A 112,980-nucleotide genomic window follows, 5' to 3' on the forward strand; every position below is an offset into this window, starting at 1 on the left:
TCGGCGACGCCCTGTGGGACGCCCTGGACACCGACGGCGACGAGCAGCTGACCCGGGCCGAGTATCTACGCCTGTTCGCGGCCTACGACGTCGCCGGCCGTACCGCCAGAGAGGCCTTCGAGCGGCTGGACGGCAACCGCGACGGCCGGCTGTCGAAGGACGAGTTCGCGCAGGCCCTGTACAACTTCTACTACGGCCGCGACCCAGAGATCCCGATCTTCGGCCGCCCCGGATAAAACGCCCCCGGTTAAGGCCCCCAGCAAACGCTCAGGCCACCTCCGCGGCCTTGCCGATCAAGGATGACAGCTCGGTGACCATCGGGTCCTCCGCCGCCGCCGACAACCGCCCCGCGTGCTGCCCCAGCGTCCTGAGGTCCAGGCCGAAAGCCTCCCGGTCCCGCATGTACATCGCGAAGGCCGCCGCCACCACATCCACCTGAAGCCGCACCGGCGCCTTGCCCCAGAGGTCACCGCTCAGGTCACCGACGTCCACGCTCTTACTGGCCTCGGCCGGATTGCGCGTGTCGGGGTCCTGCCAGCGCACCGTAGCCGCGGCGAGCTGACCGCTGCCCCCAGGCTTGAGCTTGACCGAGTACAAGGCGGTCACCGAGTGCCCCGGTCCGATCTCGCCGCCGTCCTTGGTGTCATCGCGGAACTCCTCGGCCGCCAGCGCCCGGTTGTCGTACCCGATGAGCTGGTAGGACTCCACCGCGCGCGGGTTGAAGGCGACCTGGGCCTTGGCGTCGCGGGCGCGCAGTTCGATGGTGGTGGTGAGCTGGTTGCCGAAGATCTTGGCGGCGTCCTCCTCTGTGCTCATGTAGACGGCCGCGCCGTCGGCGTTGTCGGCGAGCTGCTCCATGAGCTCGTCGCCGTATTCCCGCCCGACGCCGACGGTCAGCAGCGTGATCTGCTTGCCCGCCTGCTCCTTGACCTTGTCCAGCAGCGACCGCCACTGGGTGTCGCCCTGGTTGGCCAGGCCGTCGGACAGCAGGATGACCCGGTTCGTGGCGGCGGAGCGGAAGGCCTTGGCGGCCTCGTCATAGCCGAGGCGCAGGCCGGACTCCAGGTTGGTGCCGCCGCCGATGGCCAGGGAGTCGACGGCCGTGTGCAGTTCGGCGCGGGAGACGAGCGGGGTCATGGACGCCAGCAACATGCCCTGGTCGCTGAAGGCCACGATGGACACCTGGTCGCCGGGCGCGAGCTGGTCGAGCAGCGTGTGCAGCGACTTGCGCACGAGGTCGAGGCGGCCGGGCTCGGCCATGGAGCCGGAGACGTCGACGACGAAGGTGAGGTTGGCGGGACGGCGGGCCGCCGCCTCCGAGGTGCGCGTCTGCAGCCCGACGCGGACGACCGCGTTGTCGCCCTCGCCCATGCGGGCGCCGTCGACGTGCACGGTGAAGCCGTTGTCGGCGGGCTGCGCGTAGTCCTGGCGGAAGGAGTTCACGAACTCCTCGGGACGGATCTGTCCCGCTTCGGGCCAGCGTCCTTCCGAGAGGGTACGGCGGGCGTACCCGTAGGAAGCGGTGTCCACATCCAGCGCGAACGTGGAGACCTGGGCCGTGGTCGTGTCCGAGTCGGTCCGGGTGGCCGCCGGCCGGGGCTGGTCGGGGGACGAGTTCTGCCTGGGCGCGACGTGTGCGGGCGCCTTGGCCTCGGATACGGAGGAGCCGCCGCCGGGCCCGCCGCACGCGGCCAGCAGCAGCACCCCCACCAACCCGACACCTACCGCTAAAGGACGAAATTTCATGGATAACCACCTCCACGCCCTATGACGGACCCGCATAACCGCCGGCCGGGCCGGTGACGCAAGCGAGCACAAACCGTGTTCACCATGTGATCGGTGTTTTCGAACCGTGACCGTTGTGCCAGGCCAGGGCCATCCGGTAGGCATGGATGCCGTGCGCGTCTATTTGGGACTGGCCGCGAAAGGCCAGGCGATAGATCCCCGTATCCTCGACCGGGCCAGGTCCGTTATCGAAACGGCCTTCCCCGTGCCCCCCGACGTCATCCACGGCCAGGAATGGCACGGCGCGGGCGTCTCCCTGTTCGCCTGGTCCAACGAACCCGACGACACCCGCCACCCACCCCTCCTCCACCCACACCCCGGCGACGAAAAGGTCACGGGAGTCAACGGCCACCTGGCCGACCCGGCCGACGTCACCCGCCTGCCCGACCCGTCCGTCGGCGGCTGCTACTCGGCGTGGACCGCGAGCGACCGGATGCTGACCGCCACCACCGCCGCCAACCGGATCTGCCCCGTCTTCTACGCCGAGACCGCAGACCTGCACATCGCGGCCAGCCGCGCCCTGCTCGCCCACCTGATCGCCCAGCGCGACGAACGCCTGTCGTTCGACGTGATGGCGCTGCAGACGATGGTCCGATCCGGCTACTTCCTGTCGGACGAGACCCCGTACCTGGGCGTGCTGGCGCTGCCGCCGAACTCCCGGCTCGACGTGCGCGGCGGCGGCCGTACCGTCACCAGGGAAGAGCTGCCGCGGGCGGCGCCCGCGCCCACGACGCGGCGGGAGAAGCGTGCGGCGCTCGACGAGCTGGCGGCGGCGCTGCTGGCGACGGTGGCGCCGCTGCGGTCGGCGGCCGAGCCGGTGAACCTGGCGCTGACCGGCGGGCGCGACACCCGCATCCTCGCGGCGCTGCTGCACGCGGCGAAGGTGCCGTTCCGGGTGACGACGAACGGTTTGGACACCCATCCGGACGTGATCCTCGCCCGGCGGATCGCGGCCGAGCTGAAGCTGGAACACACGGTCATCGCGCCGCCGCAGACGGAGGATCGCGACGCGATGCTGGTGGAGCACCCGCTGGCGCGCGCCTGGGAGACGCTGCGCACCTGTGAGGGCATGACCTCGGCCTACGAGTCGATCGTGGGCTATCTGCCGTACTCGGCCACGCCGACCATGTCCGGGCAGGGCGGCGAGACGCTGCGTGCCGGGAGCCTCAACCTGCTGCAGACGGATCTGAGCGACAGAGCGCTGCTCAGGCGGATCGGCGCCACGTTCCTCAAGGACGAGAAGCTGTTCACCGCGGCGGCCAACGAGCACGCGCGCGAACAGGCCAGGCCGTGGCAGGAGCGCCCGGACAAGCTGGAGGCGCTGCACCACGTCTACCTGTCGTACCGGGTGGGCCGCTGGCAGGCCAGCGCCCGCGCGGGCGCGCTGCGGCGCGGCGACTCGGTGCGGCCCTACCTGGACAACCGGGTGGTACGCGCCGCGCTGAGCCTTGACCAGCGCTGGAGCCTGTCGGAGGAGCCGATCTACTCCCTCATCCTGCGCTTCGCCCCGAAGCTGCGGAAGATCCCGATCGAGGGGAAGCCGTGGCGGTTCGTCGACGGGCGGACCGGGCGATGGCCGTGGTCGCACGTGCCGCCGCCGCACCTGCCTGCGGCCAGGACGGGCGGCGGGTGGAGCTGGCGTACCAGCCCGGGTCCCGCGCTCACCGATCTGCTGCGCGAGCAGGTGCTGGGCAGTCTCGACGCGCTGGAGACGATCGTGAATCCGGACGAGGTACGCGCGCTGTTCGCCGGCCCGGTGGTGGGGAAACCGGCCACCGCCTGGAACCTCTACACGGTGAGCACGCTGCTGACTGGCCTCTACCCGGGCAAACGCCCCGAGGCGCTCGAACGCGTCACGGTGTACCGGCCGTAGGTACTATCCGGCCATGATGCCGTTCAGGCCGCACACCGTCGCCGTGCTCGCCTACGACGGGATGGCGCCCTTCGAGCTCGGCTGCGTGGTCGAGATCTTCGGCCTGCCCCGCCCCGAGCTCGACGTCCCCTGGTACGACCTGAAGGTCTGCGCCGAGACCGACGGCCCGCTACGTGTGGTCGGCGGGTTCACGATGCGCGCCGAGCACGGCCTCGACGTGCTCACCTCGGCCGACACGGTCATCATCCCCGGCACCGACATCACCGGGCCGGTCTCCCCGGCGCTCGTCGGGGCGGTCCGCGAGGCGCACGCCCGCGGCGCCCGCGTGGTCTCCATCTGCTCCGGCGCCTTCACCCTGGCCGCCGCCGGACTGCTCGACGGCCGGGACGCGGCCACCCACTGGAAGTACGCCGATCTGCTCCAGCGGCGTCACCCGGAGATCCGGGTCAACCCCGAGGTGCTCTACGTCGACGACGGCGACGTGCTGACCAGCGCCGGCAGCGCCGCCGGGCTGGACCTGCTCATCCATCTCGTCCGCAGGGACCACGGCGCGAGCACCGCCAACGCCGTGGCCCGGCGCCTCGTGGTGCCGCCGCACCGGGAGGGCGGGCAGGCGCAGTTCATCGAGGCCGCGGTGACGCCCGCCGGCGAGGACGACGGCGTGGCCAGGGCGATGGCGTGGGCGCTCGACCATCTCGCCGAGCAGATCACGGTGCGCGAGCTGGCGATGCGGGCGCACATGTCGCAGCGCTCGTTCATCCGCCATTTCAAGCGGCAGACCGGCACCAGCCCGCTGCGCTGGGTGATCTCCCAGCGGGTGGCGGCCAGCCTGACCATGCTGGAGTCCACGACCGCGCCGGTGGAGGCGATCGGCGCGGCGGTCGGGTTCGAGAGCCCGGTCACCTTCCGCCACCATTTCACCCGCGCGATGCGTACCTCGCCGTCGGCCTACCGGCGCGCGTTCAGCGTGTGAGGGTCAGCCGCCACAGCGAGGTGACCTCGGCGGCGCGCGCCCGGTGCAGCGGGTCGTCGCTCTTGGCCGCCCGCCCGTGTCTCGGCGAGGTCTGGAGCTGACCGGCGACTTCCAGCCCGGTCTCCTCGAACCAGTCGAGCAACTCCTGCCGGGAGCGCAGCTCAAGATGTTCGGCCAGGTCGGACAGGATCAGCCACGCCTCACCGCCGGGTGACAGGTGATCGCGCAGCCCGTTCAGGAAGCCGCGCAGCATGCGGCTGTCCGGGTCGTAGACGGCGTGGTCGAGCGGGGACATGGGCGTGGCCGGGATCCACGGCGGGTTGCACACCACCAGCGGCGCCCGTCCCGCCGGGAACAGGTCGGCCTGTTCGACCAGGACCCGGCCGGACAGGCCCAGCCGTTCCATGTTGTCGCGGGCGCACTCCAGGGCGGCGGGATCGAGGTCGGTGGCGATCACGCGGCGTACGCCCCGCCTGGCCAGCACCGCGGCCAGCACGCCGGTGCCGGTGCCGACGTCGAAGGCCACCTCGGCGTCGGGCAGCCGCGCCTGGGCGACCAGGTCGACGTATTCGCCCCTGACCGGGGAGAACACCCCGTAGTGCGGGTGGATGCGCTCGCCCAGTGCCGGGACCTCGACGCCCTTGGCCCGCCATTCGTGCGCCCCGATCACGCCCAGCAGCTCGCGCAGCGGCCCGACCGCCGCACCATCGGCCGGGCCGTAGACCTCGGCGCAGGCCTCGCGCACGTCGGGCGCGCGCCGCAGCGCGATCTCATGCTCTCCCGTGTACGGCACCAGCAGCATCCCCAGAATCCTGGCCCGCTGCGACTGGGCCTGGCGCTGCCGGTGGAACCCGCTGCCCGGCCTGGGCCGGGGACAGCGCCGGTCCATCGCCCTGAGCAGTTGCCGGGCGTTGTGGTAGTCGCCCGTCCACAGCAGCGCGGTGCCCTCGGCGGCCAGGCGGTGCGCGGTGTCGGCCTTGGTGGTGTCGTCGGCGAGCTCGACGTGTGCGGGCTCGGGTGCTCCCGCCGCCGAACGCCAGGCTGCCCGCCGCTCGTGTCCCGCCTCGTTCCAGGAGATCATCGTCTTCCGACGGTGTCACGCCACCTTGCGACGGGCAACCGGTTTAAAGCCTGCGATCAGCCAAAAGGGACCTCAGACCAGCACGCCGGGGTTGAGGACGCCCGCCGGATCCAGCGCGTCCTTGGCCGCGCGCAGCGCCAGCGCGAACGGCTCGGGCCGCTGCTCGTCGTAGAAGGGGCGGTGGTCGCGGCCGACCGCGTGGTGGTGGGTGATGGTGGCGCCGTGGTCGAGCAGGATGCGCGAGACCCGGGCCTTGAGCGCGTCCCACTGCGCGACCTCCGCGCCGCGCTCGGCGGGCAGGGAGACCGTGTAGTAGGGCGCCGGCCCGTCCGGATAGACGAACGCGAAGCGGCAGGTCGCGTCCACCGCGCCCATGACCGCCTCGTGCAGGGCCGGGAACCGGTCCCAGGTGACCGCGGTCTCGAACGTCTCCACCACCCTACCCATGCCGGGAAAGGCGTTGCGGAAGTAGGGCATCCGGGTGAAGGTGCCCTTCCACTCCTTGTCCTGGCGTATCCCGCCGGTCTCGCCACCGGCGATCTCCAGCGCCCTGGCCATGGCCGCGTCCACGGGGTGGTCGGCCGACTCGAAGCCGAGGATGAGCACCGCGTGCTCGCCGTCGCCGCCCGCCGCGAGCTGAGCCTCGGCGGCGTCGAGCAGGCGGCAGTTCGACGGGTGCAGCCCCGACTGCGACAGCTCGCGCACCGCCTCGACCGCCCGCTCCCACGAGGTGAAACGGACGGACGCCGACAGTTTGTGCGCGGGCCAGCGCTGCAGCCGCACCCACGCCCGGGTGATCACGCCGAGCGCGCCCTCGGATCCCAGCAGCATCCGGTCGGGCGAGGGGCCCGCGCCCGAGCCGGGCAGCCTGCGCGACTCCCACACCCCGGCCGGGGTGATCGCGCGCACCGACTCGACCAGGTCGTCGATGTGGGTGTGCAGGCTCGCGCAGTGGCCGCCGGCCCGCGTCGCGATCCAGCCGCCCAGCGTCGAGAACTCATACGACTGCGGGAAGAAGCGCAGTTGCAGGCCGTCGGGCAGCTGGGCGTTGAGCGTCGGCCCGCTCGCCCCGGCCTGCACGAGCGCCGCGCGCGAGATCTGGTCCACCTCCACGACCCGGTCCATCCGGGTCAGGTCAAGACAGATCGCCGGCCCGTCGAAGCGCGCCTCGACGCCGCCGACCACGCTCGTGCCGCCGCCGCGCGGCACCACCGCCACCTGCCGCGCGGTGGCCCACTCCAGCACCTGCTCGACCTCGGTCTCGGTGCGGGGCAGCGCCACCAGGTCGGGCGCGCGGGCGAAGTCGCCCCGGTAGGCGCGGATGAGGCCGCGGTAGGCCTGGCCGTAGGTGCGGCCCGCGCGGGCGCGCGCCTCGGCGGTGGCGAACTCCTTCCACGCCTCCGGTACGGCCAGCCGTGGCGGCGGCAGCCGTACCCGGTCGAAGGGGACGGGTTCCTCGAAGTCATCGCTTCCGCTGATCATGCGGGCGATGCCCCGCAGCTCGTCCAGATCCGGCTCTGCGCCCCACGCCCAATGGCTCATGGGTCCTTGCTACATCATCGGCGGCCCGGACATCATCGGAGCCATGGCTCGAACGGTACTGGCGTGATCAAGGCCGTGCTGGCTCTGCTGGCCGTGGTCGTGCTGCTGCTGGGGTTGCTCTGGGTGTTCCAGCGGCGGCTCATCTACCTGCCCGACGCCGCTCCCGTGCCACCGGCCGCCACAGTCCTGCCCGGTGCCCGCGACGTCACCTTCACCACCGCCGACGGGCTGAAGCTCGGCGCCTGGTACCTGCCCGGCGACCGGGGCGTCACCGTCATGGTGATGGGCGGCAACGCGGGAAACCGCCTGCATCGCGCGCCGCTGGCCGCCGCGCTGGCGCGGGAGGGCTTCGCCGTACTCCTGATGGACTATCGGGGCTACGGCGGCAACGCCGGCTCGCCCACGGAGGACGGGCTGGCGCTCGACGCGAAGGCGGCCCGCGCGACGTTGTCAGGGAAGGTCCTCTACTACGGCGAGAGTCTGGGCGCCGCAGTCGCCACGCGCCTGGCCACCGAGGTCCCGCCGGACGGCCTGCTGCTGCGCTCCCCCTTCACCAGCCTGGCCGACGCCGGTCAGCACGCCTACCCCTTCCTGCCGGTACGCCTGCTCCTGCGCGACCGCTTCCCGCTGAAGGAGCAGCTCGCCACGGTGCGGACCGCCGTCACCATCGTGTACGGCTCCCGCGACACGATCATCCCGCCCGGCCTGAGCCGGGCCGCCGCCCCGCCGGGAGCGACCCTGGTCGAGGTCCGGGACGCCGACCACAACGACCGCACCCTGCTCGACGGCCCGGAGCTCATCGCCGCCGTGGTGGCGCTGGCTCAGAGGGTGTAGTCGAGGACGTAGGAGTGCGCGCCGTCGGGTGCGATGAGGATGTCCATCTCGCCCCTGATTCCGGCCAGGCCGCCGACGCCGGAGTCGGGCACGATCGTGACGCGCAGCGACTGGCCGGCCGGCTCGCTGACGGCCGAGTGCGCGACGGTGAAGGCGCCGGTGCGGCCGTCCAGGGTGGCGTCGACGCGCTCCAGCGCCACGTACGCCTTCGACTCCTCCACCGGGGTGCTCACCATCAGCATCGTGACCAGGCTGGTGCCGGTCAGGTCGCCGTGGAAGGTCTTGGTCAGGGTGACGACGCCGAGCGAGACTCCGTCGCGGTCGTCGTAGGGCGGCTGAGGGGTCCAGTCCGCGAGGTCGAAGGTGCCTTTCGCTGTCATGGAGCCCAGCGTGGCAGGGATGCCTGTCACCTTCTGTCAGGTACCGGCGAGCCGTTCCACGACCGGGGCGAACTTCTCCATGAACTGGGCGCTGACCGAGACGTAGGAGATGCCGAGGCGGTCGCGGCGGCTGCGCAGCGTGTCGGCGATCTGGTCGGTGGAGCCGGTCATGATGCCGTAGCCGCCCCTGGCCACGATCTCGCGCGGGTCCGCGCCGAGCTGCTGGGACAGCCAGCCGGGCAGTTCGTCGCCGACGGCGGCCAGGTTGGTGTTGATCTCCAGCCGGTTGAAGCGGTCGCCGGCCAGTTCGTAGAGCTCGTCGAGCTTGGCGGCGAGATCGTCCTCGGTGGCGGTCGCGGGCAGCCCGAGCGCCACCGTGTCGGCCCGCTCGGCGGCCAGGCGCAGCAGCCGGGTGCTCGCCGCCGCGATCAGCACCGGGACGTCCTTCACCGCGTCGAGGGTCTCCTCGACCCGTTCCACCCGCTCGGACGGCGTGCCGAACCGCACGCCGAGCGCCGCCGCCTCCTGCTCGGCGCCGGGCCGCCCGGCGCCGATGCCGAGCTCGAAACGCCCGCCGCTCAGCGCCTGCAGCGTGCTCACCTCACGCGCCACCACCGCCGGAGTCCGGTACGGCGCCGCCGCCACGTACGTGCCGACCCGAAGCCTGCTGGTCACGGCGGCGGCAGCGGCGGCGGCCGTGAACGGGGAGAGGGTGTTGAGCGTGTCCGGGATCAGCAACGTGGAGTATCCGAGCTCCTCGGCGCGCCGGGCCAGCCCGGTCCACGCCTCGCCCGTCGCGGCGAAGCCCCCGACGGTTCCGAATCTGAACGCGTGAGAAGTCATGCCTCCCACCTTCTCTCCGGACGGCCGCCGGGACATCGTCCACAGGACCGGTGATCTCCTACCGCACCGGACGCAGCGGGCGGCCGGTGCCGTACTCCCGTGGCTGTACAGGGGTCGGCGCGTCTGTTACCTTCCGCCCGTGCTGTACCTCTACCAAGCCATGGGGCTGGCCACGCTGGTGCTGTGGATCTACTGCCTCTTCGACGCGATCACCACGCCCGACGAGGCCGCGCGCAACCTTCCCAAGATCCTCTGGGTGATCATCGTCCTGCTGTTCCCGCTGATCGGCTCGCTTTTCTGGCTGGTGGCGGGCCGTCCGCAAGGTCAGGCGCCGCCGCGCGTGGTGGGCCACGCGAAGGCGACCAGCCCGGACGACGACGAGGAGTTCCTGCGCCGCCTGCGCGAGCGCGCCGAGGAGCAGCGCAGGAACGCCCCGAAGGACAAGCCGGACGACAAGGAGTAGCCGGGATCTACAGGGCCACCGCGCAGCGGCCGCGGTCGGCCCTGCGGGGGCCTTCGGCGGTGGGCTTGATGTCGAAGTCGAAGATGGCGGTCGGCAGGTAGAGCGAGCAGCACGCGTTGGGGATGTCGACCACGCCGCTCACCCGTCCCTCGATGGGCGCCGAGCCGAGGATCAGGTAGGCCTGTTCGCCGCTGTAGCCGAACTGCTTGAGGTACTCCACGGCGTTCAGGCAGGCGTTGCGGTAGGCCAGGGTGGCGTCGTTGTAGTGGTTCTCGTTGGTCTTGTGGTCGACGGAGATGCCGATGAACGACAGAAACTCGGTGTAGCGCGGCTCGACGTTGCCCGGCATGAAGATCGGGTTGGTGGAGACGGCGTACTTGCTCATGCCGTCCTTGATGAGATCGACGTGCATGTCGATGAAGCCGCCCATCTCGATGGCGCCGCAGAAGGTGATCTCGCCGTCGCCCTGGCTGAAGTGCAGGTCGCCGCCGGAGAGCTTGGCGCCGGGCACGTGCACGGGGTAGAGGACGCGCGAGCCGCGGGAGAAGTTCTTGATGTCGTGGTTGCCGCCGTTCTCGCGGGCGGGGACGGTGCGGGCGCCCTCCCTGCCGACGCGTTCGAGGTCGGCGCCGTCGAGGGTGCCGGCCAGGACCCCCTGCTCCAGCGGGGGCAGCGCGAGCGGGGGCACCCGGCCGGGGTCGGTGGCGATGAGGGCGCGCTCGCGCTCGTTCCACTTGGCGAGCAGGTCGTGCGAGGGCGCGGTGCCGAACAGGCCGGGGTGGGTGATGCCGGTGAAGCGCACGCCGGGCAGGTGGCGGGAGGTGGCGACCTGGCCGCGGAAGTCCCAGACGGCCTTGCAGGCCTGGGGGTACTCCTCGGTCAGGAAGCCGCCGCCGTTCTCCTTGGCGAAGATGCCCGTGTAGCCCCAGCCTTCGCCGGGCGCCTCGCCGCGGGTCTGGGGGACGGGACCGAGGTCGAGGATGTCGACGACGAGCAGGTCGCCGGGTTCGGCGCCCTCGACCGCCACGGGTCCGCTGAGCATGTGCGCCACCGACAGGTCGACGTCGCGTACGTCCTTGGCGGTGTCGCTGTTGAGGATCTGGCCGTCGGTCCATTCGCGGCATTCGATGCGGATCGAGGTGTCGGGCGGGACGGTGGCGACGGCGGGGATGTCGGGGTGCCAGCGGTTGTGTCCCGGCGCGGCCTGGTCGCGCATGGATCGGGACTGGTCGACGGAGAAGACGACGTCAGGCATGGGACGGCTCCCGTTCTTTGGGGACGCGGGCGTACATCCACAGGCCGCCGAAGGCGACGACGCAGACGCCCGCCAGGATGAGCGCGAGGGTGGCCGAGGGGGTGTAGCGGCCGGTGAGCAGGAGGAAGGCGGGGATGACCGCGGTCAGCCAGGCCTCGACGAGCGTCACCCAGCCGGTGTAGCGGGTGAGCTCCGCGCGCCCGAGGCCGAGCACGAGGAAGAAGAGCAGCCACAGGAACGACCACAGCACCCAGATGACCGCGAAGGGGTGGTCGCCCACGACGAAGGCGTTGTGGGCGGCGTAGACGAGCGCGGAGATCGCCACGAACAGGGAGAACCACCCCACGCCCGTGCTGGAGAGCCCGGCCAGCAGGCCGATGCCCACGTAGAGATAGGTGAATCCGAACAGGTAGATGCCGGAGGCGCCCATGATCGTGGGCAGGTCCCCGCCCGCGGTCATGATGATCACAGTGGGCGTCACGACCTGCAGCGCGCCGACGAACAGGTTGAGGATCGCCGCGGCCTTCTCCTCGACCTTGCCGAGCAGCATCATCGCGTTGACGAACAGCACCGCGCCGACGTACAGCAGGCCCACGCTGGCCATCGCCGTCACCTCCTGACGACTCGGGGCTCGTGCGCGCTGGCCTCCTGCGCGTCCAGGGCCCGCCGCAGCCCCGGCGTGATCTGGCGTACGGCCGGCGGCGAGAACCGCCGGGCCGCGGCGGCGCCGCATCCTTCGCAGGCGGCCTGCTCGGGCGCCTGCCCGATCGGGTGCCGGGCGTCGAAGGGCCCGCAGGTCCGGCACGTGTACTCGTAGACAGCCATGGTCACTCCTCCGCCCAGATACTTCACACAGAAACTATTATCCTGGGAAGTATTGTCAAGACCTCAGAGTTGCTGCAGCACGCGGAAGTCCATGCCTTCGGCCTCCGCGAGGAACACCGCCTGCTCCAGATGCCGCCCGCGCATCCGCATCGTGCCCCGCGGGCCCTCGTACACCAGTCCCTCGGCGATCCGCCCGATGCTGCGCAGGTCCAGCTCCCCCGCCCGGTTGAGCAGTTCACCCAGCAGCAGCACGCCCTCGAAGCAGGACTCCCCCATGCTGTTGAGCACCGGCGCGTCGGGCCCGAACCTGGCGTGGTAGCGCCCGCCGAGGTCGAGGCTGCCCGCGGTCCCCAGGCCCTCGAAGAATCCCGCCGCCGAGTACAGCCCGCGCGTGCTGGCCGCGCCGGTCGCCATCAGCATGTTCTCGTCCATCAGCGGGCTGAAGCGCACGTGGTCGCGGTCGAGCCCGGCAGCGGCGAAGGCCCGGTTGAAGGCCACCGCGTCCTGGCCGACGAGCAGCATGAGCACACCCTCGCCGCGCCCCCGGGCGATCCGGCCGAGCGCGCCGCCGAAGTCCTCGGTGCCCAGGCGCACGTAGATCTCGTCCACGATCTGGCCCCGCGCCTGCCTGACATAGCGGCGGGCGGCCCTGGCCGACTCCCTCGGCCACACGTAGTCGTCGCCGACCACCGTCCAGCGCCGGACACCGAGCTCCTCGGCCATCCAGCGCAGCGCCGGGCGCAGCTGCCGCCCCGGCGTCTCGCCGGTCAGGAAGACCCACGGGGTGTGCTCGCCGCCCTCGTAGAGCGGGGTGTAGAGGTACGGCACGCGCCCGGCTATCCGGGGGGCGACGGCCTGCCGTACCGCGGAGATGTGCCAGCCCGTGACGGCCTGCACCTCGCCCGCGGTGATCAGCCGGTCGACCTCGCCGGCGACCTCGCGCGGCGGGCGGCCGCCGTCGACCACGCGGAAGACCAGCTCGCGGCCGAGCAGCCCGCTTCTGGCGTTGATCTCGTCGGCGGCCAGCCTGGCGCACAGCTCGCAGGAGGGACCGAAGATGCCGGCCGGGCCCCGCAACGGGATCACCAGGGCTACCGCGAGAGTGTCCATGGCGCGCCCCTTTCGCGGTCACTTTATCCGCGAAGTATTTGCGCGTGAACTGTTAATCTGGAGTGAACATGGAGACAGCACGCCTGCTCACGCTCGCCGAGCGCCAGTTCACCCAGCGGATCTCGACCGCGCTCACCTCGGTCGGCGGCACGGTCGATCAATGGCGCGTGCTGGGCCTGCTCGCCGACGGCCAGGGGCACCCGATGACGCAGGTGGCCGAGCACGTCATCCTCGCCGCGCCGACCGTAACCAAGATCGTGGACAAGCTGGTGTCCCAGGGGCTGGTGTACCGGCGGGTCGACGACGCCGACCGGCGGCGGGTGCTCATCTACGCCTCGGCCCGCGGCAAGGCGGCCCTGCGGCGGTGGGACACGGCCGTCGAGGGCGAACGCGCCCGGCTGGAGCAGGAGGCGGGCGAGGACCTGGCCCAGCTCGCCGAGGTCCTGACCAGGATCGTCGCCCGCCTGCGCTGACCTACGCGCCTTTCTTCCAGATCTGGCTGAGCAGGTCGGTACCGCGGATCACCTGCACCCGCCACGGCTCCAGCCGCAGCACGTGCAGCTTCGGGTCGGTGGGGCTGGTCCAGAAGTTGCCCAGGTTGTAGCCGGCGCCGCGCGGGCTGGTCCTGCGGTACAGGTCCCACACGCGACGCTTGACCTCGACGTCCGTCACCCATTTCGCGACCGTGTCGACGTTCACCGCGTTCTGGCGCGGGGTCCAGTAGGAGAACGTGGTGTGCGGGTTGTTGGCCAGATGCGCCGCCTTCACCGGAGTCCTGTACGTGGCCAGCCAGCCCAGCGGCTCGCCGTCCACCATCTCCCAGATCGGGATCAGCACCCGGGCCCTTGGCCGGTTCCGCTTGTCCACGGTCGTCATGGTGGCGTAGACGATGTCGCCGATGTAGGCCTCGAAGGCGTCCTGGATCTCGCTGAACTTCGTCATGCCGTCTCCTCCAGCACCACGACGGGGATCTCGCCCCTGGCCGCGTTCGCGTAACGCTGGTAGACCGGTTGGCGGGCCACCAGCTTGTTCCACAACCTGCGCCGCTCGGCGCCCTGCGCGGTGTGCGCGCGGACGTGCAGCTTCCTGTCGCCCAACTGGACGTCGGCCTCGGGGTGGGCGACCAGGTCCCGGTACCAGCCGGGCAGGTGCGGTCCCCTTTCCGAACCTGGGCCTATCAGCACCAAGTGACCGTCGTCGGAGCTGTAGGCGTGTGTCGTCGTTCGCAGACGGCCGGTCTTGCGGCCCACTGTCGTGATCACCAAGTCACTCATACGGGCAGCATGGCGGGCGGGACTTCAGCTTTCCTCCAGACCCCCTCTGGGCCCTTAGGCTGCTGTGTCATGTCTGAGGAACTCGCCCGCGTCCACCGGTTCCAGCGGGACTTCAACCTCCGCAAGGCGCGGCGGACGATCGAGGTACCCGGTGGCGTGGCCGTCCTGAACGACCGCTTCCCCGCCTCGCACGACGACAACAAGCTGATCATCTGGGCGGGCGACGACCCCGCCGCCGCCGTCCTGGCGGCCGACGAGGCGCTGGCCGGGCTGGGCCACCGCTACGTCCACGTGCTCGACGACGAACTCGGCGCCGCCTTCGCACCCGCTTTCACCGCCGCCGGGTACGAGCACTCGCCGTACCTCACGATGGTGTTCCGCGGCCAGGTCCCGGCCGGCGTACCCGCCGCGGACGAGCTCGGCCTCGACGAGATGATCTCGGTGCTCCGGGCGAACTGGCGGGAGACGCTGCCCGGCGCCCGCGACGAGGAGGTCGAGGCGCTGGCCCTGCGGATCCAGGACCGCGTGCGCGGCGCCGCGACGGTGGCCTTCCGCGGCGTACGGGCACCGGACGGCGAGGTCGCCGCCCGCGCCGACCTGTACGTGCACGACGACATCGCCCAGATCGAGAGCGTGTACACCGCCGAACGGCACCGCGGCAAAGGCCACGCCCGCACACTCATGCAGTCGATGCTGGCCGAGGCCGCCGGCGCCACCTTGATCTTCCTCTACACCGGAACCGACAACTGGGCCCGCGACTTCTACACCCGGCTGGGCTTCGAGCCCCTGGGCCGCACCCACGGCTTCCTGCGCATCGAGTAGCGGCGGCTCACATTGCCCATCACAGGTGTTTCGCGATATCCGCCGCCTGCGGGACGCCCATGGGTTCAAGGATGTCGAGCGCCTCGCGGCTCAGCGATGCCGCCTCGGCTGTTCGCCCGAGTGCCCGGCATGCGTCGGCGACCGCGCCACGCGCGAGACCTTGCAAGAAGCGGTCGGCAATGCTGTCCGCGATGTCCAGGGCCTGGCGACAGGTTGTCAACGCCTCCTGGTCCTCGCCCTCCGCGAGGTAGCAGTGACCGAGATCCATCAAGACCTCACACTCGGAGATCCGATCGCAGCCCTCTCTGACGAGTTCCAGGGCGTACAGATGTCGATCCACCGACTCTGCGAGACGACCCAGCTTCCGGTAGACCCGTCCGATCCCGTTGGCCGCACACGCCTCGAATCTGCGCTGACCGATCTCCTGGTTCAGCCGGACCGCACGCTCATAGAATTCCAGAGCCGTCGCCGAGCTTTGCAGACTGTCATATACATCACCCACCAGTACCAGTGTGTAGCCTTCGTCGCTGCGGTTACCATGAGCGCGATCGAAATCCAGACATCTATTCAGACTGTGCAGAGCCTCCGTGTAGCGCCCCACCCGATGGTAGGCAATTCCCAAGGTGACGGTCGCGGATATCTCACCCTGCTCGTTGTCCTGCTGACGGTACAGATCGATCGCCCGCACGCTATCGGCTATCGCTTGCTTGAATTCGCCCGTCCAGAGACGGCTGTAGCCTATCCGGTTCAGCGCATATGCCTCGCTTGCGAGGTCTCCGACTGCTCGGCTCAGGTCCAGCGCCTGTTGTTGGAAATCGATGCACTCCGGCATGCGGCCGGTCATCAGGTTAGCCGCACCCAGTGCGTTCAGGACACGCCCTTCGCCATCTCGGTCCTCGAGTTCCCGCACCGCCCGCAGCGCCAGTTCGAGGCTGGTCAGCCAGTCATCGACGTGGTTTCTGAGATAGAAGAAGTAGTCCAGGATCTCGACAAGCTGCCACACGTGAGCATTCGCGCCATGTCGCGCGGCACACCGGATCACCGACATCAGCACCCGGTAACGGGCATCAAGCCATGCCGCGGCCGCGTCGAAATCGTCGAAAGCCGGCAGTTCATACCCGCCGGACACGTTGACGAGATCGACCTGCACCGTAGTCGTGTACAGCGCATCCATGGCCGCCTTGGTGGTCTGGAGAAACCAATCGAACAACCGGAACAGGGCCGTGCGCCGGACTGACTCATCGTCATGAGCATGAGCGCAATCGCGGGCGTAAAGCCACACGAGATCGTGAAGCGCATAACGCCCCCCATCGCCCCGGTGGACAAGATGAGCGGCGGCCAGCACCCGCATCGCGGAATCTACTTCTCGCCGGGACTCACCCGCCATGGCGACGATCTCTTCGACTCCGACATCAGGACCTGGATGCAGGCCCATCAACCGGAAAATTCTTCGGTGCCGCTCCGCGATCCTCCGGTAGGACGAGTTGAACGCGTCCCGGACACCGACACTTGGGTCGCCTTCGACTTCCAGCGCGGTCAGCCGGTTCTGCCCGATGAAGCCGGCGACAAAATCGACCATACGCATATCCGGTTGTTCCGCCAGCTGCGCCGCGGCCAGGCGCAGCGCGAGTGGCAGGTATCCGCAGAGCTGAGCCAGTTCTCCGGCCGCCGCCTCCTCGCGGGCCACCCGCTCACGGCCCAAGATCTCGGCCAGTAGCGCCACGGCCTCTTCCGCCGACATCACGTCGAGGGTGACGGCACGGACGTCGTGCGTGACCGCGAGCCCACGCAGGGAGTCTCGGCTCGTGACGACCACCCTGCACACGGATGAGCCCGGCAGCAAAGGACGGATCTGGTCCGCCTTGGCCGCGTTGTCCAGCACTACCAGCAGACGCCGGTCGGCCAGCAATGATCGGTACAGGGCTTCACGCTCGCCAGGCCCGCTTGGGATCGCGTCCTGTGCCACGCCGAGCCCATAGAGGAGTTGATACAGGGCCTGTGCGTTCGTCACAGGCTCCCCCGGCGAGTAGCCGCGCAGGTCGAGGTAGAGCTGCCCATCCGGAAACTCGGACGCGACCTGGTGGGCCCAGTGTGTCGCGAGCGCGGTCTTGCCGACCCCGGGCGCGCCGGTGACAACGGCGATCGCCACCGCCGGTGGCTTGTCGAGCACGAGCAGATCAAGTTCGCGCAAGCCCTCGTCACGTCCGGTGAAGCGGGCGACGTCGGCCGGCAACTGGCGGGGGACCGGAGCGCGTTGCAGGACAGCACTACGCACCACGTCCCCCACGGGGGCTGCGGTAAGGATCATTTGATGCAGATCCGATAGCTCCTGGCCCGGTTCCAGGCCCAGTTCCTGACGCAGGTGATGACGCGCGATCCGGTATTCCTCCAGCGCCTCCGCGGTGCGGCCCGAGCGATGAAGCGCAGTCATCAGCTGGCCGCGCAGTCGCTCTTGCAAGGGATGTTCCACCGCGAGATGCCGCAGCTCGCTGATCAGATCCGCATGCCGATCCAGGGCGAGGTCGGCATCGATCCGGTCGGCGAGGGCGGCCACGCGAAGCTCGTCGAGGGCGGCGCCATCGGTGAGCATCAATTCGTCCCGCGTCCCCGCGAGCGCGGGGCCTCGCCACAGAGCCAGGGCCTCACGCAGTTGGTGTGCCGCCTGTTGATGATCACCGGCAGCGAACGACGTACGTGCCGCGCGTGTACCGGCGGTGAATGTCTCAAGATCGGAGCCGCCCGGCGGCACGTTGAGCCGGTAGCCCGTTGGCATCCCCGACAAGTGCGTGGCCGTACGTAACAGCCGGCGCAGCGACCACACGTGGTTGTGCAGCAGCTTCCGGCTGGAGGCCGGGATCTCAGTCCCCCATAACGCGGTCAGCAGCCGATCGTGTGACACCACCTGGTTCGCCTTGAGCACCAAGACGGCCAGGAGGGTCCGCTGTTTCTGCCCGACGATGGAGATCGAGCGGCCATCTCGCCACAAGTCCACCGGCCCCAAGATCCGGTACTCCACCTTGCCTCCCAGCGACTCAGAAGCTGCTCTCGCAGGTGCCGCCACGGCCCGCACAGGATCACCGCGGCCTCAAACCACCCCTGGGCACCAGATCCACGCCACAAGATCGAGAGTAATGGAGGTCAAGATCAAGAGCGTCGGGTCCCATCCTGCCACCGAGCCATGTGCCCTTTCAGCATCGGGCCGTCGACGATGCCCCGGGGTACGCCCACATCGATTGGAGGCAGGGTGCACTTATCACCCCGCACAACCCACCGCCGCGCACGAGTACGGCGGCAAGGCGCGTTAGGGCGGGCCACGACGGTGTTCGTCGTGGCTGCCCTGGCGCTTCCCACAACCCTTGACGCACGGGCGGAAACCTCCCCTCCCGTCGCCGCGCGTACGGCGTCACCCACCAAGTCCAGCTCAACGGCCGCACCCGTCACGGAGCGGCCAGACCGCGTATCAGCTTCGCTGGCGGCGCGACTGCAGAGCAGCCGGGTGCTGATCGGCGAGGAAACAACCGAGTCCAGCGCCTCATACGCCAACCCGGACGGCACCATCACCGTCGAGACGGCAAGCGATCCGGTCAGGGTCCGGCAGGGCGACGGCTGGGTGCCCATCGACATGTCGCTGGTCAAGCGAGGTGCGGCGCTGACGCCGAAGGCCGCCGGAGCCGAGTTCTCACTGGAGTTCTCTCCTGGCGGCGCGGGACCGTTCGCGAAGATGACCCGCGCGGACGGCAAGTTCATCGCGCTGTCGTGGCCCAGCCCCCTGCCCGCCCCGCGAATCGAAGGTACGAAGGCGATCTATGCCGGCGCGGCGGGCATCCCGGGCGCGGACCTTGTCGTCACCGCCCTGCCGACCGGCTTCCGGCACGATGTCGTGTTGCGCGAGCGTCCTGCCGGACCCGTGGAATTCAGAATGCTCGTTCAGAACAAGGGCCTGAGCCTGGCCGAAGATCGGCAGGGCGGGCTCACGGTCACTGACTCCAAGGGCAAGCCGGTCGCATCCGCCCCTGAACCCGTGATGTACGACAGCCCCGATACACAGGCGAAACCAGGCGCGGAAACCGGAAAGATCGACACCAAGGTCGTCGTCAAGAACTCCCAGAGGTTCCTGGTGCTGCGACCGGACGCGAACTTCCTGGCCGACCCGGACACGCGATATCCCGTGACGGTCGACCCGACGATCACCCTCACTTCCACGGCGAAACGGACGATCCTCGGCCCTTACTCCACCACCAGCAGTTTGGCCGACACCGTCGTCGGCAATTTCGACGACTCGACCAGGCGCGAATTCAGCCGGGTCCTGCTGAAGTTCGACACGAGTTCCCTGAGCGGCAAGACGGTGACGGACGCCAAACTGCAGTTGACCAGCTCCGACTCGTGGGGCTGCGTCGCGGCGCAGAACATCAAGGCACAGCGGATCACCTCCGCCTGGACCGCGTCCAGCACGTACTGGGCCAACCAGCCGTCCACCACGACGAGTGGTGAGCAGCAGGCCCAACAGCCCGGCCAGTGCAGCAGTGACTCCTCCGTCCCTGAAGGGACGTGGACCTGGCCGATCACCGACATCGCCAAGGCATGGTCCGGCGGCGCCGCCGGACACGGGGTGATGCTGAGACTCGTCACCGAACACCCCGTGCTGCACGAGAACCAGTACAGCCGCTCTTTCAGCACGCCGACGCTGGTCGTCACCTATGGCTCGACTCCTTCGATAGAGAACGTGCGCACAGCGCCGGTGTCCACCAACGCCGGAACCGTCTACACCAACACCACCAAGCCCACGCTGTTCGCGTTCACCAAAGATCCCGATAGCGGCCTGCTGAGAGTGGACTTCGACGTCGAGCACGATCCTGCCGCGCCGAGCCAAGGCAGCGGCCAGGTATGGACCGGCGCCGTAGACGGCGTATCGGCCGGAGCCGAAGCGAAGGTCAGTGTTCCGGCCGGTCAGCTCGCCGATGGCGGGAAGTACCGCTGGCGCGCCCGCGCCTTCGACGGTACCGATCAGTCGGCCTGGTCGTCATGGCGTTCATTCACCGTCGACGCCACGGCTCCCGAGGTGCCCGCCATCGAATGCCCGATCCCGGAAGGCGCATGGGCCTCGCCCGTCTCCAGCGACGAATACACCTGCATGCTCTCCGGCACCGGGGACACGAACAGCTTCTGGTGGGGGCTGGACGACCCGTCCACGCCGGCGCTGGCGAAGCTGACCAGCGGTAACTCCAACTACGCACTCGACCTGGACAAGATCTCCCAGGGCTGGCACACCCTGTACGTCAAAAGCAGGGACAGGGCGCACAACAGATCCGAAGTGGTTGCCTACGCCTTCGGTGTGACACCCGGCGGAATCCTGGGCCTGTCGGATGAGAGTCACACCTTCCGGTATCTGCCCTTGAGCGCGACCGCCCCGCCCGGCCGTACCGGCGTGCGGTATGAGATGACCAACATCGGAGTCGAGGACTTCCAGCCGCTCCCGGTGGGAGACGTCAGCGTGCCGGGCACCGGAACGCCCATCACGGGCTGGCCGCAGACCCGCACCGACTCTTCCGCTCCCTTTGGCCAGCTCACCTGGGACGTGGCCAAGTCTCTGCGGAACTATCCCAGCTTCGCGGGCGTGGTGAAGCTCCGTGCGTGCTTCACCGGTGGCCCCGGCGCGGGCGAGTGCACCAATCCGATCGAGGTCATCCTCGACAAGTCAGCGTTCGGCGGCTCCTACGGCACCGCCGACGTCGGATTCGGACAGGTCGCGTTGCAGTCCGGAGACTTCTCCCTCACCGTCACCGATGCCAGCGCGTTCGACATCAATGTCGCGAGAACGGCGAACACGCTGGAGCCGAGCCCCGAGCGGGAGGACGAGCTTCTCGACGAGAACCGGATCTTCGGCCCCGGATGGCGAGCGGGATTCCCCGCGGGCCTCGGTGACGCGGACTTCGCGCTGGATGGAACTGACGATTCCAACGCGATCCAATTCGTGGGCCCGGACGGTGAGACGAGAACCTACGTCGCCGGCGGCTCCGGCTTCGTCGGTGTCGGGGAAGCCGCGGATGGTTCCCGGGTCGTGGTGGACACGGCCAAGGGGACGCTGACGCTGACCGACCGCTACGGCACCACGACCACGTACACCAGGCAGGGGATCTCCGGTCGATGGGTGGTTACCGCCGTGGAGTCATCCGCGGCCGAATCGCTGACCACGTACACCCGTGACATCGCAGGACGCGTGACTCGCGTCCTGGCTCCAGCGGCGGCAGGCGTGACCTGTGGCGCGCAACTGCGGGCAGGCTGCCGGGCGCTGGACCTGTCCTACGCTTCCACGACAACCGCCACGGGAGTCGGTTCCGGGTGGGGTGACTTCGCGGGGCAGGCGAAGCAGGTGTCCTTCACGGCGTTCGATCCGGTGACCAACGCCATGAAGACGACCGTGATGGCCACGTACGCCTACGACTCCACCGGTCATCTGCGCAAGGTCACCGACAGCCGCACGGGCTTGGAGACGATCTACTACTACAACGCCGAGGGCCGGCTGTCTCAGGTCAACCCGCCTGGCCTCACGCCATGGCGGCTTGAATACGACAATCGGGGACGGCTGGCGCACACACAGCGCGAAGCCGGCGACAACGATCTGACACACGCGGTCGCCTATGACGTACCCATCGGCGGCGGCACCGCCCCTCTCGACATGACCTCCGCGCAAACCGCCAGGTGGGGTCAGACTCGCGGGCTTCCGCAGGTCGGAGCGGCAGCCTTCCCGCCCTCCCGCACCCCCGTCCGTGGCGGAGACGGCGCCTACCATCCCTCGGCCGCCGACTGGGAGTACGGCCAGCTGACGTACATGGACGTCTTCGGACGCCCCGTGAACACGGCCTCATACGGAGCCGGGGCCTGGCAGATCGGGGCCAGCCATTTCGACACCAAGGGCAACATCGTTTGGAGCCTGACCGCGGACAACCGAGCTCAGGCACTCACCCCGCAGGCGAACACCGACCCCTATGTGGCGGCACGTGCGGACACGGCGGAACGAGCCAACCTACTCGCCACCGTGAGTGTGTTCTCGCCGCACAGTGACCTGCTCACGTCGACGAAGCCGGCACATCCCGTGCTGCTGGCCTCCGGCGATCTGGTGTCGGCACGCCAGCACACCACATCGGCCTACGACGAGGGCAAGCCGTCGAGCGGCAGCGAGTACCACCTGGTGACCACGACCACGACGGAACCGCTTGTCCTCGACGGGACGTCCACGCCCGGCCCCGCTGACGTGCTCACGAACAAGAAGGGCTACGACCCGATCAAGGCGGGCGACCCCTCCGGCTGGACCTTGCGCCAGGGGACCAGCGACACCACGGTCATGCCCGGCCAGGACGACATCGTTCATCGTGTCCGCTACGACGCTTCCGGGCGAAAGATCGAATCCCGGATGCCCAAGTCGGATGGCACCGACGCGGGCAGCACGATAAGTAGCTACTACACAGCCGGAGCACACCCAGGTGTTGCCGCATGCGGCAACAAGCCTCAGTGGGCGACGCTGCTCTGCCAAACCGGGCCCGCTGCCCAGCCGTCCGGAATGCCGCTTCCCGTCTCGACCATGACGTACGGGTACTACGGCCAGCTGTCCGGCAAAACCCAGATATCCGGGGCGACAACCCGGACGTCCATGTCGACGTTCGACACCGCCGGTCGGCTGTCCAAACTCAAGGTCGAGGTAACCCCTGCTGCAGAAGGCGGCACCCCCGTACCGGAGATCGCCTACACCTATGACCCCGCCACGGGAGCTCCCACGACGGTGAGCGCCGGCGGCAGAACCGTGACCACCGGACACGACACGCTCGGCCGGATGACAACCCACACCGACGCGTCCGGCAATACCGCCACCTACAGCTACGACGCCTTCGGGCGGACCGCGACCATCAATGATGGAAAGGGAACCTCCAGCTTCGTCTACGACGGCACCGACGCCCTCGGCAAGGCGGAGCGTCGCGGCAAGGCCACCCGAGTCGACGTGACAGGGGTCAGCAGCTTCGGATACGCGTATGACGCCGACGGTCGCACGGTCAGCGAGGTCCTGCCTGGCGGACTCAACAGCCTCACACGTTTCGACAACGCCGGAGACCGCACCAACCTCGACTATGTCAAGAACGGGGCGACCTGGCTGAGCTTCACCGCAACCTCCGACGTGATGTCCCGGACGGCGCGGGCGGGGAGTCCCGCCAGCCATCAGCGCTACACCTACGACGCCGCGGCACGGCTCACCAAGGTCCAGGACACCTACACGGGCGCTTGCACCACCCGGGTCTACGGATTCGACAAGAACACCAACCGCACCAGCCTGACCACACACCCGTCGGCGACCGACGGCTCATGCTCCACGTCGACCTCGCCGACGACAGAGACCCATACCTACGACACCGCCGACCGGATCACCGATCCCGGATACAGCTACGACAATCTCGAGCGGGTGGTGACCGTCCCCGGCACGCAAATCGCCGGCGGTCAGCCGCTCACGAGTGGCTACCACGCCAACGACATGGTGGCTTCACTCACGCAGGTGGGCCGAACTCAGACCCTCACTCACGACCCCCTCGGCCGCATTCTGACTCAAAGCGACAGCGCGGGCACGGCGACCAACCACTACTCATCGGGCTCCGACTCACCTGCTTGGACGTCCGAACCGAACGGCTCGTGGACCCGCTATCTGTCCGGGCCCAACGGAATGATGGCGACCCTGGGTAGCGACGGTGCTCTAGAGCTCCAGCTGGCGAATCTGCACGGCGACGTCGTCGCCACCGCCGGCATCAGCTCCACAGGGATCGATTCATACGCCGAATACAGCGAGTACGGATCCCCTCGGCAGGCCGCCGGTGAGACCCAACGGTACGGCTGGCTCGGCGCCAAGCAGCGCGCAGCCGACGCCGTAGGCGGCATCGTCCTCATGGGGGTGCGGCTGTACAACCCGGCGACCGGCCGCATGCTCCAGTCCGATCCGGTCGCCGGCGGATGTGCCAACCGTCAGGACTATGCGCTCCAGGATCCGATCAACGGCCTCGACCTTGACGGGCGCAAGTGCTTCGGAGGCACATACCGAAAGTTCGACGACGACCGATTCCAATCGTGTATGGCGAATGTCCAAGGGCTGCTCGCCATTGCGCTCGGCGTATGCGCGGTGGCGTGCGCCGGCACGCTCGGCATCGGATGCGGGCCCTGCTTCGCAGGTGTCGCGGCGTGGTATGTGGTCTCGGTCGGAATCTGTCACGCGACGTCGTACAAGACCTGCTGCAAGGAGCAACGAACAAAGAAGCAGTACGACCGGAAGTGTGTCAAGAAGAAGAAGGGGAAATGCGTGCGCTGGCGGAACGCGGACACTTACAAAGAAGTGGCATACGCGGGGCCCGAGGTGTGCTGGTAGCGCTTCTGGCACGGTGACCTGACGGCTGACCACTGATACTTGCGCGTGCCCGGGAGACCACACGCGCAAGTATCACCCCCCGAGACCTGATCGGAATCCCGCCGTGAAGTCCCTGCTCAAGAGTGTTCCGCTGTGGCTGACGGTCGCCGCGGCTCTCCAAATGCTGGCCTGCCGTCACAACATTCCTCCGTTGTCGGTCGGGGCGGCCTTATGCGTGCTGGGCGCCGGAATCGTCGCCGCAAAATATCGCGCCGCGTCCGGCGTGCGTGACAACGCCGGTGGTGCGTACGTTCTGGCTGGGGCCATAACCCTCTGGGCAGGCTGCGCCCTTCATATACCCCCCACCATCTCGACCCTGCTCGCATTCACGCTGTTCGGTGTCGGTGCCGGAGTGAGCCTCAAATCCAGCAGAGAGCACCACCTCGGAGGAGAGCCATGACGATCAATGTGCTCTTTCATACCCGTGTTGTGCGGGGTGTCCAAGATCGCCTAGGGTGGACGCTTCCGCCAGAGGCAGGGGGCCGCTGCGTGCCGAAGCGTCACCCGGCGTCACCCGACGACTGGTCGGTCGCCTACACCCGGACCGTCGCCGGCAACATCCGCGCCCACCGCGAACGCCGCCGCATGTCCGTGCAGGCGCTCGCCGATCGTTGCACCGCCCTGGGCTATCCGCTCGAACGTACGAACCTGAACAAGCTGGAGTCCGGCGGCCGCGCGTCCATGTCCGTGGCGGAGCTGCTGGTGCTGGCCCGCGCGCTCGACACCCCGCCCATGTTGCTCCTCGTCCCCCTGCACGACGAGCCGGTGGAGATCCTGCCCGGCGTCGAGGCGCCCGCCACCGAGGCGGCCGCGTGGCTGGACGGTACCGCTCCGGCCCCCGACGCCGACGACACCGAGGCGGGCGAAGAGCGGCGTGACGCGTTACGGCTGCTGCGCGACCACCACCGCGCCGTCGAGGAGTGGACGTCGCGCTCGCGTGCCGCACGCACAGCGGGTACGCGCGCCGCCGACGCCCAGGACCCCAACCAGCGGGAGTGGAAGGAGGCGGCCCACCAGCACGCCGAGCAGGCGCGCCACGCCGCCGACCGGCTGGGCTTCCTGCGCGACGGCATGCGGCTGCGCGGCGTACCCCTGCCGGAACTGCCGCCCGGCCTGATCCACCTCGTCTAGTCCGCCTGGAGAAAGGCGAGTACGGCCAGCACGCGGCGGTGGTCGTCGCGGGCCGGTGGCAGGGTCAGCTTGGTGAAGATGTTGCTCACGTGCTTCTCCACGGCCCGATCGCCCACCCGCAGCAGCCGCGCGATGGCCGTGTTCGAGCGGCCCTCCGCCATCAGCGCCAGCACGTCACGTTCGCGCCCGGTCAGTACGGCCAGCGGATCCCTGCGCCGCCCGGCCCGCATCAACTGGGCCACGACCTCGGGGTCGAGTGCGGTGCCTCCGGCGGCCACGCGGTCGAGCGCGGCCAGGAAGTCCTCGACCGCCGAGACCCGGTCCTTCAGCAGGTAGCCGACGCCGCCCGGGTTGCCGGTCAGCAGTTCGGTGGCGTAGCGGGTCTCGACGTACTGCGAGAACAGCAGGATGCCGACGCCCGGGTGGGTTCCGCGGAGCGCGATGGCCGCCCGCAGGCCCTCGTCGGTGTAGCCGGGCGGCATCCGGATGTCGACCACGGCCAGGTCGGGCGGGTGTTCGGCCACGGCCGCCCACAGTTCCTCGGCCCTGCCCGCCTCGGCCACCACCGTGTGCCCGTGGTACGTCAGCAGCCTGGACAGCCCGGCCCTGATGATGGCCGAGTCCTCGGCGATCACGATGCGCACCCCGGTCACCGCCGGTGCGGCAGTTCGACCACCGCCGTGGTGGGCCCGCCCGGCGGGCTGGTGACGCTCAACCGGCCGTCGACCGGGCGCAGGCGATTGGCCAGTCCGTCCAGCCCGCCGCCGGGGGTGGGGGCGGCGCCGCCGTACCCGTTGTCATGGACGCGCAGCACCAGAACGGACGGCTCGCCGCGCACCTCGATCGCGGCGCTGGTGGCGTGGCTGTGCTTGAAGACGTTGGCCAGCAGTTCGGCGGCGCAGAAGTACAGGATGCTCTCGGTGGCGCGGTCGGCGCGCCGCGGCATGGTCACGCTGACCTCGACCGGGATGCCGCCCCGTGACGTGGCCAGCGTGGTCAGCGCGGTGTCCAGGCCGTGGTCGAGCGCGGGCGGGTGGATGCCCTTGGCCAGGTCGCGCAGCTCGGCCACGGCGGCGCCGGCGTTCTGGCGGGCCAGGTCGAGGAGCTCGCGGGCCTGGTCGAGCTGGGTGGCGTCCCGCAGGAGCTTGCCGGCGGTGATCAGGTCCATGGTGACGGCGACCATACGCGCCTGGGCGCCGTCGTGCAGGTCGCGTTCGATCCGGCGCAGGGTGGCGGCGGCGTCGTCGACGGCCTGGGTGCGGGTGCGTTCGAGGTGGCGCAGGCGGTCCGCGCCCGTCGGGGTCAGCAGGGCTCTGGCCAGGAGGCGTTCGAGCGCGATCGTGCCGCGGACCGCCCAGGGGGCGCAGGCCAGCAGGAGGACACCCGCGCACGCGGCGAGCAGGGAGCGGGGCCAGTCGCTGAGCGGGAATCCGCCCCATACCTGGATGAGGCCGCCGATATGCCGCCATAGGGGGTACGCGAGCTCGGCCGCGCCGGCGGCCCAGAAGAGCAGGGCGGCGGAGAAGGACAGCAGCGCGGTGAGGGGTTTGAGCAGGGCGAAGGCCACCGCCCGCCAGCCCGCTCCGTGCTTGAGCCGGGCGGCCGGCCATCCTCCGGGGCCCGGTCCCGGCGGGGTCTCGATCCGGGTGCCGAGCAGGCTCGCCTGGCGGCGCCGTTCAACTGCCGCGAACCATCCCGCCAGATCGGCCGCGGCGGCCAGCAACGGCAGTCCGGCGAGCACGACCGCCAGCGTCAGACCGGGGATGAGCAGCACGCCCACCCCCACCAGCCCGGCCACCGCGATCGGCAGCGCGGTGACGGCATAGCGGAATTCCGCCCAGATGCGTCGCACGTTCCCAGCCTGCCAAGGATCACGCCCGTGTCCATCGGGTAAACCGAACCATCGACGGCCGGGCGGCACGATCGCCCGCGCGGCGCCGGATTCCTAGCGTCGGCGGCATGCTGACACCACTGATGCTCACCCTCGCGCTGCTCGCGCCGCCGCCCCAGGACGCCTCGTTGCGACGCGACCTGGACGCCTCGTTGGGACGCGACCTGGACGCCTGGTTGCGACGCGACCTGGACGCCGTACGGGATCTGGGCGTGATCGGCGCGGTCGCCGAGGTCCGCGACGGCGCGCGTCATCTGAGCGCGCGCACCGGCGTGGCCGACCGCGCCACCCGGCGCCCGGTCCCCCGCCGGCCGCAGATCCGCGTCGCCAGCGCCACCAAGGCGTTCACCGCCACCGTTCTCCTGCAACTTTCTGCCGAGGGCCGCCTCGCCGTGGACGACTCCGCCTCCCGATGGCTGCCCCGCCTCGACCCCCGGATCACCGTCCGCCACCTGCTCCAGCAGACCAGCGGCCTGGCCGACGACGACCATCCGGGCTCGGTCACCGAGGAGGGCTACCTGCGCCACCGCCTGGACACCGTCACGCCGCACCAGGTCGTCGAGCGCGCGCGGAAGCTCTTCGACCCCGGCACGGGCTGGAACTACGCCAACGTCAACTCGGTCATCGCCGGGATGATCATCGAGAAGGTCACCGGGCAGAGCTGGGAGCGGCAGGTCACCGACCGCGTGATCGTCCCGCTCGGCCTCACGTCGACGTACGCGCCCGACCCCGTCCCCTACCTCGCCGGCCCCCACCTGACCGGATACCGGCAGTTCGCCGAGCGCGGCCGCCTCGTCGACACGACCGTGGCCAACCAGAGCGCCCACCGCGCCGCCGGGGACCTCATCAGCACGCCCGGCGACCTGGCCCGGTTCTTCACCGCCCTGGTCACCGGGAAGCTGCTGCGACCCGCGCAACTGGCCGAGATGCGGAAGACGGTGCCGGTCAGCCCCTTCTACCAAAAGCTCCTACCCGGCATGAGGTACGGCCTGGGCCTCATGTGGTTCCCGCTGACCTGCGGCAACGGCTACTGGACCCACTGGGGCGACGCGCTCGGCTACTCCACCCGCGGCGGCGTCACCCCCGACGGCCGCCGAGTGGTGATGGTGCACACGAACACCAACGGCGACGCCCTCCAGGCCCGCTTCCACCGGAAACTGCACCCGCTGGTGGACCGCGCCCTGTGCGGAGGCCGCTCATGATCGCCATGGCCTTGGCTCTGGTCCTCGCTCCCCCACGAGGTCGAGCGGATCCCCCGCACCGGCTCGATCGGCGTACTCGCCGTGACCAGTGACGGCGACCGAGCGCGGGCGGGCGTCGCCGTACGCCGCACCGCCAGAAAGATCCCCTTCAACGCCCGCTTCCGCATCGCCAGCGGCACCAAGGCGTTCACCGCCACCGTGCTCCTACAGCTTTCTGCCGAAGGCCCGGCTCAACGCCCGAGCGAAGCGAGGACGGCTGACCGGGGTGGGCTCCAGCGGCGACATGCTCGCGCACCACCACCTCGCCCGTGCAGCCGCATCAGCGCGGCCCCTCGGAGATCTTGACGCCGGTGGTGCCGCATGTTGTGATCCACGCATGCGCTATTTCGTACTGATTTAGTAGGAAATGAGGCGGTTGTGAGGTTACTCCAGCGTGCCGCTGCGGTTGTCATGCTCCTGGTGAGCGCGGCGGGCATCCAGGTCGTGCAGGGCGGACCGGCGCAGGCGGCTCTGCCCACCGCCGCCGTCGCGCTCGGCGACAGCTTCATCAGCGGAGAGGGCGCGGGGAACTACCAGCCCGTCGTCGACGCCTCCGGTACGGCACAGTCCTTCCCCGGCTGGTCGGCGGCCAACAGCAACGCCTACTTCTGTCACCGGTCGGCGAACGCCTCGGTGTTCGCGGCGGCGCTCCCGGGCATTCAGCAACGTTTCAACCTCGCGTGCTCCGGCGGCCAGCCGGCCGACATCGCCGCCCCCTCAAGCGCCCGGACCGGGGGCCGTACCGTCGCCTCGCAACTCGATCAGCTGCGCGCCGTCGCCCAGACGCACGACATCGACGTCGTCCTCGTCGGCCTCGGCTCCAACAACACCCAGTTCACCTTCGGCGACGTGGCCACGCTGTGCGCCAACCGCTTCATCGCCGACGCCTGGACAGGCTGGTGGGAGTTCTGGGCCTATCTAGGGGGCCCGGTGCCGCAGAAGCCCTGCAGCGCCTCGGACCTGGCCACCGGCACCGAGGTCGCCGCCGCCACCACCGAGACCACCGCGGCCCTGCGCCAGATCCTCGACACCCTCGCCCAGATCGACGCCGACGGTACCCACCAGGTGATTCTGCAGACCTACACCAACCCGCTGCCCCCCGACCTCGCCTCGCGTTATCACGAGGAGGACAACCGCTCCGACACCCGCGACAAGTTCCGCGCCCTCGGAGCCGAACGGTACGCCGCCGGTTGCCCGATCCACCGCGCGAGCCTCGCTCCCGGGCACGTGTTCTCCGAGAACCTCGGCTCCTTGGTCAGGAACGCGCACAGCACACTGGCAGCCGAACGCCCGGCGGCCGATCTGCGCGTACTGGACGTCCAGCGGGCCTTCGACGGCGCCAGGCTCTGCGAGAACCCCGACAGCCCGGCGAGCGCGCTAGCGACGCCGGTCCGGGTACAGGACGGACCGTCCGGCACGTTCATCACCAGCCTGTCCGGCTGGGACAAGATCGATATCCAGCGGGCGGCGAACACATGCGTCACCCACTTCCAGACCTGCCAGGAGTCGTGGCACCCGAACGCCGCGGGCCACGCCGTGCTCGGCCAATGCCTGACCGCCGCCTCCGCCGCGGCGCCCCGCACGACCATCGCGTGCGCCCGCAACGCGAACGGCACGCTCACCATCTCCTGACGCCTCCTCGACTTCGCGTCCGGCCATCTGGAGCCGGACGCGAACCTGAATGGGTTTTGTCGGGTAGCTGATGAGCGTGTGCGATACGCGCAAGGCGGTGGCTTCAGCCCCGGGAACGGATATGACGAGAAGCGGCCGGGAGGTTCGCGCACAGCGAGAAGAACACACCCCGAGAGGGCAGGCGTGCTGAATGCCAGGCTGATCGTGGTGGGTCAACATCGGCGCTCCCTCCTTCGGCGTCCGCCCCCGGGATGCCCCGCGACGCCCTTGGTACCGACGGCCTCGATTGCTCAGGTTCTTTGGTGGCGGCGGGGCTCAGTCGTTGGTGGACGCCTCTGGTCCAGTCGTGGCGTACCGGGCGGCGATGGTGCGGACGGCCTCGTCGACTACCTGAGCGACGCGTTCGGCGCTCACCTCCCAGCCCGGCATCAGAAGTGTCGGCCAGAAGACGTAGTTGGAGATCATGCCCAGGAACTGGGTGGCCGCGAGGTCCACGTCTTCGATCCGCACCGTTCCCGCCTCATGCTCAGCCAGGAGGTAGCTGCGTACGGACTCGAAGTAGGGCATCTTCCCGTGCGAGAACTGCGCATGGGCCAGCTCAGGGAACCGCGGCAGCTCGGCGATGACGATCCTGAACAGGTCGGTCATCTGGGCGCGGCCTAGCAGCTCGGCGTAACGGCGACCGATGATGCTGAGCCCGTCAACGACGTTGCCTGCCGGCGGCGGATCCCCCTCGTCAGCGGTCGACCAGGACTCGGTCACGATGGCGTCGAACAGGGCGGCCTTGCTCGGAAACTGCTTGAACAAGGTGGCCCGAGAAACGCCCGAGCACTCTGCGATCCGCGCGAGCGACGTCCGGTCGTAGCCCAGCTCGAGAAACAGTGCGGTCGCGGCCTTCACGATCAGCGCGCGCTTCTCCTGGGCGACGCGCTGGTGATACGTCGTCACGACTCTGCTCGCGACCCCCTTCATCCACGAACCGGCAGCCGGCGCCACCGCGGCAATCGCCGACTTCTACTCACCCGAGCCGTTCGCCATCCCCCGCCTCGGGGAGCCGACCGACGTCACCCGTCTCCTCCTGTTCCTCACGTCATCAGAGGCGTCGTTCATCACGGGGTCGGAGTACGTCATCGACGGTGGACTCCTCCTCGGCCCCGCCCTCCAGGCCGAGACCGCATGAGCACTCCAGACCCGCACGGGCCGAACGACTCCGCATGCCCGATGCCGCATACCGGGGCCCGGACTACTCACCGACGAGCAACTCCACCGGCTGCGGGCGCTGTCCGCCGTCGAGGAGCATGTCGAGGTCGAGGCAGAAGCCTGTTCGGGACCGGCGGGTTCAGACCACGACCACACCCTCAATCGTGAAGAGCCGATTCGAATTCGCCATAAAGTCGTCGGCGTCGATCCTCCTTCCGGTCAAAGGAGTGCCTGCACATAAGTGCGACAGTCAAGCGGCGATTACTTCTTACTCGAGCCCGTCCGATAGTCATGTTTTGCAGGGCGTGACCATAATGCATGTCGGGCACTTAGCCAGAGAGATCGACGCGCGGCCCTGCACCATCATCCAATTCGCTGACAGGTACTCCAATCATGAACGCCAAAGCGCAACCTACTCCCGGGGGGGCGCAGCTACAGCGAAGAGGCGCGTTCAACTAAGAGTGAGCTCCTATGCCTAGCGAAACAAGCATCTCAAGAAGGGATTTCGGTTATGACCCAGCTTAATCTGATCCAACTCGTGTGTTCCCGCACGGAGGACAGCGGTGAAGACGAAGTTTACATCAAGATAAACGGCTGGCGCGCATGGCCGGACACGGGTACGGCGCCAATTGGACCACATCAGATGGTTCCCATCACCAGGACCTTCACTTTCAACCAGGACCCCATGATCATTGAATTGGTCGACGAAGATACCGAACCCATTGATCCGGACGATAGCCTCGGAACGCACACAGTTGGAGAATCCCAGAAAGGCCTGGGAGTGATGCAAGTGTTTTTCGAAGGCAACGGCGCCCACTACAAACTCACCTACTCGGTCACATAAAGGCGACGTCGCCAACAGTGACACCCTGCGCATCGAGATCAAGAAACAGCTCGCCAAGATCGACGCCCAAGAAGATCAGGTTCTTGACCTCGTCGGCGATCCCGACTGGCCACGGGAGAAGATCGTCAAGCGCCTACGCGGCATCCGAGACGGACGCGCTCGCCTGGAAGCACAGCTCGACCTGTACGGCACCGCCCGCCGTCTTCTCAACCAAGCGTTCTTCCACCGGCCCTACCCCGACGCACACGAGCACAACAGCACACCAGGAAACGCAAGAGCGGCGGCGTCATCACTGACACCGCCGCTACTGGCACGTCGGCGCCACTCGCCACTTGGGTGGACCTAATCGCCGCTTACTCGAACTCGGCGTCACAGGTGACAGAGCTGCGCCACAAGATCGAACCCTCGCACATGACCAACCGCCTCTAGATCGCGCGGCTCGGCGACCCCTTCATTACGAGTGAACGGCACGTCCGTGCCCGTAGGCTCGCTGCCCTGGTCAAGCATGTGGCGGTGACCGGTATCGATGGTGCCGTCCGCGCGCGCGTTTCTGTACTTCTGCGCTGTACAGCGGAGGCGAGAATCCGTTGTCCTCGGTAGCAAGTGGACCCGTACTGCAGAGCCACCAAGGCCCGAGGAGCGGAAGCCCCGGCAGCAATGACATCCGCCTAGACGGCGACTCATTTGGTGAGTCGGCGGTAACAGAGAACGGGCGTCGAGTAGGGTCAACAGAGCCGTCGAGCTGAGCAAACGTCGGGCCTATGGCTCTAGATTGGCAAGTCTGGTTCACAGATAGTCCGCAGACTCTCTGTGCCTTTAGCTCCCTCCCGCCTCGAAAGGCCATCCGATGCACGTTCGCGGGTCCCCAACCACGAAGCACTTTTGAGGATTCTGCACCCAATCGCTCGACAGGTGCGCGCCGGAAGCCATTTCGATTGTGGCCATCATGTCTGCTAGACCGAAATTGCGATCCTCCTCATTACATAGGGCCAGTGCGCTGTGGATGTAGCCATCGATATCCAATCTCGTTTCGCGGCGAGGGAAGTCCCGATTCTGGACATTCAGCCATTTTAGTGCAAGGATGCCGCTCTCGGCGTATGTCATGCGGCTATGAAATCCAGCATTCCATGACATGTTCCACAGTTGACCATTCCGGCTGAGAAGTTCCAGAATGGCGTTCTCGCTCACATAACTCTCTTCGGATTCGAAGAGAAAGTAGCCAGGGCCAAGCTCTTCGAAGTACACGATGGGGGCGGGTGCCAGATTGGGTTCTTCGGCCACAAGCATTTCAGTGATCTCAGCCTCACCGGCTCGTGATAGGTCTGCTGCGATCGCCACGGTGTCCGTGATGCCCTGGCTGCTCCACGGCCTGTAGACGGTCCAGCCAAAGCTCCCGTAAGCGAGCCATTCGTTCTCGCTCACGAATCTCTCGTAGTGTCGCGTGGTATCGGCAATCACTATGCATCCTCTCAGGGGAACGCCCCGGGAGTAGATAATAGCGACTCCCGGGGCTCCCGATTTAGTGCGGATTTGTAGGCACTCCACAGAGTTCGTCCCTAGAGATGGGATCGTTCTGTGAAGTATCGAATCGGTTAGTGAAGGCGTCCGCGATCAGAACGCGGTCCAGGTCGTAGAACCGAGCGAGATAGAGTCCTGCATCGCCATTGTGTTGCGCTCTGATCGGACACAGAGAGAAGTCGCGTTGAAGTGGCGCGATCGTTCGCTCCATAGTGGAAGCGAACGGAATTTCATCGCATTGCTTCCACTTGTTTGGATCAGGATCGGTGCCGTTCGTGTAGCCAGGCCACATGCGATTGCACCTGGTGTTGGTGTTCGTTTGATTGATATCCCTTTGCTCTTGGGTCTCGCGGTGCAAGTGTGTTGCACCGTTCCCCACATCACACCCGAAGATATTCTTGTCGGGCTTATCCGGGTAAGTCTGCCCGTCCGGGTCGGTACAAGCATTCCAATAGTGCTGGAATGCTTGCTTCATCTGCAGCGTGCGGTTTCTGGTCGGTGCGGTATGGGTCCACTTGATCGCGGGTTTAGTTTTGTAGAAGATACATCCGCCCGATCTGAAGGCGATGTAGGTCGCGGAGTCGCAGCGAATGCTGTTTCCGATAACGGTTCTGACGGTCGGGGTGATGTACATCCAGCGCGTGTTGGGCCAGTCCGGGAGGTTGACCGACGGACGGATGGTGGTAATGCTTACGTCTTCGTCGTTCCGAACCTTTGTCGGAGTTACCCACTCATTCGTCCGGAAAACCGGCGCCTTCCCTGGAGAGCATCTGAACCAGAAGGTGGCTCGCCCATTAACCTTCCAATTACTAATGATGTCGCTCCGGGAGTTGTCGATGGACTGCCCGCCCCGAGACCTGACAACTTCGCAGTTCTTCTTGTTGCCAATGTCGACGTTCAGTGTCATCCGCCGGGTGGGTGGCATCGCTCCGTACGTGGCCGCGTCGTACACGTACGCCTCGACGACGAAGTCACGCGGAGTATCTCCCTTGGCCCTGTCGACGCCCACGGTGCCGTTGAAGCTGTGGCCGATCAGCATGACCTTGGCGCGGAACGTCTCCTGCTCGGGAATACAGATCGTCGAATTGGGATCGATGCACCTTCCGGACTGCCAAATGGCGTTCACGCGACCCAGTTGACACCAGGTGTAGTGGTTGAGTACCCACCCTTGCGGGCGTCCCGAGAGGCTTTCGTTCTGAGCGCACTTGGTTGGAGTCAGCCTATCGAAGGCGTTGGCCGCCTTTGGTAGGTTGTTGTCCGGATCCGGCGGTATAGCAGCGGCGGCTGATTTCGCGGCGGTGCCGCGAAGAGGCGGCGCGAACGAAACTGCCGTTGCCATGTCGGTTTGGATTTCGTCGGTGCTTTGTGCGCGGTTGTAGATCCGTACTTCGTCAATGGTGCCGTTGAAGTACTCGCCCCATCTGGTGTTGCCACCGATGCGGAGCGCGCCGCCATCGTCTACGAGGTCGCCGGTGGTGGTGAGCTGCGCGACTTGGTCGCCGTTGACGTAGAGGCGGGCTGTGGTTCCGTCGTAGGTGGTTGCTACGTGACTCCAACTGTTGGCGGGTAGGGCGGATGTGCCGTCCACCTGGTTGTGGCTGGTGGCGTCGGGCTTGAGGAACCAGGCAGAGGGGACTGTTCCGTTGGAGGAGTAGATCCCGTAGGCGGAGCCGTTTGAGTGATCCTTCATGAGTACGGTTCGGTAGCTGTCGTTCGTGGCCGGCTTGACCCACGCGGAGAGTGTCATGCCGGCGGTCAGTCGCAACGATTCGCTGTGTGGCACGGTGAGCCAGCTACCGTTCGATCCGGTGAAAGACAGGGCGTTACCGAATTTGCCGCTGACCCATGTCGTGGCGGATGCAGTTCCTGTGTGGCCGTTACCCGAGGAGTCAACCGTGGTCGTCCCAGAGCCTTCCTCGAAACCGAACGCCGCCACCAAGCCTTGCCCGTCAGCAGGCGGAGGTCCAGGTTCAGTGATGGCAGTTGCCATGTCGGTTTGGATTTCGTCGGTGCTTTGTGCGCGGTTGTAGATCCGTACTTCGTCAATGGTGCCGTTGAAGTACTCGCCCCATCTGGTGTTGCCACCGATGCGGAGCGCGCCGCCATCGTCTACGAGGTCGCCGGTGGTGGTGAGCTGCGCGACTTGGTCGCCGTTGACGTAGAGGCGGGCTGTGGTTCCGTCGTAGGTGGTTGCTACGTGACTCCAACTGTTGGCGGGTAGGGCGGATGTGCCGTCCACCTGGTTGTGGCTGGTGGCGTCGGGCTTGAGGAACCAGGCAGAGGGGACTGTTCCGTTGGAGGAGTAGATCCCGTAGGCGGAGCCGTTTGAGTGATCCTTCATGAGTACGGTTCGGTAGCTGTCGTTCGTGGCCGGCTTGACCCACGCGGAGAGTGTCATGCCGGCGGTCAGTCGCAACGATTCGCTGTGTGGCACGGTGAGCCAGCTACCGTTCGATCCGGTGAAAGACAGGGCGTTACCGAATTTGCCGCTGACCCATGTCGTGGCGGATGCAGTTCCTGTGTGGCCGTTACCCGAGGAGTCAACCGTGGTCGTCCCAGAGCCTTCCTCGAAACCGAACGCCGCCACCAAGCCCTCGGCAGTTGTGCTGCCCACGCTGAATGTCCAGGCGTACGGAGCCGTCATGGCGTTGCCGGCAGCGTCCGCTGCACCTTCGACCGTTACGTGGTATGCCCCAGGATTGAGCGTAGTCTGCGGTTTGAACTTCCACCCAGCGGCCGTGTGGCTTGACTCCACCACGCCACCGACCGGTGAGCCGGAGGAATCCTTGACCGTGACTTGTACCCCGGTCACATCCTCGTTGAACCGGACGTAGATTTCCGACACAGCGGAAACAGTCGAGTCCGCCTGCGGGTCGGTGCGTGCGACGGTCGGTGGCGAGGTGTCCGCTGGAGGAGGATCATCGGTTTCTGGGTTGTCGGCGACGATTTCCCCCGGCAGGACCTCCGAGTGTTCGCTCGAGGCGTTTCGATCGGCGATTGCCTCCTCGAACGTGATGTCCTGGGCGAGGGGAAGCGAACCCGCGGCGCGAGCGAGATCCGGATTGGCGTCGATGGCTTCCATCACGGAGCGATCCGTGATTCCGGTTTCCCCTCCGAAGTACCAGCCGACGGCCCCAAGGGGTGGCAGGGGAGCCTCATACTCGACGTAGAAGAACGGATGGTGCTCGGTCTCCGTGCCGTTGGGCCAGTTGCCAGAGAGATACTGGCGCCAGTTGTTCGCGCCCGATTCCGCCACTGCGCGGACCATGATTCCGTGGTTAGGCGTTCCGTTCGCCCAAGCGCGGGTGATGTCTTCGATGGAATACCAGAGATCTCCTTCGGCCATCCAGTCGGAGCAGCTTTCGTCCTTACCGTAAGGGTTGACGACGTGGCCGTCAGCTACAGCGAGTGGCTGGTCGTTCCACTTGATGGTGGTGGGGGTCCATTCGTTGGCAACGCGGTGCAGGGAGATACCACCGACCTCGCCACACGCGCTGGAGAGGTAGTTCCACAGGATGATGTTCGCATCTACGATCTTCTGGCCGAAGAACGGTGCGTTGGTGAGATCGAACTTCAGATAGGAGCGGTAGTTGTAGCCATCCCGGCGCCCGGCGAACAGCGCTTGCATGTTGGCGGCGTAGCTGCCGTTGACGTAGCTGCCGCCGTTGGCGATAAAGGTGTCCGCGGGGGCGCCGGCCCCATGCCACGGAGTCGAATTGCTGGCTGCCACTGTGACCGGATAGGTAACCGCCGGATCGGCCAAGAAGGTGGCATCGGGAGTGAGGACGAGCGCGGTGTCGTCGCCGCTTCCGGTCAGCGTTGTGGCCACGGTGCTGGCCTTGCCTGTGCCTGGTGACGCGATCTCCTTGGCATCCAGGATCGGCAACGCAGATAGATCGGCGATCTCCTTGCCGTCGGCAAGAGCAGCGGGCCTGCCGCTGGAGGACTTACCCAAGCGCATGCCGGAGGGCGGATCGATTGGCACGGGCAGCTTGAGGCGCTCGCGGGGCCGCTCGCGGAACACGATCTGGTGTTGGTATCCCGCCGGGGTAATGGCGACAACCAGGTCGATGCTGCGCCCGTAAGCTGAGCGGTAGGTGGCTGTATTTCCAGACAGTTCCGGGACGGGCAGATTGCTGGGCCCAGCGATGCCGACTTCGCCGGGTTGGCTCTTCTCGACACCGAGGGATTCGCCCTTGGCGGTGAGCAGCGGAGTTGCGCTGCCGCCGTTGGATAACCGGATGTCCAGCTTGGTCATCCGGGACTTGACCACGCCGTTCTCCACAATCAGTGTGGGATCGACCTTGTGCCAGCCGTCGTCGCGTTTGACACGGACGACAGTGCTTGAAACATAAGTCTTGACCGTCTTGCCGCCGGGTGTGGCGACGGTGGTCATGTTCTCGGTGTGGAGGCTGGGGATCTCCACCTCCTTCCCGGTGCGCTTGGCTTCGGCCTTGGCGGCGTCCACCGGGCCTGGGGTGGACGATGTGTGCGAGAGCGGTGCTGCGGTTGCGGTCGGCGGGGGTTCCGCGGTCGCCGGCGATGCAAGGAGCGAGGCGGATAAGGTGAGTGTTGCCAGGATGGCGCCTCGGCGACGCATCGCGGCCGGTAAGCCGAACCTTGGTCGAGTGCGTTTCACGTGACCCCTTTCGTACCCATTGGGACAAACGAAGCGATCGTGACACGCTAATAATTCGCGGTAAAGATCGACTTTGTATTGGGTAAGCGTCCCTCTGTTATGAGACCTGATGGGCGTGATGGGTTTCCGTGAAATCGCTGTGATTGTGTATGGCGTCCACTGTTGCGAGAATGAGGTCAGCTTCCGCGTGCCTCCAAGCCAGGCGGACGATCAGCTCGGAATCGTTGACGCATCAAGGCGGAACCGTGTCCGCGGGGTCCTATGTCTCCGACTGCCGCACGGCGTAGCGCGGTGGACGGTGCTCGTCGCGACGACCGGAGAGCCGCAGCGCGGCCGGCAGGCCGGCCGAAGCGCCTTTGACCACCTGGGCCTTCTGCTTGCCGTACCCATCCGATCGTTTCTCCCGATTCTCGACGCTCCTTCAACCGCTGGGCCGAGGAACTGGTCAAAGTGGAGCGTCCGGAGCTCAGCGAGGACGTATACCTCGGCTGGCGACAAGAACCGCCAGGCTCTCGTCATCGATTTCAGGAGTCTGGTGACGATCAATTGGTTCTACGTCCAGAATTGTGGAGATCGAGATGATACCTGGCTCCCGTGACGGAGGCTTGCTATGCCCGCTCTCCCCAGGCGGCCCCACTGGGACTACTTACGCTGGTGGGCAGTTGCGCTCTGCGCCTGTGTTTTGGGCTTTATATCACTCTGGACGCCGTCGCTGCTCACTGGCGAGTCGGTCGGGTGCGCAGGCTACAGTCCGCTTCCAATGGGACTCTCGGCTCTCTGGTCCGACCTTGAGACGACCTGGTTGAACCTGCGGCAGGACCTCCAGCTCGTAGATCCGAGGGTGGCCTACGCTTGGAACCTTCTGCCCTCTGTAGTTGCTCTGCTCGGAAGTGCCCTGAGCGTGCTGTTCGGACGGAGACTCAGCATCGCGATCGGCGTCGTGGCTGCGCTGTGCATCTCGCTCGTCGCAATGGACTGGTTGTTCTGGTCGGTAACGTCGTTCATGATGGTCAACTGCGTTGGGTGGGAGGCCGACGCCGTTTGGGTGCTCTGGAAGACCCTGCCGATGCTCTGCTACGTCACGGCAGCGGGTTTCGTGTTCATGGGGATCAGGGCGCGGCGTCGTGCGTCGTGATCGGCGCCGAGGTCCTTCCGGATCATCCGGAAGGGCCCCTTCCTGCGGAGCCGCCTTCGGGATTCGAACCCGAGACCCCTTCATTGCGAGTGAACGGCGCCCCTCTGCCGCCGGCTTGCCTCCCTCTCAAGCATGTGATGGTGACCGGTGTCGAGTGCTCGTTCGTGTCAGGTGCTGTGCTTCTACGCTGTACAGCGGGGGCGTGAGGCGCTGCCGTACTCGCACCTTCCGGACGACTATCGGACGCGCGCCTATCTGCTGCCCCTCACCTTCGAGTCGTCGCGCACGACGCAGCACTGCATGTCGGATCTCCTCCCCCTATGGCGCCTTCCAGACCTTGTTGAACCCGCGGCATTGACCACTGCCGAACTGGTCGGTAACGCGGTCCGCCACGCCATCGGACGGAGCGACGAAGCACTACCGGCACGGCTCCTGGCCATCTACGCGGCGCGTACCCTGCGCATCGAGGTACGCGATCCCGACGCGCGCAACCTTCCGGTTCCTGCGCGCGCTCGAGGAACTGGCCACGTTCGGGTACGGCATGCAACTCGTACACGGCTATGCCGACCGCTACGGCGTGCGGGTGACCGATGCCGGCGCGAGCACAGCGTTCCGTGGCCGGGTCAAGGCTGCTCTTACCTCCATCGGTTCGCCTGACGCCATGCCGTGCCTGCGAGCGGACGTCAACGACTTCGGCGCCGGATTCGTCGATTTGGGGCCGAGTGACGCCCCAGACTGCGGCGTTGATCGCACAGCCGTGCGCCTATGCCCGCCTGAACCAGCGTGAAGATCAAAGCACTCCACCGCTGGTCCAAGACCGTGTCATCGACTCCGCGGCCTCGACGCGGTGATCGTGTACACGACCTGCAGAGCTCACTACACGATCACCACGTCAAGGGGCTCGCTCGTCCAGAGTCGCTACCCAGGCGGCTGGGTAGGACAGGCGTCCGCTGTATTCCGCCTCATCCGGCGACTGCATACCTGCCAAGACGCGCTCCAGCCGACTCAGCCCCTCACCCCACGCGCAAGCCGCGCGCCGACGGCGCGCCCGATCAAGACGCCCGAGCGAAGCGAGGACCAACGACCAGGGCGGGCTCCAACGGCCCAACCACCTAGCCGGGCAACGGGCGGGACCCCAGAAAAAACGCCCGACCGGAGGGAGGACCTTCAGGGGTCGAGCTTCAGCTCGACTGGAGAAACGCCTGGAACTCAAAAGCGCGAAGCGCGCCAATGTGAAAGACCTTGCCTGTGGAGCTATGGGGATTCGAACCCCAGACCCCCTCCATGCCATGGAGGTGCGCTACCAGCTGCGCTATAGCCCCTTGCGGTACGGCACAAGTGTATCGGAACTTGGAGGGGCTCATGTCACGCCAAACCCCGTGTGATACGTCTACCTTCCATGTTCGAGGAGTACCGCCATCTGCTGACCGGGGTCGCCTACCGGATCCTTGGCACCATGGCCGATGCCGAAGATGTCGTGCAAGAGGCGTGGTTGCGCTGGTCCGGGGTGGATCAGGCGGCTGTGGAGGATCCCAAGGCCTATTTGATCAGGGTTACTTCGCGGCTGGCGATCGATCGGTTGCGGTGGGCCAAGTCTCGGCGGGAGGCCTATGTGGGGCCTTGGCTGCCTGAGCCGATCAGTACTGCGCCGGATGTGGCCGAGCATGTCGAGCTGGCCGAATCCGTTGAGCTGGCCATGCTGGTCGTGCTGGAGACGTTGTCTCCGCTTGAGCGGGCCGTGTTCGTGTTGCGGGAGGCCTTCGACATGCCGTTCGCGGAGATCGCCGAGATCATCGGACGGGCTGAGCCGGCGACTCGGCAGCTGGCTCGCCGGGCTCGTGAACATGTCCAGGAGAAGCGGCCTCGGTTCGCCACGGATCGGGGCGAGCGGCGGGAGATGACCGAGCGGTTCATCAACGCTTCCATGAACGGTGATCTCGACGATCTGATCGCCATGTTGTCGCAGGACGTGACGATGGTCAGCGACGGCGGCGGGAAGGCTCGGGCGCCGTTGCGGGTGCTGCTCGGCGTGGAGAACGTCACCCGCTTCCTCATGTCGATCACCAGCCCGGACGGCATCACGAAGTTCATGGCCTCCATCGGGATGCCGGGGGATACGGGGGTGGAGCTCCGGATCGAGGAGATCAATGCCGCTCCGGCCGTGGTGCTGACCGTGGGGGGCCGGGTGGTGACGGTGCTGTCGCTGCTGGTCGTGGATGGGCGGATCGAGACGATCTACCTGATGGCCAACCCGGACAAGCTTCAGCGGCTCGCCTGACACCCCGGTCTCACGATCGAGCGGTGGCGGCCTGATGGTGGTCGGGGTAGGTCGACGAAGACCGATCGGCGCCCGCGTGGGGCCGACGAAAGAGGTGGTGGCGGACAGGCCAAGGACCGGCCAAGGACAGGCCGGGCGAGGCTGTGAAGGGGCGGTGGATGGTGGGGGTTAGGGGCGGGTGGGCATGCCTACCTCGCTGACCAAGGCCCGCACGTTCACTCCTGCCCCTTGCAGATGCCGAGCCGCCCCGTTGTGCCCGTCCGCCAGCAACCCCCACAACAAGCTCTCCCCGGTAACAGCCCCAGGCCGCCACAACGCCACCTCGACCACTTTCCGAGCACCCCCGGTCAACGCGATCTCCCCCCGAGGCCCGTAGAGAACAACATGGAGGGGCCGCAGCCGCCGCCGGGTCAGCCGCCACTCCCCCACCCCGGGCAGCGTCCGCCCGCGTACCTCGTCAAGCGAGATCCCCAGCCCCGCCAGCAAAGCCCGCGTGTCCCGCAGGTCCAGCCGCTCCCGAAGCGAAGCAGCGGTGGCGGTGAATGACGCCAGCTCGAACGGCCGGGTCTCAGCCAGAGCCAGCAACAACATGTCCGTGCCCAGCCGCCCATGCCCCGCCTCCAGCGCGAGCACTCCAGCAGTGACGAAGGCGTGACGAGCAGTGTCGGTGAATCTCGCGAACATGACTACCTCCCGATCCGCCGGGCGTGCTTGCGATGGGCGGTCTGCCGCCGCACGCCCAGCGCGTCGGCGACCTGCTCCCATGACCAGCCCTGCGCCCTGGCATTGGTGACGTGCACGGCTTCGAGCTCTTCCAGCAGGGTCCGCAGCGCCGCGACGGCCTGGAGGCCGGTTCCGGGGTCGCGGTCGGCGGCGGCCTGAGCCAGCTCGGTGACGTTCATGTCTGTCAGCATAAGCTGACAAAGGCAGATCTGTCAGCTCATGCTGACACGAGTTTTCATAGTGAGCGACTGCTCCCCCAGCTCCAGCGCCACCGTGACGTCCCCGAGCTCCGAGGTCCGCCGTACGTGCGTGCCGCCGCACGGGATCGAGGCCTCCCCTTCGGGCAACGCGCAGTGCCAGGTACGCCGAGCCGTCAACCCAGGCCCCGGCACATCCACCCAGACCGGCACATCAGCCGCCACCCACTCCTTGAGCCGCCCGTTCACGAAGGCCGCGACGGCAGCGGGCTCCAGCGCGTCAGCAGCGAACCCTTTCTTCCGCAACGACTTGCCCAGCCGGTAATCGTCAACGCTCGCGTACGAGGTGATCCGCGAGGACGTGATCGCGCTCTGGTCGAAGTCGGGGTTGCCCAGCGCGTCCAGCCGGGGAGCCTTGCGCCACAGGCCGGCGACGGCCGCGTTGAGCGCGAGTGCCGCCAGATGACAGGCCGTGTGCCCGGCCGACAGCGCCGCCCGGTACCCGGCGTCCACCTCAAGGTCCACCTGCGTGCCGACAGGCAGGGGTGTGTCGGTGACGTGGACGACCAGCCACTGCCATCCGTCCTCGCCCCGCCGTACCGGAATGTCGGCGGCCTGGAAGACCTCGCCGGAGGGAGAGCGCGCGGCGGTCACGCAGTCGGCGACCGGCAGGCCGCCGATCAGGCCGCGGTCGGCGGGCTGGTCGGGCCAGGTGTGGTCGAGCGGATGGAAAGGCGTCTCGGCGACGACGAGGCCGTGCCGGTCCCCCGCCGGCACGGTCCCGACGATCTCTGAACGGCCGCTGACCTGGCCGTTGGGGAAGGTGACGAGCGTGGAGTTCACCTCTTGATTGTCTCAGGCAGGCTCTCCGCGACCGCCTTGGGCAGCCGTTCGTCCTCCAGGTAGCGGTTGCGCCCGGCGTACAGGCCCGTGAAGAGCTGCACGACCAGCACCCCGAAGATCAGCGCGTACGGCAGCGCCCACCCCCCGGTCGCCTGGTGCAGCACGCCGACGACGAGCGGGCCGGCGCCAGCGATGAGGTACCCGGCGCTCTGGCCGAACGCCGACAGCGCGGCGGTCGCCTCCGGCGTGCGGGTGCGCAGGGCCAGCATCATCAGGGCCAGCGGGAAGGAGCCCATGCCGACGGCCACGAACACCACCCAGACCAGCGCGGTCGAGGGCGGCGCGAACCAGAGCCCGGCGAACCCGATGACGTAGGCGACGACCAGGCCGACCACGACGGGCCGCTGGTCACGGAAGCGGGAGGCGATCGCGGGCACGAGCATGGAGACCGGGATGTTCAGGGCGGTGAAGACGCCGAGGATCACGCCGGCCTGCGAGGTCGAGTAGCCGCTGTCGGTGAGGATCGTGGCGAGCCAGCCGAACATGATGTAAGCGATCATCGACTGGGTGCCGAAGTAGATGGCGACCATCCACGCCAGCCTGCTCCTGAGCAGGCGCTTCGGCCCGGCGTCCGCGGTGCCCGCGGTCTTTTCCGGCTCGCTGCGCAGCAGCGCCAGCCACGGGACGACGGCGATGGCGGCCAGCGCCGCCCAGACGCCCAGCGCCACGTGCCAGTCGCCGCCCGCGGCCCGCTCGATCGGAACGGTGGCCGCGGCTGCCAGCATGGTGCCGGCGGCCAGCGAGGTGGTGTAGACGGTGGTCATGATGCCGGTCTTGGCCGGGAAGTGGCGCTTGATCAGTGTCGGGATCAGCACGTTGCCGACCGCGCCGCCGGACAGCGCCACGGCGCTGGTCAGCAGGAAGACGGGCGCGGAGTCGACCAGGCTGCGCACGAGCAGGCCGAGGCCCAGCGTGACGAGCGCGGCGAGGAGCAGGCGGTGCTCGCCGATCTTCCTGGCCATGGCCGGGGTGACGGCGCCCACGGTCGCGAAGGCGAGCACGGGTAGCGTCGTGAGCAGCCCCGTGCCCACGCTCGTCATGCCGAGGCTTCCGGCGAGCTGGTCGAGCAGCGGGCCCACGCTGGTGACGGCGGTGCGCAGATTCAGCGCCGCGAGGACGATTCCCAGCACGAGCAGCCAGGCGAGGGGTGCGGTTCTACCTCTGGTCTCTTGGGCTGCCATGCTCATGCGGGGAGAGTCCTCCAATCATGGGACGAATCAACACGCAGCCTAACAGGCCCAAAACACCTCTTTATTCCTGACCGTTACGCAGATCACACCGGGCGGCGGCGTAGCCAGAAGAGCCCGATCAGAGGAAGGACGAGCGGGATGAACAGGTATCCGCGTCCATAGGCCGACCACACGGTGTCGTGTGGGAACGCCGCCGGGTCGAGCAGGCTGGCCGTACCCACGACCAGGACGCCCACGAGCTCGATCAGCAGCGACACCAGCGCCAGCCGCCGCGCGCCCCGCCAGAGCGCCACCGTGAGCAGGACGTAGACCGCGGCCGCGAACGCCGACAGCGAGTACGCCAGCGGCGCCTCGGAGAAGCGCCCGATGATCTGAACCGCCGCCCGCGCACCCGCGGCCAGCGCGAACAGCCCGTAGACGGCGATCAGCACCCGCCCGGGACCGGTGCCGAGCGACGTGCTCACTGTCCCTGCCAGATCTGCTGCAGCCGCGCGGTCATCACCGCGATCGCAAACCCGGCCACGGCCAGAATCCCCGAGCCCCACCGGCTGCGCTCGGCCAGCGCCAGGAACACCCCGGCGGGCGGGATCAGCGCGGCGCCGCCGAGGTAGCCGTAGAGGGTGCCCTTGGAGACGTGCTCCCCCTCGCCACCGGCGACCGCGGCGATCACGAACCCGGCCTGCACCAGCACGGCCACTTCGAGCAGGCAGAACCCGACGAGCAGGACCATGCCCATGGCCCGGTTGCGGATCGCGCTGATCAGGCTCGCCAGCATGAGCAGGACCGAGAGGGCGATGACGACGGTCGCGACGATGGTGTTCATCGCGCAAAAGGCTACCGCCGCACCCCGCCGCCCCCGGCGACAGGCCGCATAGGATCGACCGCGTGGAGAGGATCCTGGTCAGCGCGTGCCTCATGGGCAGGAAGGTGCGCTACGACGGCGGCGCCAAGACCAGCGCCGACGCGCACCTGGCCGCCTGGCGCGATGAAGGCCGCCTGGTCGTCTTCTGCCCCGAGGTCGAGGGCGGGCTGCCCACGCCGCGTCCGGCCGCCGAGATCGAGGGCGGCGTCGGCGGCGAGGCGGTGCTGTCGGGCGCCGCGCGCGTGCTGACCACCGAGGGCGGCGACGTGACCGCGCAGTTCCTCGCGGGCGCGCAGGCCGCGCTCGCCTTCGCCCAGCACTTCGGGGTACGGCTGGCCGTGCTCAAGGAGGGCAGCCCGTCGTGCGGATCGTTGTCCATCTACGACGGCACCTTCCACGGCCGGCGCACCCCGGGCCACGGCGTCACGGCCGCCCTGTTCGCGCTGCACGACATCAGGGTGTTCTCCGAGGAGCACATCCCCGAGGCCGCCGACTACCTGCGCGCCCTGGAGACGTAGAGCGCGCCGCCCAGGCCCAGGACCAGGACGAGCGCCATGCCCCGGTGGTACCAGATGGTCAGCGGGGTGCCGCCGCCGGGACCGAGCGCCATGGCCAGCACGCCCAGCAGCACCCCGCTCAGCGCGGCGGAGTAGGCGTACACCAGCCAGTCCCATCGTCGGTGCCTGATCGCGCCATAGCCGCCGATCACCAGGCCCGTGCCGCAGATGGTCTCCACCACCACGGCCGGCACGATCCTCGGCTCGAACCAGACCCCGCTGTGCAGGACCGCGAAGCCGTAAAAGACGGCCGCGAGTACCACGGCCAACACACCCAGCGCCTTCCCCATGACTCCCACGCTGCCACTCGGGCCCGGTGAGCGAATCATCCCTCGGATGACGCCGGTGCTACATCCGGAGCCGTAGACAGCATCCGCCGGACCACCGCGATCACCGCGTCGATGGTCACCCGCGCCTCCTCCTCCGACTCGCAGGCCGCCACCTCCCGCCCCGACTCGCCCATCACGGTCGTCAGCAGCACGACCAGCATGTGGCTCTGCCGGTTGTCGGCGAGGCCGAGCAGCTTCTTGTTGCCGCCGATCCAGTCCCAGCCGCGCTGCCTGCGCAGCGTCGTGAACTCCGCCGGTCCGTCGCTCTCCAGGAACAGCCGGGCCACGTCGCGCTGCTCCCACGAGCCCTCCAGGTAGGCGCGCGCGCCGGCGAGGAAACGTTCCGTGGTGCCGCCGACCGCCTTGGCCGCCTTGGCGGTGCGTTCCTCCTGGTTGCGCATGAACTGCTCCCACAGCGCCAGGAACAGTCCCGGCTTGCCGCCGAAGTGGTGGTACAGGCTGCCCACGCTGATCCCGGAGTCCTCGACGATGTCGGCCACGGTGGCCTCGCCATACCCCTTGGCCATGAAGACCTTCCTGGCCGTGCCCAGCAGCGCCTCCCGGGTGCCGCTCGATCGGCTCCACTGCCTGCTCATCAGTACTCCCAGGTGTCGGTACGCCGCTCCGCCCCGATGCAGAACACCGCCGAGCCATGCTCGGCCTGCACGAGGTCTACCCGGATCCAGCCGTCGTTCTTGCTCACCTTGGCGGTGTATCCGCTGTTGGGCGTCGCCGAGACGAGGCCGCACCCGGCCGCGCCGATCGTGAAGGCCACCTCGCCGCCCTTCACCGTGACCACCCTGACGTCCCCGCGTGGCTTGGGCGTCTTCTTCGCGGTACGGCGAGGCGTCGGCGTACTGCTGGCCGAAGGCGTGGGGCTGTCCTCCGGCCGGAGCGCGTCGTTGCCGTCGGCGAGCGTGTTCGCCGCCATCGGCTGGACCCGCACGTCGTCCACGAACTCGTCGCGTAACACGCCCCGCACACCGAACCACGAGACCGATATGGCCACAGCGGTCGCACCGCACCACATGGCAACATATCGAAGGGTTCGCCGCATGGGTTGCATTATGTACGGTTAGGCGCCATGGCGACGGTACTCGTAGTCGAAGACGATGACTTCGTCCGGTCGGCGATGATCCGCGAGCTCGACCGGCGCAACCACGCCGTGCGCAGTGCCGGATGCGCGCTCGACGCGCTCAGGGAGATCTCCCAGCGGCCGCCGGACGCCGTCATCCTGGATCTCGGGCTGCCCGACCTCGACGGCTCCGAGGCGCTGCGGATGGTGCGCGGCATCTCCGACGTGCCCGTGATCGTGGCCACGGCGCGCGACGACGAGGCGGAGATCGTCAGGCTGCTGGAGGCCGGTGCCGACGACTACCTGGTCAAGCCGTTCTCCGGCGACCATCTGGGCGCGCGGCTGGACGCCGTGCTGCGCCGGGCGAGGTCCGCGCCGCCGCCGCAGGTGCTGCGCGTCGGCGGGCTGGTCATCGACGTCAACCGGCGCGAGGCGGCGCTGGACGGCCTCCCGCTGTCGCTGACCCGCCGCGAGTTCGACCTGCTCGCCTACCTGGCCGCCCGCGCCGACCGGGTCGTGGGCCGCAAGGAGCTGCTGACCGAGGTGTGGCAGCAGTCCTACGGCGACGACCAGACGATCGACGTGCACCTGTCCTGGTTGCGGCGCAAGCTCGGCGAGAGCGCCTCCAAGCCCCGGTACCTGCACACCGTCCGCGGCGTGGGCGTGATGCTCTCCGCCCCGCGATGAGGCGGACGCTGGCCGTCCTCATGGTGGCCGTCACCTCGATGGTGGCGCTCGCCTTCCTCGTGCCGCTCGCCATGATCGTCAAGGAGACCGCGCAGAGCCGGGCGGTCGCCGACGCGGAACGGCAGGCCTCCTCGCTCGTTCCGGTGCTGGCGCTGACCACCAGGACCGGCGACCTCGACCTGGCCATGGCCCGCACCGCGGCCGGCCGCCGCGGCCACCTGGCCATCCACGTCAGCGGCGGGCCGGCCTCCGGCAGCACCCGCGCGCCCGCCGCCGAGGTCGCCAAGGCCGCCTCGCAGACCAAGGCCGGCACGATCGCGCTGCCCTCCGGGTACGTGCTGCTGCGCCCGGTCGCCCTCGACGGCACCAGGAGCGCGGTCATCGAGGTGTTCGTGCCCGCCGCCGACCTCAACCGGGGCGTCTTCTCCTCGTGGGCGGTGCTGACCGGGGTGGCCGTGGTGCTGGTGCTCGGCTCGGTGCTGGTCGGCGACCGGCTGGGCGCCCGCGTCGTACGCGCGGCCCGGCGGCTGGGCGGCGCGGCCACCGCGCTCGGCGAGGGCGACCTGGCCGAGCGCATCCACCCCGACGGGCCGCCGGAGCTGGTGGCCGCGGCCACGGCGTTCAACTCGATGGCCAACCGGGTCGCCCAGTTGCTGGCGGCCGAGCGGGAGATGGCCGCCGACCTGTCCCACCGCCTGCGTACCCCGCTGGCGGGCCTGCGCCTCAGCCTCGACCATCTCGGGCCGCAGGCCGAGGCGAGCAAGCAGGCGCTGACCCGGCTGGAGGGCGAGGTGGACGCGATCATCGCGGCGGCGCGCCGGCCGCAGCGCACCGCCACGTTCTGCGACGCGGCCGAGGTCCTGCGGGAGCGGCTGACGTTCTGGTCGGCGCTGGCGGAGGACCAGCAGCGGCCGTGGCAGCTCATCGGCGCCACGCTGCCGGTCCGCGTCCCGGTGCCGGCGGCCGAGCTCGGCGCGGCCGTGGACGCCCTGCTGGGCAACGTCTTCCGGCACACCGGCGAGGGCACCGCGTTCAGCGTGACCCTGCACGAGGGCAAGGACACGGTCGGCATCCTCATCGCCGACGCGGGACCCGGCATCAGGGACCCGGAGACCGCGATCGAGCGCGGCGCGAGCGGCGCCGGTTCGACCGGGCTGGGCCTGGACATCGCCCGCCGCCTGGCCGAGTCGACCGGCGGCACGCTGCGCCTGGACCGCTCGTCGCTGGGCGGCGCGCAGATTCAGGTATGGCTCAGAACTCGTGCCTTGAAAAAGCCCCTAAGCCGACCTTAACGACGACATAAGCGCGAAATTTCGGCCTATTGAGTGGTCCATGGTGGGCTGCATGCAGATCAACCGCACGGCGATCGTCGCCACCTCCCTGGCCGCCCCCACCCTGCTCGTGCTCTCCCTTTTCCCCGGTACGGCCGGCGCGCACGGCACCATGAACAACCCGCCCAGCAGGGCCATGGTCTGCTACGCGGAGGGCCCGGAAAGCCCCAAGACCGACGCCTGCAAGAAGGCCGTCCAGATCGGCGGCACGCAGCCGCTCTACGACTGGAACGAGGTCAACCTGGCCGCCGCCGCGGGCCGCCACCGCGAGCTCATCCCCGACGGCAAGCTGTGCAGCGCGGGCCGCGACAAGTACCGCGGCTTCGACCAGGCCCGCGCCGACTGGCCGGCGACCACGATGACCGCCGGCGCCAGGCACTCGTTCAAGTTCCGCGCCACGGCGCCCCACCGGGGCAGCTTCGAGCTGTACCTGACCAAGGACGGCTACAACCCCGCCCAGCCGCTGAAGTGGAGCGACCTGGAGGCGAAGCCGTTCCACACGCAGAAGGACCCGGCGCTGTCCGGCGGCGCGTACGTCATGGACGCCCAGCTCCCGGCGAAGAAGGGCCGTCACCTGATCTACGCCGTCTGGCAGCGCAGCGACAGCCCCGAGGCGTTCTACTCCTGCTCCGACGTCGTCTTCGGCGGCGGCAACGACAACCCCGCGCCCACCCCGAGCGGCACCCCCACCGCCACGCCGAAGCCCACCCCGACCCCGACGCCCACGCCCGGTGGCGGCATCTCCCTGTCGGCCGTCAACGCCGGTGTCGGCGTCTCCCCCGCCACGGTCAAGGTGGGCGCGCAGGTGACGGTGACGGCGGTCTGCGGCGGATCCGGCGTCAGGGCCGTCGCGTCCAAGGCGTTCACCCCCGTCCGCGCCGACGCCACCGCTCCCACGACCGCCTGGGCCCCGGCTCTCAAGGCGGCCAGGACCGGCGTCTTCCCGGTGATCGCCTATTGCAAGAACGGCGACACCGCCCGCACGAAACTCACCGTCACCCCGTAAACACGAACCGCCCCGCCGGCCGTCCTGTTTCGACCAATTCAACGGGGCGGCCGGAATCTTTTTCGGGAAATTTGGCTTTTCCGCAACTTCTTGAGGGACTCGGGAGTCGTATTAAGTGGGGCGCGTTAGTGAACGAGGGGAATTGGACTGGCGCACAGGCTGCCGCACTGTGGGTGCAATGTCCTGACTGACGCGTTAATTGGGGGCCCCTTCATCACGACGGGGAAAGGATGGGCAATGCCTGTCGACCTGAACAACGCACAACCTCTGGCCTGGGATTCGGCATCGCTCAACGCCGACACCAAGGCGATGCTCGACAACCTGCAGCCGAACATCCTGCGGGCGCACGTGCGCGAGTACCTGACCGTGTTGTTCGTGCGCTTCAACGACGTGGCGGAAGGCAAGCGATTCCTGCGCCATGTCGCCACCACCCACATGAAGTCCGCGCGCAAGCACCTTGAGGAAATCCGGTCCTTCAGCCGTGAGCGGCGGCCGGGCAGCGCGTACGTGGGGATCGGGATCAGCAAGGCGGGCTACCGCGACCTCGGGCACTCCGTCGAGGACGTACGCCGGTTCGGCGACAAGGTCTTCCGCGACGGCATGAAGCGGCGGATCGCCCTGGTCGACGACCCGCCCGTGGAGCAGTGGGAGAACACCTACCAGCGGGAGATCCACGCGGTCATCCTGATCGGGGACGCCAGGCCGGAGCCGGTCGAGCGGCTGCGCGAGGAGATCCTCGGCGAACTGCCGCAGAGCGCGCGGCTGCTCGGCGAGGAGACCGGCCAGGGCATGCGCAACCCGGCCGGTGACGGGATCGAGCACTTCGGGTACGTGGACGGCCGCAGCCAGCCGCTGTTCCTGAAGGACGAGATCGACCAGGAGCCGAAGGAGCACTGGAACCCGGCGTTCCCGCTGAGCAACATCCTGGTGGCCGACCCGTTCGCGCCTAACCCGGCCCGGCACTTCGGCAGCTACTTCGTCTTCAGGAAGCTGGAGCAGAACGTCCGCGCGTTCAAGGAGATCGAGCGGGACCTGGCCGACGGCCTGGGCCTCACCGGCGCCGACCGGCCGCGGGCCGGCGCGATGCTGGTGGGCCGGTTCAAGGACGGGACGCCGGTGACCAGCAAGCCCAAGGCCGCCGGCGGCCCGGTGACGAACGACTTCACCTTCGACGGCGACGACGGCTCCAAGTGCCCGTTCAGCGGGCACGTCCGCAAGACGAACCCGCGCTCGTTCGGCCGCGACGTGCTGATGGCCCGCCGCGGCCAGACGTACGGCGAGCGCACCGACCAGCCCTGGGACGAGGCGCCGCCGGAGACCAGGCCCAGCGGTGACGTGGGCCTGCTGTTCATGGCGTTCAACTCCAGCCTGCTGGAGCAGTTCGAGTTCACGCAGCAGTCGTGGGCCAACAACCCGGACTTCCAGAACCCGGGCACCGGCCACGACCCGGTGATCGGGCAGGGCGGCCGGGACATCAAGGTCACCTTCCCGAAGGTGTGGGGAAAGCCGGAGCAGTCCTTGCCGCAGCCGCAGGTCGCCCAGACGGTGACGATGCGCGGCGGCGAGTACTTCTTCATGCCGTCGCTGGCGTTCCTGCGCGGTCTGTAGTCCAGTCTCCACGGCCTTCCCGGCCCTCCCGGGAAGGCCGTGAGCTGGGGGTTTAAGATCATCCCCGGGGGATCCGGGATGATGCGCGCGTTTCTGAAGACCGAGGCGGGAAGCACCGTCGTACTGCTGGCGGCCACGCTGGCGGCACTGCTGTGGGCAAACTCCCCCTGGGGCGACAGCTACGAGACCTTCTGGCACACCGAGGCCGGGTTCGCCTTCGGGGCCACCGAGTTCTCGCTCGACCTGCGGCACTGGGTCAACGACGGGCTCATGACGATCTTCTTCTTCGTCATCGGCCTGGAGGTCTCCTACGAGGTACGGCTCGGCCAGCTGCGCGACCGGCGCCTGGTCGCCGTCCCGGCGGTCGCCGCCCTGGGCGGGATGATCGTCCCCGCCGCCGTCTACCTGGCCTTCAACGCCGGCGGCCCGGCCGCGGGCGGGTGGGGCGTGCCGATCGCCACCGACACCGCGTTCGTGCTGGGCCTGCTGGCCGTGGTCGGCGCCCGGTGTCCGGATCCGCTGCGGGCGTTCCTGCTGACGCTGGCCATCGTGGACGACGTCCTGGCCATGATGATCATCGCGATCTTCTACACGGCCTCGCTGTCGGTGCCGGCGCTGATCGCCGCCGCGCTCCTGCTGGCCGCGATCGTGACGCTCCGGTGGCTGAAGATCTGGCGGGCGCCGGCGTACATCCTGCTGGGGTTCGCGCTGTGGGTGGCGACGCTGGAGAGCGGCGTGCACCCGACGCTGGTCGGGATCGCGCTCGGGGTGCTGGTGTTCGTGTACGCGCCGAGCGACCACAAGCTGCTGCGCGCGGGCGAGGCGGTGCAGCAGTTCACCAGCGAGCCGTCGGCCGGCGCGGCCCGTGAGGCGGCCAGGTCGGTGCAGCGGGCGGTGTCGGTGAACGAACGGCTCCAGCTGCGGCTGCACCCGTGGAGCAGCTACGTGATCGTGCCGGTGTTCGCGCTGGCCAACGCCGGTGTCCGGCTGGACGGGGAGACGCTGCGGCAGGCGCTCACCTCGCCGGTGACCCTCGGCATCGCGCTGGGCCTGGTGCTCGGCAAGTTCGCCGGCATCTCGATCGGCACGTGGATCCCGCTGCGCTTCAACTGGGGCGTGCTGCCCGGCAACCTCGTGTGGGGCAGGTGCTGGGCGGCGCGGCGGTGTCGGGGATCGGGTTCACGGTGGCGCTGTTCATCGTGGACCTGGCCTTCGAGGACGCGGCGATCGCCGCCCAGGCCAAGATCGGCATCCTGGCGGGCTCGCTGCTGTCGGCGCTGGCGGGCTGGATCGCGTTCAAGCTCGCCTGGGACCGGGGCGGCGTGTGCGCACCGCCCGACGCGGAGCCGGAGGAGGAGCTTCCGGTGCTGCTGGCCGTACCGGTGGGGCCTGATGACCACGTGCGGGGGCCCGCGGACGCGACCGTCACGATCGTGGAGTACGGCGACTTCGAATGCCCCTTCTGCGGGCGGATGCACGGGGTGCTGCAGGAGCTGATGGAGCGGGATCCCAACGTGCGGCTGGTGTTCCGGCACTTCCCGCTGCGGAACATGCACCCGCGCGCGGTCGCGGCGGCCCTGGTCGCGGAGTCGGCGGCCGACGAGGGCCGGTTCTGGGAGATGCACGACATCCTGTACGCCAACCAGCGGTTCCTGACCGACGAGGATCTCGGGCACTATGCCGCCGAGCTGGGTGTGGAGCCGTGGCAGGACGTGCCGCGGCACTCCCGGCGGCTGGCCCGCGACGAGCGGTCGGGGCGGGACGGCGGGGTGCGGGGCACGCCCACGCTGTTCTTCAACGGCATCCGTTACCAGGGGGCGCTGGACGCGGCGTCGATCAGCCGCGCGGTGGAGGAAGCCCGAAAATCCCCATAAGGTCGAGAAGATCTCCTAACCGATAGATATGGGGCGTGGAATTGAGCATCATCAACCTCTTGATCCATATCGTGATGTTCATCGCCTTCGGCGCGGGGGCGGTCATCACGGGCCTGGCCAGGCGACGGCATGGCAAGGGCGCGCTGCTGGGCATGTTCGGCAGCATCGTGCTGATGATCGGCGTGCTGCCGACGGTCGCCACGTCCGTCTTCGCCCCGTCGATCGCCCGGGACCTCGGCTTCTCCACGGCGTCCACGATCTTCGGGCTTCTCGGGCTGGTGAACATGGCGCTGACGCTGGTGGGCTTCGGCCTGCTGGTGGCGGGCGTGGTCACCCACCGCGGGTCCCGTCCGGAACCGCAGGCGCCCGCGTGGAACCAGCCCTCCCCCTACCCCCAGCCCGGGTACGGCCAGCAGGGATACGGCCAGCCCCAGGGCTACGGCGCCACCCCGCAACCCGCCTACCCCCAGCCCGGCGCAGCCCCCCAGCCCGGCTACCCCCAGCCCGGTGCCCAAGAGCCCGGCGCCGCCCCGCAGCCAGGAGCCCAACCGCCCGGCGCGGCCCCGCAGCCCGGAGCCCAGCAGCCTGGTGGTCCGCAGTACGGCGGCCCGTCCTATGGTGGCCCATCCCAAGGTGAGCCGCCCTATGGTGCGCCCTCCTATGGTGAGCCGTCCTATGGTGGCGTGCCCCAGCCCGGTGGCGCGCCGGCGCCTCAGCCGGGGGCCGCGCCCGGTGAGCAGGCTCCCCCTCCGCCCGGCGGCGCTCAGCCGTGGTCCGACCCCGGCCGGCAGAGCTAGCCGGACAGGTACTCCCGCCAGGTGATCGTCCCGCTGGGCCGGGCGGTCGTGGTCAGGTGGCCGGCGCGGAAGGCGCGGCCGAACCCGCCCGGCAGCCGCAGGCGCAGGATCGGCCGGTGCTTCCTGGCTCGCCGCCAGGCCTTGACCGCCTCGGCGAAGTCGAGGACCTCGGGCCCGCCGTACTCCAGAATGGTCTGTGCGGGCCCGGCCGCGACCCGCGCGGCCAGTTCATCCGCCACGTCACGCACGTCGACCGGCTGGACGCCGCCGCCCGGCTCCGCGGCCAGGAACCCGAGGCGGGCCAGCCCCGTCAGCGCCTGGTCCACGAACTCGTAGAACTGTGTCACCCGCAGGATCGTCCACGGCACCCCGCCGGTTCTGACGAGGTTCTCGGCGGCCAGCTTGGTCCTGAAGTAGCCCCACGGAACCCGGTCCACACCGACGATCGAGATGTAGACGAGGTGCCCGGCACCCGCCTGCCGGGCGGCAGCGAGCAGCGCGGTGGTGCCGTCCAGTTCGACCCGGCGGGTGTAGCGGCCCTTGTAGGGCGCCGCGGCCAGGTGCAGGATCACGTCCACCCCGTCGACGGCCGCCGCGATGCCCTGGCCCGTGGTGAGGTCCGCGACCACCCACTCGACCTTGTCGCCCGTCCGGGCGCTCCGGCTGACCGCCCGCAACTCCGCCTCGCCACCCAGCCTCCCGAGTACGGCAGTGCCGAGACGGCCACCGGCGCCGGTAACCAGAATTCGCGTCATGACATCCAGACGAGCCACCCCGCACAGATGTGACAATGTCTGGAAATCATCGGCGCGATTTCCGGGGGAATCATGACTCCACCGCAGCAGGGCCCGCAGTATCCCGATCCGGAGGAGACGGTGCGCCACCGCTGGCCCCACCAGCAGCCCCCGGACCAGTCGAACCCGCACAACCAGGGACCACCGGGACCACCGCCGCCCCCGCAACAGGTCTGGCCCCCGCAACAGCCCGGCCCGAACCCGACATGGCCCCCGCAGTACTCCGGCCCCCAGCAACCCCCGCCCCCGAACGGCCCCCACCACCAGCCCGCCCCGCATCACCCGCAGAAACCCCCGCAACAAGCCCCGCGGCAACCCCCCGGCCAGCATCAGACCTGGCCACCACAGCAACCTCCCGGAACGCCACCCCACCAGCCCGGCCACCACCAGACCTGGCCGCCGCCGGGGGTTCCGCCCCAAGGGGTCCCGCCGCAGGGGGTCCCGCCGCAGCAGTCCGGCCCGCAGACCTGGCCCCCGCAGGGGATGCCGCCGCAGAAGGGGGTTCCGCCGCAGCAGGCTCGGCACCAGGGTCAGGACGGGCTCGGCGAGGGCACGGTGCGCCTGCCGTACACGCCGGACATGCTCCCCGACGTCGAGCAGTACGAGGCCGCGACCCCGAAGTCGGGCTGGTGGTGGGTGATCGTGGTGGGCGGTCTGCTGCTGCTGGTGGCCGCGGTGGCGGTCGGCGTCATCTTCTGGGTCAGGAGCACCGGCCTCTAGCCCGCCCGGGTCAGCTCCATGATCCAGTTGGTCTCCCAGGTCTTCTCCCCGTCCACCGAGAACGCCTGCTCCCACCGCGCCTCGTCCTCGCCGATCCGGGTCCAGAGGAAGCGGGCGCGCACCGGCGTGCCCTGGTGCTGGTCGTCGCCGTAGAACTCGCCCCGGTCCCCCTGCCAGGTACCGCTCATGGGCGGGTCGAAGCGGCCGGTACGGGTGCTGGCCCAGTGGATGGTCCAGCGCCGCTCGTCCACGTCGAACAGCCGGATCGTCAGCCCGCTGAACCCCTTCGTGGGGAACTCCACCTCGTCGAAGTGCGCGCCACCGGCGAAGTGGCTGCTGGCGACCGACCGGCCGGGGAACTCCTCCCACTCGTCGCTGCCCGCCAGCCATGTGGTGAGCCGCTTGTTGTGGATGTTCCAGGCGCCGGTGAAGAACTCGAATCCGTTCATGGCCCGGACGCTATGGCCGGCTCACTGACATCTATTGTCAGTGGCATGCGCGCTTCCCGCCTGGTGTCGATCCTCCTGCTGCTGCAGACGCGCGGCCGCATGACCGCGCGGGAGCTGGCCGAGCGCCTGGAGGTCTCGGTGCGCACGATCTATCGCGACGTGGAGTCCCTCCACACCGCCGGAGTCCCCCTGTACGGCGACGCCGGAACCAACGGCGGCTACCAGTTGCTCGACGGCTACCGCACCCGGCTGACCGGCCTGACCAGCGACGAGGCCGAGTCGCTCTTCCTCGCCGGGCTGCCTGGCCCGGCCGCCGAGCTGGGGCTGGGCGCGGTGGTCACGGCGGCCCAGCTCAAGCTCATGGCGGCGTTGCCGGTCGAGCTGCGCGACCGGGCCGGGCGGGTCCGCGAGCGCTTCCACCTCGACGCGCCCGCCTGGTACCGGGAGCGCGACCCGCTGCCGTTCCTGCCCGCCGTGGCCGACGCGGTGTGGCGGGAGCGGGTGCTCGACGTGCGGTACAAGAGCTGGAAGGGCGAGGTGACCAGGCGGCTGGAGCCGTACGGGCTGGTGGTGAAGGCGGGCCGCTGGTATCTGGTCGCCCGCGGCGGCGACCAGGTGCGCACCTACCGGGTGTGGCAGATCCTCGACCTGGTCGTCCGGGAGGAGGCGTTCACCCGCCCGGACGGTTTCGACCTGGCCGCGCACTGGCAGGAGTACCTGACCGAGTTCCAGGCCCGCCTGCGCCAGGGCGAGGCCGTGGCCCGGCTGACGCCGCGCGGCATGGACCGGCTGCGGGAGATGATGACGCCGGGCGTGGTGGGCGCGGCGGAGGCGTCCGCTCGGCCGCTGCCCGACGGCAGGACCGAGGTGACGCTGCCGATCGAGTCGGTGGAGCACGCGCTGGGCGAGTTCCTGCGCCTGGGGGCCGACGTCGAGGTCCGCAGCCCGGCGGAGCTCCGCGCGCGCGTCATCGCCACCCTGGACGACCTGACCGCCCGCTATCGCGAGACTTAACTGGGGGTATGGGGTGTTATAGCCCTTGAGGAGCCGTCCATGGACCTCCGCGACCACCTGCTCATCCAGCTCTCCACCCGGGACGTGTACGACGCCCTGATCCTCGGCGACCGGCCGCACTCGGGGCTGGTCTTCACCGGGCAGGCGGCGCACGAGGCGGTCCGCATGGTGCGCAGGCGCGGCTACACGGCGCCGGTCCTCGCCGACCGCCGCCGGTACGCGGGCTCAGGACGGGTCAGGGGTACGGCCGGCCTGTCGGCACACTGGATCGCCGACCAGGTCGAGGCCCGGGTGACGGTACCGCTGACCGACTCCGGCTACATCGGGCGAGGCGACACCCAGGCGCTGCACACCATCCTGGACCAGGCGAGCCAGTGGGGCGAGGTCGTGGCGGTGCTGCCCGTCCACGCCGACTGGCTGGGCCCCGGCCTGCCCGCCCTCACCACCGCCATCGCCGCCTACGGCCTGCCCGTCGCCCTGGTCGTGGAGGACGCCGCCCCTCCGGCCGCGCGGACCCCGGGGCTGCCGCTGTTGTCGGCGGGGATCGCGGCGCTGGGGGCGCTGGCGCATGGCGCGCCCTGGGCGGCCGTGGGGGTCCGCGAGGTGCTGCGGCACCTGTACCCCGAGCCGCACCAGGCCCGCGGCGGCTGGCGGAAGGGCGGGGCCAGGAGCGCGCTGGTGCCGGAGTTGCTGGAGTTCGTGCCGGTGGAACGGCTGCCCGAGGGCGTGTGCGGCTGCTCGGTCTGCCACGGCCGTCCGTTGCGGCGCCTGGCCGGGGCCGGGGAGCTGGAGGTCAACACCCACAACGTCACCGTGCTGCACCGGCTGCACGCCCGCCTGCTCCGCTCTACCCACCGGGAACGCTGGTGGGCCGAGCTTCAGCCTGCCAGCAGTGCGTCCACCGTTCCGGACCCAGCACCGTACGGCCGGGCACCTCGCTCGCGCACACCGGCAGCGCCACCGGGCACCGCGGATGGAAGCGGCAGCCGTCCGGCGGCGCGATGAGGCTCGGCGGCTCCCCGCGCGCGGCGCGCTTCGGGACGGGCGCGGAGTGGCGGGCGGGGTCGGGCGCGGAGTCGAGGAGGAGCTGGGTGTAGGGGTGGCGGGGCGACTGGGTCAGGGCTTCGCCGGGGCCGCTCTCGATCAGCCGGCCCGCGTACATGACGGTGATGTCCTCGGCGAAGTACCGGGCGCTGGCGATGTCGTGCGTGATGTACAGCAGCGCCAGCCCGCTGTCGGCCGCCAGCGTCTCCAGCAGCCGCAGCACCCCGAGCCTGATCGACACGTCCAGCATGGACACCGGCTCGTCGGCGATCAGCGCGATCGGCCGCACCGCCAGCGCGCGGGCGATGGCGACGCGCTGGCGCTGGCCGCCGGACAGTTCGTGCGGCAGCTTGTCCATGAACTGCTCGACCGGCGTCAGGCTGACCCGCTCCAGCAGCTCGGCGACGAGCTCCTTCTCGTGCGCCGCCGAGCGCGCGTGGCCGTGCAGGCGCAGCGGCCTGGCCAGGTGGTAGCGGACCCGGTGGAAGGGATTGAGGGAGGCGAAGGGGTCCTGGAAGATGAGCTGCACCTGCCGCCGGTACTCGCGGAAGCCGGTCACCTTCCGCCCGTGCAGCAGCACCTCGCCCGACGTCGGCGGGTACACCTGGGCCAGCAGGCGGGCCACGGTGCTCTTGCCGCAGCCGCTCTCGCCGACGAGCGCGGTGGCCGTACCGGATCGGAGGGTGAGGGAGACGTCGTCCACGGCGTGCACGGTGCCGCGGCCGCGGGCGGCCTTGAAGTGTTTGGTGAGGTTGCGGCCTTCGAGCACGATCTCGCTCATCGGACCCCCTTTCCCTCGTTGAGCAGGCAGGAGACCCCGTCGCGCAGGGACGGGGTGATCTCCCGGCAGTCCGGCAGGGCGTGGCGGCAGCGCGGGTGAAAGGCGCAGCCGGGCGGCAGCGCCCGCAGGTCGGGCGGGGTGCCGGGGATGCCGAGCAGTTCCTCGCGCGGACCGTGCAGGCGGGGGAAGGAGCGCAGCAGGCCCAGCGTGTACGGGTGGCGGGGCGTGTCGTGCAGGGCGCGGGCAGAGCCGGTCTCGACGACCCGGCCGGCGTACATGATGGCGATCCGGTCGGAGATCTCCATGAGCAGCGACAGGTCGTGGGTGATGAAGACGACGGCGAAGCCGTACTCCTCGCGCAGGGCGCTGATCTCGTGCAGGATGTCGCGCTGCACCACCACGTCGAGGGCGGTGGTCGGCTCGTCCATGATGATGATCTCGGGGTTGAGCGCGAGCGCGATGGCGATCGCGGCCCGCTGGCGCATGCCGCCGGACAGCTCGTGCGGGTAGCCGCGCCGCCGGTCGGCGCTGATCCCGACACGCTGGAGCAGCTCAACCGACCGCTCTGTGCGCGTTTTCCGGTTCATGGTGGGCCGGTGGATGCGGAGCACGTCCTCGATCTGCGCGCCCACGGTGCTGACCGGGTTGAGCGAGTTCATGGCCGACTGGAAGACGACGGCCAGCTCCGCCCAGCGGAAGGAGCGCAGTTCCTCGCCGCGCAGGCCCAGGACGTCCACGGCGTCGCCGTCGGCGCGGTGGTAGGTCACCGTGCCGCCGGTGATCGCCGCGGGCGGGCGCAGCAGGCGGCCGATCGCGTGGGCGAGCGTGGACTTGCCGCTGCCGCTCTCCCCCGCCAGCCCGAGGATCTCGCCCCGCCGCAGGTCGAGCGAGACGCCGGCGACGGCGTGCACGGCGCCGCTGTTCGACTGGTAGTCGACGCCCAGGTCGCGGATCTCCAGGACGTTCATGCGCGCGCCTTCCGAACCTTGATCGTACGCAGCCGGGGGTTGGCTATCTCGTCCAGGCCGAAGTTGACCAGCGCCAGCCCGGTCCCGATGAGCGCGATGCAGAGCCCCGGTGGCACGAACCACCACCACGCCCCGATGAGCAGCGCCTGCCCGTTCTGCGCGAAGTAGAGCATGCTGCCCCAGCTCACCGTGGACAGGTCCGCCAGGCCGAGGAACGACAGCCCGGCCTCGGCCAGGATCGCGCCCACGACCGTCGCCAGGAAGCTCGTGGCGATCACCGGCAGCAGCACCGGCAGGATCTCGAAGAAGATGACCCGGATCGGGCCCTCGCCGCCGGCCCGTGCCGCCTCGACGAAGTCGCGCCGCCGTACCGACAGGGTCTGGGCGCGCAGGACCCGCGCGCCCCAGGCCCATCCGGTCACGGCGATGACCACCGCGACCGAGGTGACCCCGCGCTGGGGCAGGTACCCGGCGAGCACGATGATCAGCGGCAGCGCCGGGAGCACGAGGAAGATGTTGGTCAGCACCGACAGCACCTCGTCGACGGCGCCGCCGAAGTAGCCGCCGACCAGGCCCACGGCGATGGCGAAGGCGGTGGCGATGACCGCCGACAGCACGCCGACGCCGAGCGAGACGCGCGAGCCGTACACGATCTGCGTGAGGATGTCCTGACCGGTCTGGGTCGTCCCGAGCCAGTGCGCTGAAGAGGGGCTCTGCAGGCCCGCGTCGCTGGTCGCGGCCGGGTCGGCCGAGATCAGCAGCGGCCCGGCGAGCGCCATCAGCGCGAAGAAGACGAGGATGCCGGCGCCTATGCGGATCTTCATTGGCGCGTCCTTGGGTCGAGGAGGACGTAGGCCAGGTCGGCCAGGAGGTTCGCGACCAGTACGGCCAGCGAGATCACGAGAAAGATGCCCTGCATGAGCGGGAAGTCCTCGTTCTCCACGCCCTTCAGCAGCATGGAGCCGATGCCCGGATAGGAGAAGACGATCTCCGTCAGGACGGATCCGCCCACCACGAAGCCGAGCGAGAGGGCGAAGCTGGTGATGTTGGGCAGGATCGCGTTGCGCGCGGCGTAGGCCCACATGACGCGGCGGCTGGTCAGCCCCTTGGCCTCGGCCATCACGACGTAGTCCTCGCCGAGCGTGGTGACCATGACGTTGCGCATGCCCAGGATGCGGTCGGCCATCGAGGCGACGACGATCGTGACCGCCGGCAGCGTCGCGTGGTAGGCCACGCTGGCCAGGAAGTCGCCGGTGAAGCCGGGCGTCACCTCCAGCCCGTAGGCGCGCGAGCCCGGGAACCACTGCAGCGTCGAGCCGAAGACGAAGACCAGCACGAGCGCGACCCAGAAGTACGGCACCGCGTGCAGGAAGGTCGCGGCGGGCAGCACCCCGTCCAGCCAGGTGCCGCGCTTCCACGCCATGAGCACGCCGAGCGAGGTGCCGACGACGTAGCTGATCAGCGTGGCCACGCCGACCAGGCCGATCGTCCAGGGCAGGCTGTCGGCGATGACGGTGGAGACCTCGGTGGGAAAGAACGTGATCGAGCGCCCGAGTTCCCCGCGGAAGAGGTTGCCCAGGTAGTCCACGTACTGCGTCCAGAGCCCCGCGTCGCTGATCCCGAACGCCTTCTTCATCGCCTCGACGGCGGCCGGGTCCACGTTGCCCTTGAGCCTGGCCACCAGCAGGTCGACCGGGTCCCCCGGCATCAGCCGGGGGATCAGGAAGTTGAGCGTGACGGCGGCCCAGGCCGTGAGCAGGTAGAACCCGAGCCGCCTGGCCAGGAACCTCACGTGCCCGCTGGCCTCAGGTTGAGCAGCACCACGGCGGCGTCGGGCGAGGTGTACGGCGAGGGCATCGCGTACGGGTCCTGCTCGGAGGGCCAGCCGACGTACTTGCTGGTGCGGAACTGCGCCCAGGCCGGGCTGTAGAACAGCGGCAGCACCGGCTGCTTCTCCACCATGATCGTGCCGAGTCCCTGCGCCGCCTTCTGCTGCGCGGCCAGGTCGTCGGTGGCGGCGTAGTCGTGGATGAGCTTGTCGCTGGCCGCGTCCTTCCAGCGCTGGTAGTTGCCGGTGGCGGAGGTGCCGACGGGCTTGGCCAGCTCGCTGAACAGCAGCGAGCGCATCTGGAAGTACGGCGAGGCCCCGGCCGGCGTGGCCCGGATCGACAGGTCGTAGCTGCCCTTGCCCACCTTGGAGACCCAGTCCTGGAAGGCGACACCGCGGGTCTCGACGGTGATGCCGACCTTGGCCAGGTCCTCGCGGATGAGCTGGGCGGCGTTGACCCAGTCGGTGAACGGCGAGGGCACCAGCAGCTGGAACTTCAGCTGGGCCGGGTCGACGCCCTTGAGCAGTTCCTTGGCCTTCGCGATGTCGACCTTGTAGGCGGCGTCCTTGTAGGCGGGCGGCAGGAACGCCTCGCCGCCGGGGATGGGGATGCCGGTGGGGTGGGCGACCTTGGTGTAGCCGCGCTCGGCCACCTTGACGATCTTGTCGCGGTCGATGGCCAGGCTGATGGCCTGCCGTACCTCGGGCTTGGACAGGACGGGGTGGGTCAGGTTCGGCAGGAGGGCGACCACGCCCTCGGGCGGGAAGTAGTACTTGTTGATCTCGGGCTTGCCCTGGACGTAGATCTTGTCGATGTCGGGGACGAACGCCCCGGCCCAGTCGATCTCGCCCTGCTGCAGCCCGGTCTGGACGGCGTTGGCGGTGTAGGCGGGGAACCTGACGGTGGGGACGACGGGCTTGCCCGGCTGCCAGTAGTCCGGATTTTTCGTCATTTCGTAGAGCTGGGCGGAGAACTTCGCCAGCTTGTACGGCCCGGTGCCCACCGGCTTGGGGTTGGTGAAGGTGACCGCGTTCTCCTTCTCGAACAGGTGCTTCGGCACGATCGCCGTGCTGCCCGAGATGTTGAAGAGCTTGGCGTAGGAGGTCGACTTGAAGTCGAGCTGAACCTTGTCCGGGGCGAGCGCCTTGGCGCCGGCCAGCTCCACGGCACTCTTGTTGAGCTCCGGGTGCTTGATCATCGTCTCGAAGGTGAAGACCACGTCGTCGGCGGTGAACGGCTTGCCGTCGGTCCACTTCACGCCCTGGCGGAGGGTGAAGGTGAGCGTCTTGCCGTCGTTGCTCCACGCGTGGCTCAGCGCCAGCCACGGCTTGGTCTCGCCCGGTTTGAGCTTGTTGAAGTACTCGAGCGTCTCGTAGATCATCCCGGTGGTGCCGAAGTTGACGCCCTCCAGGTGGAACGGGTTGAAGTTCTCCTGGAAGGTGCCCGAGTCGATCGCGTGCACGACCAGCGGCGGCGCCGCCGCGCCCGGCTCCTTCTGCCCTCCCCCGCCCGAACAACCGGCGAGCACCAATACGACGGCGATGATCGTTAAACGTTTCATCAGAAGGTTCCTCTCACCCGCAGATCGCGGGATCCCACCGGGGCGGCGAACGCCTGCGCCCGGCGGAATCCGGCCGGCGCGCCCCGCACGATCGTGAGCGCCCGGTAGTAGTCGACGTACGGGAAGCCGTAGGTCTCCCCGCGGGCGTAGGCGTAGCCGGTGATCGCCCGCGACCAGATCTCGTAGGCCTCCTCGGCGATCTCGACGAACACGTCGGGGCGGAAGCCCTCGGCGTCCTCCCAGTTGTCGGCGTAGTAGAGCTGCCCGGCCCAGTGCGCGGGCAGGTCGCGCTCCAGCGTCTTCAGCCCGCCGTAGAAGCGGGCGTCCTCGACCACGCGGTGGGTGCGGGCGTGGTCCTTGTGGATCGAGGCGCTCCAGTGGGTGAGGAGCACGTCCGGCTTCAGCTCCCTGATCAGGTCGCCGACGCGCATCTTGACGTCCTCGTCCTCGGGCAGCAGCCCGTCCTCGTAGTCGAGGAACCTGGCCCGCGCGCCGATCGCGGCCGCGAACGCCTGCGCCTCCTCGCGCTTCTGCGCGGCGTAGTCGGGCACGGACATCCGCGGGTGACCGCGCTCGCCGAGCGTGAGGTGCAGGAGCGTCGCCTCGTGCCCCTCAAGGACATGCTGCGCGAGTACGGCTCCCGCCGTCAGATCCATGTCGCCGGCATGCGCGCCGATGGCCAGGATGTTCACGCGCTCCACCTCATGACGTGGAAACGCCTGGTCACCTCGTAGCCCGCCTTGGTGTAGAGCACGCCGGCCGGGCTGGCCTCGCCGGTCCACAGGAACCACGAGGAGTGCAGGCCCTCGGCGCGCTTGGCGGTCATCGTGAGGTGGAGCAGGATCTTGCCGAGGCCGGTGCCGCGTTCGCCCGGGTCGACGCCGAAGGGCCCGAAGCGCTCGGGGATGCCGCGATACGCCGCATAGAGCGCGAAGCCCACCACCTTTTCCTGATATTTCGCGATAATCATGCGTTCGACGGATCTGTGGTGGCGGATCGCCTCGCCCCAGTCGGGGTTGAAGACGTCGGCCGCGAAGCGGATCAGCTCGGGCAGCTCGCCGGCGGTGGGGTGGCGGAAGCCGTACCCCTCGCTCTCGCGCTTCTCGCGCAGGGCGTGCACCTCGGGCGGGGTCGCGTAGCCGACGAGCGTGCGGTCCATCGCGACCGGCGAGTACAGCGTGGTGAAGCCCATCGCGCCGAGCAGCGCGAACGCCCGCGGATAGAGCTCGGCGTCAACGCCGGGCAGGACGTAGTTGGGGGTGTAGGAGGCGAAGTCGACGCGGGTGCGCCCCTGATCGCGCAGGAACGCGAGCGCCTCGCCGAGCAACCGCCGGCCGAGCCCGGAGCCCCGGTGGCCGGGGGCCACGAAGAAGAACGGGATCCACCCGGTCTCCGGCTCCAGGTCGGTGCCGGGCGCGAGGGGCGTCCGGCGGCGTACCGCGTAGGCGCAGCCCACCACCCGGCCGTCCGCGACGGCGACGCGCAGCCCGTCGGGGTCGAAGTTGGGGTCGAGCAGGACGCAGTCGCGAAACCACGTCGCGGTCGTCGGGTCGGCGGGCAGGCTCTGGTTCCAGCAGTCGATCAGTGAGGGCTCATCCCCCGCGACGAACGCGCGGACTGTGACCGTCATGAACAAGAGCTTTCCGACTGGTAAGCGCTCTGGTCAATAAGTTCGGGAAGAAATTTTCTCTGTGCCGAACCTCTAGAAACTTTCCTTCGCCTCCGGTAAGTATGGAACGTTGCCCGACTGATTAGGCATGACAACCGACATACGCGGTGCCGAGGCGTCTAGCGTCAGGTGTATGGACCCAGACGAACCTGACATCCTGGGAACCCCCGGCTACGACTTCCGCGCCCACCAGCTCTGGCGCTGGACCGACTCCCCGTGCGACGCCGCGATCCGCGCCGCACTCGACACCGGCCTCACCTCCGCCCGGCTCAGCCTGGACGACTTCTACGTCCTCATCACCTTCGCCCGCCGCTGCACCCTCGCCGCGGCCAGAACCGCCGACCCCACCCACGTGCGGTACGCCTACGCCGCCCTGGCCACCCTCGACCTGAAACGCGTCGACTGGCGCGACGGAACCTGGGCCGCCAACCTCGTCACCTGGGCCGCCCAGCGCCTCGGCCTGGACGCCCCCGCCCTGGCCGCGGCCGCCGCCGAGCACGCCAACCCCGAGACCGGCGAGGTGCTGGTGCGCTCCACGAGCCAGCGCGTCGACATCAGCGCCGACTGGGGTTACGTGCCCTGGCAGACGCCCGGCGGCCTCGTCCTGCTCGGCACCGAGCACGAGCCGTACTCGCCCGACGCCGACCTGGCCGCGGCCGGCATCGCCATGGCCGTCGAGCTGGAGAACGCCGGATACCTGGTCGGCGAGGTCACGGTCGGCAGCGACCTGCCCGCCGTCTGGGTGGACGACCGTGAGAAGCTCACCAAGAAGCTGGCCGGCGTCGCCTATCTGCGCGGGGAGCAGTCGGGCGTCGACGACGGCGTCCTCGTCTTCTTCGCCGAGGCGCGCGGCCCGTCGCGCGCCCGCGCGATCGTGTCGGCCGCGGGCGCCTACGAGCACGCGCTCGCCTTCGCCGAAGGGAAGATCGCCACCATCCTCATCGGCCAGCCCGGTCACGACCTGCCGCTCATCCACTTCGAACCGGCGCTCAGAAGGGCTCTCGAGAGCGCGTGACCTCAGCCCCGGCCGACGAACGGCATCGTGGTCGCCATCACGGTCATGAACTGCACGTTCGCCGCCAACGGCAGCCCCGCCATGTAGAGGACGGCGCTCACCACGTGCTCCACGTCCATGCGCGGCTCGGGCGCCGTCGTCCCGTCCGCCTGCAGCACGCCCTGCGCCATCCTCTCCGTCATCTCGGTGGCGGCGTTGCCGATGTCGATCTGCGAGCACACGATGTCGTACGGCCGGCCGTCGAGCGACAACGCCTTGGTCAGCCCGGTGATCGCATGCTTGGTGGCGGTGTAGGGCGCGCTGAACGGCCGCGGCGCGTGGGCCGAGATCGACCCGTTGTTGATGATCCGCCCGCCCCGCGGATCCTGCCGCCGCATGATCCCGAACGCCTCCCTGGCGCACAGGAAGGAGCCGGTGAGGTTGGTGTCCACCGCGGTACGCCACTGCTCGACGTCGAGCTCGTCCACGGGCACCGGAGGCGTACCCGTGCCGGCGTTGTTGAACAGCAGGTCGACCCGCCCGAACCGCTCACGCACGGCCCCGAACAGCGCCGCCACCGACCCCTCGTCCCGCACGTCGGCGGGAACGACCAGCCACCCGCCCGCGTCCGGTGGGCCCGCGGTCTCCCGCAGCGTCTCCTCCCGCCGCCCCGCGACCGCGACCGCGTAGCCGGCCCCGCGCAGTCCTCTGGCGACGGCCCGCCCGATCCCGGACCCCGCCCCGGTGACGACGGCGACCTTGGATGCCTCGACCATGCCCGGCAAACTACCATCATGACCTGGGACGAGTACCTCTACGAGACCCACACTCCCGAGCAGCTGCACGCGTGGGCGAACAGCCTGGCGTACTTCCACTTCTGCCGCGCCTACGGCGGCCACTCCAACGACGGCGACCGCCTGCTGGCCGCTTTGCGCACCGAAGACCCGGCCGGGATCCTGACCGCGCTGGGCCTGCCGGTCAAGCACATCCCGCCCGGCGCCCCGCAGGCCGTACCCGGCCAGGGCTACACCGTCCAGGAGTACGCCAGGTTCCCCAGCCCGATCCCCGGCCACCCCGGCCTGGACCAGCCCGGCTGGGTCACCTTGGCCGGCCACCCGGCCCACGTCTGGGCGACGGCCACCACCCTCACGATCAGCGTCCACGACGCCACCGACATCTATTCGGTCACCGAGTCGGCGGTGACCGCCGCCCGCACCATGGAAGAGCTCCTCGTCCCGCTGTCCGCCCAGGTCATCGACCCGCCCCAGAACGACCGCAACTGCATCTGCCTCCATCGTTCGACCGCGGGGGAAGTGTCCGGTTCCTAAGCTGCTCATGTGACATTTGGGGAAATGCTGGCCGTGTTCAGTGCCGGTGCCGGGGCGGGAGCCATCAACACCGTCGTCGGCTCCGGGACACTGATCACGTTTCCGGTCCTGCTGGCCACCGGTCTGCCCCCGGTCACCGCCACGGTCTCCAACGCGCTCGGCCTGATCCCCGGCTCGATCAGCGGCGCCATCGGCTACCGCGCGGAGTTGCGCGGGCAACGGCGGCGCATCCTGCGGATGAGCGTGGGCGCGCTGGTGGGCGGCGTCACCGGGGCGGCGCTCCTGCTGGTGCTGCCGGCCGCCGCGTTCGAGACGATCGTGCCCGTTCTGGTGGGCCTCGCGCTCGTACTGATCGTCCTGCAGCCCTGGATCGCCAAGGCGGTACGGCGCCGCCGCGGGCGAAGCGCCGACCCCGACGGCGGCCCGGTGCTGCTGACGGGACTGACGCTGGCCAGCGTGTACGGCGGCTACTTCGCCGCCGCCCAGGGGATCATCTACATGGCCCTGATGGGCATGCTCCTCGACGAGGACATGCGGCGGCTCAACGCCCTCAGGAACGTCCTGGTCGCCGTGGTCAACACCGTGGCCGCGCTCTTCTTCCTCGTCGCCGCCGACTTCGACTGGACCGCGGTGGGGCTGCTGGCGGCGGGTTCCGCGATCGGCGGCCGGGCGGGGTCGGCGCTGGGCCGCCGGCTCAGCCCCGCGGTGCTGCGGACCCTGGTCGTGGCGGTCGGCACCGTGGCGCTGGTCCAGTTGCTGGCACGCGCCTAGTACCTCTGCAGGAACAGCGCCTCGGTGAGGGCCATGCGGGCGATCTCGTGCGGGTCCACGCTCTCGTTGGGCGCGTGCATGAGCGTGAGCGGCTCTTCCACGCCCATGAGGATGATCTCCGCGTCCGGGTAGGTGTCGCGGAAGACGTTGCACAGCGGGATGGATCCGCCCTGGCCGAGGCTGACGGACTCGACCCCGTAGGCGTCCTTCATCGCGCCGCGCAGCGCGGTGTAGGCGGGCCCGCCGGTCTCGGCCAGGAACGGCTGGCCAGACGCCTCCCGCTCCACCGTCACGTGCACGCCCCACGGAGCGGCCGCCTCCAGGTGCGCGATCAGCGCGTCCTGGGCCCGCACCGCGTCCATACCGGGCGGCACGCGCAGGTTGAGCCGGGCCCTGGCGTGCGGCTGGATGGCCGAGGCCGAGCCGACCACGGGCGGGCAGTCGATGCCGAGCACGGTCAGCGCGGGCCGTGCCCACAGCATGTCCGAGACGGTCCCGTCGCCGAGCGGCGTCTCGCCGTTCAGGACGTGCGCGTCGGCGGCGAACTGACCTGCGGGGTACGGCGCGCCGCTCCACGTCTGGGTGTTGTCCAGGCCGTCGACGGTCGTGTTGCCCTGGGCGTCGCGCAGGGACGAGAGCATGTGGATGAGCGCCGCCAGCGCGTCGGGGGCGGCGCCGCCGAACATGCCGGAGTGCATCTCGCTGCTGAGCGCCTCGACCGAGACGACCACGTTGGCCAGGCCGCGCAGGCTGACGGTGAGCGCGGGCCGGCCGACGGCGGCGCCGCCGGTGTCGCAGACCAGGATGGCGTCGGCGCGCAGCAGGTCGGCGTTCTTGGGGACGAAGTCCTCCAGCCCGCCGGTCCCCTGCTCCTCCGAGCCCTCGACGATGAGCTTCAGGCCGACCGGCACGTCGTCGCCGAGGGCGCGCAGCGCGGTCAGGTGCATGAGGATGTTGCCCTTGCAGTCGGCTGCGCCCCTGCCGTACCAGCGGCCGTCGCGCTCGGTCAGCTCCCAGACCGGGCTGTTCCAGGCGTCCTCGTCCAGGGGCGGCTGGACGTCGTAGTGGGCGTACAGCAGCACGGTCTTGGCGCCGGGCGGGCCGGGGCGCTCGCCGTACACGGCCTTGCTGCCGTCGGCGGTCTCGACCAGGCGCAGGCCGCCGAACCCGACCTGGGCGAAGGCGTCCAGCACCCACTGAGCGGCCTTCTCGCACTCCTCGGGCGGGAACTGCCGCGCGTCGGCCACCGACCGGAACGCCACCAGCTCGGCCAGATCCTTCTTCGCCCGCGGCATCAGCGCGGCGACGCGCTCACGCAACTCCATCGGATCACCTTTCGAGGTGGAGCCCGGCCAGCGCCTGGGCGAACTGTTCCTGCTTGTCCGGGCAGTACACCTTCACCGCCAGCCCCGCCCCCTCGATCAGGCGCCGCTCGGCGATGATCGGCCGCTGCCCCGGCCCGGCGGCGCCGTTGGTGAGCGCGGCGACCTTGGCGACCGTACCGGCGGGGTCGGCGCACAGCTGACCGCCCTTGGTGCCCAGCGCCTTGGTCAGGACGTCGGGATCGACCGGGCTCAGCCCCGCCGCGACGAGCTGCTCGTTGAGCTGCTTGGCCTTGCTCTGCGCGGTGGCCGTGGCGTTGGCCGTGCGGGTGCCCCACATGATGGCCATGATGATCAGCACCACCACCACGAGCAGACCGGTCGCGGTGTAGGTGATCCACCGGCTGCGCCGCTGCCCGTCGGTGACGCGCGCGTGTGCCCCCATGACGTTCCCCTCACTCGTCCTTTGCGGCGGCCCGCTCGGGGTCACGCCAGGACGGCCTGCTGAGCTTGATGAGCACGTACGGCACCGCCAGCCCGACCAGGATCAGCCCACCGCCGACGATCAGGACGTAGACCAGCGGGTTCCCGGAGCCGAACTGCGACGGCGGCACGAAGCCGATGATCATCGCGGCGGCCGAGGCCAGGAAGCCGACCACGCAGAGCAGGCCCAGGGCCGGGGCGCGGAAGCCGCGCGGGTGGTCGGGCTGGGTTTTGCGCAGCCGTACCGCCGCCACGAACATCAGCAGATAGACGATCAGGTAGATCTGCGTGGTGATCACCGACAGGATCCAGTAGGCGCTGGAGACGTCCGGGATGAAGGCATACAGGAGCGCGATGACCGTCGTGACGACGCCCTGGGCGACGAGGATGTTCTGCTGGATGCCGTGCTTGTTGAGCTTCTGCAGCGACGGCGGCAGCCAGCCCTCCTCGCGGCTGATCATCAGCACGCCCTTGGACGGCCCGGCCAGCCAGGTGAGCATGCCGCCCAGCGACGCCGCGATGATCATCAGCCCGAAGACCGGCGTCAGCCATTGCACGCTGAAGTGGGCGAACATGGTGTCGAACGCCTGCATCACCCCGGCGGTGAGGCTGGTGCTGCCGGCCGGGACCACCCAGCTGATCGCCAGCGCGGGCAGAATGAAGATCACCAGCACCAGCCCGGCCGCGAGGAACATCGACCGCGGGAAGTCCCTGGCCGGGTTCTTGAGGCTGGAGACGTGGACCGCGTTCATCTCCATGCCCGAGTACGACAGGAAGTTGTTGACGATCAGCACCAGGCTGGCGATCCCCGCCCACGGCGGCAGGATGTGCGCCGCGTCCATGGGCGCGGCCGACGGGTTGCCCTGGCCGAGGAAGACCATCCCGAGCAGGATCAGCACCGTCCCGGGGACGAGCGTGCCGATCACCAGCCCCGCGCTGGACAACCCGGCCACGGTCTTCGTCCCCTGGCTGGAGACCCAGACGCCCGCCCAGTAGACGACCACGATCACGATCGCCGTGTAGAGCCCGCTACCGGCCAGTTCGGGGTTGATGACGTACGCGAAGGTGCTGGCCACGAAGGCGAGCAGCGTCGGATAGTAGAAGATCGTCATCGCGAACTGGCACCACACGGCCAGGAACCCCAGGGGCTTCGACAGTCCCTGGCTGACCCAGTTGTAGACCCCGCCGGTCCAGCCGGAGGCGAGCTCGGCCGAGACCATGGCCGTGGGCAGCAGGAACACGATCGCAGGGACCACGTAGAGAAAGATCGCCGCCAGGCCGTACACGGCCATGCTGGGCGCGGAGCGCAGGCTGGCGACCGAGCTCGTGATCATGAACGCCAGCGCGACCCACGAGATCCACGCGGTGGCGGGCTTGGCCGCTACCGCCGCCTTCGGCACCGCTCCCGAATCCCCCGGAACATCGACAGAGCTCATTCGACTACCCCCCACCGTGACATAGCCATCACAATGGGTAATCAAACGCCTACGGGCTCCGCGGCGCGTCGAACAGAGCGCGTTCGCCTGGATAGGGTGCCTCGAACTGGCCCTCAAGACGCTCCCGGGCGCCCTCGTCATAAAGATCGACGCCCAGCTTCGCCAGCCATTCATCCGGACACAGGCGAACCGCGGGCAGTTCGGCGGCCAGCCGCCTGGCGAGCGTCGTCTTTCCCGAACCCGGCAGCCCGCACAACACGATCAGCAGCGCTTTCGTCTCTCCTCCCGGCATCGAAGCCCGCATCGAACCCCACATCGAATCAGAAGAGGGACAGGTTGGGCAGAAGCTTGCGCGCCGCGTCGATCAGCCGTTCCGCCGCGGCGGTCGCCGCCTCGGCCTCGTCCTGTCCTACGTCGTCGCCGGGCCGTACCGGATATTCGATCTCGTTGCGGCGGCGCCGTAGCGCGCCGAAGTCCCTGAAGGCGTGGCCGAACTGGGCCCGCAGCACTTCCTCCACCACGTAGTGCCCGCCCGCGGTGGTGGGCCGGAGGCCCTGGTGCGCCAGCACGGCCGTGCAGGCGTGCCGGGCCGCGTCATAGGAGAGGATGAAGGCGCTGTCGGGGTCGTCGCCGATCCCGTGGGCCGTTCTCAGGGTGCGCCGGGCGCGTTCCACCCATTCGGTGCCGTCCGCGGCCGAACCCGTGACCTTCTGAAGCCGCCCCTCCGCGAGAAGCCGCTCCACCACCGCCTCCCCTTGGCTCCAGCGCATCACTCCGGCTCCCGAACCCAGACCAGCGGCGAAGCCCGTACCTGGCCGACCAGCGGATCAGCGGCCTTCGCCCAGCGTTCACGGGTCACGAGAACCGGATTGACCGCAATCCCCAGCCCGCCCTCCACCCGCTCGGCGGCCTCATAAACATCAGCCCGGGAAGGCCCGCCCACGACCAGGACATCGATGTCGTTCGGCGGCGGACCCGGCTCACCGAGATACCGGCTCGCCCAGGACCCGAAGATGGCCACCGCGTCCACCCCCGGAAGCCCGGCGAATTCCCGCTCGACGAGAAGGTGCGGCCCGAACGCCAGCGTCAGGAGCTCGGTGAGCGGCCGGGCATAGCGGCCCGGCACCATGGCCCGAATGAGATGCGCGCGCCCGACCTTGCGGCCACGGAGCAGTTCGGCCTCCAGCAGCCGCCCCACTTCCCGCTGCATCGTGGTCAGCGGAACCCCGACCTTCTCGGCGAGCTCGGTGACCGTGAACTCGCGGTCGGGGTGAAGGTAGAGCAGGGTGAGCAGCTCCGCCTGATGCCGCGACCGGAAGATCGGCAGCAGAGGAGGCGACTCACTACGCATAGATGAAAGTTATCACCCATCTATGCGTAGTGTCACCCAGCTCGCCCACGACGGATGCGAAGCTCGCCTCGGCGCAGACCTAATCCGCGACCTGCGCACCCGGGCCGACGCGGCATGTGCCGCAGTCACCATCATCGCGTCACCGTCCACCTCTTCGATGTCCCCCGCCACGGATGGCGCCGGGATCGCAGTCAGCTCGGACACCCCCGAGGGGCGACGAACCTGACAGGCAAGACCCGGCTTCAGATAACCCGATCACCGCCGAGTGCGAAAGTCCCGGCCCCGGGCGAACGAATTCCTCACCAGATCAGCGCCCGATTCCGCCTCGCTCCACGTCAGGACCTCATGATTCTGCTGTCATTTGGGCGGACTCGAACGACGCGCTGTTCGCGGGGCTGAGCCAGGTCTGCAGGCCGTCCAGGAACAGGTCGAGCCGGCGGTCGAAGTCCGCCTCGCTGGTGCCGTGCGGGTTCTTTCGGTGCTGGATGGCGTACAGCTTGGAAAGGCGCGGGTACGGCTGCGCCGCCTTCTCGGCCGCCGGCCATACCTGCTCGACCAGGTCGCGCTCGGACTGCCCGCTGCGGGCCAGCATCGTCAGGTACGCGGCTTCGCTGATCGCCGACCCGAGCACGTAGGCGATCAGCGTGTTGAGCGCGTGGTCGGCCTGCTCCAGGGTGAAACCGCCGCGTTCGAACAGGGTGAGGATGTCCTCCGAGGCGCGCATCATGTTCGGGCCGAGGAAGACCAGGCCCGCCTCGCCGATCACCGAGCCGAACCACGGATGGCGCAAGATCACCGAGCGCAGGCTGCGCGCGGTGCGGACGGCGCCGCCCCGCCAATCGGCCGATTCCCCGGCTACCTCGATCTCGCCGTAGATCTGGTCCACGATCAGCTCGAGGAGTTCGTCCTTGCTGCTCACGTGGTAGTAGAGCGCCGGGGCGACGGCGCCGAGCCGGCTGCCGAGCCGCCGCATCGTCAGCGCGTCGATGCCCTCCTCGTCGAGCAGCCGGATCGCCTCGGACACGATCTGCTCGCGGCTCAGCTCGGGCCGTGCCCGCTTCGTGCGGGCCGGGCGGGTCCACACCGAGGCGAGCGCCTGCTCATCGCCTGACATACGACCTCCTTCGTCACGGCTCAGCATAGCCCCCTGTTTGAACAACGTCAGATCTCGTGTACGTTGTTACCAATTTTAACAGCGTTAAAAGCTTCATACGACGTTCAAAGAGGAGGTGGAGGGAATGGAACGCCATCCCCGACGCTGGCTGATCTTGACGGTGCTATGCCTGTGCACGCTGGTCCTGGTCGTCGACAATGGGGTGCTGACGGTGGCGATCCCGTCACTCACCCGCGACCTCGGCGCCACCGCTCAGGACATCCAATGGATCACCGCGTCCTACATCCTGGTCTTCGCCGGACTGCTGCTGACCGCCGGCAGCCTGTCCGACCGCTACGGCCGACGCCGCGTCATGATCATCGGACTGGTGGTCTTCGGAGCCGCCTCGGCGCTGGCCACCTACGCGGCGAGTCCCGGCCAGCTGATCATCGGCCGGATCCTGATGGGCCTCGGCGGCGCGCTGGTCATGCCCAGCACGCTGTCGATCCTCATCACCGTCTTCGACGACGACGAGCGGCGCAGGGCGACCTCCCTCTGGAGCTCGGCCCTGATGCTCGGCGTGATCGGCGGACCGGTGCTGGGCGGTGTGCTGATCTCCACGTTCTGGTGGGGGTCGGTGTTCCTGATCAACGTCCCGATCGCCGTCGTGGCGATCATCGCGGCGCTGGCGTGGATGCCGGAGTCCAAAGCCCCCGCGCGCAAGGCCGACCCGCCCGGCGTGGTGCTGTCGGCGCTCGGGATGAGCGCGCTCGTCTGGGCGATCATCGAGCTTCCCCGGTACGGCTTCGCCCATCCGCTCGTCCTCACCGCGTTCGGGGTGGGCACGGTGGCCATGGTCGCGTTCGTGCTCTGGCAGGCACGCGCGCCGTACCCGACGGTGCCTCTCGCGCTCTTTCGCGACCGCAACTTCACCGGCGGCAGCCTGGCCCTGGTCCTGGTCCAGGTGGGCACGTCGGGACTGCTGCTGGCGCTACCGCAGTACCTGCAGTTCGTCCTCGGCTACACACCGGCCCAGGCCGGCCTGGCGATCGCTCCCATGGCGCTGGCCACCATCGCCGCCAACGCCGTCGGCGGCGCGCTCGGCAACCGGATCGGCAACCGGCCCCTGGCCGTCATCGGGATCGCGGTGCTGGCCGCCGGCTTCGCCTTCCTGGCCATCACCTCGCCCGGCGACGGCTACGGGAGCGTGGTCACGGCCCTGGTCCTGTTCGGCGTGGGAACCGGGCTGGCTCAGCCGGCGGCCGTGGCGGCGCTGATGGGCGCGGTACCGCACGAGCACGCCGGCGTCGGATCGGCGCTCAACGACACCATGCAGCAGGCCGGCGGCGCACTCGGCGTGGCCGTGCTGGGGAGCGTGCTGGCCTCGGCGTTCACCGCGGCCATGCCCGCCACCGCCACCGAGCACGCGCGGCGCTCGATCAGCGACGCACTCGGCGTGGCCGCCCGCACCACCGACGCCGCCCTGGCCGAGACCGCCAGAACCGCGTTCACCACCGCGATGTCCATCACCTCCATCGCCGGAGGCGTCCTCGCGGTGGCCGGAGCCGCCCTGGCCTTCCTGCTCATCCGCGACCGCAAGGGCCTGCGGGCCGCGCCGGACATCGTCGCCGGCACCCGTCACTGAAGCCAAAGGAAACCCAGTCATGCATGTTGACGTGGACACTCCCGCCTGCATCGGCGCCGGCCAGTGCGTCCTGCTCGCGCCTGACGTCTTCGACCAGCGCGACGACGACGGCCTCGTCGTACTCCTGCGGCCACAGCCCGCACCCGAGTTCCAGGAGGCGACCCGCGAGGCGGCCCAGGTCTGCCCGGCCATGGCGATCAGGATCACCGAATGAACCGGATCGTGATCGTCGGCGCCTCCATCGCCGGGCTCACCGCCGCCCAGACACTGCGGCGCGAGGGGTTCGAGGGGCACCTGACCCTGGTGGGCGCCGAACCGCACCTGCCCTACGACCGGCCGCCGCTGTCCAAACAGGTACTCGCGGGCACCTGGGAACCAGAGCGGATCCAGCCTTTCGACACCGGCCACTACGCCGACCTCGGCGTACACCTGCGGCTGGGACGAGCGGCCACCGCCGTGGACCTGCCCGGCAAGGCCGTCGTCCTGGACGACGAGCGCCTCGGCTACGACGGCCTGATCATCGCCACCGGTGTCTGTCCCCGCCGCCCGCCCTGGCCCCACGTGCACGTGCTGCGCACCGTGGACGACGCGGTACGGCTGCGCACCGCCCTGCGGCACCTGCCCCGCCTGGCAGTGATCGGCGCCGGCTTCCTCGGCGCGGAGGTCGCCGCCACCGCCCGTACCCTCGGCTGCGACGTCACGTTGATCGACCCGGCTCCCCAGCCGATGGCCCGCCAGCTCGGTTCCCGGCTCGGCGCCCGCGTCGCCCGCCTGCACCGGGAACACGGTGTCATCGTGCGCACCACCACGAACGTGCGGCGCGTGGCACCGGACGGCGTGGAAACACACGACGGCGGGTTCGTCCAGGCCGACCTCGTCGTCGCGGCCATCGGCTGCACTCCCGCGACCGCGTGGCTGGCCGGCTCCGGGCTCCCGCTCGGCGACGGCATCGAGTGCGACGACCGCGGCCGCGCCGCACCCGCCGTATACGCCGCCGGCGACGTCGCCAGCTGGCACAACCCGGCGTTCGGCACCCGGATGCGGCTCGAACACCGCCTCAACGCCGCCGAACACGCGGCCGCCGTCGCCCGCAACCTGCTCGGCGCCGACCGCCCCTACGCTCCGATCCCCTACTTCTGGAGCGATCAGTTCACCACCAAGATCCAGGCGTACGGGATCCTCCCGGCCGACGCCGAGATCACCCTCGAACACGGAGAACTCACCGGCGACCGGTTCGTCGTCGCCTACCGCCGCCACGGCCACACGGTCGGGCTGCTCGGCTGGAACAGCCCGCGCGAGCTCCGCACCCTGCGCGCCGCCTGGCGACCCATCACCCCTGCGACAAGGAGCATGACATGACGGAGTTTCCCCACGAGCGTCCCGCGGGATGCCCGTTCGATCCCCCCGTGGAGCTGGCCGAGCTGCGTGAGCAGCGGCCGATCACCCGGCTGGCCTTCGCCGACGGTCACCAGGGCTGGCTGGTCACCAGCTACGCCCTGGTCCGGCAGGTGCTCGCCGACCCGCGCTTCTCCTCCCGGTATGAGCTGCAGCATCACCCGCTGGTCCCCGCCGGGACCGGCCCGATGCCGCCCGCGCCGGTCGGGGACCTGTCCGGGATGGACGCCCCCGGGCACACCCGGCTGCGCAAGCTGCTGACCGGTCAGTTCACCGTGCGCCGGATGCGGCAGCTCACCGGACGCGTCGAGGAGGTCACCGCGGAGCACCTGGACGCCATGCAACGGCAGGGCCCGCCACTCGACCTGCTCAAGGCCTACGCGCAGCCGATCCCCGCGGTCATGATCTGTGAACTGCTCGGCGTGCCGTACGAGGATCGCGAGAACTTCCGCAGGCACGCGGCCGACGGCATCGCCGCCTCAACCCCAGAGGTCCAGTTCACCGCGTTCGCCGCGCTCGCCGAGTACATCGGCGACCTCGTGACGGCCAAGCGGGCCCATCCGACCGACGACGTGCTCAGCGACCTGACCGGCACCGACCTATCAGATGAGGAGCTCGCCGGCGTCGGAACACTGCTGCTGGGCGCAGGTCTGGACACCACCGCCAACATGATCGCCCTCGGCACCTTCGCCCTGCTGCGACATCCCGGCCAGCTCGCCGCGTTGCGCGAGAAGCCGGACCTGGCCGGCCCGGCGGTGGAGGAGCTGATGCGCTACCTGACCATCGCCCACACCGGGATCCGCACGGCGCTGGAGGACGTCGAGGTGGACGGCCACCTGATCAAGGCCGGCGAGACGGTGGTCCTGTCGGCCAACGCCGCCAACCGCGACCCGTCCAGGTTCCCCGACCCCGACACCCTTGACCTGAACCGCAACGCCACCGGGCACCTGGGCTTCGCCCACGGCATCCACCAGTGCATCGGCCAGCAACTGGCCCGCGTCGAACTGCGCGTCGCCCTTCCCGCGCTGGTCACCCGCTTCCCCCATCTGCGCCTGGCCGTGGCGCCGGAACAGGTGCCGATGCGCACCGACTCCCATATCTACGGCGTACGCGAACTACCGGTCACCTTCTAGAGAAACCCTGGCCGGCCGCACCTGCTGGACGCCATCCGGGTCAGAACCGGGTGGCGTCCTGGCCCCGCCAGATCGTCACGTGAACGCGGCGCTCCTTGGTCAGCACGCGCCCGCCCCAGCCCGAGTTGAACTTTGATCAAATCGACGTTACCTGCTGATCGCCGGCGGCTTCGTCACCACCACCCAGGTTTTCGTCGACCGCTACGTGGAGCGTGCCCTCCGCAAGTCCGGCACCACAACCGTCGACGCCAAGGCCCTGATGGGGGCAGCCAAGGAAACCTTCCCCGGCTGGTTCCGGCCCCTGGTCACGACCCGCTTTCTCCTCACGACGGCGGGCTCGCTGGCCATCCTCGTCTCACTGGCGGCTTCCTGACCCGGCAATGGAGGTCTTTGCGGTGGTCGTAGATCGCCATCCAGGATGAGAAACAGGCACCTGGCACGGTTCCACTGGTCAGCGGCCCCGATTCGCTCGTCCGGACGTGGCCAACGCCGGATTCCGCTCCATTGCGCCGTGGGTGCGCGGAAGGCGCCGCTGGCGTTGGATATGCGGCGGCAAGGACGGTGCAGAGGCTGCCCGGTACGCGGTCAGCTGGATCGACGCGCGCCGGTCGCTGTCGGCGTGTAGCGAGCGAGGGACACGACCGTGGTGTGGCCGGAGGAGGCGAGCGGGTTCAGCTGAACAGGCTGACGATCAGGTCCATGCTGGGTGCGACCGGTGTGAGGCGGTGCCGCGGCGGTTCGACTCCCATGAGGTTGCGGAGGAGGAAGTCCCACTTACGCCGGTTGACGTGGTGTTCGTAGCCGATGAAGAAATGCTCCGCTCCGGGGACGATGAGGAGTTCGACGTCCTTGTCGGCGGCGATGAGGCGTTCGGCGAGCCGTAGCGAGTGGTGGGCGTGGAGGTCGTCGTCCACGCCGCCGTGGATGAGCAGGAGCTTGCCGTCGAGCCGGTCGGCCAGCTCCACGTTCGATGAACGGGCCCAGGCGGCCGGGTCCAGGCCGTCGTAGGCTTCCGCGAACTGCAGGTGGAACAGGCGGGTGTCGTGGTTGCCCGACTCGGCGACGCCGACCTTGTAGACGTCGGGGAAGGCGAGCATGGCGCGGACGGTGGCGAATCCGCCGCCGGAGTGGCCGGTGACGCCCACGCGGTCGAGGTCCATCCAGGGGCGGGTAGCGGCCAGTTGCCGGAGGGCGGCAACGTGGTCGTCGATGCCGCCCGCGGCCGCCTGGTTGCCGTAGGAGGCATCGTGGAAGGCCTTGTCCCGGCCGGGGGTTCCCCGCCCGTCGACGGCGACCACGACGAAGCCGAGCGCGGCCAGAACCTCGGCTTCCTGACCGAGGATCCCCGGGTGGAAGGCGGGCGAGACGCGGGTGGTCTGCGGGCCGGGGTAGACGTGGTCGATGACCGGGTATCGGCGGCCGGGGTCGAAGTCGTGCGGCCGGTAGATGACCCCGTAGACGTCGGTGACGCCGTCGGCGGCGGTGGCCCGGAAGCGTTGCGGAGGGGTCCAGCCGGTCGCGAGCAGCGGGGTGATGTCGGCCCGCTCCAGTTCGACCAGCACCCGGCCGTCCCATCCGCGCACGGTGGTCACCGCAGGCAGCTCGACCGTGGAGGCCGAGTCGATGAAGCAGTCCTTGCCAGGGGCGAGGGTGACGACGTGGTGCAGGCCGTCGTCGGTGATGCGGGCGAAGCCGGTGCCGTCGAGGTTGATCCGGCACACGGAATGGCGGTAGGGGTCCTCGGCGACCAGGCCGGCCGCGGTGAAGTAGAGCACGCCTGCCGGTTCGTCGATGTGCAGGATGCTCTGCACCGCCCAGGCGCCCGAGGTGACCTGCCTGATGGGTGTGCCGGTGCGCGCGTCGTACAGGTAAAGGTGGCCCCAGCCGTCGCGCTGGGAGTACCACAACACCTGTGATCCGCCGGACAGGACAGCGATGATCGGCTCCGTCCCCGTCTGGGTCGGTTCGACGCGGGTCGAGCCGCTCTCGCTCAGCACCCTGCGTACTTCCCCGGTCGCCGGGTCGAGCCGGTTCAGGTGCAGGGAACGCAGGTCGCGGGGCTGGCTCAGGTAGTACACGGCCGAGCCGTCTTCGGCCCACCAGGCCCAGCCGGAGGCGATCGGCGACTGCAGCGGCATGGGTTCCGGGGCGGTGCGGGCCTTGACGACGTGGCAGGTCGCCGCGTCGATCACCACGAACTCCCCCTGCGACATGTGGGCGTCACCGGGGTAGGCGTAGCGCTGGGTGATCGGCCGCGGGGCGCCGCCGTCGGCCGGCAGTTCCTCCATGATCTGGGTACGGCGGACCGCGCGCTGGTCGGTGCGGTGCGTCAGCACGCGCGTCGAGTCGGGCGACCAGGCGAGGGCGGGCGGCAGGTAGCCGCGCAACCCCAGCTTGTTCGGCAGCACCGAGGGCGCGAACGGCGTGGCGCCGTACTCCTCATCCTCCCGGCCGTCGATCGTCAGGGGCCACTCCCGGCCGTCGGCCACCGAGCGCGCCCACAGGTCGTGACCGCGCAGGAACGCCACCAGCTTGCCGTCCGGCGAGGGCACTTCGAGGAAACCGGGGCCGTGGACGGTGGCCGGGGCCGCGGGCGTACAGGTGTAGGTGTCCAGGCGGCAGCTCCAGAAGGAGCCGAAGGCGAAGAATCCGACCGCGTCCTGGCTCAGCGCGATGGCGGAGAACGGCAGCGCGCCCGGGTTCACCTCCTGCCCGGTGGCGGCCGCCAGCGCGACTGCCAGGCGGTCATGGTCGAAGGCGGGCTCGCGGGATCCGGCGACGGGATCGACGAGAATGAAGCGCCTGCCCTCGCGGGCGTCCACGGTGTACCAGAAGCGGGCGCCGTCCCACTGCGGGTTGATCTTGTCGCCGCGTACCAGGGCCGCTCGGTTGTGCCGGAGCAGGCGCTCGGCCGCTTGGTACCGGGTTGCGTCCATCGTGATCACTCCACACGTCAAGCTTCTAAACGAATCGTTTCGTTTTGCAGGATGGCATCGGCTACCGAGAAGTGTCAAAACGAATCGTTTCGTTTAGGGTGTGGGCATGACGAGACCCCCGAACCCAGACCGCCGCCGGGACGCAAGCCGCAAAGCGACCCTGGCCGCGGCCCTGGAGTTGTGCGTGGAGCGGGGATACGCCGCGGTGACCGTCGACGCCATCGCCACCCGCGCCGGCGTCAGCAAGGCCACCATCTACCGCTGGTGGCCGGCAAAAAGCGCGATCGTCCTGGAAGCGGTCGATGAGGCCGCGCCCATCCCGGAGACGTTCCCCGACACCGGCGACCTGGCCGCCGACCTGCACGCCTGGCTCAGCGGCATCCTCGGCGTCTTCCACGACCCGCGCCTCGGCCCGGCCTACACCGGCGTGCTCGCCGAAAGCCAGCTGGATGCGAACCTCGCCCACCAGCTACGCGAACGGCTGATCAACCACCGAGTCGCTCAGCTCGAGGAACGCGTGACCAAGGCGCGAAAGAACGGCGAGCTCGCCCCCGACGCCGATCTCGAAGTGGCGCTGGACATCCTCCACTCACCCATCTACCGAAGGCAGGCGCTGCACTACCCATTGCCCGATGACGCCTACCTGACCAGGCTTATCACGCTCGTCATGCGGGCCATCAGGCCCACGCGCGCCAACTGACCCACACCAGAGCGCAGTGTCGCAGCACACCCTCCATCATCGCGGCGACCTCGGAGGCGCTGCAGGTCCGCAGCTGGGAGTAGACGCACACCGACTTGCGGTCCACGTGCCAGTAGATCATGACGCCGGGGCCGTCGTAGCGGGTGTGGCACTCGGTCATCAGGTTCGACGGCCACGAGCCGAACTTCTTGGAGTCCGACGCGCACGCGGCGCCGTTGCCCCAGCACATCCGTCCCCACTATTCCAGCCCGCAACGGGCCAGGAGTTCAGCGCCGTTTCGCCCGTGTTCAGCACCTCCGACGACTGAACATGCTGACTGAACGCGCAAGCCGCGCGCCGAAGACGCGCCCTGTCAAGACGCCCGAGCGCAGCGAGGATTCATTGACCAGAGTGGGATCCAACTGCCCAGCCGGGCAACGGGTGGGGCGCCAGAAGAACACCCGGCCGGAGGGAGGACCTTCAGGGGACGAGCTTCAGCTCGACTGGAGAAACGCCTGGAACCCAAACGCGCGAAGCGCGCCAAGGTGAAAGACCTTGCCTGTGGAGCTATGGGGATTCGAACCCCAGACCTCTTCCATGCCATGGAAGCGCGCTACCAACTGCGCCATAGCCCCTGGTCACCGCTTCGAGTCTGCTCGTTGCGGCGCTCGGAGAGCATATCGGCATCCTGTCGTTTCGCCTAATCGGCCCTCGCCAGCGCCTCCAGGGCGTCCAGCTGCCGCCTCAGGCCGAACTCGAACAGGGTGTCCAGGTCCAGGTCCAAGTGCTGGTCGCGGAGGACTGCGGCCAAGGTCGGGTGGGCGGGCATCAGCCTCCTCAGGGCTGCCTCTCTCGTGGCCATCCACTCGTCGTCGCTCATTCCGGTGTCCTGTACGGCCCGCGCCTCCGGCTCCAGATTGGCCGCCAAGCCTCTGATGAACGCCGCCAGGGACACCGTCACGTGCAACATGGTGTTCGGGTCCAGCCCCAGCCCCGACACGGCCCGCATGATCCACTCGGTGTGAGCCAGCCCGTTGGCCCCCAGGTAAGGCCTGGTCAGCGGGTAGGCGTTGGCCAGCCACGGATGCCTCCGGTGTATGCCCCACTGCAGCCTGAGCGACAGTTCGACCTGCTTCCGCCAGCCGTCCGGTACACGGCCGGGTAGCCGGGCCTCGCCGTACACCTGATCGACCATCTCCTGCACGAGCTCGCCCCTCCCCCGCACGTACCGGTGCAGGGCCATCGTGGGCACCCCCAGCGCCGTCGCCACGCGGCGCATCGACACGGCCGCCAGCCCCTCCTCGTCGGCGAGCTCTATGGCGGCCAGCAGGACCCGCGCCGCGGTCAGCTCCCGGGAGCGACCCGGCCCACCGGCGGCTGTCGAGCCCGCCCGCGCGACGGCCGGGCCACCCCGCCCAGGCGAGCCGGGAGCCGACCAGGCCACCACGGTCCCCACCCCGGGAACCATCCGTACCAGCCCCTCCTCCCGCAAAGCGGCCAGCACCTTGGATGCGGTGGCCATGGCCACCCCCCACTCACGGGTGATCTGCCGCGTGGACGGGACAAGCTCCCCTTCGCTCAACTCCCCCGAAACAATCCGAACCCGCAACTGCTCCACAATGTCGCGAAAAATCACTGCACTAGGGCACCCTTCGCGCACTCTCCCGGTCAACCGGAGACTACGGCGTACCCCCGAAGCGAAGGAATCCCCATGGACGTGCTCATCTCAGGGGCGGGCATCGCCGGCCCCGCCCTCGCCTACTGGCTCATCAGAGACGGCCACCGCGTCACCGTGGTGGAGCGAGCGCCGGCCCCACGCCCGGGCGGCCAGGCGGTGGACTTCCGCGGCCGCCCCCAGCTGAAGGTCCTGGAGGAAATGGGCCTCCTGCGCCGCATCAGGGCAGCGGCAGAAGCCCCCAAACCCATCACCATCCTGAACAGGGCGGGCAACCCGGTCTCCCGCCTCCCCTCGGAAGCCTTCAGCGGCGACGTGGAGATCCTGCGCGGCGACCTGTCCAGAATCCTCCGCGAGGCCGCCCCGGCCGAATACATCTGGGACGACACCATCACAGCCCTGCACGACACCGACGTCACGTTCGCCAGAACCGCCCCGAGAAGCTACGACCTGGTGGTGGGCGCCGACGGCCAGAACTCGATGGTCCGCCGCCTGCTGTGGGGCGAGGTTCCGACCCGGCATCTGGGCATGTACGGCGCGATCTTCGGAATGGAGCAAACCTGCCCGGAGCCGGTCATGTACACGGTCCCGGGCCGCTGCGTCACCCTCAACGGCACCAGAGCGGCCATGGACTTCGCCTCCCCCGAGATCGACATCACCGACGAACGCGCCGCGATCGAGTCGGCCTTCCAATCGGTGGGCTGGAGGGTCCCGGAACTCCTGAAGGCCATGGGCCGGGCGAAGGACTTCTACTTCAGCCAGGCCGTCCAGATCCAGGCGCCCACCTACAGCCAGGGCCGCACGGTCCTGCTGGGCGACGCCGCCCACGCCCCCGGCCCAGGCGGCATGGGCACCGGCCTGGCGGTGGTGGGCGCGTACATCCTGGCAGGTGAGCTGAGGAAGAACCCCCCGGAAAGAGCCTTGGCGGCCTACGAAGCCAGAATGCGCCCCTACGTGGAGATCTGCCAGAAGCAGGCGAGAGGCGCCGACAGATTCCTGGTTCCCGCGAAACGTACCCACATCTGGATGCGCAACCAGGTCTTCCGCCTCGTGCCGCCCAGACTCCTGAACACGAGCAAGGCGGCCGAGGCGATCAGTCTCTAGGTCTCGATGTCGTCACTGTTGATCGGCTCCGGCAGCGTTCCGGCGTTGTGCTCCAGCAGGCGCCAGCCCTTGCGGCCCTCCTCCAGCACCGACCAGCTGCAGTTGCCGAGGCCGCCGAGCGTGTGCCAGAGCTCCTCCGGCAGGCCCAGCAGCTCGCAGATGCCAAGGCGCAGCGCCGCGCCGTGGGAGGCGATGACGAGCAGGCCGTCGTCGTCGAGCTGAGCCGCCCACCGGCGCATCGCGGCGACCACCCGGGCCGCGACCTCGGTGACCGGCTCGCCGTCCGGGGCCTCCCAGGCGATGTACTCCTCGGGCCAGCGGGCCCGGATCTCCTCCCTGGTCAGCCCTTCCCAGGCGCCGCCGCCGCGTTCGCGCAGATCCTTGTCGACGGCGACGTCGAGCTTGACGATCCGCGCGAGCGCCAACGCGGTGTCGTGGGCACGGCTCAGGTCGGAGGAGACGATGAGGCTGGGCTTCAGCGAGGCCAGCAGCGACGCCGCCCTCGCGGCCTGGGCCTGGCCGGTCTCGTCGAGTGCGATGTCGGTGTGGCCCTGGAAGCGGTGCTCGACGTTCCAGAGAGTCTGGCCGTGCCTCAGGCAGACGATGCGTCTACTCAAGAGCGGGCCCGCTGGATGTTGGCGTGGGTCACGCTCTCCGGCAGGCCGATCGCCGGGCAGTCCTTCCACAGGCGCTCCAGCGCGTAGAAGGTGCGGTCCTCCTCGTGCTGGACGTGCACGACGAGGTCGATGTAGTCGAGGAGCACCCAGCGCCCCTCGCGCTCACCTTCGCGGCGTACCGGCTTGATGTCGGCCTCGATGCGCAGCCTGTCTTCGATCTCGTCGACGATGGCGCGGACCTGGCGGTCGTTGGTGGCGGAGCAGAGCAGGAAGGCGTCGGTGATGACGAGCTGCTCGCTCACGTCGTAGGCGAGGATGTCATCGGCCAGCTTGTCGGCCGCGGCCTCCGCGGCGATCTTGACGAGCTGGACGGCTCTGTCGGATGCGGTCACGATGCGGGTCAGTCCTCCTCTATCGGTTACCTATGAGATTACCCTTCCTCGGTGTAGGCCCTCGACTGCAGAGTGAACATCTCGGCGTAGATACCAGAACGTTCCATGAGTGAGACGTGGGTCCCCTCCTCCACCACTTTCCCGTGCTCGAGCACGTAGATGCGGTCCGCCCAGCGCACGCTCGCCAGCCGGTGGGTGATCATCAGCACGGTCCGCTGCACGGCGTGGCGCCGGATGCTCTCGAAGATCGCGTGCTCCGACCGCGCGTCGAGGGAGGCGGTGGGCTCGTCGCAGATGAGCAGCGGCGCGTCGCGGTACAGGCCGCGCGCGACCGCGATGCGCTGCCACTGCCCGCCCGACAGCTCGGTCCCGCCTTTGTAGCTGGGGTCGAGCATGGTCTCCAGCCCGTACGGCAGGCGCTCCACGACCGCGTCCGCCCCCGAGGCGGTCAGCGCGGCGTCCAGCGACTCGCCCGAGTCGTGCCGCCCGATCGCGATGTTCTGCCCGGCGGTCAGCGGCCAGTGGGTGAAATCCTGGGCGATGACCGCGATCCGCTCGCGTAACGCGGACCGGTCGATCCGGCGCTCGTCGACGCCGCCCCAGGTGACGGTTCCCGCGTCGGGCAGGTAGAGCCCACCGATGATCTTGGCCAGCGTGGTCTTGCCCGAGCCGTTCTCCCCGACCAGCGCGACGATCTCACCGGGCTCGATCCTGATGGAGACCCCGGTCAGCGCGGGCGTGTCGGCGGCCGGGTAGGTGAAGTCGATGCCCTCGACGCGAACGCGGTCGGGGTCGGCGGGCGGGGCCGTACTGCCGCAGACCTCCGCGCGGGCTTCTGCGTCGGCGCAGAAGTGGACGTAGTCCTCGTAGAACAGGCCCGCCTCGTAGGCCCGGTTGACGCCGTGGAGCGCCTGCGAGGTGGCGCTGCCCGCGCGCTGGATGGCCAGTACGGCGGTCGCCGCCACGGCCAGGTGCACCTGCCCGGTCCACAACAGCAGGCCGAGCGCCCCGTACACGAGACCGGTGGCCAGTCCGCCGAACAGGCTGCCCCAGATCCCGGCGACCTGCTGGCGGCGTACGGCGCGCAGCTCGTAGCGGGTCACCCACCGGTAGATGCGGGCGAACTCGGCCAGCAGGTACGAGCGCATCGTGTAGGAGCGGATCTCGGCGGCGGCGGGCCGCTCGGTCATGAGGTCCTGCAGCGTGCCCTGCCTGCGCCTGGCGGCGGCGATCCCGGCGGTGACCTGGTAGTTGACCCGGGCGACGCGGACCGATGCCCACGTGCTGGGCACCGCCGAGAGCAGGATGAGCGGCAGCAGTACCGGATGGAGGACTCCCAAGGCGCCCGAGACCGCCGCGAGGCCGATGAAGCCCGAAAGCGTGGACATCACCGCCCACAACAACATCGACGGCCCGCGCACCGCCGTCATCGAGGTGCGCTGCACCTGGTCATGGAAGACCGGGTCGTCGAAGGCGACCAGCTCCACGCCGGTGGTCAGCCTGACCATCCGGTTGTGGACGGTCTGCATGAGCAGCGGATCGAGCCGGTCCCGCGCCCACTGACCGGCCTCACGGAAGGCGGCGCGCAGCACCGCCGCGCCGACCACCGCCACGATGCCGGGCACCGCGGCGACCAGCCGCTCCGGCGTGGGCACGGCGGAGAACAACTGCATGAGCACGTCCGTCGTGGCCAGCAGGCCGATCGCGGTGAAGACCTCCGACACGAGCGTGGAGCCCATCATGACGACGGTGTCCACCCGGCTGGTACGCCAGCTGAGCACCAGCACGTCGCGGATCAGCGCGGGCAGCCGCCGCAGCATGGTGAACAGCCCTGACGCGGTGACCTCCGCGTCGTGCGCCCACCAGGCTTCCTCTTTCAGCTCCAGTCCGTCGAGGGAATCTTCTGCCATACCCCCATGATCGCCATAAATAGGACTATCCCGCGCTATAGAGGTTCCGCTTGCCGATGTACTGCACGATCCCGTCCGGCACCAGGTACCAGATCGGCTCGCCCTTCTCCACGCGCTGCCTGCACTCCGAGGAGGAGATCGCCAGCGCCGGGATCTCCAGCAACGTCACCTTGCCCGCGGGCAGCCCCGGGTCGTGCAGCGTGTGCCCCGGCCGCGTACAGCCGACGAAGTGCGCGAGGTCGAACAGCTCGTCGGCGTCCTGCCAGCCGAGGATCGCCTCAAGCGCGTCGGCGCCGGTGATGAAGAACAGGTCGGAGTCCGGCCCGTAGATCTCCGAGATGTCACGCAGGGTGTCGATGGTGTAGGTCGGCCCCGGCCGATCCACGTCCACCCGCGAGACCGAAAAGCGCGGGTTCGACGCCGTCGCGATGACCGTCATGAGATAGCGGTCCTCGGGCGCGCTCACCTCGCGCGTGGACTTCTGGTACGGCCGGCCCGTAGGCACGAACACCACCTCGTCGAGGTCGAAATGGTGGGCCACCTCGCTCGCGGCGACCAGGTGGCCGTGGTGGATGGGATCGAACGTCCCGCCCATCACCCCCACACGGCGCTTCCCCTGCACCATGGGCGCATTCATCATGATTGGGACCTTACGCGCCAGCCGTACACCGCCTCATAGCCACCCCCTTACCAAGGAACCGCGCATCACTCCCGCAGCCGACGTAGCATGCCGGGCATGACGACCACCCCGGATCGCAACCGCATCCAACTACCCGGCATCTCGTCTCGTGCCTACGAACACCCCGCAGACCGGTCCGCTCTGGTCGCTCTGCGTAAGCTGAGTGGGTTCGACACCGTTCTCAAGCAGATGTCCGGCCTCGTAAGCGAGCGGCGGCTCCGCCTCATGTACCTCGCCTCGGCCGTTCGGGTGAGCGAGACCCAGTTCCGCTCCCTGCACGACATGGGGCGCGACGCGGCGTACATCCTGGATCTGCACCGCATCCCCGAGATCTACGTGCAGCAGGACCCCGCCGTCAACGCCAAGGCCATCGGCTTCGACGACCCGTTCATCGTCGTGACGACCGGCCTGCTCAACCTCATGAACGAGGAGGAGCAGCGCTTCGTCATCGGCCACGAGACCTCGCACATCCTGTCGGGCCACGCGGTCTACCGCACCATGCTCGACATCCTCACCACGCTCGCCACGCGCGTGGCCTGGATCCCGCTCGGCTACATCGGCCTGCGCGCGATCGTCGCGGGGCTCGAGGAGTGGTACCGCAAGTCGGAGCTGTCCTCCGACCGCGGCGGCCTGCTCACCGGCCAGAACCCCGACGCCGCCAAGCGCGCGCTGATGAAGCTCGCCGGCGGCGACTACACCCACGAGATGAACATCGAGGCCTTCCTCGCCCAGTACCAGGAGTACGACACCGCGGGCGACCTGCGCGACGGCTTCCTGAAGGTGCTCAACCTGCTCGGCACCACCCACCCGTTCGCCGTGGTGCGCGTGGCCGAACTGGACAAGTGGCAGCGCAGCGGCGAGTACGACCGCATCATCGGCGGCGACTACCCGCGCCGCGAGGACGACGCCGACGCCCGCGTCACCGACGAGATCAAGGCCGCGGCGGAGTCCTACCGCCGTTCCTGGTCAGAGTCCCAGGACCCGTTCATCGGCGTCCTGCGCGACGTCGCCGAGGGCGCCGTCAACGCCGGAGAGCGCATCTTCAACCGCTTCTCCCGCAGGGACAACTGAATCAAAGGGCTTTCCTCCCTTACGGCGCAGCCACCCTCACGCCACCCGCCGCCGCCGGCGGGCGCCGATCGTGGGGGTCGCTTCTCACGTCGGACGGGGTACCCGCCGTCACGGCGATTCGTGCACCGTGACAGAGGTACCCCGCCGCATCTCAAAGCAGCAGTTCGATCGCTTTGACCGCGGCCGCGCACAACGCCACGAACCCGCCCAGCACCGCCAGGGCGCGTAGGCCTTCCCTGCGCAGGTTCGGCAGCCGGGCGCCGATCCGCTCGATCTCGCGCCCGGTGATCCCGCCGCACAACACCCCGAACACCACGGCCGCGACCGTCACCGGCGCCGCCTGCTGCCACCAGTCGGAGGCGATCTCGCCACCGCCGGTCACCCAGAGCGCGCCCCCGGCCGCGACGGCGACCGGGGCGCCCGGCCACACCACCGCGGTGACGGCCGACCCGGCCAGCGCGAACGGGAACAGCACCGTCCGCAGCAGTACCCGGATCCGCTTGCCGGCCCGGTTCCGTACCATCCAGTGGCTCATCCACAACGTCCTGGTCAGCACCACGAGCGCCGTCGTGATCCCGATCGAGGCGATCGGATAGACCACCGACGCCACCACGCACGGCACCGCCAGCACTGCGAGCAGCAGCAGCGCGGTGTTGCCGGCGGGCAGCGTGGTCGCCTCCCGGCCGCGCGTGCGCCGCTCGCCGGTCTTCGCCCGGACCCGCGGCACCGGCGTCTTGGGGTTGTCACCGGTCTTGGCTCGGGTACGCGGCGGCGCCTCCTCCTTGGACCGCGCCCGGACCAGCTCCTCCTTGGCCCGCCCGCGCGCGAGATCCTCCTTGGAGGTGCGGCCCCGATCCTCCTTCGGCGCCCGGCTCCGCACGGCCTCGTCCTTGACCGCCCGGCCCCGCGCCGGCTCGTCCTTGGCCGCCCGTGCCCGCGCCGCCTCGTCCTTGGCGGCGCGGCCGCGCGGCACCGGTGTGCCGGGGTCGTCCTTGCCGCGCCCCCTGGGCACCGGCGTGTTCGGCTCGTCCTTGCCCCTGCCCCGCGGCTGCCGCGTACGCGGCGGCGGGGTCGCGACGTCCTCGCCCACCCGCCCGCGCGCGGCCTCCTCCTTGGCCTTGGCCCGCACCCGTCCCCTGGGCGGCGGCACCTCCGGCGTGATCTTGCGCCCGTCCTCCCGCTCGACCGGCGGCGCGTCCGCGGCGGTCGCCCGCGCCAGGCGGGAGAGCCGGTCGGTCAGCAGCGCGGCGGTCGGCCGCTTGGCGGGCTCGCGATGCAACGCCGCCCGCACCAGCGGCAGCAACTCCACCGGCACGCCCTTGAGGTCGGCCTGCCCGTTCAGCACCGCGTACATCTGCGCCTCGGCCGTCCCCCGCCCGAACGTCGGCCGCCCGGTCGCCGCGAACGCCACCGTCGCCGCCCACGCGTGCACGTCCGCGGGCGACTCGACCTGCTCGTCGGCGAAGATCTCGGGCGCGGTGTAGCCGGGCGTACCGAGGAAGGTGCCGGTCATGGTCAGCCGCGTCGCGTCGAGCACCTGCGCGATGCCGAAGTCGATGAGCACCGGCCCGCGCTCGCTCATGAGGATGTTGGCCGGCTTGAGATCGCGGTGGATCACCCCGGCCGCGTGCGTGATCGCCAGCGCGGTGGCGATGCCGTGCGCCAGCTCGACCAGGCCGCCCACGTCGAGGGGGCCGCTCCGCCGTACCAGCTCAAGGAGGGTCGCACCCTCGATGTGCTCCATCACGAGGTACGGCCGCGCGCAGTCGAGATCGGCGTCGAACACCTTGGCCACATAGGGGCTCTCGACCCGGCGCAGCGCACGCACCTCACGATCCAGGCGTATGCGGGCGGACTCATCCTCGACCAGATCCCGGAGAACCTTGATCGCGACCCGTTCGCCACGGCGGGTGCCGGCGAGGTACACCTCACCCATGCCGCCCCTGCCGAGCCGTTCGAGAAGGGTGTACGGCCCGACCTTGCCGAGCTTGCTCACCGTCCCTCCCCGCTCGGCGCACCCATAAGGGGCACAACCCTAGCGGGGTGTGCCCCGATAGCGCCCGAGGCGCGCCGTACGTTTATCGCTTGGTCTTGTCGCGGAAGCTCCCGCCGCGGAAGCTCTCGTCACCGAAGATGTCGTCGAGTTCCGTCCGTGGCTCCTTCGACAGGTCCCTGCGCCCCTTGCGGCGCCAGTTGACGTGCCCGCGGCTCTCCAGCCACAGCAGCAGCCGGTCGGCGCCGAACAGCACGGCACCGGCGAAGACCAGGGCGATCACAATCTCCATGCGCCCCAGTCAAGTCAACGTCACTCTCAGTTGCTACCTTGACACGCTGAGATAATCGTGCCTTCTGACGTGCGCAGATGTCCTTCGCCCGTGTAAATCCACTTAGTTGACGTCAATTCCGGCAGCCCCATCGGGCCGCGCGCGTGCAGCTTCTGGGTGGAGATCCCGATCTCGGCGCCGAACCCGAACTCGCCCCCGTCGGTGAACCTGGTCGAGGCGTTGACCGCCACGGCCGCCGAGTCGACGAGCGCCACGAACCGGCGGGCCGCCCGCTGCGACCGGGTGACGATCGCGTCGGTGTGGCCGGAGCCGTACTTCCTGATGTGCGCCACCGCGTCCTCCAGCGAGCCGACGACGGCGGCGGCGATGTCCAGCGAGAGGTACTCGGAGTAGAAGTCGTCCTCGGTCGCGGCCACCACGCCGGGATGGGCGGCCACCCGCTCGTCCCCGTGAACGGTCACGCCCTCCTCCGCCAGCCGTGCCAGCGCCTTGGGCAGGAACTCCGCCGCCACGTCGGCGTGCACGAGGAACGTCTCGGCCGCGTTGCAGACCGACGGCCGCTGCGCCTTGGAGTTGACCAGGATGTCGAGCGCCAGGTCCAGATCGGCCTCGGCGTCGACATACACGTGGCAGTTGCCGACCCCGGTCTCGATCACCGGCACCGTCGACTCCTCGACCACCGAGTTGATCAGGGATGCGCCGCCCCGCGGGATCAGCACGTCGACCAGCCCGCGCGCCCGCATGAGCTCCTTGACCGACTCGCGTGTCTGGCCCGGGACCAGCTGCACCGCGCCCGACGGCACCTCGGTGGCCTCCAGCGCCTCCTGCATGATCCGCACCAGCGCCGTGTTGGAGTCATAAGCGCTCGACGAGCCGCGCAGCAGTACGGCGTTGCCGCTCTTGAGGCAGAGCGCGGCGGCGTCCACGGTCACGTTGGGACGGCCCTCGTAGATGATGCCGATCACGCCCAGCGGCACCCGGACCTGGCGCAGTTCGAGTCCGTTGGGCAGCGTGCTGCCGCGCAGCACCTCGCCGACCGGATCGGGCAGGTCGGCCACCTGCCGGACGGCCTCGGCGATGGCCTCCACCCGCTTCACGTCCAGCCGCAGCCGGTCGATCATCGCCTCGGAGGTGCCCTGCTCGCGGGCCCGCTCCACGTCCTTGGCATTGGCCTCGACGATCTGCGCGGCCTGCTCGGCCAGCGCGTCGGCGATCGCGCGCAACGCCCGGTCCTTCGGCGCCCGCGGCAGCGGGGCCAGCTCGGCGGCGGCCTCTCGTGCCGCATGGGCCACCTTCAGGAACTCATCGGACATCGCACGCTCCATTCGCTACTGGTGAGCCTCCAGTATGACGATGTCGTCGCGGTGAATCAGCTCGCGTTCATATTCCGGACCGAGCTCGCTGCCCAGCTCCCGTGTCGAACGCCCCAACAACCCGGGAATCTCCACGGCGTCGAAGTTCACCAGCCCCCGGGCCACCACCCGCCCGCGCGGCCCGCACAGGTCGACCGGATCACCCGCGGAGAAGTCGCCCTCCACGGAGGTCACGCCCGCGGGCAGCAGCGACTTGCGCCGCGTGACGATCGCCTCGACGGCGCCGTCGTCCAGGTGCAGCCGCCCGCGACCGGTCGTGGCGTGGGCCAGCCACAGCAGCCGGGTGCCGGGATGCCGTCCGCCCGGGTGAAAGTACGTGCCCACGTCGGCCCCGGCCAGCGCCTGTGCGGCGTGGGCGGCGGCGGTCAGCACGACGGGAATCCCCGCCCCGGTCGCGATCTTGGCGGCCTGAACCTTGGTGATCATCCCGCCGGTCCCGACGGCCGCGCCGTTCCTGCCCAGTTCGACGCCCACCAGATCCTCCGGCCCGCGGACCTCCGCCAGCCGCCGCGAACCCGCCCGGCTCGGCGGCCCGTCATAGAGCGCGTCCACATCGGACAGCAGCACCAGCGCGTCCGCCCTGGTCAGATGGGCCACGAGGGCGGCCAGCCGGTCGTTGTCCCCGAACCGGATCTCGTCGGTGGCCACGGTGTCGTTCTCGTTGACCACCGGCATGATGCCCAGCTCCAGCAGGCGGTTCAGGGTGCGCTGGGCGTTGACGTGGTGAGAGCGCCGCATCATGTCATCGGCGGTCAGCAGCACCTGCCCCACCCGCAACCCATAACGTGCGAAAGACGAGGTGTAGCGAGCCACCAGCACTCCTTGCCCCACGGACGCGGCGGCCTGCTGGGTGGCGAGATCCCGCGGTCGTACGGCCAGCCCGAGCGGCCCGAGCCCGGCGGCGATGGCCCCCGACGACACCAGCACAATCTGCGCCCCGACCCCACGCCGCGCGGCCAGGACGTCAACGAGCGCGTCGACCCGGTCGACGTCGATGGTGCCTTGGGGGGTGGTCAGCGACGAAGAGCCGACCTTGACGACGACTTTGGACGCGGAACTGATCCGATCTCGCACCCAACGACCCTATCCGAGCCACCCAACTCGCCGCCCGCCCAGCAACAGAACAGGCAGCCCTACCAAAACCCCCAGCGCCCAACCCCCGGCCACCCGGCTGACCACCCGCCCGGCCGCCCACCGGCCTGGTCGCCTGGTCGCCCGGTCGCCCCAGGCCTACCCGGCTTGTCCTGGCAAGTCCTGGCATGGAACACCCCGACACCACACGGTCTACCGACCCACCGGTCCAATGACCCACCGGCCCCTTGCCCCTTGCCCCTTGCCACTGACCGCTGGCCGCTGGCCGCTGGCCGCTGGTCAAGCATCGCCTGTCCGATGGGCGACAGCCGCCCGGCCAGCGGGGCCGGCTCTGCGGATGGTAGCCCTACGGGCAACCGGGCTCGTCGCGCGGGCGGCAGCCCCCGTCGGCCGGGTTACCGGGGCTTGTTGCGGTGGGTGCCACGTCCGGCTGTCGGGCGCCGCCCCGACACCCCGGCCCGCGTCGGCGGGCGGGGGTGGGGGCGGCTTGCCGTAACGGATAGAAAGAGCCCGTAACGGACGAAAAGAGCCCGCAACGGATAGAAAGAGCCCGCAACGGACGGAAAGAGCCGGACAGAAGGATCACTCAGGCGAAGCGGGAATCTGACCCACGGGGCCCCTGGCGGGCGGATTCCGCGGAAAGGGTCGGCTGCCAGTCGAAGATGTAGCCGCCCTCCATTGAGCCGATGATCACCTCGGCGCCCGTGACCGCTCCCGCCTTGGCCAGGGCTTCCTCGACGCCGAGCCGCTCCAGGCGGTCGGCCAGGTAGCCGACGGCCTCGTCGTTGGTGAAGTCGGTCTGGCGGATCCAGCGCTCCGGCTTCTCGCCGGTGACCTGGAACTGGTTCTCGCTGACCTTACGCACGCTGAACCCGGTCTCGCCGAGCTGCTTGGGCCGGATGACCAGCCGGGTGGGCTCCTCGACCGGCTTCTGGGCGCGCGCCGCGGCGACCCACTCGCCCATCGCGAACGTCAGCTCGCGCAGGCCGTCATGCGTGGCCGCCGAGATGACGAAGACGCGCAGGCCCTTGGCTTCGAACTCGGCGCGTACCATCTCGGCCAGCTCGCGCGCGTCCGGCACGTCGGCCTTGTTGAGGACGACCATGCGGGGCCGGTCCTCCAGCTTGCCGTAGGCAGCCAATTCGGCCTCGATGACCTCGTAGTCGGTGATCGGGTCGCGTCCCGGCTCAAGGGTGGCGCAGTCGATGACGTGGACGAGCATGTCGCACCGCTCCACGTGCCGCAAGAACTCGTGCCCCAGCCCCTTGCCCTGCGAGGCCCCAGGAATGAGCCCAGGTACGTCGGCGACGGTGAAGATGTTCTCCCCCGCCGTGACCACGCCGAGGTTGGGGATCAGCGTCGTGAACGGATAGTCCGCGATCTTGGGCCGAGCGGCGGACAACGCCGCGATCAGCGACGACTTCCCCGCGCTGGGGAACCCGACAAGCGCCACATCCGCGACACTCTTGAGCTCCAGCATCACGTCCAGCCCGTCACCGGGCTCCCCGAGCAGCGCGAACCCGGGCGCCTTCCGCTTGGTGCTGGCCAGCGCCGCGTTCCCAAGCCCGCCATGCCCGCCCTCGGCGATCACGTACCGGGTCCCGGCCCCCACCAGGTCGACCAGCACCTCACCGGTGTCGGCGTCCTTGACCACGGTCCCGTTGGGCACCGTGAGCACCACGTCACCGCCGTTGGCCCCGTCCCGGTTGGACCCCTGCCCCTGCTTGCCGTTGTCCGCCTTGCGATGCGGCCGACGGTGATATTCGAGCAGGGTGGCGGTGTTGGGATCGACCTCCAGGATCACATCCCCACCCCGCCCGCCGTTGCCCCCGTCGGGGCCGCCGAGCGGCTTGAACTTCTCCCGGTGGATGGAGGCGCAGCCGTTCCCTCCGTCACCGGCCCTGACATGCAGAACCACCTGGTCCACGAAGTCCGGCATTACCGCCCCTTACTCCCACGTGCTCCCGAACGGAACACAAGTCCATCTTCCCAGCTCAATCCCACACCCAGCCCGCCCAGCACCAGACAGACCAACCCCTCATCACCCTGAAAGCAGCACAACCCGAGAGGCTCAAACCAAAACCCACAACACCCAGCCACACCCTCACGACGCGAAACCCCCGCCCCGGCCCTTGAGACGCAAGGGCCAACAGCCCCTTAGGGACCGGTCGCACCAGACGCCGTGGCACCCGGTGCCGCGGCATCCAGCGCCGTGCCATTGGGTGCCGTGGCTGCGAGTGCCCGACATCCGGTGCCGCGGCTGCAGGCGCTTGTCCGGCGCCGCGCGGCGAGGGGCCGTGCGGCGGAACCCGGCGCCGCAGGTACGGCGCTCAGCCGAGCCACGGTACCCGCCCAACACACCGCCGTTACGGCGGGCACCACGTCCGACGTGAGAAGCGATCCCCACGATCGGCGCGAGCCCACGACGGCGGGTGGCGGAGGGCTGGCCTGCCGTAACCCCAAAGCCCGAAGACCAAAAGCCCGAAGACCAAAGCACCCAAACCAACAGCACCGCAGCCAAAAAAACCCAAACACCCAACAGCTCCAGAGGAACAAAACCCCCTCGAACGCCTAAAGGGGCGGGTCAAGTGACCCACCCCTTAGGAACGTCAGTCGGCGTTGATTTACTCCGCGACCGGAACGATGCTCACCGCGCGACGCCCGCGCTTGCGCCCGAACTGCACATGCCCCGCAGCCAGCGCGAACAGCGTGTCATCGCCCCCACGCCCGACGTTGTCGCCAGGGTGGAAGTGGGTGCCGCGCTGGCGGACGATGATCTCGCCCGCGTTGACCAGCTGGCCGCCGAACCGCTTGACGCCGAGCCGCTGTGCGTTGGAGTCACGGCCGTTCCGGGTGGACGACGCGCCCTTCTTGTGTGCCATCTCGCAAAACTCCCGTGACTCAGGCCTGGTTGATGCCGGTGATCTTCACCTGGGTGTACCGCTGACGGTGACCCTGGCGCTTCTTGTAACCGGTCTTGTTCTTGTACTTGAGGATGCGGATCTTGGGACCCTTGGTCTCGCCGAGAATCTCGGCGCTCACCAGGAACTTGCCCGCCTCCGTGGTCACATCGCCGTCGTTGACGACGAGCACCGTCGGCAGCGAAACCGAAGAGCCGACCTCGCCGGCGACCTTGTCCACCTCGAGGACGTCACCGACGGAGACCTTCTGCTGCCTGCCGCCGCAACGAACGATCGCGTACACCGCGGAACCCTTCTACTGTCTGCTTGTGGTCACCGATCACATCGGCCACCACCGAATGCTGCGCCCAGCACTCGGAACCTGTCGGGAAAACCGACGATCCGAGAGGCGCGCGAACAGGGCGCGCCGCTGGACGCACCGATTGACTAGGGTACCGGATGAGCGGTGCCCTGGTCGAACCGGACGGATCGACGGACTGTCAACCGAGGAGCGCTCCCTGGCGGGAGCGCCTGGCTACTCGGCCGACTTGGCTCGGCGGGAGCGTCGCCGCCCCCTGCCAGAAGTCTGGTTCGCCTGGTCATCCTCGGATGGGACGTCGTCAAGCGCACCGGTCACAGTATCACGGTTCCCGGCTCCGGAAGCCGCGGAGACCTTGTCCGCGACGGCCTTCTCGACCGCCATCTTGCCCTGCGTGCCCCGCGGCTCCGGCTTGGACTCGACCGGCTCCGTGGAGACGATCAGGCCGCGGCCGTTGCAGCAGTCACACGGCGTCGAGAACGCCTCCAGCAGCCCCTGGCCGACCCGCTTACGCGTCATCTGGACCAGACCCAGCGAGGTGACCTCGGCCACCTGGTGCTTGGTACGGTCGCGGGCCAGGCACTCCAGCAGCCGGCGCAGCACCAGGTCGCGGTTGGACTCCAGCACCATGTCGATGAAGTCGATCACGATGATGCCGCCGATGTCGCGCAGCCGTAGCTGGCGCACGATCTCCTCGGCCGCCTCCAGGTTGTTCCTGGTGACCGTCTCCTCCAGGTTGCCGCCCTGGCCGGTGAACTTGCCGGTGTTGACGTCGACGACGGTCATCGCCTCGGTGCGGTCGATGACCAGGGAGCCGCCGCTGGGCAGCCACACCTTGCGCTCCAGCGCCTTGCCGAGCTGCTCGTCGATCCGGTAGGACTCGAAGACGTCGGTCTCCTCCTCCCACCGGTTCAGGCGGTCGGCCAGGTGCGGGGCGACGTACTTGACGTACTCGTCGACCGTCTCCCACGCCTCCTCGCCCTGGACCACGAGCGAGGTGAAGTCCTCGTTGAAGACGTCGCGCACGACGCGGATCGTCAGGTCGGGCTCGGCCGACAGCAGCTCCGGCGGGCTCGCGGACTTGGCCTTCTTCTGGATGGCCTCCCACTGCGCCGACAGCCGGGACACGTCGCGGGCGAGCTCGTCCTCCGAGGCGCCCTCGGCGGCCGTGCGCACGATGACGCCGGCGTTCTCCGGCATGACCTTCTTGAGGATGCTCTTGAGCCGCGTGCGCTCCTTGTCGGGCAGCTTGCGGCTGATGCCGGTCATCGAACCGTCCGGGACGTACACGAGGTAACGGCCGGGAAGGCTGATCTGCGACGTCAGCCGGGCGCCCTTGTGACCGATCGGGTCCTTGGTGACCTGCACCAGCACCGACTGGCCGGACTTCAGCGCCGCCTCGATGCGCTTGGGCTGGCCCTCCAGCCCGGCGGTGTCGAAGTTGACCTCGCCGGCGTACAGGACGGCGTTGCGGCCCTTGCCGATGTCGACGAAGGCCGCCTCCATCGACGGCAGCACGTTCTGGACCTTGCCCAGGTAGACGTTGCCGACGTAGGACTGGCTGGCCTCGCGGTTGACGTAGTGCTCGACCAGGATGCCGTCTTCCAGCACGGCGATCTGGGTGCGGTCGCCCTGGCGGCGCACCACCATCATCCGGTCGACGGACTCGCGCCTGGCGAGGAACTCGGACTCGGTGATGATCGGCGGACGCCGGCGGCCGAGCTCGCGGCCCTCGCGGCGGCGCTGCTTCTTGGCCTCGAGGCGGGTGGAGCCGCGCACGCTCTGCACGCCGTCGCTGGAGGTGTCGAGCGCGGCGGCCCGTCCGGAGCGCGGCGCGCGGATGCGCACCACGGTGTTCGGCGGGTCGTCGCTGGCCGCCTCGGGCTGCTCGTCGGAGCCGCGGCGGCGGCGCCGGCGACGGCGGCGCGAGCTGGAGGCCTCCTCTTCCTGGGAGTCGTCCTCGCCCTGCTCCTCGTCGTCGTCCTGCTCGTCGTCGGAGTCGTCGGCGTCGTCACGCTCGCGGGACTTGCCCCGTCCGCGGCCGCCACGACGGCGCCGGCGGCGGCGCCCGCCGCTCTCGTCCTCGTTGTCGGCATCGCCGTCGGTGTCGGTGTCGAGCTCCGCGTCGGTGTCGGTGTCGGTGCTCTCCTCGACCACCTCGGCCACGACGGGCTCAGGCTCGGGACGGCGGGGCGCCACCGGCTGCGCCTGACTCGGGTCGGGCGCCTGGAACAGCGGGGCGAAGATCGCCGCCGGCCGTTCGAAGGACGCGCCGCCCTGCTCCATGCGCCGCGCGGTCAGCCCGAACGGGTCGGCCAGCAGGTTGGGCTGGTCCTCGTCGAGGTCCTCGCCGGCGGGCTCGTCGTCGAGCGGCTCGACCTCGGGCAGCTCGTCCAGCACCTCGGCCGCGGTCTCGACGACGGGAGCGGCCTCTGCCACGACCGTCTCGACCGCGGTCTCGACCGGGCTCTCCGGCTCCTCCTCGGCCTTCTTGCGCGTACGCCGCGTCCGCTTGACCGGTGCGGCGGCCTCCTCCTCGACCGGCTCGGCCTTGGCCTTGGCAGTGCGCCGCGTCCGCTTGACCGGCGCCTCCTCCGCGGGAGCGCTCCCGAGGGCGGCAGCCGTACTCGCGGGAAGATCCTCGACCTCGGGCGGCGGACCGGCGGCACGGCGCGAAACCCGCTTGGGCTTCTCGTCCGCGGCCGGCTCCTCGCCTTCCTCGGCCTTCTTGGTACGGCGGCGCGTCGTCGTCGCCGTGGACCGGCTCCTGGCAGCCCGCTTGGGCGGCTCGACGGCCTCGGCCACGGCCTCCTCGGCCGGGCTGGTCACCTGACCGGCGGGCACCGTCAGCACGGATGGCGCGGCCTCCTCCGGCAGTTCCGGAGGCGGCCCGGCCGGCCGGGCGGCCCGGCGCGGCTTGGTTGTGGGCTGATCTTCAGTTGTCTCCCCGTCGGGGCCGTTGGCCCCGCCGTTGGGCTCGTTCTCGAGCATGCGGGCGCTCTCCCGTCAGCTCCCGGGCGCGTCGCCGCGCCGCGCAGGAGCCCTCGTGTCTCGTTGTCCGCCCCCGCCCCGTATGGGGTGTTGGCGCCAAGTCCTGTCAGCGGATACGCCTGGCGGGCCGCCAGGCGGTTCCTATCCGGCGGCGTGCTCGCCCGCCGGTCCCGCTTCGCCGCCGCGCGTGATGTCGCGGTCAAGGTCGAACGGGTCGGCAGGCCCACCGGACGCGTCCAGCGGCCCCTGCGCCAGCCTGGTTACCTCGGGGGGAACCGGCGGCGCGAAGTCGGCCACAAGGCGCAATCCTGTGAGCACGTCGTCGGGTCGAACGGCAGGAGTCACGTGCCGAACAACCATGCGCAGTATGACACACGACTGTCCGGGCACCTGAGCTGCGGTTCTCTCCGTTCCCTCGGAGATCTCAAGCATCCGCACCGCCTCCCGCGCGTCGAAGCGGCGGGGGCCTTTCTTCGTGAGGCGCTCAACCTCGACGGTGCCGGCGGCGAGGAACTTCTCCACCGCCACGCCGGCCAGCTCGCGATCCGCGCCGGGCAACCGCAGCTCCCACGTGGAGACCTCCAGGCGATCGGCCAGGCCACCGGAGCGCGCTTCGACCACTTCGAGCACGTCGAGACCGGGTGGCAGGGAAGCGTCCAGGTCGGCGCGGATCCGTCCGGGATCACACGGCTCCGTGACACCGATCTCAAGGTATTCGGCCTCGCTGGCGACGCCGGTCGGCGCCGCGCCCGCGTAGGAGATCTTGGGGTGGGGCGAGAAGCCCGCGCTGAAGGCAACCGGAATACCGGCACGGCGGACCGCCCTCTCGACGGCCCGCGAGATGTCGCGGTGGCTGGTGAAGCGCAGGCGGCCGCGCTTGGCGTAGCGGACGCGAAGCCGCTGCACCGTGGGCGCGGGCGGTGGCCCGTCGGGAACAGGTTTCAGAGCGTTGCGTCCTTCCCGTGTCAGAGTTTCCTCCTCACAGGATAAGCCGCCTCGCGCGGAGACTGTACGCGCTGTTCTCTATGCGCGCCGATGTTGGTAGCTCTCCGTTATGGCTTTCGTCCGGAGTTACGGCGAAGCCATCCCCACGCCACCCGCCGACGTGGGCGGGCGCCGATCATGGGGATCGCTTCCCACGCCGGACATACAGCCCGCCGTCACGGCGAAACCTTGACCCAATTCCGTGGCCCGTCCGGTCGCCCGCGCGTGTCGCGTCACACCACGGTGAGCGGCAGAAGCTTCTTCCCAGTCGGCCCGATCTGGATCTCGGTTCCCATCGTCGGGCAGACGCCGCAGTCGTAGCACGGCGTCCAGCGGCAGTCCTCGACCTCGGTCTCGTTGACCGCCTCCTGCCAGTCCTGCCACAGCCACTCGCGGTCGAGCCCGGCGTCGAGGTGGTCCCACGGCAGGACCTCGTTCTCCTCGCGCTCGCGGGTGGTGTACCAGCTGACGTCCACGCCCGCCTTGGCGGCGCCGGCCATCCACCGGTCGTAGGAGAAGTGCTCGCTCCACCCGTCGAAGCGACCGCCGTCCTCCCAGACGGCCCTGATGACGGCCCCGACCCGGCGGTCGCCGCGCGAGAGCAGGCCCTCGACGATGGACGGCTTGCCGTCGTGGTAGCGGAAGCCGATGGCCCGCCCGTACTGGCGGTCGTTCCTGACGACGTCGCGCAGTTCCTTGAGCCGCCGGTCGACGGTCTCGTGGTCGGCCTGGGCGGCCCACTGGAACGGCGTGTGCGGCTTGGGCACGAAGCCGCCGATGGAGACGGTGCAGCGGATGTCGCGCGAGCCGGTGGCCTCGCGACCGGCCTGGATCACCTTCTTGGCCAGGTCGGCGATGCCGAGCACGTCCTCGTCGCGCTCGGTGGGCAGCCCGCACATGAAGTAGAGCTTGACCTGCCGCCAGCCCTGGGAGTAGGCGGTGGTGACGGTGCGGATGAGGTCTTCCTCGGTGACCATCTTGTTGATCACCTTGCGCATGCGCTCGGAGCCGCCTTCCGGGGCGAAGGTCAGCCCGGAGCGGCGGCCGTTGCGGGAGAACTCGTTGGCCAGGTCGATGTTGAAGGCGTCGACGCGGGTGGAGGGCAGCGACAGCGAGGTGTTGGTGCCCTCGTAGCGGTCGGCCAGGCCCTTGGCGACCGCGCCGATCTCGGAGTGGTCGGCCGACGACAGCGACAGCAGGCCGACCTCGTTGAAGCCGGACTCCTTGATGCCGTTGTCGACCATGGCGCCGATCGTGGTGATCGAGCGCTCGCGGACCGGACGGGTGATCATGCCGGCCTGGCAGAAGCGGCAGCCGCGCGTGCAACCGCGGAAGATCTCCACGCTGAACCGCTCGTGGACCGTCTCGGCCAGCGGGACCAGCGGCTTCTTCGGGTAGGGCCACTCGTCGAGGTCCATGACGGTGTGCTTGTGGACGCGCCAGGGCACCTCGGGCCGGTTGGGCGCCACGCGCTTGATGCGGCCGTCGGGGTGGTAGTCCACGTCGTAGAACCTGGGCACGTACACGCCGCCGGACTCGGCCAGGCGCATCAGCAGCTCGTCGCGGCCGCCGGGGCTGCCCTCGTGCTTCCACTCGCGGATGACCTCGCTGATGGCGATGGCGATCTGCTCGCCGTCACCCAGCACGGCCGCGTCGAGGAAGTCGGCGATCGGCTCGGGGTTGAAGGCGGCGTGCCCGCCGGCCAGCACGATCGGGTCGTCCTCGCCGCGCTCGGCCGCCAGCAGCGGAATGCCGGCCAGGTCGAGCGCGGTCAGCATGTTGGTGTAGCCGAGCTCGGTGGAGAAGGAGACGCCGAGCACGTCGAAGGCGCGCACCGGGCGGTGGCCGTCGACGGTGAACTGCGGCACGCCGTGCTCACGCATCAGCGCCTCGAGGTCGGGCCAGACCGAGTACGTGCGCTCGGCCAGGGTCTCGGGCAGCTCGTTGAGGATCTCGTAGAGGATCGCCACGCCCTGGTTGGGCAGCCCCACCTCGTAGGCGTCCGGGTACATCAGCGCCCAGCGCACGTCCGCCTCGTCCCAGTCCTTGACCGTCGAGTTGAGCTCACCGCCGACATACTGAATCGGCTTCTGCACTCTGGGCAGCAGCGCTTCCAGGCGTGGGAAAATCGACTCGACAGACATGGGTCCAAGCCTATCCGCGCTCAGACGGTGGCAGGTCCCTGGATGTCGATGTCGTTTCCGCTCATGACGAGGACGCGGTGGTTCTCGTAACAGGTCAGCTCGACAACGATGACGCCGCTGGCGAGATTGTGCACGGCGACGATGTGGCTGGCGGGAAGCAGGAAGCGGTCCCCGCACTCGTCGCAGTAGGCCACGAACATGCCTCTAATTAAACGCCTGTTCCCTGATCCTTATCGCCTGTAGCAGCCCAATTGCGATGAGATTCGCGAACGTCGCGGTGCCGCCGTAGGAGACGAAGGGCAGCGGGAGCCCGGTGATGGGCATGATGCCGACGGTCATCCCGATGTTGACGAAGGTCTGGAACGCCAGCCAGCACACGATCGTGCCGGCGACCAGCGTCCCGAATCGGTCCTCGCACTGCCGGGCGATCTTCAGCCCGCGGATCAGCACCACGCCGAGCAATGCCACCACGGTCACCGAGCCGAGAAAGCCGAACTCCTCGCCGGCGACGGTGAAGATGAAGTCGGTGTGCTGCTCGGGCACGAAGCGCCCGGTCGTCTGCCCGCCGTCCAGCAGCCCCTTGCCGAACAACTGGCCGGAGCCGATCGCGATCAGCGACTGCGTGGAGTTGTAGCCGACGCCGCGCGGGTCCACGCTCGGGTCGATGAAGGCCGTGAACCGCGCCACCTGGTACGGCTCCAGCAGATCCAGCATCCACACCGCCACCGCGCCCGCCACCGAGGTGAGCACGAGCAGGATCATCCACCGCTTGCGCACCCCTGCGATCACCAGCCCGCCCACGGTGATCACCGCCAGCACCAGCGTGGTGCCGAGGTCCGGCTGGAGCATGACGAGCCCCATCGAGATCGCCGCCATGACCACCACGAACATCATGTCCAGCCCGCGCGGCCGATCGGTGCCCTCCGCCGGCTGGGCCAGCAGCATCGACAACATCAGCACGAGCCCGAGCTTGGCGAACTCCGACGGCTGCACCGCGAACCCGCCACCCAGCATGATCCACGAGTGCGACCCGTTGACCGTGGTGCCGAGCGGCGTGACCACGAGGGCCAGCCCGACGAGCGTCACCAGGTAGACCACGGGCGCGTACGCGCGCAGCAGCCGGTGGTCGATCATCGCCACCGCCCCGCACAGCGCCGCCCCGATGGCCAGGTTCAGCACGTGCTTCTTGACCAGCCCCGTCGAGCCCGGCGCCCACGTACGCGTGGACGACCACACCAGCAGCGTGCCGATCACGCACAACGCCGCGACCGAGACCAGCAGCACGCCGTCGAGCCGCCACACGGTCGACTGCGCGCCCACGGCGCGGGTGGTGAACGAGCGGCGCCTGGCCAGCAGCGTGCGGTCCGTCATCGGGTGACCGTCCCGTCCCGCGCGATCATCGGCAGCTTGGAGACGGGTTTCCCGTCCGGCAGCGCGGCCGGCTGTTTGATCCCGTAGATGCCCTCATAGATCTCCCGAACGGCCGGCGCCGCCGTAGACCCGCCCATCCCGCCCTGCGAGACCATGGCGACCACCACGAACCGCGGCTTCTCGGTGGGCGCGAACGAGGCGAACCAGGAGGTGTCCTCCTTGCCCCACACCTCCGCGGTGCCGGTCTTGCCGCCGATGCGTACCTGGTCCATGGGGAACCCGCTGAAGGCCCCGGCCGCGGTGCCGTCGGAGGCGACCTGGCTGAGCGCGTTCTTGATGTACGCGCGTTCCTTCTCGCTGATCGGCAGCTTGCCGGTGACCGGCGGGTCGATGCGCTGGACCAGCGTGCCGTCCGGCCGTACCCTCGCCCAGGCCACGCGCGGACTGCGCAGCCTGCCGTCGCTGACCAGCGCGGCGTAGGCGGCGGCGAGCTGCAACGGCGTGACCAGCACGTCGCCCTGCCCGATGGAGAAGTTGGCGGCGTCGCCGGGACGCAGCAGGTAGCCCTCGACGCAGTTCTCGTAGGCCAGGCGCTTGAGGAAGGCGGCCCGCGAGGCGCTCTTCACCTCGGGGTAGCCGGTGCGCGAGCGCTTGCAGTTGTCGGCGCTGGTCTGGCCCCAGAGGTCCTTCTTCCAGTCGCGGTCGGGGATGCGCCCGGCCGACTCGCCCGGCAGGTCGATCCCGGTGGGCCGGCCGAAGCCGAAGGCCCTGGCGGTGTTCTCGAAGGGCTGGCGGGGCGGCTTCTTCGGATGCAACCCGCCGTCCTTGATCCACTGCTCGTAGGAGGACTTGTAGAAGATCGTGTCGCAGGACTTGACCAGCGCGGTGTGCAGGCTCAGCGTGCCCAGACCGATGCCCCGGAAGTTGTTGAACGGCCGGTCGCCCACCATGAACGACCCCGGGCAGCCGTAGGTCCCGTTCAGCGGGTAGCCGGAGCGCAGCATGGCCGCCACCGAGGAGACCTTGAACGTCGAGCCGGGCGCGAACGTCCCCTTGATCGCCCGCGACACCAGCGGCCGCCCCGCCTTGTCCGACAGCAGATCCTGGTACTCCTTCTCGGAGATCCCGCCGGTCCAGATCGCCGGGTTGTAGCCGGGCGCGCTGGCCAGCGCCACCACCCGCCCGGTACGTGCGTCGAGCACCACCCCGGCCGCGCCGTCCGCCTTGGGCGCCCGCTTCATGGCCCCGTCGAGCGCCTTCTCCACGATCGCCTGCACACGCCCGTCGATGCTGGTGATCAACGTGTCCCCGGAGACCGGCGCCACCTGCTGCTCCACCCCGATGACCTTGCCGAGCCTGTCCACCTGGACCCGGCGCAGCCCCGGCTTGCCCCGCAGCGCCTCGTCATAGACGGACTCCAGCCCGTCCCGCCCCACCAGGTCGACACCCGAGAAGGCCGCCTTGAGCCCGTCGCGCTTCTCCAGCTCCTCCTGCGTGACCGGCTGCAGATACCCGACGAGCTGCGCCGCCGCCTTGCCGTGCGGATACTCCCTGACCGCCTGCACCTCCGCGGTCACCCCCGGGAACTCCTCCTGCCGCTCCAGAATCTGCAGCGCCTCACGCGTGCTGACCGTCTCGTCGATCGGAATCGGCTGGTACGGCGAGCCCGGCCAGCACGGCCTGGTCACCCCCGGCCCGCACGACCGGATCCGCTTCTCCAGCAGCTTGACCGGCCGGCCCAGCACGGCGGCGAGCTTCTCCAGCACCTCCTGGCCGCCGCGCGGCATGCGCGTCAGCGAGGTCCGGTCCACGGAGACGACCAGCGCGGTCCGGTTACGCACCAGCGGCCGGCCCGCGGCGTCCAGAATCTGCCCCCGCACCGACGGCACCACCACGCCGCGTGTCCTGGTCTCGGCCGCCGCCGAGACGTACTCGATCCCGCGTACCACCTGGACCTGCCACAGGCGCACGGCCAGCACCGCGATCAGCGTGACGACCAGCACGTTCAGCACGACCAGCCGGGTTCTCATCCTGCTCATACCGCATACCTCGGCTGCTTCCCCCGGGTCACCGCCCAGATCACCACCGGCGCCGCGACCAGCGTGTAGACCACCGTGACCGGCGCCTTGACGGCCACCGCCGCCAGCGTCACCCCCTGCTCGCCGACCAGCCCGCCGACCACCGCCGCGAGCAGCGGCGCGGCCAGGATGCAGGCCACCACCGTCGGCACCACGCCGCCCAGCCCGCGCCCCGCCAGGAACCCGACGACCGTGAGCACGAACGCGTACTCCCCCGCCACGTGCGCCGTCGGCGGCACCACGTCCACCAGCAGCCCCGAGCAGAACCCGATCGCCGCCCCCATCGCGGGCCCGCGCATCATGGCCACCCCGACCACCGCGAGCAGGACCAGGTCGGGCATCCCGCCGCCGGGCAGCGGCAGCCGGTTGACCACGATGAGCTGCAACAGCACCGCCACCACGACGACCAGGCCCGGAATCATCGCGCGCTCGCCCTCGCCGGCAGGACCGCGTCGCGCGGATCCCGCTTGGGCGCCTGGACCACCACCCCGACCACGTCCAGCGCGGTCAGATCGGCATACGGACGCGCGTACGCGATGCGGGTCAGCTCACCCGGTGTCGCCTCGACCCGCTCGATCACCCCGACGGGCACCCCCGGCACGTACGGCATGCCGCGCTGCGACCCGAAGCTGACCAGCCGGGCGCCCCGGTTGATCGGCGCGGTCGAGTCGAGCAGCCGGAACCGCACCAGCCGCCCGTTCTCCCCCACACCGTGCACGACGCCGATCTCGTTGCCGCCTTCCATCCGGGCGCCCGTGGCCGAGGCGGGATCGCTGAGCAGCACCACCGTGGAGGTGGTCGCCGCCGCCCTGATCACCCGGCCGACCAGCCCGTCGGCGTTGAGCACGGTCATCTCGGCGCGTACGCCGTCGTCGGTGCCGGCGTCGATCTCCACGGCCTCCTCGAACCCCGGCTGCCCGCGCCTGGCCACGACGTTGGCCGTCACCACCTTGTAGCCGCCCGTCCCGGCCAGCCCGAGCAGCCGCCGGAGCTCCGCCGAGCGCGAGGCGTCGAGCCGCCCGGCCGCGATCTGGGCGCGCAGGCGCGCGTTGTCCGCCTTGAGACGCTCGATGTCCGCCTGGGCACTCGGGGCGTTGGCCAGAGCCCCGAAGAACCCCGTCACCGGGCTGGCCAGCGTGGTAGCGCCCTGTTCAGCGGTGCCGAAGGCCCAGGAGCCCACCGACCTGAGCGCCGTGAACGGCGAGCCGTCGCCGGTGCGGTGGTCGACCGTCACGAGCACGAGCGCCGCCGTCAGCAGCAGTCCTAGGATGAGCCGGGCGCGGCGCGTGTCCTTCATCAGTGCCGCGACTCCGGAACGAGCACCTGCTGCAGCGCCTCGAACTCCTCGACACACTTGCCGGAGCCGAGCGCGACCGAGTCGAGCGCGTTCTCCACGAGATGGACGGGCATGCCGGTCTCGGCCTTGATGCGCTCGTCCATCCCCTTGAGCAGGGCCCCGCCACCGGTGAGAGCGATGCCACGATCCATGAGGTCGCCGGACAGCTCCGGCGGGCACTTGTCGAGCGTCGTCTTCACCGCGTCGACGATGGCGTTGACCGGCTCCTCGGTGGCCTTCCTGATCTCCTCGGCGGACACCACGATCGTCTTCGGCAACCCGCTGACCAGATCGCGCCCCCGGATCTCGGCGTGGCACTCGTCGGAGGTCGGGCACGCCGACCCGATCGCCATCTTGATCTCCTCGGCGGTGCGCTCACCGAGCATCAGCGAGAACTCCTTCTTGGCGAAGGTGATCACCGCCTGGTCGAGCTCGTCACCGCCCACCCTGATCGACTGGCTGGTCACGACCCCGCCCATCGAGATGATGGCCACCTCGGTCGTGCCGCCGCCGATGTCGACGACCATGTTCCCGGTCGGCTCGTGAACCGGCAGCCCGGCGCCGATCGCCGCCGCCATGGGCTCCTCGACGATGTAGACCTTCCTGGCCCCCGCCTGATACCCCGCCTCTTTCACCGCCCGCTGCTCAACCCCGGTGATGCCGCTGGGCACCGCGATGATGATGCGCGGCTTGGCGAAGTGGCGGCGCTTGTGGACACGCTGGATGAAGTAGCGCAACATACGCTCGGTGACGTCGAAGTCGGCGATCACGCCGTCCTTGAGCGGGCGCACGGCGACGATGTTGCCGGGCGTCCGCCCGATCATGCGCTTGGCCTCGATGCCCACCGCGACGATCTTGCCGGTCGCCGTGTTGATGGCCACGACGGACGGCTCGTTGAGCACGATGCCTCGGCCGCGCACGTAGACCAACGTGTTGGCGGTGCCGAGGTCGACCGCCATGTCGCGGCCGAGAAAGGCGAGCTTGCTGCCCATGGGGAACGGAGCCTTCCGTAACGTCCTTCACTGATGACTACGGATCGCATTCGAATCGTAACGTGACGTACCCACCAGTGAGCACAATGAGCACCACCGTCCCAGAAAAATCTTGCGTACCTCCGGTATCGCCCTCTTTACCCCATCAGCCCTCGATAGCCCCCACACCAAGCCCGATATAGCCAGCCATCACCCCCTTTTGACACCCACCCCCGCCCACCAACCCCAGCCCCAACACCCACCCCCTCCAAGGCCAAACCCCAGAACACCCACCGCACCCGGTATCCCGCCTCCGGACACACCCCACCGCCCCAAACCCACCCGCCATCTGCCGCCCGATGCGCACCTTCCGGCACCCCACTGCACGAGCCCCACCCGGCACCCTCCGCCCCATGCGCGCCCCCCGCCACCACCCCACCTGTGCCCGCTCCACCTGCACCGCTCCGCCCGGCACATGCGCGTTCCGCACCTGCTCCGCACCTCCCCCGGGACCACCTCGCTCAGCTCTACCCACCCCCACGGCCCCAGGAGCTCTTTCAGGCGCCGCACGGCGGGACGTGGCGCGGTGGAGCCCGGCGCCCCTCTACGGCGCTCAGCCAGGCCACGGCGTCCGGCCAGACGTGCTTTGTAGCGGCGAGCACCCCGTCCGACTGCCGGCCGCACGGAAGAGGCCGCCGGCCCACGACGGCGGTCGGCGGTATGGGGGCTTGCCGTAACCCCAAAAAACCTCAAACCCCAGAGAAGACGAAAACGCCCGCACAGACGGAGCTGTGCGGGCGCAGACGGGCAGGGCGCCCGGGCCGGGACCGGGGCGCCGGGGGCTAGAAGCGGTCCGGGAAGAAGATCTTGATCTCCCGGGCGGCCGACTCCGGCGAGTCGGACCCGTGGACGACGTTCTCGCCGATCTCCAGCGCGTGGTCGCCGCGGATCGTGCCAGGAGCGGACTTGACCGGGTCGGTCAGCCCCGCCAGCGCCCGGAACGCCTCGACCGCACGCGGCCCCTCCAGCACCAGCGCCACCAGCGGGGCCGAGGTGATGAACTCCACCAGCTCGCCGAAGAACGGCCGCTCGGAGTGCTCGGCGTAGTGGGCCTTGGCGGTGTCGACGTCGAGCGTGCGCAGGTCCATGGCGACGACCTTGAGGCCCTTGCGCTCCACGCGGGCGATCACGTCACCGATGAGGCCACGCTTCACCCCGTCAGGCTTGATCAGGACAAGAGTGCGCTCGGACACGTGAGGTTCTCCTTTGAACGGATTTGTGGGGGCGAGCATCAGCATTCGCTCCGCGAGTCCGCACCACGAGACGGTCTCCGTCCTCGCGTAGCGGCGACGCGGCACAGCTTACCGTCCCGCGACGGTTCCCCTGCTCTCGCGGCACTCAGGGCCGCTCATTGTCCTCGGGCGACTGAGCGGGCGGCGGCACCGCGGGCGACGGCCCGTCGTGCTCATCGGCCACCCGGGCGGGATCGGCCGTCTCCGGCGAGTCCCCGTTGACCGGCGTGGGCAGCACGACACGAGGAATCTCCCCCGTGGGCCGGTCCTCCTCATCCAGCTCCGCCACCTCGTCGGCCGGCGCGGCCCCGACGCCGCCCGCGTCGTCCCGCTCCGCCCCAGCGTCTTCCGAGTCCGTCTCGACGGCATCCATCTCACTTCGAGCGTCCTCCACCACGAAGGCCTTGATGCCCGGCCGCTTCTCCAGACTTGAGTCCTCGCCGTCAGAAGCCCCATCCGGTACGGCACCGCCCACAGCAGACCCGTCACCCTCCTCAACGGCCCCGCCCGACCGCCGAGCCAGCAACGCCCCCAGCACGATCACCGCCACCGTCAGGAACCCGCCGATCAGCGCCCACGTGTGCAACGCCTCGACGAACGCGTCCACGATCCCCTGGGCCGAGCGCTGCCCGCGCAGCATCATGACCTGGACCCCGGTCCCGAGCAGGTACCCGGACAGCACCCCGGGAAAGCACAACGCCAGCCCGAACAGCGCCACGCCCACACTCGTCTGCCGCAGCGCCGCGGTGAGCGCCACCGCGGCCCCGACGGCCATGAGGGTGAACGGCACCACCAGCACCGTCCCCTCCGGCGCCGGCACCATGAGCCGCACCGTGGCCAGCCCCAGCACGACCAGCAGCAACCCGGCGGGCGCCAGCCACCGCAGCGCGGACCCGCCGAACAACGCCACCCCGGCCCCGGCCGCGACCGCCAGCACCGCGGCCACCACGAACGGCAGCCACAACCCCTTCAGCCCAGGCCCGCCGAGCCCGCCCATCTCCACATACGTCACCTGCGCCACGGTCGGCAGCAGCACGACCCCGATCGCGACGAACGTGTAGGCCAGCGTCCGGCTCTCACCGGTCCCGATCGTGGCCAGGGCCAGCAGCGCCGCGATGGACAACACGGCGACCAGCACCACCAGCCCGGCCTTCCAGTCCTGGCTGGCCGTACTGATGGCGAGAACCGCGATGCCCGCGGCGGGAACGGCCGCCAGCAGCAACCGGCTACGTTCCCTGGCCCGGGGCGTCGGCGACGCGCCCTCACCCTGCAGCAACCAGACCAGCAGGTACGCCGCCGCGAGACCCAGCGCGATCCCGGTCAGCAGCGGGTACGGCTGGAGCGTGACCTGCCAGCGATCGACCTGGTGAAGCGGCCACAACGCGAGCGCCTGGGCGGCCAGAAGGCTGACGGCCAGCATGCCTGCCCACACGGCACGTACCACGGGCGGACGTCCCCAGGCGGCCACCAGCGTGGCGGGGATCAGCACGCCGGCGCCGACACCGTGGAGCACGCGCAGCACGCCCACCATGAACGAGGTGCCCGCGTAGCCGCCGGCCGCGTCGGCCACGGCCAGCAGGGCGAGCCCGGCGACAAGCACGTACGTGACCCGCAGGCGGCGCAGCGCCACGGCGGCCAGCGGGACGGTCAGCATCATCGCCGGAAGGGCGAGCCCGTGCGCGCGCATCAGCCCGACCCGGTCGATCTCCGCCGGCAGCAGATCGGCGACGACGGAGACGGTGTTGGGGATCGCGATGATCGCCAGCGGCAGAGCCGCCACGATGAGCAGCCCGAGCACGAGGTCGAGCAACCACGGGAACTTCGCGCCTGCGGTGGGCCCGGCGGCAGCCGCGTTCG

At 69.4% G+C, this 112,980-nt stretch carries 104 protein-coding genes, 3 tRNA genes and 2 pseudogenes (2 of these 109 running past the window's edge); 38 read left to right on the forward strand and 71 right to left on the reverse strand.

All coding sequences use genetic code 11. The annotated features are described in order from the left end of the window. On the forward strand, positions 1-236 hold the 3' end of the coding sequence (locus ACFWY5_RS25410) for an EF-hand domain-containing protein (RefSeq protein WP_379619347.1). The gene continues 253 nt to the left of window position 1, outside the view; only the last 236 of its 489 coding nucleotides appear in the window; its start codon lies off the left edge, out of view; the stop codon is at positions 234-236. A gap of 31 nt (positions 237-267) precedes the next feature. On the opposite strand, the gene ACFWY5_RS25415 is transcribed toward ACFWY5_RS25410, so the two are convergent. Continuing rightward, on the reverse strand, positions 268-1,746 hold the full coding sequence (locus ACFWY5_RS25415) for a von Willebrand factor type A domain-containing protein (RefSeq protein WP_379634791.1): 1,479 nt from the start codon (positions 1,744-1,746) through the stop codon (positions 268-270). A 142-nt stretch (positions 1,747-1,888) separates the two neighbouring features. On the opposite strand from ACFWY5_RS25415, the gene ACFWY5_RS25420 reads away from it, so the two are divergent. Further along, the gene (locus ACFWY5_RS25420) at positions 1,889-3,658 is read left to right on the forward strand and encodes an asparagine synthase-related protein (RefSeq protein ID WP_379634793.1); all 1,770 of its coding nucleotides are present in this window, start codon (positions 1,889-1,891) and stop codon (positions 3,656-3,658) included. A gap of 13 nt (positions 3,659-3,671) precedes the next feature. Beyond that, on the forward strand, positions 3,672-4,631 hold the full coding sequence (locus ACFWY5_RS25425; protein ID WP_379634795.1) for a helix-turn-helix domain-containing protein: 960 nt from the start codon (positions 3,672-3,674) through the stop codon (positions 4,629-4,631). Here ACFWY5_RS25425 and ACFWY5_RS25430 read toward each other — a convergent pair. Beyond that, the gene (locus tag ACFWY5_RS25430; protein WP_379634797.1) at positions 4,621-5,712 is read right to left on the reverse strand and encodes a 50S ribosomal protein L11 methyltransferase; all 1,092 of its coding nucleotides are present in this window, start codon (positions 5,710-5,712) and stop codon (positions 4,621-4,623) included. The two genes, ACFWY5_RS25425 and ACFWY5_RS25430, sit on opposite strands and share 11 nt — an antisense overlap. Positions 5,713-5,784: 72 nt before the next feature. Next, the gene (locus tag ACFWY5_RS25435) at positions 5,785-7,254 is read right to left on the reverse strand and encodes an FAD-binding oxidoreductase (RefSeq protein WP_379634799.1); all 1,470 of its coding nucleotides are present in this window, start codon (positions 7,252-7,254) and stop codon (positions 5,785-5,787) included. A 63-nt stretch (positions 7,255-7,317) separates the two neighbouring features. On the opposite strand from ACFWY5_RS25435, the gene ACFWY5_RS25440 reads away from it, so the two are divergent. Next, positions 7,318-8,088 (forward strand): alpha/beta hydrolase, encoded by a 771-nt coding sequence (locus ACFWY5_RS25440; protein ID WP_379634800.1) that lies wholly within the window; start codon positions 7,318-7,320, stop codon positions 8,086-8,088. On the opposite strand, the gene ACFWY5_RS25445 is transcribed toward ACFWY5_RS25440, so the two are convergent. Together ACFWY5_RS25445 and ACFWY5_RS25450 are read right to left on the reverse strand one after the other, a co-directional pair. Further along, positions 8,076-8,468, reverse strand: coding sequence for a DUF3224 domain-containing protein (locus tag ACFWY5_RS25445; RefSeq protein ID WP_379619333.1), 393 nt, complete (start codon positions 8,466-8,468; stop codon positions 8,076-8,078). The two genes, ACFWY5_RS25440 and ACFWY5_RS25445, sit on opposite strands and share 13 nt — an antisense overlap. Before the next feature lie 36 nt (positions 8,469-8,504). Then, positions 8,505-9,311 carry an LLM class flavin-dependent oxidoreductase gene (locus tag ACFWY5_RS25450; RefSeq protein WP_379619331.1) on the reverse strand — a complete coding sequence of 269 codons (807 nt, stop codon included), beginning with the start codon at positions 9,309-9,311 and terminating at the stop codon, positions 8,505-8,507. Positions 9,312-9,450: 139 nt separating this feature from the next. Between ACFWY5_RS25450 and ACFWY5_RS25455 the strand changes: the two genes are divergently transcribed. Continuing rightward, a complete protein-coding gene (locus ACFWY5_RS25455; protein ID WP_379634802.1) occupies positions 9,451-9,774 on the forward strand; it encodes a PLD nuclease N-terminal domain-containing protein in 324 nt (107 codons plus the stop codon). A gap of 7 nt (positions 9,775-9,781) precedes the next feature. Here the strand turns inward: ACFWY5_RS25455 and fmdA are convergent, their stop codons facing one another. From fmdA to ACFWY5_RS25475, 4 genes are all read right to left on the reverse strand, one after another. Then, positions 9,782-11,029 carry a formamidase gene (gene fmdA / locus ACFWY5_RS25460; protein ID WP_379634804.1) on the reverse strand — a complete coding sequence of 416 codons (1,248 nt, stop codon included), beginning with the start codon at positions 11,027-11,029 and terminating at the stop codon, positions 9,782-9,784. Then, the gene (locus ACFWY5_RS25465; RefSeq protein ID WP_379634806.1) at positions 11,022-11,633 is read right to left on the reverse strand and encodes an AmiS/UreI family transporter; all 612 of its coding nucleotides are present in this window, start codon (positions 11,631-11,633) and stop codon (positions 11,022-11,024) included. Before ACFWY5_RS25465 ends, fmdA begins: the two co-directional genes overlap by 8 nt. A 5-nt stretch (positions 11,634-11,638) precedes the next feature. Further along, complete coding sequence (locus ACFWY5_RS25470; RefSeq protein ID WP_379619323.1) at positions 11,639-11,854, reverse strand: FmdB family zinc ribbon protein; 216 nt, start codon at positions 11,852-11,854, stop codon at positions 11,639-11,641. A 63-nt stretch (positions 11,855-11,917) separates the two neighbouring features. Continuing rightward, positions 11,918-12,964, reverse strand: coding sequence for a substrate-binding domain-containing protein (locus ACFWY5_RS25475; protein WP_379619321.1), 1,047 nt, complete (start codon positions 12,962-12,964; stop codon positions 11,918-11,920). Positions 12,965-13,032: 68 nt separating this feature from the next. Between ACFWY5_RS25475 and ACFWY5_RS25480 the strand changes: the two genes are divergently transcribed. Next, positions 13,033-13,437, forward strand: coding sequence for a MarR family winged helix-turn-helix transcriptional regulator (locus ACFWY5_RS25480; protein WP_379619319.1), 405 nt, complete (start codon positions 13,033-13,035; stop codon positions 13,435-13,437). Position 13,438: 1 nt separating this feature from the next. Here the strand turns inward: ACFWY5_RS25480 and ACFWY5_RS25485 are convergent, their stop codons facing one another. Further along, entirely contained in the window at positions 13,439-13,906 is a 468-nt protein-coding gene (locus ACFWY5_RS25485) for a pyridoxamine 5'-phosphate oxidase family protein (protein WP_379634808.1), read from the reverse strand. Then, entirely contained in the window at positions 13,903-14,238 is a 336-nt protein-coding gene (locus tag ACFWY5_RS25490) for a nitroreductase/quinone reductase family protein (protein ID WP_379619315.1), read from the reverse strand. Before ACFWY5_RS25490 ends, ACFWY5_RS25485 begins: the two co-directional genes overlap by 4 nt. A 69-nt stretch (positions 14,239-14,307) precedes the next feature. Here ACFWY5_RS25490 and ACFWY5_RS25495 point away from each other — a divergent pair, with 69 nt between their 5' ends. After that, positions 14,308-15,060 (forward strand): GNAT family N-acetyltransferase, encoded by a 753-nt coding sequence (locus tag ACFWY5_RS25495; protein ID WP_379634810.1) that lies wholly within the window; start codon positions 14,308-14,310, stop codon positions 15,058-15,060. A gap of 19 nt (positions 15,061-15,079) precedes the next feature. Here the strand turns inward: ACFWY5_RS25495 and ACFWY5_RS25500 are convergent, their stop codons facing one another. Then, on the reverse strand, positions 15,080-18,076 hold the full coding sequence (locus tag ACFWY5_RS25500; protein WP_379634812.1) for a BTAD domain-containing putative transcriptional regulator: 2,997 nt from the start codon (positions 18,074-18,076) through the stop codon (positions 15,080-15,082). Between the two features lie 480 nt (positions 18,077-18,556). Between ACFWY5_RS25500 and ACFWY5_RS25505 the strand changes: the two genes are divergently transcribed. The 3 genes from ACFWY5_RS25505 to ACFWY5_RS25515 all read left to right on the forward strand — a co-directional run bounded on the left by ACFWY5_RS25505 (position 18,557) and on the right by ACFWY5_RS25515 (position 25,627). After that, positions 18,557-24,457 carry a DNRLRE domain-containing protein gene (locus ACFWY5_RS25505; protein ID WP_379634814.1) on the forward strand — a complete coding sequence of 1,967 codons (5,901 nt, stop codon included), beginning with the start codon at positions 18,557-18,559 and terminating at the stop codon, positions 24,455-24,457. 103 nt (positions 24,458-24,560) lie between these two features. Further along, positions 24,561-24,896: a hypothetical protein gene (locus tag ACFWY5_RS25510; RefSeq protein ID WP_379634816.1), complete on the forward strand. Its 336-nt coding sequence runs from the start codon at positions 24,561-24,563 to the stop codon at positions 24,894-24,896. A gap of 89 nt (positions 24,897-24,985) precedes the next feature. Then, positions 24,986-25,627, forward strand: a complete 642-nt coding sequence (locus ACFWY5_RS25515; protein WP_379619311.1) for a helix-turn-helix domain-containing protein — start codon at positions 24,986-24,988, stop codon at positions 25,625-25,627. Here the strand turns inward: ACFWY5_RS25515 and ACFWY5_RS25520 are convergent. Further along, complete coding sequence (locus tag ACFWY5_RS25520) at positions 25,624-26,271, reverse strand: response regulator (protein WP_379619309.1); 648 nt, start codon at positions 26,269-26,271, stop codon at positions 25,624-25,626. The genes ACFWY5_RS25515 and ACFWY5_RS25520 overlap by 4 nt on opposite strands. A 5-nt stretch (positions 26,272-26,276) precedes the next feature. Further along, on the reverse strand, positions 26,277-27,479 hold the full coding sequence (locus ACFWY5_RS25525) for a sensor histidine kinase (RefSeq protein WP_379634817.1): 1,203 nt from the start codon (positions 27,477-27,479) through the stop codon (positions 26,277-26,279). 107 nt (positions 27,480-27,586) lie between these two features. On the opposite strand from ACFWY5_RS25525, the gene ACFWY5_RS25530 reads away from it, so the two are divergent. From ACFWY5_RS25530 to ACFWY5_RS25540, 3 genes are all read left to right on the forward strand, one after another. Continuing rightward, positions 27,587-28,720 carry a serine hydrolase domain-containing protein gene (locus tag ACFWY5_RS25530; RefSeq protein WP_379634819.1) on the forward strand — a complete coding sequence of 378 codons (1,134 nt, stop codon included), beginning with the start codon at positions 27,587-27,589 and terminating at the stop codon, positions 28,718-28,720. 81 nt (positions 28,721-28,801) lie between these two features. After that, on the forward strand, positions 28,802-29,065 hold the full coding sequence (locus ACFWY5_RS25535) for a serine hydrolase (protein ID WP_379619303.1): 264 nt from the start codon (positions 28,802-28,804) through the stop codon (positions 29,063-29,065). A 72-nt stretch (positions 29,066-29,137) separates the two neighbouring features. Further along, entirely contained in the window at positions 29,138-30,391 is a 1,254-nt protein-coding gene (locus tag ACFWY5_RS25540) for a hypothetical protein (protein ID WP_379619301.1), read from the forward strand. Positions 30,392-30,706: 315 nt separating this feature from the next. On the opposite strand, the gene ACFWY5_RS25545 is transcribed toward ACFWY5_RS25540, so the two are convergent. Continuing rightward, positions 30,707-31,339, reverse strand: a complete 633-nt coding sequence (locus ACFWY5_RS25545; RefSeq protein ID WP_379619299.1) for a TetR/AcrR family transcriptional regulator — start codon at positions 31,337-31,339, stop codon at positions 30,707-30,709. A gap of 88 nt (positions 31,340-31,427) precedes the next feature. Between ACFWY5_RS25545 and ACFWY5_RS25550 the strand changes: the two genes are divergently transcribed. Next, positions 31,428-31,571, forward strand: a complete 144-nt coding sequence (locus ACFWY5_RS25550) for an SDR family oxidoreductase (protein WP_379634890.1) — start codon at positions 31,428-31,430, stop codon at positions 31,569-31,571. Between the two features lie 531 nt (positions 31,572-32,102). Then, complete coding sequence (locus ACFWY5_RS25555) at positions 32,103-32,435, forward strand: hypothetical protein (protein ID WP_379619297.1); 333 nt, start codon at positions 32,103-32,105, stop codon at positions 32,433-32,435. Positions 32,436-33,251: 816 nt separating this feature from the next. On the opposite strand, the gene ACFWY5_RS25560 is transcribed toward ACFWY5_RS25555, so the two are convergent. Together ACFWY5_RS25560 and ACFWY5_RS25565 are read right to left on the reverse strand one after the other, a co-directional pair. Further along, positions 33,252-33,857 (reverse strand): hypothetical protein, encoded by a 606-nt coding sequence (locus ACFWY5_RS25560; protein WP_379619295.1) that lies wholly within the window; start codon positions 33,855-33,857, stop codon positions 33,252-33,254. Positions 33,858-33,954: 97 nt separating this feature from the next. Then, positions 33,955-38,421 carry a LamG-like jellyroll fold domain-containing protein gene (locus ACFWY5_RS25565; RefSeq protein ID WP_379619293.1) on the reverse strand — a complete coding sequence of 1,489 codons (4,467 nt, stop codon included), beginning with the start codon at positions 38,419-38,421 and terminating at the stop codon, positions 33,955-33,957. A gap of 1,072 nt (positions 38,422-39,493) precedes the next feature. On the opposite strand from ACFWY5_RS25565, the gene ACFWY5_RS25570 reads away from it, so the two are divergent. Beyond that, positions 39,494-39,727: a hypothetical protein gene (locus tag ACFWY5_RS25570; RefSeq protein WP_379619291.1), complete on the forward strand. Its 234-nt coding sequence runs from the start codon at positions 39,494-39,496 to the stop codon at positions 39,725-39,727. 48 nt (positions 39,728-39,775) lie between these two features. Here ACFWY5_RS25570 and ACFWY5_RS25575 read toward each other — a convergent pair. Both ACFWY5_RS25575 and ACFWY5_RS25580 read right to left on the reverse strand, forming a co-directional pair. Then, a tRNA-Ala gene (locus ACFWY5_RS25575) sits at positions 39,776-39,842 on the reverse strand. 1,134 nt (positions 39,843-40,976) lie between these two features. Next, positions 40,977-41,049: transfer RNA gene (locus tag ACFWY5_RS25580), tRNA-Ala, on the reverse strand. A 77-nt stretch (positions 41,050-41,126) separates the two neighbouring features. Here ACFWY5_RS25580 and ACFWY5_RS25585 point away from each other — a divergent pair. After that, positions 41,127-42,005 carry an RNA polymerase sigma-70 factor gene (locus ACFWY5_RS25585; protein WP_379619289.1) on the forward strand — a complete coding sequence of 293 codons (879 nt, stop codon included), beginning with the start codon at positions 41,127-41,129 and terminating at the stop codon, positions 42,003-42,005. Between the two features lie 168 nt (positions 42,006-42,173). On the opposite strand, the gene ACFWY5_RS25590 is transcribed toward ACFWY5_RS25585, so the two are convergent. From ACFWY5_RS25590 to ACFWY5_RS25615, 6 genes are all read right to left on the reverse strand, one after another. Then, positions 42,174-42,689 (reverse strand): Clp protease N-terminal domain-containing protein, encoded by a 516-nt coding sequence (locus tag ACFWY5_RS25590; RefSeq protein WP_379619287.1) that lies wholly within the window; start codon positions 42,687-42,689, stop codon positions 42,174-42,176. Between the two features lie 2 nt (positions 42,690-42,691). Continuing rightward, positions 42,692-42,907: a helix-turn-helix domain-containing protein gene (locus ACFWY5_RS25595; RefSeq protein ID WP_379619285.1), complete on the reverse strand. Its 216-nt coding sequence runs from the start codon at positions 42,905-42,907 to the stop codon at positions 42,692-42,694. 33 nt (positions 42,908-42,940) lie between these two features. Next, complete coding sequence (locus tag ACFWY5_RS25600; protein ID WP_379634821.1) at positions 42,941-43,768, reverse strand: metal-dependent hydrolase; 828 nt, start codon at positions 43,766-43,768, stop codon at positions 42,941-42,943. After that, positions 43,765-45,015, reverse strand: a complete 1,251-nt coding sequence (locus tag ACFWY5_RS25605; protein ID WP_379619283.1) for a CynX/NimT family MFS transporter — start codon at positions 45,013-45,015, stop codon at positions 43,765-43,767. Before ACFWY5_RS25605 ends, ACFWY5_RS25600 begins: the two co-directional genes overlap by 4 nt. A gap of 86 nt (positions 45,016-45,101) precedes the next feature. Then, on the reverse strand, positions 45,102-45,482 hold the full coding sequence (locus ACFWY5_RS25610; RefSeq protein WP_379619282.1) for a hypothetical protein: 381 nt from the start codon (positions 45,480-45,482) through the stop codon (positions 45,102-45,104). Then, positions 45,479-45,841: a hypothetical protein gene (locus tag ACFWY5_RS25615; RefSeq protein ID WP_379619281.1), complete on the reverse strand. Its 363-nt coding sequence runs from the start codon at positions 45,839-45,841 to the stop codon at positions 45,479-45,481. Before ACFWY5_RS25615 ends, ACFWY5_RS25610 begins: the two co-directional genes overlap by 4 nt. 62 nt (positions 45,842-45,903) lie before the next feature. On the opposite strand from ACFWY5_RS25615, the gene ACFWY5_RS25620 reads away from it, so the two are divergent. After that, positions 45,904-46,398: a DUF523 domain-containing protein gene (locus ACFWY5_RS25620; protein ID WP_379619279.1), complete on the forward strand. Its 495-nt coding sequence runs from the start codon at positions 45,904-45,906 to the stop codon at positions 46,396-46,398. On the opposite strand, the gene ACFWY5_RS25625 is transcribed toward ACFWY5_RS25620, so the two are convergent. From ACFWY5_RS25625 to ACFWY5_RS25635, 3 genes are read right to left on the reverse strand one after another with little or no spacing between them, the layout of a single operon-like run. After that, positions 46,374-46,727: a hypothetical protein gene (locus ACFWY5_RS25625; protein ID WP_379634823.1), complete on the reverse strand. Its 354-nt coding sequence runs from the start codon at positions 46,725-46,727 to the stop codon at positions 46,374-46,376. The genes ACFWY5_RS25620 and ACFWY5_RS25625 overlap by 25 nt on opposite strands. 35 nt (positions 46,728-46,762) lie before the next feature. After that, entirely contained in the window at positions 46,763-47,362 is a 600-nt protein-coding gene (locus ACFWY5_RS25630; RefSeq protein ID WP_379619275.1) for a TetR/AcrR family transcriptional regulator, read from the reverse strand. Beyond that, positions 47,362-47,739: a hypothetical protein gene (locus ACFWY5_RS25635; protein WP_379634825.1), complete on the reverse strand. Its 378-nt coding sequence runs from the start codon at positions 47,737-47,739 to the stop codon at positions 47,362-47,364. The genes ACFWY5_RS25630 and ACFWY5_RS25635 overlap by 1 nt, the downstream gene beginning before the upstream one ends. Before the next feature lie 111 nt (positions 47,740-47,850). On the opposite strand from ACFWY5_RS25635, the gene ACFWY5_RS25640 reads away from it, so the two are divergent. The 7 genes and pseudogenes from ACFWY5_RS25640 to ACFWY5_RS25670 all read left to right on the forward strand — a co-directional run bounded on the left by ACFWY5_RS25640 (position 47,851) and on the right by ACFWY5_RS25670 (position 55,144). Next, on the forward strand, positions 47,851-48,528 hold the full coding sequence (locus tag ACFWY5_RS25640) for a response regulator transcription factor (protein WP_379619271.1): 678 nt from the start codon (positions 47,851-47,853) through the stop codon (positions 48,526-48,528). Next, entirely contained in the window at positions 48,525-49,820 is a 1,296-nt protein-coding gene (locus ACFWY5_RS25645) for an ATP-binding protein (RefSeq protein WP_379634827.1), read from the forward strand. The genes ACFWY5_RS25640 and ACFWY5_RS25645 overlap by 4 nt, the downstream gene beginning before the upstream one ends. A 52-nt stretch (positions 49,821-49,872) precedes the next feature. Then, positions 49,873-50,865 (forward strand): lytic polysaccharide monooxygenase, encoded by a 993-nt coding sequence (locus ACFWY5_RS25650; protein ID WP_379634829.1) that lies wholly within the window; start codon positions 49,873-49,875, stop codon positions 50,863-50,865. 237 nt (positions 50,866-51,102) lie between these two features. Further along, complete coding sequence (locus tag ACFWY5_RS25655; RefSeq protein ID WP_379619265.1) at positions 51,103-52,473, forward strand: Dyp-type peroxidase; 1,371 nt, start codon at positions 51,103-51,105, stop codon at positions 52,471-52,473. An 81-nt stretch (positions 52,474-52,554) separates the two neighbouring features. Continuing rightward, positions 52,555-53,705 (forward strand): annotated as a pseudogene (gene nhaA, locus ACFWY5_RS25660) (Na+/H+ antiporter NhaA); the annotation flags it as partial. Positions 53,706-53,906: 201 nt separating this feature from the next. Beyond that, positions 53,907-54,347, forward strand: a complete 441-nt coding sequence (locus tag ACFWY5_RS25665; protein WP_379634892.1) for a DsbA family protein — start codon at positions 53,907-53,909, stop codon at positions 54,345-54,347. Between the two features lie 59 nt (positions 54,348-54,406). Beyond that, positions 54,407-55,144, forward strand: a complete 738-nt coding sequence (locus ACFWY5_RS25670) for a hypothetical protein (protein WP_379634831.1) — start codon at positions 54,407-54,409, stop codon at positions 55,142-55,144. On the opposite strand, the gene ACFWY5_RS25675 is transcribed toward ACFWY5_RS25670, so the two are convergent. Continuing rightward, complete coding sequence (locus ACFWY5_RS25675) at positions 55,141-55,899, reverse strand: SDR family oxidoreductase (RefSeq protein WP_379634833.1); 759 nt, start codon at positions 55,897-55,899, stop codon at positions 55,141-55,143. The genes ACFWY5_RS25670 and ACFWY5_RS25675 overlap by 4 nt on opposite strands. A 522-nt stretch (positions 55,900-56,421) precedes the next feature. Between ACFWY5_RS25675 and ACFWY5_RS25680 the strand changes: the two genes are divergently transcribed. Beyond that, positions 56,422-56,658: a hypothetical protein gene (locus ACFWY5_RS25680; protein ID WP_379619257.1), complete on the forward strand. Its 237-nt coding sequence runs from the start codon at positions 56,422-56,424 to the stop codon at positions 56,656-56,658. On the opposite strand, the gene ACFWY5_RS25685 is transcribed toward ACFWY5_RS25680, so the two are convergent. Continuing rightward, complete coding sequence (locus ACFWY5_RS25685) at positions 56,655-57,107, reverse strand: hypothetical protein (RefSeq protein WP_379619255.1); 453 nt, start codon at positions 57,105-57,107, stop codon at positions 56,655-56,657. The two genes, ACFWY5_RS25680 and ACFWY5_RS25685, sit on opposite strands and share 4 nt — an antisense overlap. A gap of 45 nt (positions 57,108-57,152) precedes the next feature. Between ACFWY5_RS25685 and ACFWY5_RS25690 the strand changes: the two genes are divergently transcribed. Further along, complete coding sequence (locus tag ACFWY5_RS25690) at positions 57,153-58,121, forward strand: helix-turn-helix transcriptional regulator (RefSeq protein ID WP_379619253.1); 969 nt, start codon at positions 57,153-57,155, stop codon at positions 58,119-58,121. Positions 58,122-58,968: 847 nt separating this feature from the next. Here the strand turns inward: ACFWY5_RS25690 and ACFWY5_RS25695 are convergent. The 7 genes from ACFWY5_RS25695 to ACFWY5_RS25725 are packed head-to-tail and all read right to left on the reverse strand — an operon-like array spanning position 58,969 to position 65,934. Further along, positions 58,969-59,946 carry an ABC transporter ATP-binding protein gene (locus tag ACFWY5_RS25695; protein ID WP_379619251.1) on the reverse strand — a complete coding sequence of 326 codons (978 nt, stop codon included), beginning with the start codon at positions 59,944-59,946 and terminating at the stop codon, positions 58,969-58,971. Next, positions 59,943-60,914, reverse strand: a complete 972-nt coding sequence (locus ACFWY5_RS25700) for an ABC transporter ATP-binding protein (protein WP_379634835.1) — start codon at positions 60,912-60,914, stop codon at positions 59,943-59,945. Before ACFWY5_RS25700 ends, ACFWY5_RS25695 begins: the two co-directional genes overlap by 4 nt. After that, positions 60,911-61,738, reverse strand: coding sequence for an ABC transporter permease (locus ACFWY5_RS25705; RefSeq protein ID WP_379634837.1), 828 nt, complete (start codon positions 61,736-61,738; stop codon positions 60,911-60,913). Before ACFWY5_RS25705 ends, ACFWY5_RS25700 begins: the two co-directional genes overlap by 4 nt. Next, positions 61,735-62,706 carry an ABC transporter permease gene (locus tag ACFWY5_RS25710; protein WP_379619245.1) on the reverse strand — a complete coding sequence of 324 codons (972 nt, stop codon included), beginning with the start codon at positions 62,704-62,706 and terminating at the stop codon, positions 61,735-61,737. The genes ACFWY5_RS25705 and ACFWY5_RS25710 overlap by 4 nt, the downstream gene beginning before the upstream one ends. Next, a complete protein-coding gene (locus ACFWY5_RS25715; protein WP_379634839.1) occupies positions 62,703-64,304 on the reverse strand; it encodes an ABC transporter substrate-binding protein in 1,602 nt (533 codons plus the stop codon). The genes ACFWY5_RS25710 and ACFWY5_RS25715 overlap by 4 nt, the downstream gene beginning before the upstream one ends. Continuing rightward, positions 64,304-64,996, reverse strand: coding sequence for a PIG-L deacetylase family protein (locus ACFWY5_RS25720; protein ID WP_379619241.1), 693 nt, complete (start codon positions 64,994-64,996; stop codon positions 64,304-64,306). The genes ACFWY5_RS25715 and ACFWY5_RS25720 overlap by 1 nt, the downstream gene beginning before the upstream one ends. Continuing rightward, complete coding sequence (locus ACFWY5_RS25725; RefSeq protein ID WP_379634841.1) at positions 64,993-65,934, reverse strand: GNAT family N-acetyltransferase; 942 nt, start codon at positions 65,932-65,934, stop codon at positions 64,993-64,995. The genes ACFWY5_RS25720 and ACFWY5_RS25725 overlap by 4 nt, the downstream gene beginning before the upstream one ends. Positions 65,935-66,106: 172 nt before the next feature. On the opposite strand from ACFWY5_RS25725, the gene ACFWY5_RS25730 reads away from it, so the two are divergent. Further along, the gene (locus ACFWY5_RS25730) at positions 66,107-66,988 is read left to right on the forward strand and encodes a hypothetical protein (RefSeq protein ID WP_379619237.1); all 882 of its coding nucleotides are present in this window, start codon (positions 66,107-66,109) and stop codon (positions 66,986-66,988) included. A gap of 2 nt (positions 66,989-66,990) precedes the next feature. Here the strand turns inward: ACFWY5_RS25730 and ACFWY5_RS25735 are convergent, their stop codons facing one another. Beyond that, positions 66,991-67,743 (reverse strand): SDR family oxidoreductase, encoded by a 753-nt coding sequence (locus tag ACFWY5_RS25735; protein WP_379619235.1) that lies wholly within the window; start codon positions 67,741-67,743, stop codon positions 66,991-66,993. Positions 67,744-67,761: 18 nt separating this feature from the next. Here ACFWY5_RS25735 and ACFWY5_RS25740 point away from each other — a divergent pair, with 18 nt between their 5' ends. Further along, positions 67,762-68,295, forward strand: coding sequence for a hypothetical protein (locus ACFWY5_RS25740; RefSeq protein ID WP_379634843.1), 534 nt, complete (start codon positions 67,762-67,764; stop codon positions 68,293-68,295). 9 nt (positions 68,296-68,304) lie between these two features. Beyond that, positions 68,305-69,066, forward strand: a complete 762-nt coding sequence (locus ACFWY5_RS25745; RefSeq protein WP_379634845.1) for a sulfite exporter TauE/SafE family protein — start codon at positions 68,305-68,307, stop codon at positions 69,064-69,066. On the opposite strand, the gene ACFWY5_RS25750 is transcribed toward ACFWY5_RS25745, so the two are convergent. From ACFWY5_RS25750 to ACFWY5_RS25780, 7 genes are all read right to left on the reverse strand, one after another. Further along, positions 69,063-70,391: a dipeptidase gene (locus ACFWY5_RS25750; protein ID WP_379634847.1), complete on the reverse strand. Its 1,329-nt coding sequence runs from the start codon at positions 70,389-70,391 to the stop codon at positions 69,063-69,065. The two genes, ACFWY5_RS25745 and ACFWY5_RS25750, sit on opposite strands and share 4 nt — an antisense overlap. A 4-nt stretch (positions 70,392-70,395) precedes the next feature. After that, positions 70,396-70,833: a hypothetical protein gene (locus ACFWY5_RS25755; RefSeq protein WP_379634849.1), complete on the reverse strand. Its 438-nt coding sequence runs from the start codon at positions 70,831-70,833 to the stop codon at positions 70,396-70,398. A 10-nt stretch (positions 70,834-70,843) separates the two neighbouring features. After that, positions 70,844-72,307, reverse strand: coding sequence for an APC family permease (locus tag ACFWY5_RS25760; RefSeq protein ID WP_379634850.1), 1,464 nt, complete (start codon positions 72,305-72,307; stop codon positions 70,844-70,846). A 49-nt stretch (positions 72,308-72,356) separates the two neighbouring features. Then, entirely contained in the window at positions 72,357-72,611 is a 255-nt protein-coding gene (locus ACFWY5_RS25765) for an AAA family ATPase (RefSeq protein ID WP_379634852.1), read from the reverse strand. 16 nt (positions 72,612-72,627) lie between these two features. After that, on the reverse strand, positions 72,628-73,077 hold the full coding sequence (locus ACFWY5_RS25770; RefSeq protein ID WP_379619221.1) for a HEPN domain-containing protein: 450 nt from the start codon (positions 73,075-73,077) through the stop codon (positions 72,628-72,630). Next, positions 73,077-73,658, reverse strand: coding sequence for a helix-turn-helix domain-containing protein (locus tag ACFWY5_RS25775; protein ID WP_379634854.1), 582 nt, complete (start codon positions 73,656-73,658; stop codon positions 73,077-73,079). The genes ACFWY5_RS25770 and ACFWY5_RS25775 overlap by 1 nt, the downstream gene beginning before the upstream one ends. A gap of 343 nt (positions 73,659-74,001) precedes the next feature. Next, positions 74,002-74,772, reverse strand: coding sequence for a TetR/AcrR family transcriptional regulator C-terminal domain-containing protein (locus ACFWY5_RS25780; RefSeq protein WP_379634855.1), 771 nt, complete (start codon positions 74,770-74,772; stop codon positions 74,002-74,004). 124 nt (positions 74,773-74,896) lie between these two features. Here ACFWY5_RS25780 and ACFWY5_RS25785 point away from each other — a divergent pair, with 124 nt between their 5' ends. The 5 genes from ACFWY5_RS25785 (at position 74,897) to ACFWY5_RS25805 (ending at position 79,297) form a co-directional block, all read left to right on the forward strand. After that, complete coding sequence (locus tag ACFWY5_RS25785; RefSeq protein ID WP_379634857.1) at positions 74,897-76,396, forward strand: MFS transporter; 1,500 nt, start codon at positions 74,897-74,899, stop codon at positions 76,394-76,396. Positions 76,397-76,415: 19 nt separating this feature from the next. Continuing rightward, positions 76,416-76,610: a ferredoxin gene (locus ACFWY5_RS25790; protein WP_379634859.1), complete on the forward strand. Its 195-nt coding sequence runs from the start codon at positions 76,416-76,418 to the stop codon at positions 76,608-76,610. Then, entirely contained in the window at positions 76,607-77,755 is a 1,149-nt protein-coding gene (locus ACFWY5_RS25795; protein WP_379619210.1) for an NAD(P)/FAD-dependent oxidoreductase, read from the forward strand. Before ACFWY5_RS25790 ends, ACFWY5_RS25795 begins: the two co-directional genes overlap by 4 nt. Next, positions 77,752-78,924, forward strand: a complete 1,173-nt coding sequence (locus tag ACFWY5_RS25800; RefSeq protein ID WP_379634861.1) for a cytochrome P450 — start codon at positions 77,752-77,754, stop codon at positions 78,922-78,924. Before ACFWY5_RS25795 ends, ACFWY5_RS25800 begins: the two co-directional genes overlap by 4 nt. 205 nt (positions 78,925-79,129) lie before the next feature. Then, positions 79,130-79,297 carry a hypothetical protein gene (locus ACFWY5_RS25805; protein WP_379634863.1) on the forward strand — a complete coding sequence of 56 codons (168 nt, stop codon included), beginning with the start codon at positions 79,130-79,132 and terminating at the stop codon, positions 79,295-79,297. Positions 79,298-79,595: 298 nt separating this feature from the next. On the opposite strand, the gene ACFWY5_RS25810 is transcribed toward ACFWY5_RS25805, so the two are convergent. After that, positions 79,596-81,860: a DPP IV N-terminal domain-containing protein gene (locus tag ACFWY5_RS25810; protein ID WP_379634865.1), complete on the reverse strand. Its 2,265-nt coding sequence runs from the start codon at positions 81,858-81,860 to the stop codon at positions 79,596-79,598. Between the two features lie 106 nt (positions 81,861-81,966). On the opposite strand from ACFWY5_RS25810, the gene ACFWY5_RS25815 reads away from it, so the two are divergent. Then, the gene (locus tag ACFWY5_RS25815) at positions 81,967-82,560 is read left to right on the forward strand and encodes a TetR/AcrR family transcriptional regulator (RefSeq protein ID WP_379619202.1); all 594 of its coding nucleotides are present in this window, start codon (positions 81,967-81,969) and stop codon (positions 82,558-82,560) included. A 13-nt stretch (positions 82,561-82,573) separates the two neighbouring features. Here ACFWY5_RS25815 and ACFWY5_RS25820 read toward each other — a convergent pair. The 3 genes and pseudogenes from ACFWY5_RS25820 to ACFWY5_RS25830 all read right to left on the reverse strand — a co-directional run. Beyond that, a pseudogene (locus ACFWY5_RS25820) lies at positions 82,574-82,783 on the reverse strand (Tn3 family transposase); the annotation flags it as partial. 318 nt (positions 82,784-83,101) lie between these two features. Next, positions 83,102-83,174, reverse strand: a tRNA-Ala gene (locus ACFWY5_RS25825). A 65-nt stretch (positions 83,175-83,239) separates the two neighbouring features. After that, complete coding sequence (locus ACFWY5_RS25830) at positions 83,240-84,199, reverse strand: GntR family transcriptional regulator (protein WP_379634867.1); 960 nt, start codon at positions 84,197-84,199, stop codon at positions 83,240-83,242. A 51-nt stretch (positions 84,200-84,250) separates the two neighbouring features. Between ACFWY5_RS25830 and ACFWY5_RS25835 the strand changes: the two genes are divergently transcribed. Further along, positions 84,251-85,318 carry an FAD-dependent monooxygenase gene (locus tag ACFWY5_RS25835; protein ID WP_379634869.1) on the forward strand — a complete coding sequence of 356 codons (1,068 nt, stop codon included), beginning with the start codon at positions 84,251-84,253 and terminating at the stop codon, positions 85,316-85,318. Here the strand turns inward: ACFWY5_RS25835 and ACFWY5_RS25840 are convergent. Genes ACFWY5_RS25840 through nadD form a run of 4 tightly spaced genes read right to left on the reverse strand, consistent with a single transcriptional unit; the run spans position 85,315 to position 88,877 of the window. Further along, entirely contained in the window at positions 85,315-85,935 is a 621-nt protein-coding gene (locus tag ACFWY5_RS25840; protein ID WP_379619198.1) for a histidine phosphatase family protein, read from the reverse strand. The genes ACFWY5_RS25835 and ACFWY5_RS25840 overlap by 4 nt on opposite strands. Next, positions 85,932-86,327, reverse strand: a complete 396-nt coding sequence (rsfS, locus tag ACFWY5_RS25845) for a ribosome silencing factor (protein ID WP_184973159.1) — start codon at positions 86,325-86,327, stop codon at positions 85,932-85,934. Before rsfS ends, ACFWY5_RS25840 begins: the two co-directional genes overlap by 4 nt. A 38-nt stretch (positions 86,328-86,365) precedes the next feature. Then, positions 86,366-88,237 carry an ABC transporter ATP-binding protein gene (locus tag ACFWY5_RS25850; RefSeq protein ID WP_379634872.1) on the reverse strand — a complete coding sequence of 624 codons (1,872 nt, stop codon included), beginning with the start codon at positions 88,235-88,237 and terminating at the stop codon, positions 86,366-86,368. 25 nt (positions 88,238-88,262) lie between these two features. Continuing rightward, complete coding sequence (gene nadD / locus ACFWY5_RS25855) at positions 88,263-88,877, reverse strand: nicotinate-nucleotide adenylyltransferase (protein ID WP_379619193.1); 615 nt, start codon at positions 88,875-88,877, stop codon at positions 88,263-88,265. A gap of 87 nt (positions 88,878-88,964) precedes the next feature. On the opposite strand from nadD, the gene ACFWY5_RS25860 reads away from it, so the two are divergent. After that, a complete protein-coding gene (locus tag ACFWY5_RS25860; protein ID WP_379619191.1) occupies positions 88,965-89,987 on the forward strand; it encodes a M48 family metallopeptidase in 1,023 nt (340 codons plus the stop codon). A gap of 151 nt (positions 89,988-90,138) precedes the next feature. Here ACFWY5_RS25860 and ACFWY5_RS25865 read toward each other — a convergent pair whose 3' ends face one another. The 18 genes from ACFWY5_RS25865 to ACFWY5_RS25950 form a co-directional block, all read right to left on the reverse strand. After that, a complete protein-coding gene (locus ACFWY5_RS25865; RefSeq protein WP_379634874.1) occupies positions 90,139-91,983 on the reverse strand; it encodes a protein kinase in 1,845 nt (614 codons plus the stop codon). Positions 91,984-92,065: 82 nt separating this feature from the next. Further along, on the reverse strand, positions 92,066-92,272 hold the full coding sequence (locus tag ACFWY5_RS25870) for a hypothetical protein (RefSeq protein WP_379634876.1): 207 nt from the start codon (positions 92,270-92,272) through the stop codon (positions 92,066-92,068). A 26-nt stretch (positions 92,273-92,298) separates the two neighbouring features. After that, entirely contained in the window at positions 92,299-93,585 is a 1,287-nt protein-coding gene (locus ACFWY5_RS25875; RefSeq protein WP_379634877.1) for a glutamate-5-semialdehyde dehydrogenase, read from the reverse strand. 15 nt (positions 93,586-93,600) lie between these two features. Then, positions 93,601-94,719 (reverse strand): glutamate 5-kinase, encoded by a 1,119-nt coding sequence (proB, locus tag ACFWY5_RS25880; RefSeq protein ID WP_379619183.1) that lies wholly within the window; start codon positions 94,717-94,719, stop codon positions 93,601-93,603. A gap of 604 nt (positions 94,720-95,323) precedes the next feature. Then, positions 95,324-96,676 carry a GTPase ObgE gene (obgE, locus tag ACFWY5_RS25885; RefSeq protein WP_379619181.1) on the reverse strand — a complete coding sequence of 451 codons (1,353 nt, stop codon included), beginning with the start codon at positions 96,674-96,676 and terminating at the stop codon, positions 95,324-95,326. A gap of 685 nt (positions 96,677-97,361) precedes the next feature. Beyond that, on the reverse strand, positions 97,362-97,619 hold the full coding sequence (rpmA, locus tag ACFWY5_RS25890) for a 50S ribosomal protein L27 (RefSeq protein ID WP_184973142.1): 258 nt from the start codon (positions 97,617-97,619) through the stop codon (positions 97,362-97,364). 19 nt (positions 97,620-97,638) lie between these two features. Further along, the gene (rplU, locus tag ACFWY5_RS25895; RefSeq protein ID WP_183647442.1) at positions 97,639-97,941 is read right to left on the reverse strand and encodes a 50S ribosomal protein L21; all 303 of its coding nucleotides are present in this window, start codon (positions 97,939-97,941) and stop codon (positions 97,639-97,641) included. A 231-nt stretch (positions 97,942-98,172) separates the two neighbouring features. Next, positions 98,173-100,947: an Rne/Rng family ribonuclease gene (locus ACFWY5_RS25900; RefSeq protein WP_379634879.1), complete on the reverse strand. Its 2,775-nt coding sequence runs from the start codon at positions 100,945-100,947 to the stop codon at positions 98,173-98,175. 141 nt (positions 100,948-101,088) lie between these two features. Continuing rightward, a complete protein-coding gene (locus tag ACFWY5_RS25905) occupies positions 101,089-101,853 on the reverse strand; it encodes a TIGR03936 family radical SAM-associated protein (protein ID WP_379619176.1) in 765 nt (254 codons plus the stop codon). A 311-nt stretch (positions 101,854-102,164) separates the two neighbouring features. Continuing rightward, the gene (locus tag ACFWY5_RS25910; protein ID WP_379634881.1) at positions 102,165-104,075 is read right to left on the reverse strand and encodes a TIGR03960 family B12-binding radical SAM protein; all 1,911 of its coding nucleotides are present in this window, start codon (positions 104,073-104,075) and stop codon (positions 102,165-102,167) included. A gap of 20 nt (positions 104,076-104,095) precedes the next feature. After that, positions 104,096-104,275, reverse strand: coding sequence for a hypothetical protein (locus ACFWY5_RS25915; protein WP_379634883.1), 180 nt, complete (start codon positions 104,273-104,275; stop codon positions 104,096-104,098). Between the two features lie 4 nt (positions 104,276-104,279). Next, positions 104,280-105,446, reverse strand: a complete 1,167-nt coding sequence (gene rodA, locus ACFWY5_RS25920) for a rod shape-determining protein RodA (protein ID WP_379619170.1) — start codon at positions 105,444-105,446, stop codon at positions 104,280-104,282. Then, entirely contained in the window at positions 105,443-107,485 is a 2,043-nt protein-coding gene (gene mrdA / locus ACFWY5_RS25925) for a penicillin-binding protein 2 (RefSeq protein ID WP_379619168.1), read from the reverse strand. The genes rodA and mrdA overlap by 4 nt, the downstream gene beginning before the upstream one ends. Further along, positions 107,482-107,946, reverse strand: coding sequence for a rod shape-determining protein MreD (gene mreD, locus ACFWY5_RS25930; RefSeq protein ID WP_379634885.1), 465 nt, complete (start codon positions 107,944-107,946; stop codon positions 107,482-107,484). The genes mrdA and mreD overlap by 4 nt, the downstream gene beginning before the upstream one ends. Next, positions 107,943-108,821: a rod shape-determining protein MreC gene (gene mreC, locus ACFWY5_RS25935; protein ID WP_379619164.1), complete on the reverse strand. Its 879-nt coding sequence runs from the start codon at positions 108,819-108,821 to the stop codon at positions 107,943-107,945. Before mreC ends, mreD begins: the two co-directional genes overlap by 4 nt. Further along, positions 108,821-109,852, reverse strand: coding sequence for a rod shape-determining protein (locus ACFWY5_RS25940; RefSeq protein WP_184973123.1), 1,032 nt, complete (start codon positions 109,850-109,852; stop codon positions 108,821-108,823). The genes mreC and ACFWY5_RS25940 overlap by 1 nt, the downstream gene beginning before the upstream one ends. A gap of 821 nt (positions 109,853-110,673) precedes the next feature. Next, on the reverse strand, positions 110,674-111,084 hold the full coding sequence (gene ndk, locus ACFWY5_RS25945) for a nucleoside-diphosphate kinase (RefSeq protein ID WP_157246518.1): 411 nt from the start codon (positions 111,082-111,084) through the stop codon (positions 110,674-110,676). 145 nt (positions 111,085-111,229) lie between these two features. Further along, positions 111,230-112,980, reverse strand: the 3' portion of a protein-coding gene (locus ACFWY5_RS25950; protein WP_379634888.1) for a hypothetical protein. Its footprint extends 28 nt past the window's final position; 1,751 of the gene's 1,779 nt are visible here — the last part of the coding sequence; the start codon falls outside the window, past its right edge — the gene reads right to left on this strand; its stop codon occupies positions 111,230-111,232.

The sequence above is a fragment of the Nonomuraea sp. NPDC059007 genome, assembly GCF_042740555.1.
Taxonomy (GTDB): domain Bacteria; phylum Actinomycetota; class Actinomycetes; order Streptosporangiales; family Streptosporangiaceae; genus Nonomuraea.

Coding starts and splice junctions, on each gene's coding strand:
- ACFWY5_RS25415 (WP_379634791.1), bottom strand. CDS start 1,746: ATGAAATTTCGTCCTTTAGCGGTAGGTGTCGGGTTGGTGGGGGTGCTG.
- ACFWY5_RS25420 (WP_379634793.1), top strand. CDS start 1,889: ATGGATGCCGTGCGCGTCTATTTGGGACTGGCCGCGAAAGGCCAGGCG.
- ACFWY5_RS25425 (WP_379634795.1), top strand. CDS start 3,672: ATGATGCCGTTCAGGCCGCACACCGTCGCCGTGCTCGCCTACGACGGG.
- ACFWY5_RS25430 (WP_379634797.1), bottom strand. CDS start 5,712: ATGATCTCCTGGAACGAGGCGGGACACGAGCGGCGGGCAGCCTGGCGT.
- ACFWY5_RS25435 (WP_379634799.1), bottom strand. CDS start 7,254: ATGAGCCATTGGGCGTGGGGCGCAGAGCCGGATCTGGACGAGCTGCGG.
- ACFWY5_RS25445 (WP_379619333.1), bottom strand. CDS start 8,468: ATGACAGCGAAAGGCACCTTCGACCTCGCGGACTGGACCCCTCAGCCG.
- ACFWY5_RS25450 (WP_379619331.1), bottom strand. CDS start 9,311: ATGACTTCTCACGCGTTCAGATTCGGAACCGTCGGGGGCTTCGCCGCG.
- fmdA (WP_379634804.1), bottom strand. CDS start 11,029: ATGCCTGACGTCGTCTTCTCCGTCGACCAGTCCCGATCCATGCGCGAC.
- ACFWY5_RS25465 (WP_379634806.1), bottom strand. CDS start 11,633: ATGGCCAGCGTGGGCCTGCTGTACGTCGGCGCGGTGCTGTTCGTCAAC.
- ACFWY5_RS25470 (WP_379619323.1), bottom strand. CDS start 11,854: ATGGCTGTCTACGAGTACACGTGCCGGACCTGCGGGCCCTTCGACGCC.
- ACFWY5_RS25475 (WP_379619321.1), bottom strand. CDS start 12,964: ATGGACACTCTCGCGGTAGCCCTGGTGATCCCGTTGCGGGGCCCGGCC.
- ACFWY5_RS25480 (WP_379619319.1), top strand. CDS start 13,033: ATGGAGACAGCACGCCTGCTCACGCTCGCCGAGCGCCAGTTCACCCAG.
- ACFWY5_RS25485 (WP_379634808.1), bottom strand. CDS start 13,906: ATGACGAAGTTCAGCGAGATCCAGGACGCCTTCGAGGCCTACATCGGC.
- ACFWY5_RS25490 (WP_379619315.1), bottom strand. CDS start 14,238: ATGAGTGACTTGGTGATCACGACAGTGGGCCGCAAGACCGGCCGTCTG.
- ACFWY5_RS25495 (WP_379634810.1), top strand. CDS start 14,308: ATGTCTGAGGAACTCGCCCGCGTCCACCGGTTCCAGCGGGACTTCAAC.
- ACFWY5_RS25530 (WP_379634819.1), top strand. CDS start 27,587: ATGCTGACACCACTGATGCTCACCCTCGCGCTGCTCGCGCCGCCGCCC.
- ACFWY5_RS25555 (WP_379619297.1), top strand. CDS start 32,103: ATGACCCAGCTTAATCTGATCCAACTCGTGTGTTCCCGCACGGAGGAC.
- ACFWY5_RS25585 (WP_379619289.1), top strand. CDS start 41,127: ATGTTCGAGGAGTACCGCCATCTGCTGACCGGGGTCGCCTACCGGATC.
- ACFWY5_RS25590 (WP_379619287.1), bottom strand. CDS start 42,689: ATGTTCGCGAGATTCACCGACACTGCTCGTCACGCCTTCGTCACTGCT.
- ACFWY5_RS25595 (WP_379619285.1), bottom strand. CDS start 42,907: ATGAACGTCACCGAGCTGGCTCAGGCCGCCGCCGACCGCGACCCCGGA.
- ACFWY5_RS25605 (WP_379619283.1), bottom strand. CDS start 45,015: ATGAGCATGGCAGCCCAAGAGACCAGAGGTAGAACCGCACCCCTCGCC.
- ACFWY5_RS25615 (WP_379619281.1), bottom strand. CDS start 45,841: ATGAACACCATCGTCGCGACCGTCGTCATCGCCCTCTCGGTCCTGCTC.
- ACFWY5_RS25625 (WP_379634823.1), bottom strand. CDS start 46,727: ATGGGGAAGGCGCTGGGTGTGTTGGCCGTGGTACTCGCGGCCGTCTTT.
- ACFWY5_RS25630 (WP_379619275.1), bottom strand. CDS start 47,362: ATGAGCAGGCAGTGGAGCCGATCGAGCGGCACCCGGGAGGCGCTGCTG.
- ACFWY5_RS25640 (WP_379619271.1), top strand. CDS start 47,851: ATGGCGACGGTACTCGTAGTCGAAGACGATGACTTCGTCCGGTCGGCG.
- ACFWY5_RS25645 (WP_379634827.1), top strand. CDS start 48,525: ATGAGGCGGACGCTGGCCGTCCTCATGGTGGCCGTCACCTCGATGGTG.
- ACFWY5_RS25650 (WP_379634829.1), top strand. CDS start 49,873: ATGCAGATCAACCGCACGGCGATCGTCGCCACCTCCCTGGCCGCCCCC.
- ACFWY5_RS25655 (WP_379619265.1), top strand. CDS start 51,103: ATGCCTGTCGACCTGAACAACGCACAACCTCTGGCCTGGGATTCGGCA.
- ACFWY5_RS25675 (WP_379634833.1), bottom strand. CDS start 55,899: ATGACGCGAATTCTGGTTACCGGCGCCGGTGGCCGTCTCGGCACTGCC.
- ACFWY5_RS25680 (WP_379619257.1), top strand. CDS start 56,422: ATGCCGCCGCAGAAGGGGGTTCCGCCGCAGCAGGCTCGGCACCAGGGT.
- ACFWY5_RS25685 (WP_379619255.1), bottom strand. CDS start 57,107: ATGAACGGATTCGAGTTCTTCACCGGCGCCTGGAACATCCACAACAAG.
- ACFWY5_RS25690 (WP_379619253.1), top strand. CDS start 57,153: ATGCGCGCTTCCCGCCTGGTGTCGATCCTCCTGCTGCTGCAGACGCGC.
- ACFWY5_RS25695 (WP_379619251.1), bottom strand. CDS start 59,946: ATGAGCGAGATCGTGCTCGAAGGCCGCAACCTCACCAAACACTTCAAG.
- ACFWY5_RS25700 (WP_379634835.1), bottom strand. CDS start 60,914: ATGAACGTCCTGGAGATCCGCGACCTGGGCGTCGACTACCAGTCGAAC.
- ACFWY5_RS25705 (WP_379634837.1), bottom strand. CDS start 61,738: ATGAAGATCCGCATAGGCGCCGGCATCCTCGTCTTCTTCGCGCTGATG.
- ACFWY5_RS25715 (WP_379634839.1), bottom strand. CDS start 64,304: ATGAAACGTTTAACGATCATCGCCGTCGTATTGGTGCTCGCCGGTTGT.
- ACFWY5_RS25725 (WP_379634841.1), bottom strand. CDS start 65,934: ATGACGGTCACAGTCCGCGCGTTCGTCGCGGGGGATGAGCCCTCACTG.
- ACFWY5_RS25730 (WP_379619237.1), top strand. CDS start 66,107: ATGGACCCAGACGAACCTGACATCCTGGGAACCCCCGGCTACGACTTC.
- ACFWY5_RS25735 (WP_379619235.1), bottom strand. CDS start 67,743: ATGGTCGAGGCATCCAAGGTCGCCGTCGTCACCGGGGCGGGGTCCGGG.
- ACFWY5_RS25740 (WP_379634843.1), top strand. CDS start 67,762: ATGACCTGGGACGAGTACCTCTACGAGACCCACACTCCCGAGCAGCTG.
- ACFWY5_RS25750 (WP_379634847.1), bottom strand. CDS start 70,391: ATGGAGTTGCGTGAGCGCGTCGCCGCGCTGATGCCGCGGGCGAAGAAG.
- ACFWY5_RS25755 (WP_379634849.1), bottom strand. CDS start 70,833: ATGGGGGCACACGCGCGCGTCACCGACGGGCAGCGGCGCAGCCGGTGG.
- ACFWY5_RS25760 (WP_379634850.1), bottom strand. CDS start 72,307: ATGAGCTCTGTCGATGTTCCGGGGGATTCGGGAGCGGTGCCGAAGGCG.
- ACFWY5_RS25765 (WP_379634852.1), bottom strand. CDS start 72,611: ATGCGGGCTTCGATGCCGGGAGGAGAGACGAAAGCGCTGCTGATCGTG.
- ACFWY5_RS25770 (WP_379619221.1), bottom strand. CDS start 73,077: ATGCGCTGGAGCCAAGGGGAGGCGGTGGTGGAGCGGCTTCTCGCGGAG.
- ACFWY5_RS25775 (WP_379634854.1), bottom strand. CDS start 73,658: ATGCGTAGTGAGTCGCCTCCTCTGCTGCCGATCTTCCGGTCGCGGCAT.
- ACFWY5_RS25780 (WP_379634855.1), bottom strand. CDS start 74,772: ATGTCAGGCGATGAGCAGGCGCTCGCCTCGGTGTGGACCCGCCCGGCC.
- ACFWY5_RS25785 (WP_379634857.1), top strand. CDS start 74,897: ATGGAACGCCATCCCCGACGCTGGCTGATCTTGACGGTGCTATGCCTG.
- ACFWY5_RS25790 (WP_379634859.1), top strand. CDS start 76,416: ATGCATGTTGACGTGGACACTCCCGCCTGCATCGGCGCCGGCCAGTGC.
- ACFWY5_RS25795 (WP_379619210.1), top strand. CDS start 76,607: ATGAACCGGATCGTGATCGTCGGCGCCTCCATCGCCGGGCTCACCGCC.
- ACFWY5_RS25800 (WP_379634861.1), top strand. CDS start 77,752: ATGACGGAGTTTCCCCACGAGCGTCCCGCGGGATGCCCGTTCGATCCC.
- ACFWY5_RS25810 (WP_379634865.1), bottom strand. CDS start 81,860: ATGGACGCAACCCGGTACCAAGCGGCCGAGCGCCTGCTCCGGCACAAC.
- ACFWY5_RS25815 (WP_379619202.1), top strand. CDS start 81,967: ATGACGAGACCCCCGAACCCAGACCGCCGCCGGGACGCAAGCCGCAAA.
- ACFWY5_RS25835 (WP_379634869.1), top strand. CDS start 84,251: ATGGACGTGCTCATCTCAGGGGCGGGCATCGCCGGCCCCGCCCTCGCC.
- ACFWY5_RS25850 (WP_379634872.1), bottom strand. CDS start 88,237: ATGGCAGAAGATTCCCTCGACGGACTGGAGCTGAAAGAGGAAGCCTGG.
- nadD (WP_379619193.1), bottom strand. CDS start 88,877: ATGATGAATGCGCCCATGGTGCAGGGGAAGCGCCGTGTGGGGGTGATG.
- ACFWY5_RS25860 (WP_379619191.1), top strand. CDS start 88,965: ATGCCGGGCATGACGACCACCCCGGATCGCAACCGCATCCAACTACCC.
- ACFWY5_RS25870 (WP_379634876.1), bottom strand. CDS start 92,272: ATGGAGATTGTGATCGCCCTGGTCTTCGCCGGTGCCGTGCTGTTCGGC.
- ACFWY5_RS25875 (WP_379634877.1), bottom strand. CDS start 93,585: ATGTCCGATGAGTTCCTGAAGGTGGCCCATGCGGCACGAGAGGCCGCC.
- obgE (WP_379619181.1), bottom strand. CDS start 96,676: ATGCCGGACTTCGTGGACCAGGTGGTTCTGCATGTCAGGGCCGGTGAC.
- rpmA (WP_184973142.1), bottom strand. CDS start 97,619: ATGGCACACAAGAAGGGCGCGTCGTCCACCCGGAACGGCCGTGACTCC.
- ACFWY5_RS25900 (WP_379634879.1), bottom strand. CDS start 100,947: ATGCTCGAGAACGAGCCCAACGGCGGGGCCAACGGCCCCGACGGGGAG.
- ACFWY5_RS25910 (WP_379634881.1), bottom strand. CDS start 104,075: ATGTCTGTCGAGTCGATTTTCCCACGCCTGGAAGCGCTGCTGCCCAGA.
- ACFWY5_RS25915 (WP_379634883.1), bottom strand. CDS start 104,275: ATGTTCGTGGCCTACTGCGACGAGTGCGGGGACCGCTTCCTGCTTCCC.
- rodA (WP_379619170.1), bottom strand. CDS start 105,446: ATGACGGACCGCACGCTGCTGGCCAGGCGCCGCTCGTTCACCACCCGC.
- mrdA (WP_379619168.1), bottom strand. CDS start 107,485: ATGAGCAGGATGAGAACCCGGCTGGTCGTGCTGAACGTGCTGGTCGTC.
- mreD (WP_379634885.1), bottom strand. CDS start 107,946: ATGATTCCGGGCCTGGTCGTCGTGGTGGCGGTGCTGTTGCAGCTCATC.
- mreC (WP_379619164.1), bottom strand. CDS start 108,821: ATGAAGGACACGCGCCGCGCCCGGCTCATCCTAGGACTGCTGCTGACG.
- ACFWY5_RS25940 (WP_184973123.1), bottom strand. CDS start 109,852: ATGGGCAGCAAGCTCGCCTTTCTCGGCCGCGACATGGCGGTCGACCTC.